Genomic DNA, 111,704 nt, shown 5'->3' on the forward strand with positions numbered 1-111,704 from the left:
TTGTACGGACTCAATTGAGGCCGAGCTGCATTTGATTTTGCCACCAAAGCCCCAAATGGATTCAATAAGGACGATTATTTCTCCGTCCGCTGTGGGGGTGAACTGAATTGAGTTTATGACGTTTTGGTGGTTGAACTCTGATATGGATATGTCACTGAGACCGCCAAATGAGAAATTTACCAAGACGCTTTTTGTGACTGCGAGTTCATAGTCGGCGGTTCCTACGCCAACCTCCGCGTACTGCCTTACATGAACGCACAAATTTGCAACTGGCGAAGTGGCGTTTAGCGGCAGCGCACGCGATACGGAAAAAGATATGACTTCGGCATCATGAAAACTTGGCCACCCACCTAGGGCTTCGACCACTTTCTCCGATCCGTGGATTAGCTTTGTAGTTTCCATGTGAGCCTAACGTTTGGTTAAGGGGCCGGCTTTAGCCGGTCCCGAGTGAGCGAAGCGAGCGGCTTGAACCAATTGTTATACTTGACTCACTCTGCCAGAGCGCCATTTTGCTTTTTGGCTCTTATAAGATTAACCAGGGCTCGTATTGCAGAATCAATTACACCGATGGCGCCGATAAAAATCACTGACAGGCCGAGAACACCTGAGCCCGATTTGAATATAAGCAAGCCAACTAAAGAGGCTGCGACCCAAATTGCAATGCCTATAAGGTTTCTTTTGAATTTTTCTGATGGTGGCAGTGCTTTGTATTTTGCTTTTAGGTGTTTTTTAAGCATGAGGAACTCCTTTTCTATAGCTTGTGTGTTTGGTGCTTTATTTGGGTATAACGTTTGGTTAAGGGGCGGGCTTTAGCCCGTCCCAGTGAGCGAAGCGAACGGTTTGAACCACTAGTTAGGGCTTAGCATTCTCCCGCACGTTGTGACATGCAAACCCCTCGGCTTGGTGACGACAAGCTACTTGGCATATTTGATATGCCGATACCATTGGCAATGGGTTTAATGGTTATTCCGTTGAGCAGGCAGAATGTCAGAATTGAAGCGCCAAACAATGCAAAGAAAACACCTGGAGCAACATCCCTTAATTTAAGCTCTTGGTGTTCTCCAGTTTTAATACTTAAATCACCTTGCTTGGTTTGTGCAACGAAAAATAATCTATAACCGAGATAAACACATAGAATTCCACCTAACACTATGAGAATTCTATAAATCATAAATAAGAGTACGTAATCCATCTTGACCTCCTTGCCCTAACGATTAAGCTAACGGGCAGACAAAAGCGTAGCTTTTGGCTGTCCAGCGAACGAAGTGAGCGGCAGTTGAGCGCATTGTTAGGCAATACGGCAATTCAGGATACCCATGATCCAAAATAATGGAGTGTAATTGAGTCGAAACCATACCATAGTTCAATACGAGTTGAGCCTTCGGCATGCTTAGGGCCAACATGGTAGGCTGAGTTGATTAATGAAATTCCTGGCAGAATAGGAAGGACGTTGACTGACCAATCTGGGCCTGTTGCGTATGCGATGTTGTATGCGCAGGAACTGCGAGAGCCTTTTGCTATGCACTCCTGCTCAAGTTTCCTCTGAAGCTTTACCGTTCTATCGTAGCCTTCCCGGGCTTTGCGAGACATTAGTTCAGCCTCTTTGTTCCAGGCGACCACTCCTGTAATAGCGTAGAGAGTAAGAGCTATGGCAAGGGCTGTCTTGATTCGTGTGTTCATGACTTGCCTAACGATTAAGCTAAGGGGCCGGCTTCGCCGGTCCCAGCGAACGGAGTGAGCGATTTGAGTGCATTGTTAGAGGCTACCATCCGTATGTGTCAGTAGTTGCTTTTAATTGGTTTGCTAGTTTTACCCTGCACTCTGATTCATGCACAGACTGCCATTGCCCGCCGTAGGTCTGGCTCACTGACTTGCAGAATAAGTTTCTAAACTCCACCCATTGCTCTTTTGCTTTTCTGAGCTGCTGGGCTGGTTCTTTACTTGGCTCTGCTTCGGCTTCTGACAGAAGGCGATTGTAGCTTTCTTCCATTAACTGGTTCTGCTGCTGCCAAGAGGCATGCGCTTTTTCTGCATATTCCGCTTGTGATTCTGCGATTACAGAACTGCTTGCGATAGATAACCAGATAGCAGACGCAAGAACTGGGATTTGGCGATCAGGCATTATTGCCTCTAACGTTTGGTTAAGGGGCCGGCTTTAGCCGGTCCCGAGTGAGCGGAGCGAGCGACTTGAACCAATTGTTATGCCCTTAGCGTCAGGATAAATTCAATTGCTCTTTGAATATCTTCTGGGCAGTACGTTGACCAGTATTCATGCTCTTTGCACCAAAGCAGGAAGTTCAGAAGACAATTTATTTGCTCTTGATTGAGGGCTGAGAGCCTAACACGTGCTTCGGCCTGATACTTAGGGGCTGGCCCTAGATTGTAGATTAGAAACTCTGTTTCCATGCCTGACGCTTCGGCTTCTTTGGTTAAGCAATACCTGAGATAAGATGGTAAGGCCCAGCGCCAGCCACTTGCCGAAAGGCATGACATTTCCTGATGTAGGCAGCGAATAGCGTCTACTGGAAGCTCGTGGCCTTTATATGGCAACAGGTCTTCTCTAAGGAAATTACAATGCAAACAATCATCCTTGTGAAAGGAAACTGCTGCGCCTTTGGGCTTTGCGACAAAGGGGAAATGTTTCTCCACTTCGCTTTGGATGGTTTCAGTTTTCATAGTGCATAACGATTAAGCTAACGGGCGGCCAAAAGCGCAGCTTTTGGACGTCCAGCGAACGAAGTGAGCGGCAGTTGAGCGCATTGTTAGAGAACTGCACGCGGTAATTTTTGTACATGCCCGAAGGCGGATGCCAAGGAGAACATGACGGAGAACTTTAGAATGGCTATGGCTGCGATGCCAATCTGTGACATTTTCTCTTGTACTCCATAGGTTTGAGCTGAAACTAAAACGATGCCGATCAGGCAGAAAATGAGGCCATAAACCGCACCAGCGATAGCGCCATTTTTGAGTGGGGAAAATTTAGACTTGTAACCAATAACGAAGCCACCAGCTAACCATGGAAGGTTATAGATGGCTTCCAGGATGAAGCTTGCAAGGTGGCTGCCCAGTGTGGCTTTGAATAGCTTAACGATCAGGAGCGAAATTGCTGCCGTGGCTAGCCCAAGTAGTATCGGGTTACGTTCCATGTTTTTCTCTAACTAGTGTTTATACGACATGCCTAGGGGTAGGCATAATGTCCGATACTGGGTGTTTGTGGCTATTGCTAGGCATGTTGATATCCACATATAGCCATTATGTCCAGATGATCCGCTCCGCCAACCCCAGCCTCTCGGCCTCGCTTCGTTCTATCAGCCATACCTGATTCTCACGGTCCCACTTGCCGCCGGCGCTTCTGATCATTCGCTGGAGGTCGTTTTCGTTGCGGAAGATGCGCAGGGCTACCGGCGGGGTGGGTGCTGGTGGTGGGGTTTTGTACAGGACGTACTTTTGTTCGACGATGAGTTCGACCGTGGTGTAGTGGGTGTTGGTTTTGCGGTCGAGGCGGTAGCGGACGGCGACGAGTTGCTCGCCGTAGCGTTCTTGCAAGCGTTTGGTGCCGGGTTTGCCGGGCTTGAGGGTTTTGACAACGTCCATATTGTCACCGGGTCTGTGCGAGGTGCTCGCAGTCTGCCCCAGTGCTGGCGCTTTGCTCAAGCCGGTGCAGGCGTGCCGCGAGGTTGGTCAGCTCAGCTTTTAGCCGCGTGCGGGGGCAGTGGTCACTGTTGGCCAACCTCGGGAAGATAGGCCTGACGCAGTCGCGGGCTGACGCCGCTGGACTCCAGTTCCAGCACGGCGGCGCGCAGTTGCTCGACGATCAGCGGATCGCAGATCCTGGAACAGGCCAGGTAAAGATCAGTGCTGGTCATGACCGGGCTCTGGTTGAGCTTGCGGCGCTGTTGCGACGATTGGTGCCAGATATACAGCGCCTCCGGAATCCCGGTGAACCAGGCATCGAGGCGCCCGCGTTCGAGCAGGATGGCGGGGTTCTCGCCCAGCTTGAGCTGGATGATCTGCTCCTCGGCGAAGCCCTCGCGCCGCAGGATTTCCACCTGGGCGGTGCCGAGCCCGACGCCGATACGCCGGTAGCGCTGGCGGGCCTGCGCGAAGTTGCTGACAGGTTCGTCGAGGCTGAAGAATGCGCGCTCCAGCGGCATGATCGGGACGATCCAGGTGTAGCGCTCCTCGCGCTCCGGGGTGCGCGACAGCGGGATGATCAGTTGATTATGGCCAGTGGCGACTTTGACCTGCGCCCTGGCCCAGGGCTCGTCGATGATGCGTGCCGTTCGGCCAATGAGGGTGATGGCGGCGAGGGTGATGTCGCCGACCATGCCTTGACCACGCGCGTTGTTGTGCAGGGTAAGCGGCGGGGCATCCGGCATATGCAGTTCCAGCGGTACCTCGGCAGCACTGTGACCGCTGAACAGCAGGGAAACCAGCAGGCAGATAACGATTGGCATCGGGAACATCCTGTCCGGGTTATGCGCATCAAGCATAGAGCGCGCAGAGTCGCTTCCTGCGAATGATGGATGGCTTACAACTTCATTAAGACTGCAGCTCCGGTAGGTCACGATACATTTCCAGCGCCTTCGGGTTGGCCAGGGCGTCGGTGTTTTTTACCGGCCTGCCGTGCACCACATTGCGCACCGCCAGTTCGACGATCTTGCCGCTGATGGTGCGCGGGATGTCGGCGACCTGGATGATCTTCGCCGGCACATGGCGCGGTGTGGTGTTGGCGCGGATCACCTGGCGGATCTCGGCCTGTAGGGTGTCATCCAGTACAACGCCGTCACGCAGACGGACGAACAGTACCACGCGCACATCGCCTTCCCAGTCCTGGCCGATGGCGATGGATTCCAGTACCTGCTCGACCTTTTCCACCTGGCGGTAGATCTCGGCGGTGCCGATGCGCACGCCGCCAGGGTTGAGCACGGCATCGGAGCGGCCGTGGATCACCAGGCCGCCGTGCTCGGTGATCTCGGCGTAGTCGCCATGGGCCCAGACGCCGGGGAAGCTGGCGAAGTAGGCTGCGTGGAATTTCTCGCCAGCCGCATCGTTCCAGAAGCCGACCGGCATGGAGGGGAAGTGATGGGCGCAGATCAGTTCGCCTTTTTCCCCGTTGACCGGCCGGCCTTGGTCATTCCACACCTGCACGTCCATCCCCAGGCCCTTGCACTGCAGCTCGCCGCGCCAGACCGGCAGGGTTGGGTTGCCGAGGGCGAAGCAGGACACGATGTCGGTGCCGCCGGAGATGGAGGACAGGCAGACATCACGCTTGATGTCGCGGTAGACGTACTCGAAGCTCTCGTGGGCGAGCGGTGAACCGGTCGAGAGAATGGCCTTCAGCCGGCCCAGCTTGTGCGTCTCGCGCGGCTTGGCGCCGGCTTTTTCCAGGGCGGCGATGAACTTGGCGCTGGTACCGAAGAGGCTGATGTTCTCGGCGTCGATCAGGTCGATCAGGCGCTCGGCCGAGGGGTGGAAGGGGGAGCCATCAAACAGCACCAGGCTGGCGCCCAGGGCCAGGCCGGAGACCAGCCAGTTCCACATCATCCAGCCGCAGGTGGTGTAGTAGAACAGGGTGTCGTCGGCCGTCAGGTCGGTGTGCAGACCCAGTTCCTTGACGTGCTGCAGCAGGGTGCCGCCGACACCATGCACGATGCACTTGGGCACGCCGGTGGTACCGCTGGAATAGAGGATGTACAGCGGCTGCTCGAAGGGCACCGGGTTGAACTGCGGTTCACCGCCGGCCTGGTAGAAGTCCTGCCACAGGCTGACGCGGGCGGCGCTGAGGAAGTCGCCGGCCCCGGCCGTCAGGTTGGAGTAGGACACCACCACCAGTTGCTGTAGCGAGGGCAGGCGCTCAAGGATTTCGTTGAGCTTGGCGGTCAGGTCGAGGTTCTTGCCGGCATAGTGATAACCGGCAGCGGCGATCAGCACCTTGGGTTCGATCTGGCCGAAGCGGTCGATCACGCCCTGGGTGCCGAAGTCCGGCGAGCAGGACGACCAGGTGGCGCCGAGGCTGGCGGTGGCGAGCATGCCGACCACGGTCTGCCAGGTGTTGGGCATAAAGGCGGCCACGCGGTCGCCGACACCGACGCCGGCTTCGCGCAGGCTGCGCTGCAGGCCGGCGACATGGGCGGCCAGCTCGGCATAGGACAGCTGCTCGCGCGAGCCGTCCTCGCCAATGGCGACCAGCGCCGGATGGTCGTCGCGGCGGCGCAGCAGGTGTTCGGCGAAGTTCAGGGTGGCGCCGGGGAACCAGTGCGCGCCGGGCATGACCGGGCCTTCGCGCAGAACCGCCTCGGGCTGCTGGGCGAAACGCACCTCGAAGAAATCGACAATGGCCTGCCAGAACGCCTCGCGCTGCGCCACGCTCCAGGCGTGCAGGGAGGGGTAGTCGGTCAGTTGCAGGGCGTGACGCTGGTTGACGAAGCGGCGGAAGGCATCCATGCGGGTGGCGGCGATGCGTTCGGCGGAGGGCGCCCAGAGCGGTTGTTGCATCTCGATTCCTCGATGGTTCTTGTTCGTTCGCGCCAGCCCAGAGGCGGCGGATGGCACAGCCTAAAGGGTTGTCCGGTGGCGGCCATGGCTGCTGCCGTCGGTCGGCCTGCCTCTGAGCCACGCCGCTGTGGCGTGGGCACTACGGTGCAGCGATGGCGGGCACTGCGCGCTTTACAGCCTGTCAGGAAAAGCTGACAGGGTTGGGTGTGGATGGTTTTTCCCCGGATTGCATTCGGGCTACTCGAGCGCTTTCCCTCTCCCTAGCCCTCTCCCATAAATGGGAGAGGGGACTTTCCGTGCCTGCCTGGGCTAAGCCTGTCTGGCCCTGGCCACCCGCGAGCCGTTGGGCTTGCCGAGTACCTCGCAGATGCGTTGGCCGGCAGCAATGAGCTTGTCCATATCGATGCCGGTGGCTATGCCCAGGCCGTTGAGCAGATAGAGCACGTCCTCGGTGGCGACATTGCCGGTGGCACCCTTGGCATAGGGGCAGCCGCCTAAACCTGCGACCGAGCTGTCGAACACGGCGATGCCTTCCAGCAGGCTGGCGTAGATGTTCGCCAGGGCCTGGCCGTAGGTGTCGTGGAAGTGCCCGGCCAGCTTGTCGCGCGGGATATCGCGGCCGACCACCTCGAACAGGGTGCGGGTCTTGCCGGCGGTACCGGTGCCGATGGTGTCGCCCAACGAGATTTCGTAGCAGCCCATGGCCAGCAGCTCGCGCGCCACGGCGGCGACCTGCTCGGGCGCCACTTCGCCCTCGTAGGGGCAACCTAGCACGCAGGAGACATAGCCGCGCACCGTGATGCCGTGAGCCTTGGCCGCTTCCATCACCGGCACGAAACGCTCCAGGCTGTCGGCGATGGAGCAGTTGATGTTCTTCTGCGAGAAGGCCTCGCTGGCGGCGGCGAACACCGCCACTTCCTTCACCCCGGCCTCGACGGCGGCCTCGAAGCCTTTGAGGTTGGGGGTGAGGGCGCCATACACCACGCCGGGCCTGCGCTGGATCTGGGCAAACACCTCGGCGGAGCCGGCCATCTGCGGCACCCACTTGGGCGAGACGAAGCTGCCCACCTCGATATAGCTCAGGCCGGCGGCGCTCAGGTCATCGGTCAGGCGTACCTTGTCGGCCACGCTGATCGGCTGTTTCTCGTTCTGCAGGCCGTCGCGCGGGCCGACTTCGACCAGGCGGACGTGGTGGGGCAGGTTCATGAAGTTCCTCGCAAGATTGTTTTGAAACCCCCTATTCCCACGGGAGAGGGCGGGGCGGCCCGCGTAGGGTGAGGGGCGGATCGGCCCCTCACCCTAACCCTCTCCCGGAGGGAGAGGGAACTGTCCGTGCTAGGCAGGGATTTCTTCCAGCTCTACCAGTGCAGCGCCTTCGCTGACCATGTCACCCTCGCCACAATACAGCGCCTTGACCGTGCCGGCGTGGGGCGCGCGGATGCTGTGTTCCATCTTCATGGCTTCCAGCACCACCAGGGCCTGCCCGCCCTCCACGGTCTGGCCGGCTTCGACCAGTACGCGGACGATACTGCCGTTCATGGGTGCCGTCAGCCCGCCGTGCTGGGCGTGGCTGGCTTCGGCCTCGGCGATCGGGTCGACACGGCGCACATCGTGCAGGCGGCCCTGCCATTCCAGATAAAGCGCATCGCCCTGGCGGATCGCCCGGTGTGCGAGGCGTAGGCCGTTCTGCTCGGTCCACAGCTGTTCGCCCTGCAGGCAGGATTGCGCCGGGCCACGCAGGTGCACGGTGTGGCGCTGCTCGCCGCTGGCGAGATGTACATCGGTTTCTGCAGTCAGGCCGGAACGCCAGCCGCTGCTGGCGGCCCAGGGCGAGTGATAGTCCTCGTGGCTACGGCGCGGCGTTTCGCTTTGCAGCCAGGCCTCGGCGGCCAGTTGCCAGAACTCGGCGGGTAGCTCGGTGATGGCCGGCAGCAGCTGTTGCTGATGCTGGGCGATAAAGCCGGTGTCCAGCTCGGCAGCGGCGAAGGCCGGATGGGCCAGCACGCGGCGCAGGAAGGGCAGGTTGCTGGCAAAGCCACCGACGGCGGTTTCCTCGAGCATGGCCAGCAGGCGCTGGCGGGCCTGCTCGCGGTCCTCGCCCCAGGCGATCAGCTTGGCCAGCATGGGGTCGTAGAAGGGCGAAACGGTATCGCCTTCGACCACGCCGCTGTCCACCCGGCGGCCTTCGCCAGCGGCGGGTTCGCGATACAGCTTGAGGTCCCCGGATGCCGGCAGGAAGTCGTGGTCGGTGTCCTCGGCATACAAGCGCACTTCAATGGCGTGGCCATTGAGCGGCACCTGATCCTGGCTGATCGGCAGCGCTTCGCCACGGGCCACGCGAATCTGCCAGGCCACCAGGTCGAGGCCGGTGATGGCTTCGGTAACCGGATGCTCCACCTGCAGGCGGGTATTCATCTCCATAAAGAAGAACTGGCCGCGGGCATCGAGCAGGAACTCCACGGTGCCGGCGCCCACATAGCCGATGGCCTGGGCGGCCTTGACCGCCGCCTCGCCCATGGCGCGGCGCAGCTCGGGCGACAGACCCGGCGCCGGGGCTTCTTCGACCACCTTCTGGTGGCGGCGCTGGATCGAGCAGTCGCGCTCGTTGAGGTACAGGCAGTTGCCGTGGCTGTCGGCGAACACCTGGATCTCCACGTGGCGCGGCTGCAGCACGTATTTCTCCACCAGCATGCGCGAGTCGCCGAAGGCCGACTGGGCTTCGCGCTGGGCGGATTCCAGGGTTTCGGCCAATTCGCTCTCGCGCTCGACCACCTTCATGCCCTTGCCACCGCCACCGGCGGCGGCCTTGAGCAATACGGGGTAGCCGATGCGTTCGGCGGCTGCGCGGAAGGTTTCCACGTCCTGGGCTTCGCCGTGATATCCGGGCACCAGGGGCACGCCGGCATCTTCCATCAGTGCCTTGGCCGCGGACTTGCTGCCCATGGCGTCGATGGCGCTGGCGGGCGGACCGAGGAACACCAGACCGGCGGCCTCGATGGCGCGGGCGAAGCCGGCGTTCTCGGAGAGGAATCCGTAGCCTGGGTGGATGGCCTGGGCGCCGCTGGCCTTGGCCGCGGCGATGATCTTGTCGATCTGCAGGTAGCTCTCGGCCGGCTTGGCGCCGCCGAGGTTCACCGCCAGGTCGGCCTCGCGCACATGGCGGGCGTTGGCGTCGATGGCACTGTGCACGGCCACGGTCTTCAGGCCCAGGGTATTGGCGGTGCGCATTACTCGGCAGGCGATCTCGCCGCGGTTGGCCACCAGCAGGGTGTCGATGTGCGTGTGGCTCATGCTTGCGGCTCCTGCTGGAGGTTTAAACGTTTATCCAGCGCTTTGCCGAGCAGGGCGTGCAGGGAGGGGATCATCATGCTTATTGCTCCTGCCAGGCGGGCGTGCGTTTCTCCAGGAAGGCGTTGAGCCCCTCCTGGCCTTCGGGGCTGACGCGGATGCGGGCGATGGCGTTCTCGGTGTAGCGGCGCAGGTTGGGGCTGAGTACGCCACTGGCTACTTCACGCAGCAGGTCCTTGCTGGCCTGCATGGCTTGCGGGCTGTTGAGCAGCAGGTTGTTCACCCAGGCTTCGACCTGGGCATCCAGCTCGGCGGCCGGGTAGGCCTCGGCCAGCAGGCCCAGCTCGCGGGCGCGGCTGCCGGAAAAACGTTCGGCGGTCAGCGCATAGCGGCGTGCGGTGCGCTCGCCGAGGGCCTGGACCACAAAGGGGCTGATCACCGCCGGGGCCAGGCCGATGCGCACTTCGGACAGCGAGAACAGCGCGTCTTCCGCGCCGATGGCCATATCGCAGCAGCTCACCAGACCCACCGCGCCGCCGAAGGCCGCGCCCTGGACCACGGCCAGGGTCGGTATCTTCAGGCCGTTGAGGTTGTACATCAGCTCGGCCAGCTCGCGAGCGTCGTTGAGGTTGGCGTTGTAGTCCAGCTTGGCGCTGGCCTGCATCCAGGCCAGGTCGGCGCCGGCCGAGAAATGCTTGCCGCGCCCACGCAGCAGCAGGAAGCGCAGGGTCTTGTCGGCGCCGATCGCGTCGATGACGAGGATCAGCTCGCGGATCATCTCGGCGTTGAAGGCGTTGTTCTTCTCCGGGCGGTTCAGCCACAGGGTGGCGAAGCCGCGCGGGTCTTTTTCCAGTTGAACGGTGGTGAAGTCGGTCATGACGGCTCCAGGCAACTCGGTTGTGCTCCCTCTCCCCGCGGGAGAGGGTTGGGGTGAGGGAGCCGGCGTTCTTCAAACCGTCCCACACCCCCGGCCCCTCTCCCGGAGGGAGAGGGGAGTCATCGTTCTTACATTCTGAACACGCCGAACTGGGTCGGCTCGATCGGCGCATTGAGGCTGGCGGACAGGGCCAGGCCGAGTACGTCGCGGGTCTGCGCCGGGTCGATCACGCCGTCGTCCCACAGGCGGGCGCTGGAATAGTAGGCGTGGGCCTGCTGCTCGTACTGGGCGACGATGGGCTGCTTGATGCGCGCCTCTTCCTCGTCACTGAACGGGTGGCCGGCGCGGGCCGCCTGCTCGCGCTTGACCTGCACCAGCACGCCGGCGGCCTGCTCGGCGCCCATCACGCCGATGCGCGCGTTGGGCCACATCCACAGAAAGCGCGGCTCAAAGGCGCGGCCGCACATGCCGTAGTTGCCGGCGCCGAAGCTGCCACCGATGATCACGGTGAATTTCGGCACCTTGGCGCAGGCCACGGCGGTGACCAGCTTGGCGCCGTGCTTGGCGATGCCGCCTTCCTCGTACTTCTTGCCGACCATAAAGCCGGTGATGTTCTGCAGGAACAGCAGCGGGATGCCGCGCTGGCAGGCCAGTTCGATGAAGTGCGCGCCTTTCTGCGCGGCCTCGGCGAACAGGATGCCGTTGTTGGCCAGGATGGCCACCGGGTAGCCGTGGACGTGGGCGAAGCCGCACACCAGGGTGGTGCCGAACAGCGCCTTGAACTCATCGAATTCGCTGCCGTCGACGATGCGCGCAATCACTTCACGCACATCGAAGGGCTGTTTGGCGTCCGCCGGGATTATCCCGTACAGCTCGTCCGCCGCGTGAAGCGGGGCGATGGGCGTGCGAGCCTGCAGTAGGCCGAGCTTGCGCCAATTGAGGTTGGCGATGCAGCGCCGGGCCAGGGCCAGGGCATGCTCGTCATTCTCCGCGTAGTGGTCTGCCACGCCGCTGGTCTTGCAGTGCACGTCGGCACCGCCCAGCTCCTCGGCGGTCACCACCTCACCGGTGGCGGCCTTCACCAGAGGCGGGCCGGCCAGGAAGATGGTGGCCTGGTTGCGCACCATGATGGTCTCGTCGCTCATTGCCGGCACGTAGGCGCCGCCTGCGGTGCAGGAGCCCATGACCACGGCGATCTGCGGGATGCCTTGGGCGCTCATATTGGCCTGGTTGAAGAAAATGCGGCCGAAGTGCTCGCGGTCGGGGAACACCTCTTCCTGGCGCGGCAGGTTGGCGCCGCCGGAATCCACCAGATAGATGCACGGCAGTCGGTTCTGCTGGGCGATGGTCTGGGCTCGCAGGTGTTTCTTCACGGTCAGTGGGTAGTAGCTGCCGCCCTTCACCGTGGCGTCGTTGGCGATGATCATGCACTCGACGCCTTCCACGCGGCCAATGCCGGCGACCACGCCGGCGGCCGGCACGTCTTCGCCGTAGACCTCATGGGCGGCCAGCTGGCCGACTTCGAGGAAGGGCGAACCGATGTCCAGCAAGCGGTTGATGCGCTCGCGCGGCAGCAGCTTGCCGCGCGAGGTGTGGCGCTCCTGGGCCTTGGCGCCGCCGCCCTCATGGACGCGGGCGAGCAGGGTACGCAGGTCGTTGACCTGGGCGAGCATGGCGGCCTGGTTGGCGGCGAACTCCGGCGAACGGGGGTTGATCTGGGTGTGCAGGATGGCCATATGGCGCTCCGGGCTACGTTGTTCTATGGCTCCCCTCTCCCGTTCACGGGAGAGGGGCCGGGGGAGAGGGTGGCAGTTGATGCAGAGCCCCTCTCCCTAACCCTCTCCCATAAATGGGAGAGGGGACTGTCGGCGTTGTTTGAAAGTTATTTCGTCTCGTTGAACAGCTCGCGGCCGATCAGCATGCGGCGGATCTCGCTGGTGCCGGCGCCGATCTCGTACAGCTTGGCGTCACGCAGCAGGCGGCCGGCCGGGTACTCGTTGGTGTAGCCGTTGCCACCGAGCAGCTGGATGGTGTCCAGCGCCATCTTGGTGGCCATCTCGGCGGTGTAGAGGATCACCGCGGCGGCGTCCTTGCGTGACTCCTCGCCGCGGTCGCAGGCCTTGGCCACGTTGTACAGGTAGGACTTGGATGCGTTCATGCCGGCGTACATGTCGGCCAGCTTGCCCTGCACCAGCTGGAACTCGCCGATCGACTGCTTGAACTGCTGGCGCTCGTGCACGTAGGGCAGCACCACGTCCATGCAGGCGCTCATGATCCCGGTCGGGCCGCCGGAGAGCACGGTGCGCTCGTAGTCCAGACCGCTCATCAGCACGCGCACGCCGGCACCCTCGGCGCCGAGGATGTTCTCCTCCGGCACTTCGCAGTCCTCGAACACCAGCTCGCAGGTGTTGGAGCCGCGCATGCCCAGCTTGTCCAGCTTCTGGTGGCGGGAGAAGCCCTTGTAGTCGCGCTCGACGATAAACGCGGTCATGCCGCGCGAACCGGCGTTGAGGTCGGTCTTGGCGTAGATCACGTAGGTGTGTGCATCCGGGCCGTTGGTGATCCACATCTTGTTGCCATTGAGCACGTAGCGGTCACCGCGCTTCTCGGCGCGCAGCTTCATCGACACCACGTCGGAGCCGGCATTCGGCTCGCTCATGGCCAGCGCGCCGATGTGCTCGCCGGAGCACAACTTGGGCAGGTATTTCTGCTTCTGCGCCTCGCTGCCGTTCTTGCGGATCTGGTTGACGCACAGGTTGGAGTGGGCGCCGTAGGACAAGCCGACCGAGGCCGACGCGCGGCTGATCTCTTCCATCGCCACCACGTGAGCCAGGTAGCCCATGTTGGTGCCGCCGTATTCCTCTTCGACGGTCATGCCGAGCAGACCCATGTCGCCGAACTTGCGCCACATGTCCATGGGGAACTCGTTGTCGCGGTCGATCTGCGCCGCGCGCGGGGCCAGCTCGGCCTGGGCGAACTGATGGACCGAGTCGCGCAGCATGTCGATGGTCTCGCCGAGACCGAAGTTGAGGGTCGGGTAGCTCATGGGGTCACCTGTGTCTTGTAATTGTGAGTCAGGAAACGGCGGATTCGGTGGCGGCCAGCGCGGCCAGGCAGCGTTCCTCGGCGGTGTCGAGTTCCAGCTGCATCTGCTGGATGTCGAGTAGTTGCTGTTCCAGCTGGGCGCGGCGGGCGGCGATCTTGGCCATGAAGGTTTCCAGCTGCTTGCGATTGCCGCTGCTAGGGTCATAGAGGTCGATGAGTTCCTTGCACTCGGCCAGGGAGAAGCCGATGCGCTTGCCGCGCAGAATCAGTTTCAGCGCCACCAGGTCCTTGGGCCGGTAGATGCGCTCCTGGCCACGCCGCTCGGGCTCCAGCATGCCTTGCTCCTCGTAGAAGCGGATGGCACGGGTGGTGACATCGAGCTCGCGGGCCAGATCGGAGATGGAGTAGGTGATGGACATGAGCGGCTCTCGTTTACCTTTACGTTAACGTAAACCTGTGCAAATCTGCCTGTCAATGTCGGCAGGGTCCGACGCCTCATCGATTCGAGGACTGTGCATGCGTATCGAAGACTCCGTATTCCTTATCACCGGCGGTGGCTCCGGTCTCGGCCTGGCCAGCGCCCGCGAGTTGGTCGCGCAGGGCGCCAGGGTGCTGCTGCTGGACATCAACGCCGAGGCTGGCGCCAAGGCGGTCGCCGAGCTGGGCGAGCGCGCACGCTTCCTGCGTGCCGATATCAGCAGCGAGACCGACGGCCGCGCCGCCGTGGAAGAGGCTCTGCAGGCCTTCGGTGCCGTGCACGGGCTGATCAACTGCGCCGGCGTGGCGCCGGCCGAGAAGGTCATCGGGCGCAACGGTGCCCATGGGCTGGACAGCTTCCGCCGCACCATCGAGATCAACCTGATCGGCAGTTTCAACATGCTGCGCCTGGCCGCCGAGGCCATGGCCAGGAATGAGCCGAACGACGGCGGTGAGCGCGGGGTGATCATCAACACCGCCTCGGTGGCGGCCTTCGACGGGCAGATGGGCCAATGCGCCTATTCGGCATCCAAGGGCGGCGTAGCGGCCATGACATTGCCGGCAGCACGCGACCTGGCGCGCTCGGGCATCCGCGTGATGTGTATCGCCCCCGGCATCTTCGAGACACCGATGATGGCCGGCATGCCCCAGGAGGTGCAGGACTCCCTGGCCGCCAACGTGCCGTTCCCGCCGCGCCTGGGGCGCCCGGCCGAGTACGCCGCGCTGGTCCGGCATATCGTCGAGAACGCCATGCTCAACGGCGAGGTCATCCGCCTGGATGGCGCGCTGCGCATGGCGGCCAAGTGAGGTGAAGCATGCTGCCCAGTGAACAGGACCTGCTGATCCGCGACATGGCCCGCCAGTTCGCCCATGAGCGGCTGAAGCCCTTCGCCGCCGACTGGGACCGCGAGCATCGTTTCCCCGCCGAAGCGCTGAAGGAGATGGCCGACCTCGGCTTCCTCGGCATGCTGGTGCCGGAGGAGTGGGGCGGGGCGGCCACCGGCCACCTGGCCTATGCCATGGCCCTGGAGGAGATCGCCGCCGGCGACGGCGCCTGCTCGACCATCATGAGCGTGCACAACTCGGTGGGCTGCATGCCCATCCTCAAGTTCGGCAGCCAGGAGCAGAAACAGCGCTTCCTCCAGCCGTTGGCCAGCGGCGCCATGCTCGGTGCCTTCGCCTTGACCGAGCCGCAGGCTGGCTCCGACGCCAGCGACCTGCGCACCCGCGCCCGCCGCGACGGTGAGCACTATGTGCTCAGCGGTGCCAAGCAGTTCATCACCTCCGGCAGCCACGCCGGGATGGTGATCGTGTTTGCCGTGACCGATCCGGCGGCCGGCAAGAAGGGCATCAGCGCCTTTATCGTGCCGACCGATACGCCCGGCTACTCGGTGGTGCGGGTCGAGGACAAGCTCGGTCAGCACGCCTCCGATACCTGCCAGATCCAGTTCGACGAGGTGCGCATTCCGGCGTCGTTGCGTTTGGGCGAGGAGGGCGAGGGCTACCGCATCGCCCTGAGCAACCTGGAAGGCGGGCGCATCGGCATTGCCGCGCAGTCGGTGGGCATGGCCCGCGCCGCGTTCGAGGCGGCGCGCGACTACGCCCGCGAGCGGCAGACCTTCGGCAAGCCGATCATCGAGCATCAGGCGGTGGCCTTCCGCCTGGCCGACATGGCCACGCAGATCGCCGTGGCGCGGCAGATGGTGCATCACGCCGCCAGCCTGCGCGAAGCCGGTCAGCCCTGCCTGACCGAGGCCTCGATGGCCAAGCTGTTCGCTTCGGAAATGGCGGAGAAGGTCTGCTCGGCGGCCATCCAGACGCTGGGCGGCTACGGCTACCTCAAGGACTTTCCGGTGGAGCGCATCTACCGCGACGTGCGCGTGTGCCAGATCTACGAAGGCACCAGCGATGTGCAGCGGATGGTGATCGCGCGCAGCTTGTAGCCGGGCTGCGGTTTTCTGGGAGAGGGGGTAGGGCTGCCCGCGTATTGTCAGGGTGCTTAGGTTTGCAGCGAGTTGCCTGTCACTCCCTCTCCCAGGGGGAGAGGGAGCTAAGCGTCAGGCTTGTTCGGCAGTTAGTAGGGTGGACAACGCCGAAGGCTTGTCCACCGTGGTGGATGGCTTCGGCCATCCACCCTACAGATTGACCGTCAGGCCTGCTCGGCAGCCTTCTTCTCCTGGGCACTGATCTGCTGCGCCAGCTCGATCAGCTGTTCGCGCATCCAGCGGTTGGCCGGGTCCTGGTCGGTGCTTTCGTGCCAGTACAGGTGGGTTTCCAGGGCCGGTACGTCGTTCACCGGCAGGTCGACGTGGTGCAGGTTGTGGCGACGGGCGAAGCGCTCCGGCACGGTCATCAGCATGTCGGTGCTGTGCAACACGCTGGAGGCCATCAGGTAGTGCTGCGAGCGCAGCGCCACCTTGCGTTGCAGGCCCATCTTGCCCAGCGACAGGTCGATGTAGCCGAGGCCGCTGCGGCGGCTGGAAATCTGGATATGCGCCTGCGACAGGTACTCGTCCAGGCTCAGCTTGTCCTTGGCCAGCGGGTGGCCGGGGCGCATGGCGCACACGTAGCGGTCTTCCATCAGCTTGACGTGACGCACCTGCGGGTCGGTGTTGAGCGGGGCGTCGACGGCGAAGTCCAGGCGGCCAGCGGCCAGTTCCTTGGTGGTTTCGCGGCGCTTGGCCTGGAAGCTCTCGATCTGCACCGCTGGAGCCAGGCGGCGCAGGCGCTGGAACAGCGGCGGCAGGAGGATCTGCTCGGAGAGGTCGGTCATGCTGATGCGGTAGGTCTTGTTCGCCTGCTTGGCGTCGAAGGTGCGGCTTTCCTGTACCGAGACGCGCAGCAGCTGCAGCGCATTGCGCACCGGGCCGATGATGTTCTGCGCCATGGGCGTGGGCACCATGCCCTGCGCGGTGCGCACGAACAGCGGGTCATTGAAGGTCTCGCGCAGGCGCGCCAGGGCGTTGGACACCGCCGGTTGGGTGATGCCGACGATCTGCCCGGCGCGGGTCAGATTGGCCTCGGTGTAGATGGCGTCGAAGACGATGAAGAGGTTGAGGTCTACCTTGTTCAGATTCATGGTCTTCTCCGTGCTTCAAGCCTTATCTCATATTGCTTATGAATGTTGATAAGGCAGGAAAATAGCTTAGATAAATCGTGGGTGCTGTTCTAGCATCATTCCACATCGAAGCCAACCACCAAGGTGTCCCCATGGATTTCGCCTATTCCCCCAAGGTTCAGGAACTGCGTGAGCGCGTCACCGCGTTCATGGAAGCCTATGTCTACCCGGCCGAAGCCGTGTTCGAAGAGCAGGTCAACGAGGGTGACCGTTGGCAGCCGACCGCGATCATGGAGGAGCTGAAAGCCAAGGCTAAGGCCGAAGGGCTGTGGAACCTGTTCCTGCCGGAATCCGAGTACGGCGCGGGCCTGACCAACATGGAATACGCGCCGCTGGCCGAAATCATGGGCCGCTCCCTGATCGGCGCCGAGCCGTTCAACTGCTCCGCGCCGGACACCGGCAACATGGAGACCCTGGTGCGCTACGCCAGCGAGGCGCAGAAGAAGCAGTGGCTGGAACCGCTGCTGTCCGGCGAGATTCGTTCCGCCTTCGCCATGACCGAGCCGGGCGTGGCCTCCTCGGACGCCACCAACATGCAGGCCAACGCCCGCCGCGAGGGTGATGAGTGGGTGATCAACGGCCGCAAGTGGTGGACTTCCGGTGCCTGCGATCCGCGCTGCAAGATCATGATCTTCATGGGCCTGACCAACCCGGACGCGCCGCGCCACCAGCAGCACTCGATGATCCTGGTGCCGAGCGACACCCCCGGGGTGAAGATCGTCCGCCCGCTGCCGGTATTCGGTTACGACGACGCCCCGCATGGCCACGCCGAAGTGATCTTTGACAACGTGCGCGTGCCCTATGACAACGTGCTGCTCGGCGAGGGCCGCGGCTTCGAGATCGCCCAGGGCCGCCTCGGCCCGGGCCGCATCCACCACTGCATGCGCTCCATCGGCATGGCCGAGCGTGCGCTGGAGCTGATGTGCAAGCGCGCCGTCAGCCGTACCGCCTTCGGCAAGCCGCTGGCGCGCCTGGGTGGCAACATCGACCACATCGCCAACTCGCGCATCGAGATTAACCAGGCCCGCCTGCTGACCCTGAATGCCGCGTACATGATGGATACCGTGGGCAACAAGGTGGCCGCCAGCGAGATCGCCCAGATCAAGGTGGTGGCGCCCAACGTCGCGCTCAACGTTATCGATCGCGCCATCCAGATCCACGGCGGCGCCGGCGTCTCCAACGACTTCCCGCTTGCCTACTGGTACGCCATGCAGCGCACCCTGCGCCTGGCCGACGGCCCGGACGAAGTGCACCGCGCGGCGGTGGGCAAGTACGAGGTCGGCAAGTACGTTCCGCGCGAAGCGATGAAAGCCAGCCGCTGACAGCGATGGCAATGCACGAGGCCCGCATCTGCGGGCCTCGTCGTTTCTGGCTAATCGGATGCAGGCTGAGCACCTACCATTCCCTCTCCCCTCGGGGAGAGGGCTAGGGAGAGGGGGCTTGGTCGAATTGCGGACTCTTACCCTCTCCCCCAGCCCCTCTCCCGTAAACGGGAGAGGTGAGCAGTACTGCGCTTGTCTCAGCCTTCCTTGCCGTCCTCGGCCAGGCCCTTCTGGTTAAGCCAGCTCAGGCGCAGATGCAGCTGGGCGGCGAAGGCGCGCGCTGCCAGCTCCTCGTGAAAGGTCAGGCTGCGCCGCCCCATCTGCACTCGCCAGAGCACCTGGCCCTGGCGCTCCAGCCTGTCGATCCGTACGTCCATCAGGACTCCTGCTGCTGGCGATTGCGGGTTTTCAGCAGCGACAGCAGCACGCCGCCGGCCAGCAGGCCGAAGGTAACACCGAGCGAGAGCAGGGCGGGAATCTTGCCGATGAAGCCGTGCAGGAAGATCTTGCCGCCGATGAAGATCAGCACCAGCGCCAGTGCGTACTTGAGATAGACGAAGCGGTGCATCAACGCCGCCAGGGCGAAGTACAGCGAGCGCAGGCCGAGGATGGCGAAGATGTTCGAGGTGTAAACGATGAACGGGTCCTGGGTAATGGCGAAGACCGCCGGCACGCTGTCCACGGCGAACACCAGGTCGGCCAGTTCGATCAGTACCAGGGCGAGAAACAGCGGCGTGGCATAGAGCAGGTGATGGGTGGCGCCTTCCGGCCGCTTGCGCACGAAGAAGCGCCCCTCGTGCAGTTCTTCGGTCACCCGGATATGTCGGCGCAGGAAACGCAGCAGGGGATTCTGCGCCAGGTCCGGGTGGTGCTCCTCGCGGCTGAACAGCATCTTCACCCCGCTGAGCAGCAGGAAGGCGCCGAACACATAGAGCAGCCACTCGAACTCCTGCACCAGCGCCGTGCCCAGGCCGATCATGATGGCGCGCAGCACGATCACCCCGAGAATGCCCCAGAACAGCACGCGGTGCTGGTAGCGCCGGGGGATGCCGAAGAAGCCGAAGATCATCGCCATGACGAACACGTTGTCCATCGACAGCGACTGCTCGACCAGGAAGCCGGTATAGAACTCCAGCGCCTTGTGCACGCCCAGCTCATGCCAGATCCACAGGCCGAACAGCACACCTACGCTGAAGTAGCCGCTGTACAGCAGCAGGCTCTCGCGCATCTCGATCTCGTGCTGGTCGCGGTGCAGGATGCCGAGGTCCAGCACCAGCAGGGCGATGACGATGCCCAGGAAGCTCAGCCACAGCCAGGTGGCCGTGCCCAGGACGGGCGTGGTGAGGAAAAGGAGTAGCGGTTCCATGAGCCCCTCCGTCGCTGTCGGTCAGACAGTGACTCCGACATCGCGGCGTTGGGGGCGCCGCCAGAGGGGCCCGGCGTCACTGGCGAGCGCTTTTACGCTCGTGCACGAACAAGGCTACAGCCGGCTGCCGGGTTCGGCAAACGCAGGTCTGTTCCCCTCTACCTTTGGGAGAGGGGCCAGGGGTGAGGGTGTTGCGATGAGTGAGGGCTTAGTCCCTCACCCTACGCGGGCCGCCCCCTCCCTCCCCATGGGGAGTGGGCGCTGTTAGTACACCCAGACCTCGACGCGGCGGTTTTTTACCCGACCCTCGTCCGCATCGTTGGCTGCCACCGGCATCTGTTCGCCCAGGCCGGTGATGTCGCGGAAGATCACCCCGCCCTTGACCAGGTCCCGCCGCACGGCCATGGCGCGCAGCTTGGACAACAGCGCGGCGCGCGCCGGATCGTTCTTCGGGTCGCCGAAGCCGACCAGCACGGCCTTCTGCCGCAGCTTGTCGTTGGCCTTGAGGTAGTCCAGCACCCGCGCCAGGTCGCGCTGGGCCTTGTTGTCCAACTCGGCGCTACCTTCCTGGAAGCGGAAGTTCACCGACAGGCGCTGCGCCTCGCTGGCCAGCCGGCGATAGTGCTCCGGCATCTGCGCGCTGGGCTCGACCTTCACCGCCTGCACGGTCTGCGGGATGAAGCCGGTCTTGGCCACGATCGCCTGGCCCGCCGGGCTATGGGCGAACTGCACCAGTGCCTGCACCCACTCATTGGTGGTGCCCGGCGGGTTGTAGAGAAACAGCCGACGCGACAGCGGGTAGTCTTCAGTGGCGATCAGCGTGGTGCTGGGCAGCATGGGCTGCGAATCGCCATCGGCAATGGCCAGTGGCTTGCTCTGGCGTACGTAGGGCAGGCCGATGAAGCCGATGCCGTTGGGGTCCTGGCTGACGCTGTCGGACAGCAGGTCGCTGGACTCGAAGCGCTTGGCATCAGCGTCCAGGCTCTTGCCCTGGCTGGCCAGCACCAGTTCCTTGAAGGTGTCGAAGGTGCCCGACTTGTCGTCGCGAGCGTACAGGTGGATCGCCCCAGGCATACCACCGAGGGCCGACCAGTCCTTGATCTCGCCGGCGAACACGGCGGCCAGTTGCTCGGTGGTCAGCGCCTGCACCGGGTTGCGTGGGTGCACGATGATGGCCAGGCCGTCGATGGCGATCACCTGTTCGGCATCGCTGCCGCGCATGTCGCCCAGAGCCTGCAGCGTTGCAGCCTCGGCATCCTTGATCGGGCGCGAGGAGGCGGCCAGCTCGGCGCTACCGTCCTGCAGGGCGACGAAACCGGTACCGGAGCCGTGGGCCGCGACGTTGACCTGCAGGGTGCGACCCAACTTGTCCTCGGCCAGCACGCTCTGCTCGTTTTCCGCGCCTTTGGCAATGCGCACATTGCTCATGCCCTGGCTTTCGAACAGGCCACTGACCAGTGCCGGGCCGAGCTTGGCGCCGATGGTATTGGAGCCCTGGATGCGCAGCAGGGTGGTGGCTTCGGCAGCGAACACCGACCAGGGCAGGGCGTAGCAGATGAAACCGAGGATCAACCAGATGTAGGCATGGTTGCAGGATTGCCGATCACTGACTGGCAGTTCGCGTGACATGCGGCGCAGACCTTCTTCTAGGGTGGAAAGTGCCGCGCAGAATAAGTCGATAAGGTTGCAGTCAGGTTACAGCGCGCCGCTCTGGAATGGGCCCTGAGCGTAAACAAGCCAGCGCTTGTGCTGGCTTGTTTTAGGTGGTGAAGCTCAGGATGCCGGGCTTAGCTCAGCTCCAGCCAGATCGGTGCGTGGTCGGACGGTTTTTCCATGGCGCGCAGCTCGTAGTCGATGCCGGCGTCCTTGAACCGCGCCTGCAGGGCGGCGGTGGCGAGGATCACATCGATGCGCAGCCCGCGCTTGGGCTCGTCCTCGAAGCCGCGGCTGCGGTAGTCGAACCAGCTGAAGCGGTCGTTCACGGTCGGGTTGAGGTGGCGGAAGCTGTCGACCAGGCCCCAGTTCTTCAGGGTCGCCAGCCACTCGCGCTCCTCGGGCAGGAAGCTGCACTTGCCGGTCTTCAGCCAGCGCAGGCGGTTGGGCTCGCCGATGCCGATGTCGCAGTCTTCCGGGCTGATATTGATGTCGCCCATGACCACCAGCGCCTGGGCCGGGTCGAAGCGCTCAACCAGCAGTTGTTGCAGGTCGGCGTAGAACCGCTGCTTGCCGGGGAATTTGGTGGGGTGGTCGCGGCTCTCACCCTGGGGGAAGTAGCCGTTCATCACCGTCACCGGGTTGCCTTGCTTATCGGCGAAGGTGCCATAGATGAAGCGGCGCTGGGCGTCTTCCGCGTCGCCGGGAAAGCCCTTGTGCAGCTCCAGCGGTGCTTCGCGGGAGAGCAGGGCGACGCCGTAGTGGCCTTTCTGCCCGTGATAGTGCACGTGGTAGCCGAGTTGGCGGATGTCTTCCTCGGGGAACTGCTCGTCGGCGACCTTGGTCTCCTGCAGGCCGATGACATCCGGCTGGTGCTTGTCGATGAGCGCCTGTAGCTGATGAGGTCGGGCGCGCAGGCCGTTGATATTGAAGGAAACGATCTTCATGGGGAGGCACCGGCGGGTAAAACCGCGATGCTAGCCCAGCGCTCTGGCGACGGCCAGCGTCTGGCAGGGGGTGGGTTGCGGTGCTACCTTGGCCTTCGACCCGCCAAACCAATAACAACCGAGGTCAGCCCGATGCCCCACCGTAACGCCGAAGTCCGCATGCTCGATCATGGCTACGTCCGCGAGGCCCGCTCGCTGCTGTACCACGCCTACCGCCACGACCCGACCTTCGCCTACCTGTTCGAGAGCGAGCGCCCCGGCTTCGACCAGCGCGTGCGCGCCACCGTGCGCGAGCTGGTGCAGCAGCATTTCGCCGAGGAACTGCCGGCCATCGGCCTGGTGATCGAGGAGCGCCTGGTCGGCATCGCCCTGATCGCGCCACCGATCCGCCGTCTGGACATCACCGAGAGCTGGGGCTGGCGCCTGCGCATGCTGATGACCACCGGCTTCCGTTGCACCAAGCGCTACCTGGAATATCACGACGCGGTGCTCGCCTGCCTGCCGCCGGGTCCTTACCACGTGTTGCCGCTGATTGGCGTGCACCCGCAGTTCCAGGGCCAGCAGCTCGGTGAAAAGCTGCTCGGCGCCCTGCATGACTGGTGTGCCGAGGATGCCGGCTCGCAGGGCGTGGTGCTCGACACCGGCAACCCGCATTACCTGGACTTCTACAAGCGCCAGGGCTACGAGGAAATCGGTGAAGTGGCGGTAGGGCCGATCCGCGAGCACGTATTCTTCCACCCCAACCCGCAGGTGGTCCGACAAGCCTCGGCCTGATGGCGGCGTTGCCGGAGCAGCACCGCCCGGTCACACTAGCGGCCGTTCAACCGCTGGGTGCCGTTACCCGGCATCAACACACTGAAGGAACTCGCAAATGGCTCAAGTAACTCTCAAGGGCAACCCGGTTCAGGTCGACGGTCAGCTGCCGCAGGCCGGTCAGCAGGCCCCGGCGTTCAGCCTGGTGGCCAAGGATCTTTCCGACGTGACCCTGGCCAGCCTGGCCGGCAAGCGCAAGGTGCTGAACATCTTCCCGAGCATCGACACCCCGACCTGCGCCACCTCCGTGCGCAAGTTCAATGCCGAGGCCAGTGCTCTGCCCAACACCGTGGTGCTGTGCATTTCCGCCGACCTGCCGTTCGCCCAGGCACGCTTCTGCGGCGCCGAAGGCCTGGACAACGTGGTCAACCTGTCGACCATGCGCGGCGCCAGCTTCCTCAAGGACTACGGCGTGGCCATCGCCAGCGGCCCGCTGGTGGGCGTGGCTGCCCGTGCCGTGGTGGTGCTGGACGAGCAGGGCAAGGTGCTGCACAGCGAGCTGGTCGGCGAGATCGCCGATGAGCCGGACTACGCGGCCGCCATCGCCGTACTGAAGTAATCCGGGGCTGCTGCGCGTCGGAAAAGCTGTGTTGGAAGCGGCTTCGGAATGCTCATTTACTAGTTGTAAACTGCGCTTCCTCCGCCGCTTCCGCCTTGCTTTTCTCTAGCTCGCAAGCCCCTCGCGGCGTCACTGCTTACAACGGCCTGCCTGATGCAGGCCGTTGTTTTTTCTAAATTCCTAACGTCTTGTTACGTCAAACAAGGGTAAATAGGCGGTAAAGACCCTTTGCCTGGCTGCTGGGAGTACTTATCGTTCACCCTCCCCAGGAAAGTGATATCGCGCCATGCCCGATTTTCGTGCCACCTCACGTGTTTCCCGTCGCTGGCTGATCGGCCTGGCCGTGCTGCTCGGCGCGCTGCTGCTGTGGTGGCTGCTGCCCGGCAAGCCGGCCACGAAGAAAGAGGGCAACAGCCCCTGGGATGGCCCGGTGCCGGTGCGCCTGACTGAGGTCGGCAGCGGCGATTTTCATATCGAGCTCAAGGCCCTGGGCACCGTCACTGCGCTGAACACGGTCAATGTACGCTCGCGGGTGGATGGCGAACTGGTCAAGGTGTTCTTCGAGGAGGGGCAACTGGTCAAGGCCGGCGACCTGCTGGCGCAGATCGACCCGCGTCCCTATCAGGTCGCGTTGCAGCAGGCCGAGGGCACCCTGGCGCAGAACCAGGCGCAGCTGAAGAATGCCGAGATCGACCTGGCGCGTTACCAGGGGCTATACGCCGAAGACAGCATCGCCAAGCAGACCCTGGACACCCAGCAGGCTCTGGTCGGCCAGTACCGCGGCACGGTGAAGAGCAACCAGGCCGCCGTCGCCGAAGCGCGTCTGAACCTCGACTTCACCCGCATCCGCGCGCCTATCTCCGGTCGCCTCGGCCTGCGCCAGGTGGACCTCGGCAACCTGGTGCGCAGCAGCGACACCACACCGCTGGTGGTGATCACCCAGGTCGAGCCCATCGCCGTCAACTTCACCCTGCCGGAGAAAGACCTGCCGCCGGTACTGGCGCGGGTGCGTGACAACCAGAAGCTGCGCGTCGAGGCTTGGGACCGGGGCGAGCAGCAGCGCCTGGCCGAGGGCGAGCTGCACAGCCTGGACAACCAGATCGACGTGGCCACCGGCACCGTCAAGCTCAAGGCACGTTTCACCAATGCCGGCGAACAGCTGTTCCCCAACCAGTTCGTCAACGTGCGCCTACGCGTGGAAACGCGCCAGCAGGCCACGCTGATCCCTTCGGCGGCCGTGCAGTTCGGTGCGCGTGGCACTTTCGTCTTCGTCCTCGGCGAGGGCGACAAGGTGCAGATCCGCGATGTGCGCATTGCCGCCAGCGACGGCGCCACCAGCCTGGTGGAGGAGGGCGTCAAGGTCGGTGAGCGGCTGGTGCTGGAGGGCATCGACAAGCTCAAGGATGGCAGCCAGGTGCAGGTGATCGGCAACGAGCCGGGCGCCCTGGCGCAACCGCAGGCCCAGGCAGCACAGAAGCAGGGCGCATGAACGCCTCGCGCCTGTTCATCCTGCGGCCGGTCGCCACCACGCTGCTGATGGTGGCGATCTTCCTCACCGGTCTGATCGCCTACCGTCTGCTGCCGGTCTCCGCGCTGCCGGAGGTGGATTACCCGACCATCCGCGTGCTGACTCTGTATCCGGGCGCCAGCCCGCAGGTGATGACCAGCTCGGTGACCGCGCCGCTGGAGCGCCAGTTCGGCCAGATGCCGGGGCTCAAGCAGATGTCCTCGACCAGCTCGGGCGGCGCCTCGGTGATCACCCTGCGCTTCAGCCTGGAGGTGAATCTGGATGTCGCCGAGCAGGAGGTGCAGGCCGCCATCAACGCCGCCAGCAACCTGCTGCCCAACGATCTGCCGGCGCCACCGGTGTACAACAAGGTCAACCCGGCGGACACCCCAGTGCTGACGCTGGCCATCCGCTCCAGCACCCTGCCGCTGACCCAGGTGCACGACCTGATCGACACGCGCATGGCGCAGAAGATCGCGCAGATCAGCGGTGTCGGCCTGGTCAGTCTGGCCGGTGGCCAGCGTCCGGCCGTGCGCATCAAGGTCGACCCCGAGGCGCTGGCCAGCCATGGCCTCAACCTGGCCGATGTGCGCCAGCTGATCGCCGCGCAGAACGTCAACCAGCCCAAGGGCAACTTCGACGGCCCGACCCGCGTCTCGCAGCTGGATGCCAACGACCAGCTCAAGTCGGCCGCCGAGTACCAGGACCTGATCCTCAAGTACGAGAACGGCGCGGCGCTACGCCTGCGTGACGTGGCCAGTATCGTCGACGGCGCCGAGAACGAGCGCCTGGCGGCCTGGGCCGACCGCAACGAGACGGTGCTGCTGAGCATCCAGCGTCAGCCCGGCGCCAACGTGATCGAGGTGGTCGACCGTATCCAGAAGCTGCTGCCGCAGATCACTGCGGGCCTGCCGGCGAGCATCGAGGTACAGGTTCTCACCGACCGCACCCAGACCATCCGTGCGGCGGTCAAGGACGTGCAGTTCGAGCTGGTGCTGGCGATCGCCCTGGTGGTGCTGGTGACCTTCCTGTTCCTGCGCAAGGTGTCGGCCACCATCATCCCGTCCATCGCGGTGCCGCTGTCGCTGATCGGCACGTTCGGCGTGATGTACCTGGCCGGCTTCTCCATCAACAACCTGACGCTGATGGCGCTGACCATTGCCACCGGCTTCGTGGTGGACGATGCCATCGTCATGCTGGAGAACATCGCGCGCCACCTGGAGGAGGGCGAGACACCGTTCAACGCCGCGCTCAAGGGCGCCAAGCAGATCGGCTTCACCCTGATCTCGCTGACCTTCTCGCTGATCGCGGTGCTGATTCCGTTGCTGTTCATGGCTGACGTCGTGGGGCGACTGTTCCGCGAGTTCGCCATTACCCTGGCGGTGGCCATCCTGATTTCCCTGGTGGTGTCGCTGACCCTCACGCCGATGATGTGCGCGCGCCTGCTCAAGGCCGAAAAAGAGGAAGAGCAGGGGCGCTTCTACAGGTCCGCCGGCGCCTTTATCGACGGCCTGATCGCGCGCTACGCGGTCGGCCTGACCTGGACCCTGCGCCACCAGGGCCTGACCCTGCTGGTGGCCATCGGCACCCTGGCCCTTACCGTGGTGCTGTACCTGGCCGTGCCCAAGGGTTTCTTCCCGGTGCAGGACACCGGAGTGATCCAGGGTATTTCCGAGGCGCCGCAGTCGATCTCCTTCAAGGCCATGAGCGAGCGCCAGCAGCGCCTGGCCGAGGTCATCCTGCGTGACCCGGACGTTTCCAGCCTGTCCTCCTACATTGGCGTGGACGGCGACAACCCGACCCTCAACAGCGGCCGCCTGCTGATCAACCTCAAGCCGCACCGCGAGCGCGACGTGACCGCCAGCGAGGTGATCGAGCGCCTGCGCCCCGAGCTGGCCAAGGTGCCGGGCATAGCCCTGTACCTGCAGCCGGTGCAGGACCTGACCATCGAGGACCGGGTCAGCCGCACCCAGTTCCAGTTCAGCCTGGAGTCGCCGGACGGTGCGCTGCTGGAGGAGTGGACGCCCAAACTGATCACCGCGCTGAACCAGCAACCGGAGCTGCGCGATGTAGCCAGCGACCTGCAGAACCGCGGCCTGCAGGTGTTCCTCAATATTGACCGCGACGCCGCCTCGCGCCTGGGCGTGAGCGTCGGCAGCATTGATGATGCCTTGTACGACGCCTTCGGCCAGCGGCAGATTTCCACCATCTTCACCCAGTCCAGCCAATACCGCGTGGTGCTCGAGAGCGCCAGCGCCGGCGAGCTGGGGCCGCAGGCGCTGCAGCGCATCCATGTCGCCACCGCCAGTGGCGTTCAGGTGCCGCTGGCCTCGCTGGCGCGCATCGAGGAGCGGCCGGCCAGCCTGCTGGTCAACCATATCGGCCAGTTCCCGGCGGTCACGGTGTCGTTCAACCTGGCGCCGGGCGTGTCGCTGGGCGAAGCGGTCGAGGTGATCGAGCAGGTCAAGCAGGGCATCGGCCTGCCGGCGGGCATCCAGACCCAGTTCCAGGGCGCGGCAGAAGCGTTCCGCGCCTCGCTGTCGAGCACGCTACTGCTGATCCTGGCCGCCATCGTCACCATGTACATCGTGCTGGGCGTGCTCTACGAGAGCTATATCCACCCGATCACCATCCTCTCGACGCTGCCCTCGGCCGGCGTCGGCGCACTGCTGGCGCTGCTGCTGACCGGCAACGACCTGGGCCTGATCGCCATCATCGGCATCATCCTGCTGATCGGCATCGTCAAGAAGAACGCGATCATGATGATCGACTTCGCCCTGGAGGCCGAGCGCCACCAGGGCATGACGCCTGAGGCGGCCATCTACCAGGCTGCGCTGCTGCGCTTTAGGCCGATTCTGATGACCACCCTGGCCGCGCTGTTCGGCGCCATTCCGCTGATGCTGGCCTCGGGCTCCGGCGCCGAGCTGCGCCAGCCGCTGGGCCTGGTGATGGTTGGTGGCCTGCTGCTGAGCCAGGTGCTGACGCTATTCACCACACCGGTGATCTACCTGGCCTTTGATCGCTTGTCGCGGCGGTTTCTCGGCCGTAGCGCTTCAGGGGTGCCGGCGTGAGTGGCGCCTGGCTTTTGCTCCCCTCGCCCGTTTACGGGAGAGGGGCCGGGGGAGAGGGCGGGGCTGCTGCGGTGCCTTTGCCCCTCTCCCTACGCCGGGCGCCCCTAACCCTCTCCGCTGAGGGGAGAGGGGAGGCGGCAGGCTATCCATGAATCTCTCCGCCCCCTTCATCCGCCGTCCGGTAGCGACGCTGCTGCTGAGCCTGGCGATCATCCTCGCCGGGCTGGTCAGCTTCCGCCTGCTGTCGGTGGCACCGCTGCCGAACATGGATTTCCCGGCCATCGTGGTCAGCGCCAGCCTGCCGGGTGCCAGCCCGCAGACCATGGCCTCCAGCGTCGCCACGCCGCTGGAGCGCGCGTTGGGCAGCATCGCCGGCATCAGCGAGATGACCAGCCGCAGCGCCCAGGGCAATACGCGGATCATCATTCTGTTCGAGATCGGGCGGAACGTGGATGCCGCCGCGCGCGAGGTGCAGGCGGCGATCAACGCCTCGCGCAACCTGCTGCCCAGCGGCATGCGCACGATGCCCACCTACGAGAAGTTCAACCCGTCGCAGGCGCCGATCATGGTGCTGTCGCTGACCTCGCCGCAGCTGGACAAGAGCCAGCTGTACGACCTGGCCTCCACGGTGATCGCCCAGAAGCTGTCGCAGGTGCAGGGCGTGGGCAAGATCGAGATCGGCGGCAGCTCGCTGCCGGCCGTGCGCGTGCAGCTGGAGCCGCGCCTGCTCGACCAGTACGGCGTGGCCCTCGACGAGGTGCGCAACGCCATCGACCAGGCCAACCAGGATCGCCCCAAGGGCGACGTCGCCGATGCCGACCGCCACTGGCAGATCCAGGCCAACGACCAGCTGCGCAAGGCCGCGCAGTACCAGAACCTGATCATCCGCTACCAGAACAACGCGCCGGTGCGTCTGGGGGATGTGGCCAAGGTCGCGGATTCGGTGGAGAACCGCTACAACTCAGGCTTCTACAACGACGAGAAGGCCGTGCTGCTGGTGGTCAACCGCCAGCCGGGCGCCAACATCATCCAGACCATCGAGGACATCCGCGCCGAACTGCCGGCCCTGGAGGCGGTGATGCCGGCCAGCGCCCAGCTGGATGTGGCCATGGACCGCTCGCCGGTGATCCGCGCCAGCCTGCACGAAGCCGAGCGTACCCTGCTGATCGCCGTGGCCCTGGTGATCATGGTGGTCTTCCTGTTCCTCGGCCGCTGGCGCGCCTCGCTGATTCCGGCACTGGCGGTACCGGTGTCGCTGGTCGGCACCTTCGCGGTGATGTACCTGCTGGACTTCTCGCTGAACAACCTGTCGCTGATGGCGCTGATCATCTGCACCGGCCTGGTGGTGGACGACGCCATCGTCGTGCTGGAGAACATCTCGCGGCATATCGAGGCCGGCGAAAAGCCCATGGCGGCGGCATTCAAGGGTTCGCAGGAGGTGGGCTTCACCCTGTTGTCGATGAACCTGTCGCTGGTCGCGGTGTTCATGTCCATCCTGTTCATGGGCGGCATCGTTGGCAGCCTGTTCGGCGAGTTCGCCGTGACCCTGACTGCGGCGATCCTGATCTCCCTGGCCGTGTCGCTGACCCTGACGCCGATGCTCTGCGCCCGCTGGCTCAAGGCCGAAGAAGAGGAACGCGCGCCCGGCCGCCTGCAGCAGTTCGGCGCGCGGGTGCAGGAGCGTGTACTGGCCTTCTATGGACGCAGCCTGGAGTGGGCGCTGGCGCATTCGCGGCTGACCCTGTTCACCCTGCTGCTGACCATTGCCGGCAACTTCTACCTGTTCGCCACGGTGCCGAAAAACCTGATGCCCGAGCAGGACACCGGCCAGCTGATCGGCTTCGTGCGTGGCGATGATGGTCTGTCGTTCCAGGTCATGCAGCCGAAGATGGACGCCTTCCGCGACGGCCTGCTCAAGGACCCGGCGATCCACAGCGTGGCCGGTTTCATCGGCGGCGAGAGTGGGATCAACAACGCCTTCCTGGTGGTGCGCCTGAAGCCCATCGCCGAGCGCGACATTTCCGCCCGCGAGGTGATGGATCGCCTGCGCAAGGAGCTGCCCAAGGTACCTGGCGCACGGCTGATGCTGATGTCCGACCAGGACCTGCAGTTCGGTGGCCGCCAGGGGCGGAGCTCGGAGAACGAGTACGTGTTGCTGGCCAGCGAACTGTCGCTGCTCAAGGAATGGACCCCCAAGGTGCGTGACGCCCTGGCCAAGCTGCCGGAGCTGACCGACATCGATGCCAACGAAGGCGAGGGCGCCCAGCAGATCAACCTGGTGGTGGACCGCGCCACGGCCCAGCGCCTGGGTGTGGACATGGCGATGATCACCAGCGTGCTGAACAACGCGTTCAGCCAGCGGCAGATCTCCACCATCTACGAGTCGCTCAACCAGTACAGCGTGGTCATGGAGATCGATCCGGCCTATGCCCAGTACCCGGAGGCACTGGACCAGATCCAGGTGATCAGCGCCGACGGCGCGCGCGTGCCGCTGTCCGGCTTTGCCCGCTGGGAACGCAGCCTGGAGGAGGACAGGGTCAACCACCAGGGCCAGTTCGCCGCGGAGAGCATTGGCTACTCGCTGGCCCCGGAGGTCAGCCAGGACCAGGCCAATGCGGCGATTCGCCGGGCGGTGGCGGAACTCAACCTGCCCACCGAAGTACAGGGCCTGCTGGGCGGCACCGGCGGCCAGTTCGAGAAGGAAGCGCAGGGCCAGCCGGTGATGATCCTGATTGCCTTGCTGGTGGTGTACATCGTCCTCGGCATTCTCTACGAGAGCTATATCCACCCGCTGACCATCCTCTCCACGCTGCCCTCGGCCGGTGTTGGCGCGCTGGCGGCGATCCTGCTGACCGGCAGCGAGTTCAGCATGGTTTCGCTGCTTGGCCTGTTCCTGCTGATCGGCGTGGTAAAGAAGAACGCCATCCTGATGATCGACCTGGCCCTGGAGCTGGAGCGCGACCAGCTCTTGAGCCCGCAGGAATCGATTCGCCGCGCCTGCCTGCTGCGCTTCCGCCCGATCATGATGACCACCCTGGCCGCCATGCTCGGCGCGCTGCCCCTGTTACTCGGCCAGGCCGAAGGCGCCGAGATGCGCCAGCCGCTTGGCCTGGCCATTGTCGGCGGCCTGGTGCTCAGCCAGTTGCTCACCCTTTACACCACTCCGGTGGTCTACCTGTACCTCGATCGTCTGCGCCATCGGGTCAACCGCTGGCGCGGCGTGCGCAGCGATGCCGCCCTGGAAACTCCGCTATGAAGCCCACCTTGCTCCGTTGTTCGTCCCTGTTCGTTGCCCTGGCTTTGGCCGGCTGCGCCGTTGGCCCGGACTACCTGCGGCCAACAAGCGCCCCCTCGGTCGAGTTCAAGCAGGCCGCCGGCTGGAAGTCAGCGGCGCCAGCCGACACCGCGCTGCGCGGTGACTGGTGGACGCTGTACGACGACCCCGAGCTGGATGCGCTGATCGCGCGTTTGAATGCCGACAACCAGAACCTGGCCTCGGCCGAAGCCAAGTATCGCCAGGCCCAGGCCCTGGTGCGTGGCGCACGGGCGAGCTTCTTCCCGACGCTGGGGCTCAACACCGGGGTGACCCGCGCAGGGCAGGGTGGGGGAGACAGCACCATCGGTACCACCGGGGGGGTGAGCGTCAGCGGCGCCAATGCCTCCACCGTATCCAAGAGTTACGAGGCCAGTCTCGGTGTGAGCTGGGAGCTGGACCTGTGGGGCAAGCTGCGCCGCCAGCTGGAGTCGGAAAACGCCGGCCTCGATGCCAGCGCCGCAGACCTCGCGGCGGTCCGCCTCAGTCAGCAGTCCGAGCTGGTGCAGAATTACCTGCAGCTGCGCGTGCTGGACCAGCAAAAACGCCTGCTCGATGAGACGGTGGCGGCCTACCGGCAGGCCTATCGCATCGCCGAGAATCAGTACAAGGCCGGCATCGTGCCCAGGTCCGACGTGACCCAGGCGCTGACTCAGCTCAAGGGCACCGAAGCCGAGGCTGTGGACCTGGAATACCAGCGCGCCCTGCTGGAGCATGCGATTGCGGTACTGGTCGGCGTGGCGCCGTCGGAGTTCGAACTGGCGGTGCGCGAGGAGTTGCCCGCGCTGCCCAGCGTGCCGGTCAGCCTGCCGTCGACCTTGCTGGAACGGCGCCCGGACGTGGCCGCTGCCGAGCGCCGGGTGATGGCCGCCAACGCCGAGATTGGCGTAGCCGAAGCCGCTTATTACCCCGAGCTGAGCCTGTCGGCCAGCGGCGGCTATCGCAGCGGCAGCCTGGATAACTGGATCAGCTCGCCCAACCGTTTCTGGTCGATTGGCCCGGCGTTCGCACTGAATCTGTTCGACGGCGGCCTGATCCGCTCGCGCGTCGAGCAGGCCGAGGCCAGCTATGACCAGACCGTGGCCGACTACCGGCAGACCGTACTCGGCAGCTTCCGCGAGGTGGAGGATTATCTGGTGCAGCTGGCCGTGCTGGAGCGCGAAGCGGTGGTCCAGCAGGAAGCGCTGGAGGCGGCCCGCGAATCGCTGCGCCTGATCCTCAACCAGTACCGGGCCGGCACCGTGGAGTTCACCGATGTGGTCAGCGTACAGACCACCGCGTTGTCCAACGAACGTACCCGTCTGACCCTGCAGGGCAGCCGCCTGATCGCCAGCGTGCAGCTGATCGCGGCGCTGGGCGGCGGCTGGCAGGGCCTGCCGGCGCAGGAATAATCGTCAGGGCTTGATCAGCGCCTCGATGCGCACGATCTTCGGTTCGCCCTCGATCAGGCGCAGGCTCGCGGTTTCCTGCATGCCGGTGGTCATCTCATGGCCACGTAGCTGCAGGGTCTCCTTGGTGGTGTCCCGGACCGTGGCGCTCTGACCGTCCTCGGCGATCTCGATCGACTCGATGTCCACCTCCATGCGATAGCCGTCCAGTCCGCTCCAGCCCTGCTTGAGCAGCTGACGGTACTTGTCCGCATCAAGTTCGATACTGCCCTTGGCAGCGCTGATGTGGATGCGCACGTCGTCGCTCATGTGCGCCAAGGTTGCCTCGACGTCCCGTTGCGAGGCGTCTGCCGCTAACTGGGCGTAAAGATTGCGGATGCTGTTTTCGGTCAACGACGGGTCGGCGTGGACGAGCGGGGCGAAGAGGCAGAACAGAGACAGCGCGAGCTTTTTCATCGACCTTCCTTGAGGGGCTTGGAAACGTTTCACCGATGCTAGCGGTATCTCAGCCAAGAGAGAAATCTCCAGTTCTGAGCCGCCGCGGCAATGCAGCCAAATGAAGTCGATCCCACCGGTTTGCCGCAATGCAGCAGGCATCTTGTCAGATGCAATGCGGGGCTGCGCGGCGAGCGTGAGTGTTTGGATAACAGCGAGGCCTTGCATACGAAAGCGGGGTCTATGGCGCTTAGAGAAATCTTGCCGCAGGCGGGAAGCGTGCGAGGAGGTGAAAGTGGGACTTTGTCGAATGTGGAACTATTTTAATTTGAAGATTTGATAATAAAAAATCACTCCTTGATTCTGATTTTTTCTTAAAATGACCTTTAATCCATCTCGTTGGCGCTCCAATAGATCGGCCACTTCCCATCCTCAGCATAACTTTGAAGTTCCACATTTACCTCCGGAAGACAATCTGGAACTCGGCCAGATCTGGAAGGCAATCTGGAACTTTGGGGGATTTGCTCGCTTAACCCTTGAGCTAGAGCTATCTCCCCGATCTGGCTTCTGTCCCGCCTGGGTCAAAATGGCGCTACCTGTTTAGTTTTTACTCAGACTAGATAGCGCATATTGCGATTAGCAACGAAATTTAATTTCAAAAAAATATTACGCGCCCAAAATACTCAACCTTAATTGGTTCATAACCTGATCATAGGGAATGGATCATGAAAATACTCGGGCTAGAACCTACGGTAATAAAGAGAAAGAAAGGGCAGAACGAGTATCTGATCTGGAGCGCCAAGGCTGGCGCTGCTCTCACTTTGTACGAAAAGTCCCACGTCCTCTACCTGCTTCGCCAGGAATTTAATCCCCATGTGACAGCATTGAGCGGAGAGGCCTTCCAAGTGAAGACCGCCTACGGGACGGCTGTCATGCCCATTTCTGCGAAGCTTGGCGACCAACTGAAGTTAGCCGTCTTCGACGCTCCTCAGGTGATCGTGCAGCAGGTGGCAGTTCTTTGCGAACAAAGGGACTGGGTCTTGGATGTCATTACCACCTCACCACATACGGACTCCAGCCACGAATTCTGGAACTTGCTCGAGATGCAGCAGTGGCTTCTCAGGTGGGGTGGAAGTGTCCGAGAGAAAGATATTCAAATATTTGCCAAAAGTATGCGCCCAGGTCATGCATTTGCGCTGCAACAGCAATTATCAAGCGAAGATGCCGTTACTCAGCTAACTATGGTGTATGAGTTGGTGCGGCGAGGGCGACTGCTTCTTCAGGATATTTGTAGCAGGCGAATTTGTCAGGAAAGTATTTTTTTAGTTCAAGGTGATGCGGCATGACCCAAGCGAGATTTTCGATATCGGCGCTTCGAGACTCCGGCCTCGATATTGATAGTTGGCCAGAGCCAGAGATAGGTGCGCTGTCGGCTAAAGAAAGGGCGCTAGTCGAAAAAAAGATTGCTGCCGTTAAGTCCTATTTCAAGGATGGTCTTACGCTTTCCGAAATCAAAGCTAAGTACGGCATCACTAAAAGCACCTTGTACAGATTGATTGAGCGAGGTCAACGAATCGTCGATGGCCAACCTTTCGGATTTTTGGGGGCCATGCCCTACGTTAGAACTAACCCCCGCAAGGATTTGGGACAGAAACTGACTGATAACGACGCAGACAAAAAAAGCGGTATCTTTTGTCGACTGCTAAACACATATCCATCGTTGAACGACACTCTCTCTGGCTTGGTAGATATTTACAGAAAGAAACAAAAAAGAATTTCGGATATTCATCAGGTGTTTTTAGACGCCTGTCGAGGCCAGGGCATTGCGGATAAGGACTACCCCTTTAGTGAAGCCGACTTCGCTAGGCGGACATTCGAAACGCATCTCAAAGCTAAATATAGGCAACACCAGGCAGAAACTGAACTTGAGAATGCGAGAAGGGTTTCTGAAAAAATTGAGCCAACCGAGGCGCTTGATGAAGTAGAAGTAGACGGGCATCAAATGGATCTTCGTTTGGTTATTGAAGAATACGACCTCTATGGAGAGCCGGTTAGATATGAGATTCTTCGTGTGTGGCTCATTCTGGTTATTGATGTTTTCACTAGGTGCGTATTGGGATATAGCATCGCTCTCGGGAGAAACTACGACCAGCAGGATGTCCTCTCAGCTATCTTCAATGCCTTAGCACCTCACGCTAGACCAAAAGCAGTTATCAAGAATGCACCGTACGAGCAAAGTGGTGGGTTTCCCTCTGAGCGCGGGGAAGAATTCGCATGGGCCACGTGGCGGTGTATCAAGCTGGACAATGCACTTTCGCACAAAGCAATTCGGGTAAAGGAAATACTTGATAAGAAGGTGGGGTGCCTAGTCGATTATGGTCCGCCTCACCAGCCAAACGCTCGCAGCATAGTTGAGCGATTCTTTAGGTTCATAACAGATAACTTTTCACATCGAGTGATTGGAACTACTGGTTCAAGTGCTAAAGATCCGGTTAGAGAGGCGCTTTCGCCATCATCCGATTCTGGGCTTTCCTTATTAATGACATTGGACGAGCTCCGACACGCTATCGATATCGTGCTATCAGATTACAACGGCCGTCCTCATTCGGGGGTGTTTGGAAATACTCCTTTGGAGCTTTTTACCTCTCGGCTCGCTAAGCGATCGCTCTTGATCGGAAGGCTCAAGTCTGAAGATCGTAACGAATACGACTTCATGAAAAAAGTCCAGATAACAACGGTTCGGTCTTCAAGTAAGGAGACAGGAGCGTATATCAATTTTGCTAACGTAAAGTACAAAGACCCCCTGATTTTGAGAAGTGACCTGGCCGGTCGAAAAATTCAGATCACGTATGATGTTAGGGACGTGTCCCATGTCCGCGCATATACGATGGATGGCAAATTTATTGGTGCGCTTAAAGCGAGCGGGCCATGGGGTAGGGAGCAACACTCTCTGCTGCTCCGACAGACATTGTTTAAGGCTTTTCGAGATCGAACCATAAGATTCAAGGTTGGGCAAAGTCTATTGGACGCTTGCAACGAACTACGTAATCGGGCCGGAAAGAGTCTCACGACGAATACCGCTCATTATGAAATGACTCAATCGCTTAAGCCTCAGCAAGAAAACGGCCCTAATAAATCAGCGCCGGCGGACATTAAGCCTCTTGTTAAAGAGACTGTGGCCATGCCTTTAACCAAAGTCTTTGTTTCCTAGGGGGTATTAATGAACATCACTGATTTGCCTCCTGCAGAAATTGATATGGACGATCACCCAATCAACACTGAGCGCTATTTAATACCCACTCAGCCTATCGGTAGGCTCATGACGATATTGGAGAAAATCGTACGCCGCCGAACTTCTGGATTGCTCATACATGGCCGACCTCGCTATGGTAAATCGAAGGCAATCAAGTATTGCTCGAATGCAATAAAGGATATATTTCCTGGCCTTCCTGTGTATATATTCAGTGCGCCCGAAAAAATGACCGCTTCTGAAGATGCTTTTTATACGCAGCTGTTACAAGCGTTAGGCCATAAGCAGTTGGGCGGAAAACCGCATGAGAAACGCCAACGTATACTGAATCTTATCTATGAGCGCGCGTGCCGGTACAAAAGGCGGATGTTCCTTCTTTTCATTGATGAGGCTCAAAAATTTTTCGACAAGCACTTTGAGTGGCTCAGAGACATCTATGATAATTTAGAGTTGCATTTTGAGGTGCGACTGGTTGTGGTTCTTGTCGGTCAGCCAGAGCTCGTCATTGTAAAAGAGCAATTTCTTAGCGCACACAAGCAGTCGATTATTGCGCGCTTCATGATTCAAGACATGGAGTTCAAAGGGCTAAGCTCAGCTCAAGAGGTTGCAGAGTGTCTAGGTTGCTATGACGCAGCGGTGTACCCAGCGGACACGGATTGGACATTCACCAGGATATTTTTCCCAAAAGCATTCGGCAATGGTTTTAGGCTGGCTAAGTATGGCGAGCAGTTTTGGCGCATTTTTGGTTTGCACCATAACGAGCACGGTCAGATTAGTGATCTCAGCATTCCAATGAAATTTTTTACAAAGACTGTCGAGATATTATTCACCGAGTACAAACACCTAGACGATGCAGAGTTGATGCTAACGGATGAGCTTATCAATGAGGTGATTTCAGAGACCTGGTATTACGTCTATCAGAAAGATGTGCGCCAGATGGACTATTTGGATAACTGATGAGAATTGTTCCTTTTCCTGCATTTAGTCGCATTATTGCGAATTGCTCAATCACGCCGCGCCTTGTTCGGTTTGAGTCTGCGTACTCTGTTCTGAGCAGGTTTGCCTCTGCCAATGTTGTGTCGGGTGCTGCTGTGGTGAGCATATTCAGGAACAATTGCGAGCAATTTCGTAGATCACGCTCTCGTACCAATAACTTATCCAGTCTGTACTCAGTGAATATTGGTGCTTTCGAAAGTGAGCTTGGTTTGGCGAAAGGGGAAGTCTACGATTTGTTTTTAACGCCAAACTATCTGCACGATCACTGGTCACTGTGTGGTTTGCTTCGATTTTGTCCTGATTGCATGTCGCAAGGCGTTCACTATGCGATTTTTCAGTTCGATAAATTAGCCAACTGTCCGATTCATAAGGTGCCGCTTGAGGTGGCCTGCAGATTTTGCGGCGCCGCAACATCGTTCACCTTGGCGGCGCCGACTTTTAGGACCCCGTTCGGTTGCGCGAATTGCAAGTGTTCGCTGCTGCAGGGTGACTATCGCATGTTGAGTTCGACCCTCCAGGCGGCGAGTGGATCACCGCTCGAAGTAGAGCGCATTTACAAGACATTCAGCGCCATGGCGGGCAACCGGCTCAGCATGCCGCTTTTAGGCGCCAGTAGAGTGCGCGCTGGCCAAGTTATTCCGGCGATGCGACTTGAAGGGGGCTGCGGTGGAGAAGAGGAACAGTTCTTCTCAAATATGGTCAGCTCGCCCATGCCTTCATCCATTCTGCGATTTGGTTTCAGGAGTCGGGTCTGCCAAACGGATCTGCCACATCCTCCCGAAGTCGGAGGCGGTGAGTTCACGTTGCTCGTCGATGAATTGGCATCTGTGTTGAAATCGCTAATCCGACATCAGTGCTTTGTTGATCAGGTCCCTACAAAAAGGGTAGCAATGGTCTCTGATAACGATCTTGTCGAGTGCACGGTTCAAGCTCTGACAAGAAATCTTGAAGGGCTCAAAGTCCTGGTTTCGTGGCGAAGGTTGTGGTGTGTGAACGCCACGTTTCGGGGGCGAGCCGCTATCGGCTACGCGGTGTCATCTTGGTTGGCGCGCTTTTGCCGAGAAAGCCGGACGCTAGCGCTATCCGCCAAGGAGCGCTCATGGTTGGTTAAACATGCTTTTGCTGATGAGGTGCTGCACTCGCTAACCGAGTTTCGCCGCAATCGTAAGCTTGACGCCGAGCTTCCTATCAGTGACGACACCGCTTATGTGACGCCCTGTTGGGCGGTCGAAGTGGATGAGGATGACCCTGAAATTCGCAGGATCAGTTACACGCGCCAGGCGGCTCTTTGACGCTTACAGCAGCTCAACCCTTGGTTTTCTTTTTCGTACGTCCCACGGTCTGCCGCTCCAGAAATTCGCACCGAGTCAGTAGCTCTTGGCGCTGCTGTTCTGATTGCGCGTAGGCGGTCTGCTGCATGTCCAGCTCAGTCGCTTTGTTGTTCAACTGTTGCTGAAGGGCCCGCTGCTCGCGCAGCTGCTGCTGGGCTTCGCTCAGCAAACGAGCATTGTCGCGATTGAGTTGGGTGAGTTCGTCCTGCTTGATCATCAGCGTTTGTTGCAGCTGGCGTATCTCGGCTTGAAGCTGACTGGTTTGGGCTTCATGGCGGCGCTGTTCCTGTTCACGCTGTTCCTTGCTGGCTTGGCGGTAATGCTCCATACCGTCACGAGCATGCTGATACATGTCGTCGAGCGACTGGATCCGCTGATCGCGCTCCCTGACTCGCACCTCCAAATCCTGCAGGGATTGCACCATCCGGGCGTTATCGACTTCGAGCGCTTGCCGCTGCTGCTGCTCCTGGAGAGTGAGCTCCTGGGCGATTTGCAGCTGTACAGCCAGGCCCGAGCACTGTGATTCGAGGTCTCGCATCCGTGCCTCGAGCACGGTTGATTGCTGCTGTACTGCCGTTCGCTCGCGTAGCAGCGCTTCGTGAGCCTGGGCCACGGACTGCTGCGCTTCCTCTTTCATTTGGACCAGCAGTTGCTCGATCAGGCCGGTTAGCGGCGCGCTCAGCACATCGCTGGAGATAGCCTGTTCGACGCTTTCCAGCTCCTTCAAATAGCGGTGGATGGTGGTCTTGGAACCGGTGTTGCCCAGCTCGATACGCACCGCATCAATGCTGGGATGAATGCCGCGGGCGAGGAGGGCATTCCTGGCTTTCTGCACGATCGCTTTGTTGATGCCGCCGCGGGCCATAAGTGGAACTCCTGACGATTTCGTTCTGTGGTATGTATCATGTATATACATAGCACTTTATCAAATATTTTCTCTCTGATTCGATCCTATTCTAGAATTGGATAATCACGAATTATCCAAGGTGAAGCGCCATTTTCGTCGTTTGGCAGTCGCTCACCGGTACACCAAGGGGATGCGCTCAGATGAGCCAGGAGATTGAGCGGTACCTGCAGGCCGGCACCCGCGCCAACACGCGGCGCAGCTACCAGCAGGCGCTTGAGCACTTCGAGGTGACTTGGGGCGGCTTCTTGCCGGCGACCAGCGATGCCATCGTGCGCTACCTGGTCGACCACGCCGCCACGCTGTCCAGCAACACGCTCAAGCTGCGCCTGGCAGCCCTGGCGCAGTGGCATGTCAGCCAGGGTTTTCCGGATCCAACCAAGACCCCACTGGTCCGTCAGGTTCTCAAAGGCATCCGTACGCTGCATCCGCGTCAGGAGAAGCAGGCCGAACCCTTGCAGCTGCGCCAGCTCGAGCAGTGCGTGCTGTGGTTGGAGCAGGCCGAGGGTAGAGCACGAGCGGAGGACGACTGGCCGCGGTTGCTGCGCTGTTGGCGTGACCGCGCGTTGATCCTGATCGGCTTCTGGCGGGCGTTCCGCAGTGATGAGTTGTGCCGCCTGCAAGTCGAGCACATCCAGGTGCGGGCCGGGGAGGGGATGCAACTGTTTCTGCCGTGGAGCAAAGGCGACCGCGACAACCAAGGCCAGACCTTCAGCGCGCCGGCGTTGGCCAGGCTGTGCCCAGTACAAGCCTACGTCGACTGGATCAGCGTGGCGGGCATCGCGCGTGGGCCGGTATTCCGTGGAATTGATCGCTGGGGGCATTTAGGTGAGCAGGGTTTGCACCCAAATAGCGTTGTCCCACTCATGCGCGCCGTACTGCAGGCGGCAGGGCTGCCTGCGGAGCTGTACAGTAGTCACTCGCTGCGCCGCGGGTTTGCCACCTGGGCCACCCGCAGCGGCTGGGATCTCAAAGCGCTGATGCAGTACGTAGGCTGGAGCGATGGCCAATCCGCATTGCGCTATGTGGAGAGCACAGGAGTGTTCCCTGGGCAGCTGAGTGTGAGTATTCGCATTGGTTCCGACACTAATTCGCATGCCTAACCAACACTGATTCGCACGCAAAACCGACACAACGCGGTTTTTCAAAATCGACAGCCTTTCGCACACGTCGACACCTATTCGCATCCTCCGACAGCCATTCGCACGCCACCGACACCGATTCGCATCCCTCCGACAGTCATTCGCACCACACCGACAGTTCGCTTTGCCGGTACCTGGAGATAAGCAGTCACTGACGCTGCAGAGCCCATATCGCAGTTCCAAACAGAGCAACCGCAGATTAATGTAGAGATCGAACATATTTGGTGAGATAACTACATTGATTAATTGGCTATGTCTCGTGATGGCACTGCCTACGGCAAATGCCGCCGAGCGAATGCGCGCTTGGCGCACGTTGAAAAGCGCTGGCGCTGCGGTACTACGCGATGGGGTTTATCTCCTGCCAGATGGCTCGGCTAGTCGTGAGGTACTGGAGTCCGTCGAGCGTGACGTACTGGATAGCGGTGGCTCGGCGTCGCTCCTGCCGGTCACTGATCCCCAGGGTGAGCGCTTCATACCTCTCTTCGATCGCAGCGATGATTACACCAGGTTGCGCTCGGAGGTTGAGCCCCAACTGGCCCAGTTGACTCCTGAGAATGCACTGGCGACTGCTCGCCAGGCCCGCAAGCTGCGCAAGTCGTTCGCTCAGATCCAGTCGATCGACTTCTTTCCGGGCGAACCTTTGCAACAGACAGACGCGCTGCTGCGTGATCTCGAAGTGGCCATCAACCGGGCGCTTTCCAAGGACGAGCCCACCAGCCATGAGCAAGCCATTGAGCAGCTCGATCCGCGGGACTACGAAGGGCGAACCTGGGCGACTCGCCAGCGCCCCTGGGTAGACCGCCTGGCCAGCGCTTGGCTGATCCGCCGCTTCATCGATCCGGGTGCCAGCATCCTCTGGCTTCCCTCTCCTGATGCATGTCCTGCGGAAGCACTTGGGTTCGATTTCGATGGTGCCCGGTTCAGCCACGTCGGCAACAAGGTCACCTTCGAAACCCTGCAGGCTAGCTTCGGGCTGGAGGCTCCAGGACTGCAGCGCGTAGGGGCACTGGTTCATTACCTGGACGTGGGGGGCGCGCAACCCACAGAAGCGACGGGTGTAGAGCGCGTACTGGCTGGACTGCGAGCCAGCATCCAGGACGACGATCAGTTATTGGCCGCAGCCTGCGCCATCTTCGATGGGCTGTTGGCCGCATTCGGCAAGGAAGGACAACGTGATGAGTGAGACGGCCATGCAAGCGACGGAGCAAGACCAGGAAAAGGTAGAAAAAGTCGGCCTACTCGAGGCATTCCTGTTCTGGCTGAAACTGGGATTCATTAGCTTCGGTGGACCTGCCGGGCAGATCTCGATCATGCACCAGGAGCTGGTGGAGCGGCGGCGCTGGATCTCGGAACGCCGTTTCCTGCATGCATTGAACTACTGCATGCTCCTGCCAGGACCGGAGGCTCAGCAACTGGCCACCTACATCGGCTGGCTCATGCATCGCACCTGGGGTGGGGTGATCGCCGGCGCACTGTTCGTGCTGCCCTCACTGTTCATCCTGATTGCCCTGTCCTGGGTCTACATCGCCTTCGGCGAAGTGCCCGTGGTGGCGGGATTGTTCTACGGTATCAAACCCGCCGTCACCGCCATCGTCGTTCAGGCTGCTCACCGTATCGGTTCACGCGCACTGAAGAACAACTGGTTGTGGGCGATCGCTGCCGCCTCCTTCGTGGCGATCTTCGCGCTCAACCTCCCGTTCCCGCTGATCGTCCTGGGAGCAGCCATGATCGGCTACCTGGGCGGACGCTATGCTCCCGACAAGTTCAGCATCGGTGGCGGGCATGGCGCGTCCAAGCAGTCCTATGGGCCAGCATTGATCGACGACGACACGCCACCACCGGCCCATGCGCGCTTCCGCTGGTCGCGCTTGGCTCTGCTGGCCGCAGTAGGAGTCGTGCTGTGGGCTTTGCCGATGGGGCTGTTGACTGCCCTCTATGGTTGGGACGGCACCCTGACCCAGATGGGCTGGTTCTTCACCAAGGCCGCTCTACTCACCTTCGGCGGTGCCTATGCGGTACTGCCGTATGTCTATCAGGGCGCGGTAGGCCATTACGGTTGGCTGACCCCTACCCAGATGATTGATGGCCTGGCATTGGGCGAAACCACCCCCGGGCCACTGATCATGGTCGTGGCCTTCGTGGGCTTCGTTGGCGCGTATGTGCATCAGGTCTTTGGGCCGGAACAGGCATTCCTTGCCGGCGCTGTGGCAGCCAGCCTCGTAACTTGGTTTACCTTCTTGCCCTCGTTCCTGTTCATCCTCGTCGGCGGGCCGCTGGTGGAGTCTACCCACAACGAATTGAAGTTTACGGCACCACTGACCGGCATCACTGCCGCGGTGGTTGGCGTCATCCTCAACCTAGCGCTGTTCTTCGGTTATCACGTGCTGTGGCCTGAGGGCTTTGCTGGCAGCTTCGATTGGCCCTCCGCGCTGATCACTGTCGGTGCCGCAGTGGCGCTGTTCCGCTTCAAGCGTGGAGTCATCCAGGTGTTGCTGGGCTGCGCGCTGGTGGGCTTGGCTATCCACCTGCTGCGTTAGGGAGGGGTTATGGGGCGCATATCGATTCACGAGTTCGCTGAGTGGCAGGCTGCTGGTCGCAGCTTCGAGCTGCTCGATGTGCGCCGAGCCATCGTGCGCAACGCCGACGGGGCACAGATCGCCAACGCGAAATGGCAGGACCCCGAACTGCTTTTTTCCTGGAAGGATCAGGTGCCACGGGATCGCCCCGTGATTCTTTACTGCGCGCATGGGCATGAAATCAGCCAAGGGTGTGCCGCTACTCTCTGGGCGATGGGACTGGATGCGCGGTATCTCGTCGACGGCTTTGCAGGGTGGCGTGAAGCCAAGCAGCCGGTGTGCGATTTGGTCTAGCCATCTGGTTCTGGCCGCCTCGCGAGAGGCGACCAGCGCTGCCTTAATCAATGGCAGTGGTACGCCCCTGTGGAGTGGTTGGTATGGCAGCCCTTCGAGTCGGTACCGCCGCTATGGGCAATGGCAGCGGCGGAGGACAGGGCAATCACGGTGGCGATCAGGGCGGCAGAAAGCTTCTTCATGTTCAAACTCCGTTTCGATTAGCTCTTATATGTGATCTAGGTCACGCTCCGGATTATGGCAAAAGGCCTGCATTGAGCAAGGGAATTTTGATCGATCGGTCAGAGAGCCACACGAAGCAACGCCAGCACCGCTAGATGGCCGGGGTAGAAGTAGTAACCCCAGCGCCCCACTGGCCATATGTGTTGGGTGATTTTCTGCCGCAATAGCCACAGGCCAACCAGCGGAGCCGCAAAGGTCGTGGCCATGGCCCACCAGGTGCCAAAGGGAGCAGCTCCGATCCAGCCGTCACGGCTATTGGCCAACACGCTGAAGACTGCAGGTATGAGCCAGGTAATCCAGGGGCGCTGCACTGCCAGCACCATGGTCGCCGGCAGCAGGACGCCAAACGCGCCGTACATCAGCCGATCATGCAGCACTATCGAAACGGTCAGCGTGAATAGCCCCAGCACCAAGCCTGTACGATCGCTGTGATGGACGCTCCAAGCAACTATGAGCCCCAACATCAGTGTCGGCATCACATTCAGCGTATTGCTCATCTCGGACAGCGCCCGATACGGCATCTCGGATATGAGGCTGAAGGCCAGAATCCAACTCAAGTAGCGAAAGTTATTTTCGCTGTACAGATCTCCTGGGTGGGAACGCGACACATTGGCGGCGATGCCAAGGCAGAACAGCGGAAAGGCGAAGCGTCCAACCACGAAAAGCCATGCTGTTGCTTCGGGCCAGAGATAGCGCAGGTGGTCTAGGACCATTGTCAGCATGGCGAGCCATTTGACGAGATCCAGGCTGGTCGAGCGCATTACCCCATGATCCCGAGGGTCACCACGGTGAGCACCAGGTATCGAGCCGCCTTGGCCAGCAGCACGATCAAAAAGAAGCTCCAGAAGGGTTCGCGCATGACACCAGCAATCAGGGTCAGCGGGTCGCCAATGATCGGTACCCAGCTCAGCAGCAGTGACCAACGGCCGTAGCGGTGGTAGGCCCGCTGCGCACGGGCCAGCTTGTCGTCACTTACCGGAAACCAGCGTTTGTGCCGATAGCGCTCGATATAGAAACCGAGCAGCCAGTTGACCGCTGAACCCAGAACGTTGCCTGTAGTAGCCACAACCAACAGTATGACCACCGAGTAATTGCCGCTTATCAGCAGGCCGGTGAGCACTGCCTCGGACTGTGCAGGGATCAAAGTCGCGGCACTGAAGGCCGCGAGGAATAGGCCCAGGTAGCCTGATAGCTCCCACATTTAGGCGGTCAGACCGATCCAGCCATGAACGCCGACATAGATACCGACACCAATGATGAGCACGCTCGAGAGGTAGGGCGCGCGACGCGCGACCGCTCCCAGCCATGGCCACCGGTTGGAGGCCTGGCGAGCGCCCACCGCAGCAGCTGCACCGACGGACACCAGGGTCAACGCCAGGCCGACACTAAAGCACAGCACCAGAACAGCCCCGAGTGCGACTTCCTTCACCTGCAGGCATAGCAACAACACCGTAATCGCGGCAGGACAGGGGATCAGTCCTCCGGTCAGGCCGAACAGGATGATCTGGCCTGTAGTGACGTTGCGGTTATTGAAGCGGTTGCGGATGTCGTTGGCGTGGGCTCGCTCATGGGCATCCTGGTATCCCTCCAGCGACAGCTCCAGGCCCTGTAGATCGGAATGGTCGTGGCCGTGGTCGTGCTCATGGAAATCGAGGTCATAGTCGTGCGAATGGCCCGCGTGACCAAGGCTTAGACGCGCGGTGAACTGATGAGGCTCGGGAATTTCTGCGACCGACTCCAGGTATTCGCCGCGATGCACAAAGCGGAACAGCTGAGCTGTCCCGTCAGGACGCGTCGTCGACAGATTCACGTCTTCTGCTGGCCAAGAGTGACCACTCAGAGTGCGCAAGCGCCAACGCGGGGGAACCCCTTCCTCGAAGATCGAGAGTTCGATACGCCCGTGTCCGGTATCGATTCGGCGGGTCTCATCGTGGTGGTGATCATGCGCGTGATCACCTTCTTCGAAACGCCACATCTGCTCGCCACGCCAGGTGCGCCAAAGCATCCACAGCGCGATGGTGATGATGATCGCGGCGGAAGCGAGCTGGAAATAGGGCTCTGTCGTTTCCGCATTCAGGTTCTGGCCCAGATACATGCCGCCCATGGCCACCAGCCAGACCACTGCGGTGTGCGAAATGGTTGCCGCCAGCCCCAGCAAGACCGCCTGCTTCACGGTGCCGCGGATGGCTACGATGAAGGCCGCCATCATGGTCTTCGAGTGGCCTGGCTCCAGGCCATGCAATGCCCCTAGGAGGATGGCGCTGGGGAAGTACAGCCAGGCGTGAGACGCGCCCTGCTGCAGCAATTCGGCAAAGCTCGACATGGGGATACCTACAGGTACTTCGTGATCTGCTTGAAGTCTTCAAGGGAGGTGCGCTCGCCAGTAGCGAGGGCGTCCATCGTGTGCTCCAGGCAGTGATCGATGTGATCTTGAATCAGGGTGCGCTTGGCCTGGCATACGGCCTTCTCCACGGCATGCAGCTGCTGCGCGATATCCACGCACTCACGGCCATCCTCGATCATGGTGATGATGCTGCGCAGATGGCCCTCGGCGCGCTTCAGGCGCTTCATGACATCGCTGTGGCTTTGGTGTCGGTGGCCATGGCTGTGTTCGTGATCGCTCATGCCTTGAGTCCTATGCCTCGATGATTTACGCTCGCATCCTATCCCCCTGGGGGGGATATGGTCAAACGACCCTGTTGGCCCTTTGCAAGCTGCAAGACATAGGAAAATGGCTCGCCGTAGTGCCTCGAAGAAACCCGTTATCGCATTGATACTGGCCTTGCTGTTGGCCTGGGTAGGGCATTCGCTGGCCGCCATCAAAGTACCGCTGATACCGGGGGATTACTCTGGTGCTGTGTCCCATGGTCATTCCCATGACGTGGACGCGCCGGCGTTCCTGAGCCACAAACATGCGGCTGACCATAGCCATGAGATCCCTTATCTCGGGTCGGCGCTGACACTGCTGTCACGCCCCGAGCGGGAAACCCCTCCCAACGCGTTGCGGACAACTGTCCCTGAAGTGCCGATCTACCTGATCGAACGGCCACCACGCTCCAGGTTCGTGTTCTGAAACCGGCCGCCTCGCGGCCCCAGACCACTACAACCTAGGAAATCATTATGAATTCGCTTCCCCTAAGCGGGGCAACGGCGCTGATCGCACGCCTGCGTCGATCGCTCTTTCTGCCCTTGCTTACCCTCGCTTTACTGATGGCAGTCATGCCTGAGGCGCTAGCCCACGGCGTGCCCGAAGGAGACAAAGGCTTCATCCAGGAAAGTACCGGCGTGATGTTGATGCCCTTCATCTACATGGGCGCCAAACACATGATTACCGGCTACGACCATCTGCTGTTCCTGTTCGGCGTGATCTTCTTTCTCTACCGCCTGAAGGACGTAGGGCTGTACGTCACGCTGTTCGCAGTTGGCCACTCGATCACTCTGCTCTTTGGAGTGCTCAGCAACATCAGCATCAGCTCGTATGTGATCGACGCGATCATCGGCTTTTCGGTCGTGTACAAGGCCCTGGATAACCTCGGCGCCTTCCAGCGCTGGTTTGGCTACCAGCCCGATACCCGTGCAGCAACGCTGATCTTCGGCCTGCTTCATGGCTTCGGTCTGGCCACCAAGATCCAGGAGTTCGAGATTTCTCCTGATGGCCTGATCGCCAACCTGATTGCCTTCAACGTAGGTGTCGAGATCGGCCAGCTACTGGCCCTCGGCGGCATTCTCATTTTGATGGGCTACTGGCGACGTACTGCCAGCTTCTGGCGCCATGCCTATACCGCGAACGTCGCCATGATGAGTGCCGGCTTCTTGCTCATGGGCTACCAGATCACTGGCCTGATCGTCTCTCACTAAGGAATTCTCTCAATGTTCAATACCAAGCTTCCGACCCTCAACGAACTCCCATCGACAGCGCAGCTGCTTCGCTCCACGATCACCGCAGCAATCATTGCCTGCGTGCTCCTGGTTACCGTGGTGATGCCTTCGGAGTATGCGATCGACCCCACTGGCGTGGGCCGAGCACTTGGACTCACCCAGATGGGTGAGGTGAAGATCCAGTTGGCTGAAGAGGCTCTGGCCGATGAGGCCGCAGCTCCAGCGCCCACTCCGCAGCCAACTGAAGCTATCGCCGCAGTACCCGCAGCCCCGGCAACTACCCCGGCCGCTCCTACTGAGGTCACTCCCGCTCCGGAGCAATCGACGGCACCTGAGCCAGCACCTGGTCTTCAGCATGAAATGAGCATCACCCTGAGCCCGAATCAAGGCGCCGAGGTGAAACTGGAAATGAAGCAAGGTGCCAAGGTGAAGTACCTCTGGACTGCCAACGGCGGCGTCGTTAACTACGACACCCATGGCGATCCTTACAACGCACCGCGCGACTTCTACCACGGCTATGGGAAGGGACGCTCGACCCCAGAAGATTCAGGTGTACTGGAGGCCGCATTCGATGGCAAGCACGGTTGGTTCTGGCGTAATCGCACTAGCGAACCAGTGACCGTCACCCTGCGCACCCAGGGCGACTACATCAGCATCAAGCGGGTCATCTGACCCCTTACCAGGCAGCCCCGATGGGGCTGCCACTAGGCCCTGCGCCGGCGGATGTCGTGAAACAGAGGGGGTGGACGGCCTCAATCTCCCGCAGGAGTGCGTTACAGGACGCTGCTGGCCGGCCATATGTGAGTTTGCAGGCGCGTTGCGGCAGCATTGGTCATGCAAACGCTGCATCCTGATGTCTTTGAAGGCTTGCGTGGTAGGACCCTCTGGCAGAAAACAACCATTCACCTCGCTTCTTCTAGCCCGGATAGCTACGATTGTATTGGTTGGGGCCATGCGCCAGTGCAAGGAATTTATCGGCTTCGCGATGAAGCATCCTGGGTTGCTTAGGCTGCTCTAGGATGGGGTTTATAGGTTTTTATAGTCAATTATAGAGCGATTATAGAATTCGTTCTGGACGTCTGATTTGCGCTGTCCGCTTACGGCGGTAGGGTAGCAGTCAACAGAGGCCAAGCGTGCAAGACCTAGGACCGGACGATACGAAAGCCTGTTGGTTATGCGTGCAACTGAATGCTGGCGGCTGTGCAAATGACTGGCAGCTTTCATGTGAATACTCGACCAGTACCAATGTCGGGGTAGGTGCCAACATCACAACCAGAGATTGGCATGATGAAAAGTCTTATCGAGCGACTTGGGCTGCCCCACAGCCATAAGAGCCTGCACCAGGCGACCATAACAGGACTCCCGGTTGAGCTAACCTCGCGCTTGGCGGAGGAGTTGGGTATTGATGCCTGCGTCGTGGCAGGCTGGATCGGCATCGCTCCAGAGGCTTCCCTCATGACTTCAGCAGAAGGCGATGCGTTTTGTCGACTGGCGAATCTTGTCGACGTGCTGATGAGTGTCTTGGAATCAGATCAAGCCGCAGCGACTCGCTGGCTCACGTCGCCAAATATTGCGCTAGGAAATGTGCAACCCGTTTCCCTGCTGAGCACCGAAGTCGGCGGTCGAGCTGTACGCCAGGTGATGCTTGCCATTGAGTACGGACTGCCGGTCTGACTGAGCCGCTGCTCTTGCTTCCGGAAAAGATATCTTGGGGCTTTGGCTCTGCGTCTGGCTGCGTCAGTATGGGCAATCACGAACCCAGGCGTATGCTGCCAGAGGAGTCGTGGTTCCAATGGAGACAGAAATGACAATGCCGAACGAGCGCTCTCGCGCGGTGATAATGACTCGAGACTTTCTCGTTGAACTGTCCCGAGATAGCAGCCTGCCTGAAAAGGTGCGGCGAGATGCCAAGTTCCTTTTGCGGCACTTCCCTACACAGGACGATGTGTTTCTGGCAGGGCGAATAGAAGAGCAGTCGGAGACCTTGCCACTGGGGGCTTTGGGACCAGTCTTCAGCTCCTCAATTACAGGCTAGGTATATCGCTCGGCGGGGCAGAAATGATAAAGGCGGCCTTAGAGGCCGCCTCGAACCAAGTTTCATCACCGGTACAGCGCCCGGGAGAGGAAGCTCTTGGGCTGCAGACATAGAGTAGCTGCAGGGGATTGCAAAACCAATTCATTTTACTGGGGGCTTTGGAACGGAGGCTTCCCAGGTGCTCACAAGCTCATCTACCCGATCTGGGATCTGTGGCGACTTACTGAGCACAAAACAGCGGGCGGTACCGACATACTCCTCAATGAGGAAAAGGCTGTCCCCGACGTCGACACCGAGCTCTTGGAGCACCTCGTCGGGAATGTGAAATAGCTCCGTCGCCATCCCAGTCTTCGATGACCAACTGCATCGATTTCATCTGCTCTGGCCGGCCAATGAAGACTCTTCCCGAGAAAATCCTGGACATCATTCAACAGCTTCCAGAGGGTGAAATTCTGACACCAGGCAGATTCCTGCATCAGGGGAATCGACATGCTGTGCAGCGAGGGTTCTCTCGACTGGTCGAGGGTGGAATGCTGTTTCGCGTTGCTCGGGGCTTTTATGTTGCAGCAGTCGAAACTCGGTTCGGCGTGCGCGCACCGGCACCTGAGACGGTCGTCCGCTCATTGGCAAACGTGCGGGGTGAGTTGATAGTCGCCACTGGGGCTAGCGCCGCAAACAAATGGGGGGCTGACAACGCAGGTTCCTATTCGGTATGTCTTTCTAACCACCGGACGTTCTAGGGAGCTTCAGGTTGGCAAGTCCACCGTATCGATTCGGCATGCGCCTCAATGGTTAATGGCTCTTGGCGCTACTGGAGCGGGGGACGCCATCCGAGCATTGGTTTGGCTTGGCGAGGCAAGCGCGGGGGATGCAGTTTCCAAACTTCATGAGCTGCTACCCGAGAGCGAATGGGGTGCTCTTGTGTCAGCTCACCGCTCGTTACCTATCTGGATGGCGAATGCAATCTGCGCTCAGTCGAGTTGCACCTGCACCCACCCTGTCAAGTTGGGCTAGCGGTTAGCTGTAGCCTACTTACCGCCAGACCGGCATTATCTGGGATGGGGCAATTCGATGTGAAAGCCCGTGAGGCTAGCCGCTGAGGTGCACCAGATGCGGCCTTTGTGAGCCTCAATGATGGATCGGGTGATTGCAAGCCCGAGCCCGGCGTTGCTCGGGCTGCCCTCCCGCCGAGCGGGGTCAACCCGGTAAAAGCGGTCGAAGAGCTTCTCTAGATGCTCTGAGCTGATTGTGTCCCCTGGGTTCTCGATACTGAAGGTAGTGGAGTCCTCTGTCTCGCGGATCAGAACCGAAATTGTCTGTCCCGCCGGCGTGTAGCGCAGCGCATTGGACAGCAAGTTGGATAGCGCGCGATCAAGCATCAGCCGATCTCCCAGCACTTGGCCTTTGCCTGTGAGCGATAGCTCAATGCCGCGCTCTTCGGCCAGAAGGTGGTAGTAGTCAAACAGCTTGAAGACTACGTCAGCCAGTTCGATCCTGGCCTGCTCGGGGATGATCAGGCCATTATCAGCCTTGGCCAAGAACAGCATGTCATCAATCATCCGAGACATGCGCTTCAAGTCCTCCAGGTTGGAGTACAGATTCTCCTCATAGGCATTGATATCGCGTTTTTTACTCAGCACGACCTCGGTGTGGGTCATCAGATTGCTGACTGGAGTTCGTAGCTCGTGGGCAATGTCGGCCGAAAAATTGGAGAGCCTAACGAAGGCATCCTCTAGCCGAGCCAACATCGCATTGAAGGAGAGAACCAGTTGCTGAAGTTCCCGCGGCACTGGTTCGAGAGGGATTCGCTCCTGTAACGAGCGAGCGGACATCCCGGAGGCCACATGAGTGACTTGCCGCAGAGGCCTAAGGCCGCTGCGAGCAACCACCCAGCCGAGTGTGGCACTGAACAGGGCGCTGATGACCAATCCAATCCAAAACCATCGTTGCAGCGTGTCGAAAAAGTGTGTGTGATCGGTGACCTCAAGAATCAGCAACGCAGTGAGCGGCTCAGCCTGATCGGCCACCGAGATTTGCTCCGTCATGCCACGGTACATGTGTTGGCCGTTCTGCCACTCCCACATGCTCTGCTCATTTGCACGTCTGAAACGCTCAGGTACTTCGACTGCTCTGGGGTCGGAAAACAGTACAGAACCGTCACTGGCCAGGATAGTGGCGGCCAGATCCTGATGGGCTCCCAGCAAAGCTCGCAACTGCGGTAATTCTTCCGAAAGGCTCGCTTCACCGCGAGCATTGTTGAGGATATGTTTGGCGGATTCGAGTTTCTCCACCAGGGCCTGCCGATCCAGCATCTTGAAGTGGTGCTGGCTGAGCATATTGAAACTCAGCCCTGCTACCGTCAGGACTGCAATTACCGCGGACATGAACATCAGGCTCATGCGTGCTGTCAGCGAAAGGTGCTTCATATTCACTCCGGAGCATCCATCATGTATCCCATGCCGCGGGCGGTATGAATCAGCTTGAGATCGAAATCGTCATCGATTTTTGCGCGTAGCCGGCGTACCGCAACCTCAATAACATTGGTGTCGCTGTCGAAATTCATGTCCCAAACCTGAGAGGCAATCAGCGACTTCGGGAGCACCTCGCCGCGCCGGCGCAGTAGCAGTTCCAGCAGTGAAAACTCCTTCGCGGTCAGGTCAATTCTTTTCCCGCCACGGATCGCACGCCGCTTCATCAGATCGACTTCCAGATCGGCAATTTTCATGGTGGTCTGCGTGGGTGAGCCATTGCCTCTACGCAACAGCGTTCTGACCCTGGCCAGAAGCTCTGAGAAAGCAAATGGCTTGATCAGGTAGTCGTCCGCGCCCAGCTCCAACCCTTTAACGCGGTCCTCCACACCATCGCGTGCCGTCAAGAACAATACGGGGACGTCTTTTCCTGCGGCGCGCACCATGCGCAGCACTTCCCACCCGTCCAGCCCAGGCATCATCACATCCAGGATCAGGAGGTCATAGGACTCACTCAGAGCGTGCTGTAGAGCATCTGTACCGGTCATAACCCGGTCGACATTGAAGCCCGCTTCACTGAGGCCTTGCTGCAGGTATGCACCGGTTTTGGGTTCATCTTCAGCTACCAGTAGTTTCATGCGAGCAGACTCCAAATATCGGGTGGCCTGAGTTTGCAGGCAAACCGCGGCCCCAACCAGAAGCTTACGAAAATGTAATTCTGGCTTCAGCTCGCTGACAGGGTGGCTTGTGCTACGGTACAAGCATGAGCACTAGGTTGTGCTCTCGGCCCTCGACAGACCAAAAGCAGAGGTGCCGGCCATAGTTTGCACTGATGGAGACTGTCCCATGAAATCGCTGAAACCTTTGCTTCTGGTTGGTTCGCTGCTGCTCTCTTCTATGGCTTGGGCCGAAGGGGGCAGCGACCGTGTATTCGAGCGCATCCAGCAGATGCGCGACAAAGCAGAAGCCGTGCTGATCCAGGCGGAGAAGGCCCCGGTCGGCGAGCGGCATGTGCACATGAAGGAGCATATGAACATGCTCGAAGACATCATGAGCCAGCTGCACAACGAACATCCCGCGCCAAACATGTCTGCCGAAGAGCATCTGGCCTGGATGGAAAAGCATGACAAGCTGGTAGACGACGTGCTGGGTCAAATGATTCGAGAGCACAAGCTGATGATGGCCGACAAGGAATGCCATCAGTAAAGATTTCCCCCATCTTACAGGCCTTTCGTGATTGCTCCTTCGGCCTAGCGGCGCCTTTATGGCGCCGTGCTTTTTCCCAGCTGACGCAATTGTAGTTTTGGGGTCAGCGGCCTGGCAGCAAGCGGGGAATAGCATGAGATTTCCAGCACCCATCTCGAGGTCTCACCATGAAACGCTTACCCCTTAAACTGCTGATCAGCACTCTGTTCATCAGCACCACCTTTCCGGCATTTGCCGAGGTCGGCGGCAGTAGCAATGGCATTGGGCAGCAGGCCCAGGCGACGCCAGCGACTCGTACCATCTTGGTAAAGATGGACGACATCAACTACAGCCAGAAAACGATCGATGTGAAGCCAGGTGAAACCGTGCGCTTCGTTCTGAAGAACGAGGGCGCGTTGATGCACGAGTTCAACATCGGGCAGGCAGCGTCCCAGCTGGAGCACCAGCGCAAGATGGCGTCCTTGTTCAAGGACGGCACACTGACCCCGACCGGCATGGCCGAGCGCATTGTCTGGCATGAGCGTTATGGCACGGGTGACTCCAACCCTCCAGGCTATCCGGAAGTCATCAAAGCCAAGCATGACGACCCGAACGCGGTTCTCGTCGAGCCCGGCACAACTAAAGAGTTCGTGTGGACCTTCCCTCAGGCGGGCAGTTTGAGCTTCGCCTGTACATTGCCTGGGCATTACCAGGCGGGAATGGTCGGTGAGTTTGCTCTGCGTTAGTCCGGCACCGGTGCTACCCGTTGGCCGCGGGCTGGGTAGCACCGATCTGACGAACCTTACTGCGATGTAGTTTTCGCGTCAGCGTACCGCCAGTTGCACCTCATTAGCATCGGGACTCATCCCTCCTCAACACCTCAGAGGCACACCATGAAACTCAGACCCGCTTTCATAATCACCACCCTTGGTTTACTGCTCAGTGCTGCCAATGCGCTGGCCAGCCCGGGCCACAAGAAAGACAGTATCGGGCAACCGGGAGACAGTCAGGCAGTAGATCGCACCATCGAAGTCCGGATGGGGGACATCTTCTTTGAACCCAAGGCAATGGAAATCAAGGCGGGCGAGACGGTTCGCTTCGTACTGCTGAACGAGGGAGCCCTGCTGCACGAGTTCAACCTTGGCAAAGCGGCATCCCATGCTGCGCATCAGAAAGAGATGGCTGCGATGTTTCAGAACGGCACGCTGTCCCCGACTGCAGCGCATGACATGAGCAAAATGGACCACGCCATGGGCGGCATGAAGATGGTCGGCATGGAGCACGACGATCCCAACAGCGTTCTGGTCGAGCCAGGTGCACGCGAAGAGCTGATCTGGACCTTCTCCGACGCTACTGATCTGGAGTTCGCCTGCAATGTTCCTGGACATTATCAGTCGGGAATGGTCGGTAAGGTGACCGTACGCTGAACTCCATTGATACGCGTCAACTCTGCCTGGCTAGAGCAACCTATGCTGATTCTATGGTCATTGAACCGAGGCTATTGTCATGGATCACACGCACCACACTGGCACTACGGAACCACCTTTTTGGAAGAGCAAGATTGGCATCGCACTGATCATGCTGGCCGTAATCGGCATCTTCTATGTCGCGCGCGAGCATTACGGTCATCTTTCGCAGGCTTTGCCATACCTCATCCTGCTGCTATGCCCGCTGATGCATCTGTTTGGCCACAATCATGGCGGGCACTCCCACTCCAGCGGAGCCGCAGTTTCCAAGGACGAGGATAGGAAGTAACTCGAATGCAAAAGACCTCCTGCCATCATGACCAGGGCCATGCACATCACTCGCACGGCCATCCAGAGAGCCCACGCGATCCGGTGTGTGGCATGGAGGTCAAATCTGATAGTCCTTACCAGGAGAACTTTGAGGGAAGGGCCTATCGGTTCTGCAGTACAAAATGCCAGGAGAAGTTCCAGGCAGCCCCTCATCAGTACATGAGCCATCAATCGCATGCCGGGCACCACCAGCATGCCGCTCGGCCAGAGTACTCAACTCAGGCAGGACTGGGGGCTGAATACACCTGCCCGATGCATCCCGAGATTCGCCAACCGAGCCCTGGCAACTGCCCGATCTGTGGGATGACGCTCGAACCCGTCATTCCAGAGCTGGAGGACGAAGAAAATCCGGAGCTGAAAGACTTTTCGCGACGGTTCTGGTGGACCCTGCCATTGACCGTCATCGTGACCGTGCTGGCGATGGCTGGTCATTCCTTGCAGCTGTTCCATGGAACATCCCAGAACTGGGTTGAGCTGGTTCTGGCAACGCCCGTGACGCTTTGGGGTGGCTGGGTATTTTTCACTCGCGGAATAGACTCCATCCGGCAACGCAGCCCTAATATGTGGACCCTGATCGGATTAGGAACTGCAGCCGCCTACCTCTACAGCGTGGCAGCCACCCTGGTGCCGCAGTGGTTCCCGGCGGCCTTCGTTCAGGATGGACGCATCGGCGTCTACTTCGAGGCCGCCGCGGTGATCATCTCGCTCACGCTGTTGGGCCAGATGCTCGAACTCAAAGCCCGCTCGCAGACCTCTGCCGCCATTAAGTCACTGCTGGGATTGGCCCCCAAGACTGCCCGGCGCATCAGGCCTGACGGCCAGGAAGAAGATATTCCGCTGACCCACGTCCATCAGGGTGACCACTTGCGTGTCCGGCCGGGCGAAAAAGTCCCGGTGGATGGCACCGTGCTGGAGGGCGAGAGCGCTGTCGACGAGTCGATGCTCACCGGCGAGCCGGTGCCCGTCACCAAGCGGGCAGGGGATACCCTCATCGGTGCCACCCTGAACACCCACGGCAGCCTGGTGATGGAAGCGCAGAAGGTGGGCGCCGAAACCATGTTGTCGCAGATCGTCCAGATGGTGGCTAAGGCCCAGCGTTCCAAGGCGCCCATGCAGCGTATGGCCGATGCCGTGGCAGGGTATTTCGTGGTGGGGGTGATCCTGATCGCGATCCTGACATTTTTTGGCTGGGGGGTGTTCGGGCCGGAATCAGGTTGGGTATTTGGCCTGATCAACGCTGTGGCCGTACTGATCATTGCCTGCCCATGCGCCCTGGGCTTGGCAACGCCGATGTCGGTCATGGTCGCGACCGGCAAGGCCGCCAGCAGCGGTGTGTTGTTCCGCGATGCCAGCGCTATCGAGAACCTCTGCAAAATCGACACCTTGATCGTCGACAAGACCGGGACACTGACGCAGGGGCGGCCGGCCTTTCATAGTGCAGAGGGAACCGGGCCGTTCGACTCGGTCGAGGTTCTGCGCTTGGCCGCAAGCCTGGACCAGGGCAGCGAGCATCCGCTGGCGCATGCCATTGTCGATCATGCGCGTGAACAGGGTCTTGCCCTGGTGAAACCGGAGACCTTCGAATCTGGCTCAGGTATTGGTGTACGCGGACAGGTCGATGGCCATCAACTGCAGCTTGGGAACACAGCGTTGATGGAGGAGGCGGGCGTCGATATTACTCCGCTGCGTAACCGTGCAGAGCAACTGCGCCTGGAGGGCATCAGCATCATCTATCTGGCCGTCGATGGTCGCCTGGCGGGTCTCCTGGCCGTTTCCGATCCAATCAAACCGACCTCCCAACAGGCTGTTGCTCAACTCCAGAACGCTGACGTGAAGGTCATCATGGCCACTGGCGATGGCCTCACCACAGCAAGAGCCGTGGCGAAGCAGTTAGGCATCGAGGAGGTGCATGGCGAGGTGAAACCGCAGGACAAGGAGAAATTAGTCGCCGAACTGCAGAGCTATGGCCGGCGTGTTGCCATGGCGGGCGACGGCATCAACGATGCGCCGGCCTTGGCCAGGGCCGACGTAGGCATCGCTATGGGCACGGGCACCGACGTGGCGATGAACAGCGCCCAGGTGACCCTGGTCAAGGGAGACCTGATGGGCATCCTGCGGGCGCGCACCTTGTCGGTGGCCACGGTGAAGAACATGAGGCAGAACCTTGCCTTTGCATTCCTCTACAACGCGATGGGAATCCCGCTAGCGGCCGGGCTGCTGTATCCGCTGACAGGACATCTTCTGTCGCCCTTGATCGCTGCGCTGGCGATGAGTGTCAGCTCCGCGTCCGTGGTGTTTAACGCCTTACGGCTGCGGCAGTCACGGATCGATTAGACCTTGCGGTAGCTAACATCGTTTGCCTCGGTCGACGAAGGGCAAGCTGACGCCATTTCATCGTAGGGGCATTCCCCATCGCCCACGACATAGCAATCTAAGAGCCTCGCCATCAGGCGAGGCTCCTCTTGGGGCTAGCTCAGAGTATCGGCAGGCTGTAGCTGACGATCAGGCGGTTCTCGTCCTGGTCGGCGGCGCTGGTGTTGCCACGCAGGCTGGCGTTACGCCAGGAGAAACCGAGGCCTTTGAGGGCACCGTCCTGAAGCACGTAGTCGAGGCGGAAGTCGCGTTCCCATTCCTTCTTCTCGCCGTCGGCCGAATCGATGTTGTCGCCGGATAGATAGGTGACAGTGGCCTTCAGACCTGGTACGCCGGCCTTGGTGAAGTCGTAGCCGTACTCGGCCAGCCAGGTGCGCTCGCCGGCACTGGCGAACTTGCCGATCTGCCGGTCGGTGATCAGGTAGGCGGTGGCGCCGTCGCCCTGGTTCAGGTAGGGGAAGTTGCTGTCGCCGGAGACTTCCTGGTAGCCGGCGCTCAGCCCGTGGCCGCCGAGGCTGTAGGTGAACAGGGCGCTCCAGGTGTCGTTGTCCACTTCGCCCTTGGTGATCGCCTTGCCGGCCGCGTTCAGACCGTAGTAGCCAGTGCTGGCATAGCCTTTGGCCACCCCGGCGGCGCTGTCGTTCTTGCCGTCGGCGTCGCTCTTGAAGTAGCGCAGGTCGGATTTCAGCGCGCCCGGGCCGATGGCCAGGCTGTGGGTCAGGCCGAGGAAGTGCTGGCGGTAGAACTCGTTCAGCTCGCCGTAGTAGTACTGCGCCAGCAGGTCCTTGCCGATCTTGTAGTCGCCACCGGCGTAGTAGAACTTGTTGCTGAACTGGCCGGTCTTGGCGTTGTTGGCTCCGGAGATGGACAGGCCTTCGTTGTTGCTCGAACTGCGCCCCTTGGCGTGTTCCAGCTGGCCGCCGACCAGGGTCAGGTTGTCGATCTCGGCTGAAGTGATCTGGCCACCCTCGAAGGTCTGCGGTAGCAGGCGACCGTCGCTGAAGGTGACCACCGGCAGCTTGGGCTGCAGGGTACCGATGCGTGCCTCGGTCTTCGACAGACGCACCTTGCCGGTCAGCCCCAGGCTGCCGAAGTTGTCCACCGCGCGACCGTTCTCGTCGGTGGGGAACACGGTGCCGCCGTATTTGCTGGAGTCGGGGTTGTAATGGCGACCCTTGCCGGAATCCAGCTTGACGCCGAGCAGGCCGAGAGCGTCGACGCCGAAGCCGACGGTCCCCTCGGTGTAGCCGGAGATGTAGTTGAACTGGAAGCCCTGACCCCATTCTTCCTGGGTGGCGCCGTCCGCGTTGCGGGTGTCCTGGTTGATGTAGAAATTGCGCAGGCCGAGGCTGGCCTTGCTGTCTTCGATGAAGCCGGCGGCGTATACATGCTGGCTCAAAAGTCCCAGTGCTAGGGAGGCACTTATTTTTTTCATGGTGATGCTCCGGGGTAAAGGCGGCTCAGCCGTATGTGAGATCACAGCGGCTAAGGCGATAGAAGTCAGCTCAGCTGTCTTCTCTGCTTTCCGATTCCGGCACGCACCAGGCTCGTTGGAGTTTCTGGCGCGCGAGGGAACAACAATCGGAAAACGGTGTAGTTGCCCGGCACGCTGGACACATCGACGGTGCCTTGGTGCAGGCTCATGATGGAGCGCACGATGGCCAATCCCAGGCCCGTGCCTCCCTCTGCTCGGGATCTACTGGTATCTACTCTGTAGAAGCGCTCGAACAGATGAGGAATGTGCTGGGCTGGGATACCAATCCCTGGATTGCCAACAGACAGCGAGACCGTCTCATGCTGCTTTTCAATCAGCAGCGAGATGCTGCTGTTGCGGGGGCTGTGACGTATGGCGTTCGACAAGAGGTTCGAGACGGCCCTTTGGATCATCAATCGATCACCGAAGGTGTGGCCTGCCCCACTGATGTCTATCGCAATCTGCTTTTCCTCGGCGGAGATAGAGAAGAGGTCTACAACTCGCCGTGCTTCGTCGTCTAAATCAATTCGCTCGAAAGGCACCAACGAAGCGGGGTGACTTACCTGAGCGAGGAAGAGCATGTCCGAGACAATGCGTGTCACGCGCCCAAGCTCCTCGGTACAGCATTCAAGGACCGCCTTGTACTCTTCTGGTGGACGCTCTCGTGAAAGCGTTACTTGAGCCTTACCCATCAGATTGCTGATGGGGGAACGTAGCTCGTGGGCCAGGTCGTCAGAAAACTGCGAGAGCTGTTGAACGCCACTGTCCAGGCGATGGAGCATGAAGTTGATGCCGTGTGCCAGCTCGCTTAGCTCTTGAGGCAGTCGATCTATTGGTATGCGATGGGTCAGGTCCTGAGTGGAAACCTGTGACGCTATTTTTCTGAACTGGCGCAGCGGTGACAATCCGCGTTGGACAATCCACCAAGCTCCAACGCCAATGAAGAGCAGAAGAAAAGGCAAGGCGATCATGGTGGATCGCAGGTACGCCGTTAGCAGTGCGTCGTCTGCAGAGCGATCTATAGAGAGCTGGATCGTGACTTCATTGCCATCTTTCAAGCGCACATGCTTCGAGGCCGTCAGAAAACTGTGCTTGGTGCTATCCAGCCATTCGTGGAAGAAAACGCCCACGGCGCCTTCAGAATGCAGTTTCGGAGCGTTCGACCTGTTGCTAACGCTCAGCAGCTTCTTCCCTTCAGGCCCTCGCTCATAGATGGCAAGTTGTAGGTTGTCGTGGCCTACAACAAGGTCGAGCAGTCCATGCGGTTGCTTGGCGATGTCGGCACTCGATATCGAATCTTCTTTGAGTCGGTGCTGGATCTGCTCAAGCTTGCCGTTCAGGCTGCTTCGGGCCAGCGAGGCCAGCTCGTGCGTCAGCGAGAAGTAAGCAAGGGCGGCCAGGAGTACCACCAATGCGGCTCCCATCAGGGCGACAGATAGCCCTAATCGCATGGAGAGGCTGGCAGGTTTCATTCCCGCTCCTCGAGTACATAACCAACCCCTCTGAGGGTATGGATGAGCTTCCTTTCAAAGGCGTCATCGATTTTGGCGCGCAAGCGGCGGATGGAGACTTCGACCACATTGGTGTCGCAATCGAAGTTCATGTCCCACACCAACGAAATGATCTGAGTGCGTGAAAGCACCTCACCCGAACGCCTCATCAACAAGTGCAGCAGCGCAAACTCTTTGGTCGTCAGGTCTATCCGTTGCTCACCGCGGAAGGCTCGATGTCTGGCAGGGTCCAGCTCTAGGTCTGCTACACGTAGAGTTTCTGGTGCCGGAGCCTGCTCGCTGCGACGCAGAAGGGTGCGAACTCGGGCCAGCAGCTCAGGAAACTCAAAGGGCTTCACCAAGTAGTCATCCGCACCTAGGTCCAGGCCCTTGATCTTGTCTGCCAGCCTTCCTCTGGCGGTGAGCATCATGACCCTTGTGTTGTTATCACGGCGAAGGTTTTCTAATACGCCCCAGCCATCTATCTCTGGAAGGTTTACATCCAGAATGACCAAGTCGTAAGTGTGTTGGCGCACAAGATGAAGACCATCTAATCCAGTAGAGGCCTTGTCGACTACATAGCCACTCTCGGTCAGTCCTTGATGCAGATATTCGGCAGTTTTGGGCTCGTCCTCGATAACTAGGATTCGCATATTAAATTTACCCAGGCAGGCGGCATATTGTTGTTTATTGGGCCGCGTAAAGTTTCATAAATTAATAATGACGTGGCATGAAGAGGCTTTTAGCGCACGATAGGAGTAGACAATCCTAAAGCCTGTAGCGGCTACAGGGTCAATGCGCAAGCCTTGCTGTGACTGGCATTGCGACAAGCTGTCACATTTAGCGAGTATTTCAGGCAGATTTCCCTGGTGGGGTTACTGATTTCCCTAAAGGTTCCTTCGCTGACGCTATATTTGTATCAGCATGTAACTTCACAGGACTCTCTGATGGGGGCATCTTAATACAGCGAAATAGCCTGTAGGCCTTGATTACATATTTGTAATTTTCCAGTCACCTTGGCGATATGAACTGATATCTAAATTCTGCGGCTAACTCATTTCCTGTCTTCATCAGCTGACCGCTACTGCCGGGTCGAGCCGTTTTAGTCAGGGATGATCATTGGTTGCGGAGGATTAACCCTTGCTCTCTTGCGATGGTGGTGTTGCAGGTTTTTATCGGAAGTTGCTTCCGGTGTTACTGGTGTCCCTATGGGTGGTTGGCCGGCCAGCAGTCGCTGCGTCCTCGGAGCTGTCGCTGGCTGAAGCATTGCGCCAGGCGCAAGACAACAGTCCGACTCTCTCGGCTGCGAGCCGATTGGTAGACATCTCTTTGGGCGAGCGGCAGCAAGCCGGCCTGCTGCCAAACCCAGAGCTGTCATGGGAGGTGGAAGACACCCGCAGCAACACGCGGACCACTACCACCCAGATTACGCAGCCGATTGAGCTTGGGGGAAAGCGAGGGGCACGCATCGAGCTAGCGGAGAAGGGGCAGAGTGCGGCATCGGTCGAGCTAGAGCGCAGCCAGAATGAGCTGCGCGCCGATGTCATCCAGTCGTTCTACGACAACCTGCAAGCAAGGATGCGCGTCGAGCTGGCGGAGCAATCTCTCGCGCTGGCTGAGCGAGGAGTTCAGGGGGCCGAGGGGCGAGTCAAGGCGGGCAAGGTTTCACCAGTTGAGCTAACTCGGGCCCAGGTGCAGCTCTCTGAGGTCCGACTTGAGCTACGTCGAGCTCAACGGGATCAGGCTAGAGCCCATTCTCGACTGCAGGCTGTCATCGGTGGCAACGCAGACATCAGGGTTGTTGGGAGTGCGACCAGCATCCCAGAACCGCCAACAGTCAATCAGCTGTGGTCTGCCTTGGAGACAACCGCAGAAATGCGCCTAGCCCGGCTGTCTGTGGATCAGCAAGAGGCTTCATTCGAGCTGGAAAAGACCCAGCGCATTCCAGACCTGAATGTGAGCCTGGGCAGCCAATACAGCGCTGAAGATCGGGAGCGAGTCAACGTAGTTGGCCTATCGATGCCGATCCCTCTCTTCAATCGTAACCAGGGCAACATTCTCTCCGCTGCACGTCGCGCCGACCAAGCCCGCGACCTGCGCAACGCGACCGAGCTACGCCTCAGGGCAGATGTAGAGCAAGCCATGGATCAGTGGGTCGTTGCGAAGGAGGAGATCAACTCGTTCGACCAGACGATTCTCCCATCGGCCAAGAGCGCTGTTGATAGCGCTACCCGCGGATTTGAGATGGGCAAATTCGCTTTTCTCGATGTGCTGGATGCTCAGCGCACGTTGATTGGTGCCCGCACGCAGTATGTCGACGCCCTGGCCTCAGCCACTGCGGCATGGGTGCAGTTAGAGCGCGTGTATGGCGATGTATCAGCCATCCCCGCTGCACGTTGAGCCGCCGAGTTCCTACCGACCGTCTTGGTGACCCGCATCTGGAGTGCGGGTCGCTGCATTTCCTTTAGGAGTTGCTTATGAGCAAAAAATTACCCCTCGTACTCGCGATCATTGCGGGCATAGGGCTTATTGGTGGCGGAGTAACCCTCATGAATGAGGAGAAAGGCCATGAATCGGATGAGCACGCCGAGACAAGCAGCCATCAGGACACAGAGCACCATGGCGAAGAAGCAAAGCAGGGTCACGGCGATGCTGATGAACATGGAGATACCGAGCATCACTCTCGCGGTCCAAACGGAGGAACGCTGTTCAGTCAGGACAACTTCAGTGCCGAGCTAGTTGCGCCAGAGAGTCAGGATGGAAGTGCTCCCATGTCGCTGTATCTAGCACAGGAAGGGCAGCAGATTGTGCCCGGGGAGAATACCCGGGTGTCCATGGAGGTCAGACGTCCTTCAGGTGAAGTGAATACGCTCCGATTCGAGCCCAAGGGCGATGCCTTTGTCAGTGCCATGGGTATCGCCGAGCCGCACTACTTCGAGGCTCGCATTCTGATTGAGCGAGAAGGAAGGGCCTATCGTTTCAGCTACGCCAAAGAGGAGGGACTCATCGAGCTCAGCAACGAGCAAATCGATGCCGCCGGAATCCAGTTGGTGAAGGCTACTGCCGGAGCTATGAGCACTACCATCAGCCTTCCCGGTGAGATTCGCTTCGATGAGGACCATACGGCTCACGTGGTTCCTCGAACTGCTGGTGTCGTGGAAAGCGTCCAGGTCAACCTGGGAGAGTCAGTTAAGAAGGGGCAACTCCTGGCTGTTATCGCAAGCCAGCAAATATCAGATCAGCGTAGTGAGTTTGCTGCGGCCCAGCGCAGGGTCGAACTGGCCCGCACAACCTTTGAGCGAGAGCAGCAACTGTGGAAGGAGAAGATTTCTGCAGAACAGGATTACCTGCAGGCCCGCCAGGCGCTACAGGAGGCAGAAATTGCTCTCAGCAATGCTCGTCAGAAAATGGGAGCCCTGGGCGAAAACGTTGCTCTTGCGGGGGGGAACCGCTACGAGCTAAGGGCCCCGTTCGATGGCATCGTGGTGGAAAAGCACCTAGTGCTTGGCGAGGTTGTGAACGAGGCGAGCAACGCCTTCACCATTTCAGATCTCGGCCGTGTCTGGGCAACCTTCAGTGTTGCACCGCGGGACTTGGGCAAGGTCCAGGTCGGCAAGCCGGTCAAGATCAGTGCCCCGGAGCTGGAGGCTGAGGTTGTAGGCAACGTTTCGTACGTGGGTAACTTGCTTGGCGAGCAGACACGCACGGCGACTGCCCGCGCCACTCTCGAAAATCCAAATGGCGCATGGCGCCCAGGCCTCTTCGTATCCGTCGCGTTGTCAGCCGACTCCCGCCAGGCCAACGTCACCGTTCCAGTCCAGGCAATTCAGACCATCGAAGAGAAACCCACGGTTTTCGTTCGCGTGGACGATGGATTCGTGGCGCTTCCCGTGGTGCTAGGCGCCCGTAGCGAAGGGGCTGTGGAAATTACCCAAGGCTTGGCCGCCGGAGCGCAGGTAGCGACAGAAGGGAGCTTCATCCTCAAGTCCGAGCTGGGCAAAGGCTCCGCCGACCACGCCCACTGACCTGCCATTGACGGGAAATTCGTATGTTCGAACGCATAATTCAGTTCGCTATCGAGCAGCGCATCATCGTGATGCTTGCCGTACTGGCGATGGCTGGCTTAGGTATTGCCAGCTACCAGAAGCTCCCCATAGACGCTGTCCCTGATATCACCAACGTTCAGGTACAGATCAATACCGCAGCAGCAGGCTTCTCACCTCTAGAAACCGAGCAGCGCATTACCTTTCCGATCGAGACGGCCATGGCCGGCTTACCGCACCTCAAACAGACCAGGTCGCTATCGCGCTCTGGTTTGTCGCAGGTGACCGTAATCTTCGAAGACGGCACGGATCTCTACTTTGCCCGCCAGCTCGTCAATGAGCGCCTGCAGGTTGCCCGCGAACAACTGCCAGAAGGAGCAGAGGCAATCATGGGCCCAATCTCGACAGGATTGGGTGAGATCTTCTTGTGGACGGTCGAGGCTAGAGAGGGGGCGTTGAAGGAGGACGGCACGCCATACACGCCCACCGACCTGCGGGTAATCCAGGATTGGATCATCAAACCTCAGCTGCGCAATGTTCCAGGCGTGGCCGAGATCAACACCATCGGTGGCTTCGCGAAGGAATACCAGATCGCCCCGGACCCCAAGCGTTTGGCCGCTTATAAGCTCACCTTGGGAGACCTGGTCACTGCGCTTGAACGCAACAATGCCAACGTTGGTGCCGGTTATATCGAGCGCAGTGGCGAGCAGCTGCTGATTCGGGCTCCCGGTCAGGTCGCCACTGCAGCGGACATCGCCAACATTGTCATTAGCAACGTCGACGGGACCTCCATTCGGGTCAGCCATATTGCGGATGTGCAGATTGGCCGAGAGTTGCGTACTGGCGCTGCCACCGAGAACGGTCGCGAAGTTGTGCTCGGCACGGTGTTCATGCTCATTGGCGAGAACAGCCGCAGCGTCTCGCAGGCAGTTGCCGCCAAGCTGGAGCAAATCAATCGATCGCTCCCTGATGGGGTAGTAGCCATCGCGGTCTACGACCGAACCGATCTGGTGGACAAGGCCATCGCCACGGTTAAGAAAAACCTCATCGAGGGCGCGATCCTGGTAATCGCCATCCTCTTCCTGTTCCTCGGCAATATTCGTGCAGCGATCATCACCGCGATGGTGATCCCGCTGTCGATGCTCTTCACCTTCACTGGCATGTTCACCTACAAGGTGAGCGCTAACCTGATGAGCCTCGGTGCTTTGGACTTCGGCATCATCGTTGACGGCGCGGTGGTCATTGTCGAGAACGCCATTCGCCGGTTGGCTCATGCACAACAGCACCATGGCCGGATGCTTACCCGCTCCGAACGCTTGCATGAAGTGTTTGCCGCCTCACGAGAGGCGCGCAGAGCCCTGATCTTCGGCCAACTGATCATCATGGTGGTCTACCTTCCGATCTTTGCGCTGACAGGGGTTGAAGGGAAGATGTTCCACCCCATGGCGTTCACTGTGGTGATTGCTCTGTTGGGAGCGATGATTCTTTCCGTGACCTTCGTTCCAGCTGCGATTGCGCTCTTCATCACCGGCAAGGTCAAAGAGGAAGAGAACTTCGTTATGCGTGCCGCCCGCAAAGGCTACGAGCCGGTACTGGGCTGGGTCATGGGCAACCGAACCGCAGTATTTACCGGTGCAGTTACCTTGGTGGTGTTGTCCGGTGTATTGGCAGGTCGCATGGGCAGCGAGTTCATCCCTAGCCTCAGCGAGGGGGACTTTGCTTTGCAGGCGTTGCGGGTACCAGGAACTAGCCTGACGCAGTCGGTGGAGATGCAGGCGCGCTTGGAAAAGAGACTGGTAGAGAAAGTGCCGGAGATCGAGAGGGTATTTGCCCGGACCGGTACCGCTGAGATCGCCTCTGACCCAATGCCGCCGAATATCTCGGATGCCTACGTCATGCTCAAGCCCAAGGACCAGTGGCCTGATCCGGACAAGTCGCGAGAAGAGTTGATAGCTGACCTGCAGCGTGTGAGTGCGGAAGTTCCAGGTAGCAACTACGAGCTTTCTCAACCCATCCAGTTGCGCTTCAACGAGCTGATTTCAGGTGTGCGCAGTGACGTCGCGGTGAAGGTGTTTGGTGACGATATGGGTGTGCTCAACAGCACTGCTGCTGAGATTGCGGAAACCTTGGAGAAAGTAGAGGGCGCTTCCGAGGTAAAGGTGGAGCAAACCACTGGGCTGCCCGTGCTGACCATCAACATTGATCGTGACAAGGCTGCTCGCTTTGGCCTGAACGTAGGCGATGTTCAAGACACTATCGCTTTCGCGGTGGGAGGCCAGCGTGCAGGCACCTTGTTCGATGGCGACCGCCGCTTTGACATGGTGGTGCGGCTCTCGGATCGGCTGCGTACGGATATCGAGGGCCTTTCCCGCCTGCTGATTCCTGTTCCTGCGCTATCAGGCGGAGCGGCAGAACAGATATCGTTCATCTCACTATCTGAAGTCGCCAGCCTCGACCTGGTACTTGGCCCCAACCAAGTCAGCCGTGAGAACGGTAAACGCCTGGTGGTGGTCAGTGCCAACGTGCGGGGACGGGATATCGGATCCTTTGTTCAAGAGGCCAGCGATCGCCTGCTGCAGGATGTGAAGGTTCCGGCTGGATATTGGACCACCTGGGGTGGCCAGTTTGAGCAGCTGCAGTCAGCAGCCAAGCGGCTTCAGATCGTAGTCCCGGTCGCTCTGCTCTTGGTCTTCACCTTGCTATTCATGATGTTCAATAACGTCAAGGATGGCCTAGTGGTGTTCACAGGCATTCCCTTCGCGTTGACTGGTGGTGTACTCGCCCTTTGGCTGCGAGATATTCCCCTGTCCATCTCGGCTGGCGTCGGCTTCATTGCCTTGTCGGGCGTCGCGGTTCTGAACGGCTTGGTGATGATTTCCTTTATCCGTAATCTGCGCGAGGAAGGAAAGACGCTGCACGAGGCAATCATTGAAGGCGCTCTGACTCGCTTGCGGCCGGTCTTGATGACAGCGTTGGTGGCGTCGCTGGGTTTTGTGCCAATGGCGCTGGCGACAGGTACCGGGGCCGAAGTGCAGCGACCTCTGGCATCAGTCGTCATCGGAGGGATCCTATCCTCCACGACCCTCACGCTCTTGGTACTGCCGGTGCTATATCAGTGGGTACACCGGCGGGATGAGGAAGAGGATGCTGAGTCGTCGGAAACCGATGGAGATGTAGCCTTGCACAAGGGCTGACGTTACTCGAATGAACCAGGTGGTCCGTACCCCGGAGGGTATCGGACCACCACATGGTCAACTCACTTTTGCTTTCGCAATCTCATCGAGAGCCATTTTGCGCAGGACTCCTGGGCCGAACTTCTGCAGCAGCTAGCCGTTCAAGAGCGCGGGCGCACCTGAAACACAGATCCCCGATACAGCCTGCAATCGGCTTCGAGCGTGTCATCGATGTCAGATGAGCTCGTCTCAGCCGTGGTCTGCTCCACATCTAGACCCGCTGCAACCGCCCAAATCTTTAGTCTTCTCGCATCGGATCGTCAAACCAATCAGGTTGGGCTGCCCAGGAAGATTCAAACATTTCTGGGTATGCATCTGCCCCATCTATTGCATCCAGCGCAAGGCGTAATCCGTCAGGTAGCGCAGCACATCAGCCTCCGCTTGCCCTTGGCTGGCATATCCATGCTCCGGCAACCATTCCGTTTTCAGGCTTCTGAAAAACGCTCCATCGGCGCGTTATCCCAGCAGTTACCGCGGCGGCTCATGCACTGCTTGATACGGTAGCGCCAGAGCATCTGGCGAAATTCAATGCTGGTGTAGTGGCAACCCTGGTCAGAGTGAAACATTAGCTGCTGCGGGCAACCTCGGGACTCGTAGGCCACGCGTAACGCGCGTGTCGTGAGCTGCGAGTCAGGTCGATTGGGCAGTGCCCAACCGACGATGCGGCGCGCATACAAATCCATGACTGCTGCCAGGTAGATCCAACGATTACCCGCCCAGATGTATGTCACATCACCGCACCACACTTGGTTGGGGCTGCTCACTGTGAACTGCCGATCCAGTGTGTTGGCCGCAATGGCACCTTCACCATCGGCCTTGCGGTGGCGATGCTTGCGACATTGCCAGCTGTATAGCCTGGCTTCTTTCATCAGGCGTCCAGCCAGAAAGTGACCAACCTGCACACCCTGTATTCGCAGCGCTGCCGATAATGTTCTGGCTCCTGCGGAACCACGACTTTGGGCGAAGCTTAACGCCTTATCGGGGTGTCCAGAATCATTGAGCCACAACAGGGATAAAAAAGCGCCCTAGGAAGGGCGCAAAGTGTACACATCTTTCCAAAGGAGCTCGTGGAGCCTTTAGAGGTGAACTCGGCAGGGAAAAGGCTATCAGCGTTCGTTTGCTGTATTTTTATCTTGGGCTGTATCTTTCTTAGTGCTGCTATTTTTCTGGCTTTCTGCTTGTGCCGCCTGGTTGTCTTTTTCGTAAATCTTTTTCTGATTCTCTTTGAATCGCTTTACCATTTCATGACGGTTATGGCTATCACCTCGCGCAAGCACGGGAGCTGTAACGCTGAGGGCAAGAATTCCAATAAGTGCTGCATGTGCAATCTTCATAAGCTGGGTCTCTCTCAGTTGGTGATGAGCTATTGGGTTTCGCTCTTTGAACACGCCTAAATCTTAGAAAGATGAAACTAACCGGAGCGTGAGCTCAAAATTAAAATGTTGACATCCAGGACTATAAAGAAGGGGCAGATCTGGCTGAACCTACAACTGACCCTCAAGTAAGTGCAGGAGCTCTCATGGTCGCGCGCCATGATGACAAAGAAATGCATAAAAAAGCGCCCTTAAAGGGCGCTTAGGGTACACCTCTTTCCAAAGGAGCTCGTGGAGCTTCTAGAGGTGGACTCGGTAGGGGAAAAACAATCAGTCTTCGTTGGTTGTGTTGTTGCTTTTGGCGGCGTCTTCTTCAGTAACTCCACTTTTCTGGCTTTCTACTTGAAATGCCTTGTTGTCTTTCCCGTGAATTTTTTCTTGGTTTTCCCGAAATTTTTTCACCGCTTCCAAAGAGCGGCCGTAGCCATCTTCTGCAAGTGCAGAAGTAGCAGTACCGAGTGCGAGAATTCCAATAAGTGCAATATTTGCGATCTTCATAAATCAGGCCTCGTTCAGTTTGTAATGAGCTATTTGCTTGCGCTCTGTGAAGATGCCTAGATTTTACGAAAATGAAGCTAACGGCAGCATGAGCTCAAAATTACAATATTGACATGCAGCGCCAGAGAGAGCGGGCAAGTAGTTACCCGCTCCACTTTCTAGTCAGAGCACTTCCAGTGGGTACTCGACAATCAGGCGAACTTCATCCAGATCGGACTCGTAGTCGGTCGCACGAGTGGTCATCTGGCGAACGCGGAAGGACATATCCTTCAGCGAGCCAGACTGAACTACGTACTTCGCTTCGATGTTTCGCTCCCAGCGCTTCTGATCGGTCAGCGGGTTGCCGTTTTCATCACGACGCATGTACACGTTGTTCGCATCGGAGTAGTCGGCGTCGGTACCGAAGGCGTAGCGGGTCATGAAGCTCAGGCCAGGGACACCGAAGGTGGCCATGTCGAGATCGTAGCGAAGCATCCAGGAACGCTCATTCGGGGAGTTGAAGTCGCTGTACTGGATCGAGTTATCGAGGAAGATCGAGTCAGACTGACGCAGATAGTCGAAGTCATCGTCGCCGTTGTTGCGCTGATGAGACAACGCCAGGGAGTGGGCACCGAACTTCACACCGACCTTGCCGCTGTAGATGTCGTTGTCGAACTCGCCCAGCAGCTTCTGCCCCTGGTCAACGGCTTTGTAGTAGTTCAGGCCGCCGAACAACGAGACGCTCTCAGAAAGCGGGTGGCTCCAGGACATGCCGGCATAGTGCTGATTCCAGGCATCTTCCAGGCGGCTGGTGTAAAGGCTAAACGCCAGGTTGTCATTCAGGGTGTAGTCGCCGCCAAAGTAGGCCGCCCAAGGTGCATCCACGCCGCCGGCGTAGAAGGTGGCGAAGTCTTCGCTCATGCCACTCTGCTGCGGTTGGCTCATCGCATGAACTCGACCACCCTGCAGGGTCAGACCATCAACGCTGTTATTGACGACGGTGACACCCTTGAAGGTTTCCGGAAGGAGGCGAGAGTCACCATAGTGAAGAACCGGGGTCATCGGGAACACATCGCCGGCCTTAATGACCGTATCGAAGAGCTGAGCTTTTACAGCTCCGCCCAGCTTGGAGTACTCGTCTTCCGCTTCCCCATCGCTGTTCACGGGAAGCAGGTTGATGCTGCCGCCAGGGCCAAAGCGACCATCACCGGTATCCAGTTTGATGCCCAGCATGGCGAACGCGTCGATACCCACCCCGACGGTTCCCTCGGTAAAGCCGGACTCAAAGTTCACCATGACGCCATGCGCCCATGCTTCGGAATAGCCATTTCCAGTTGAGCTGGACTGACCATCTCGGAAGTCACGGTTCATGTAGAAATTTCGATTGAGGATATTAAGGCTGCTTCCTTCAACGAAACCCTCGCCTTTTGTTTCCTCAGCAGTGGCCACCATGGGGCTGATTCCAATGATTGCCGAAAATACTGCAAGAGATAATTTGGTCTTGCTCATTAATTGCTCCTTTATTCTTGGCAGAATTGGATATTTGCCATGACTGTTCTTGTAGGTATTGAGCCCCGGTGCGAGAGCAGCCAGAGGCGGTCGCACCTATCGTTGCAAGCCGTAGATAACTTGAAGATGATTGGAAAATTACAATTTTGTAATCTTCGAAAAGATGAGGGATGGGCTGCTTAATTTGACATTTTTTGCACAAACGACACCCAGCGGCGCACTCGAATGGTGCGCAGAGTCGAGGGAGTCAGTTCTGGTTTAGTTACCGTTTGCGAGGAGCTGCTGCAGATCTTCTGGGACGGTCATGGGGAGGAATGCGCTAACTCGTGCACGCCCAGTATTGCCAATGGGGACCCAGATGCGTGAGAAAAGTAGTGCAGCCACTATGCGAGGTATTTGCCCAAGGACCTCCCGATAGTTCTTGGTCTGCAGGCCTAGGCGTAGCATCAGCCAATGTGACTTTGCATGCAGGTAGGGATGCCGTTGAGTCAGGATGTGGGCGCGCTCTAACCACTCAAATGCTCTACCAGGCTGCTTCAGCCGCAGGTTCGTATCGGCTTGCGCAAAGGCCTCTGCAATTGCTGATTTCAGTTGAGATTGCATGGCTACCTCCCATTATTGTCTGAGCAGCCTCAGGCCGTTAAACACCACGAGCAGGCTGACGCCCATGTCAGCGAAGACAGCCATCCACATAGTGGCGCCTCCTGTGATGGTTATGCCCAGGAAGATAGCCTTGATGCCAAGTGCCAGGGCGATGTTCTGCTTGAGGATGGCAGCAGTACTACGAGATAGACGGACGAACGTAGCGACCTTGCGCAAGTCGTCATCCATCAGTGCAACGTCCGCGGTTTCTATCGCCGTGTCGGTCCCTGCGCTACCCATGGCAAAGCCAATCTGAGCTTTTGCCAGCGCTGGGGCATCGTTAATGCCGTCTCCCACCATGCCAACCGTTAAACCTTGGGCCTGCATTTCAGCGATGACTGTGAGCTTGTCTGCCGGCAACAGGTTGCCACGAGCCTCATCAATACCCACCTGCTGGGCTATCGCCAGGGCTGTGTGCTCGTTATCGCCACTGAGCATACATGTCTTTACCCCAAGCTCGTGGAGCTGCCGCATGGCATCGGCACTGGTCTCTTTCACGGTGTCTGCGACTGCGAATAGAACAAGGGGCTGTTGGCCGTCGCACAGGATGACGACGGTCTTACCCTGACGCTCCAGCCGCTCCAGCGTAAGCTCCAGCTCCTTAGAACAGAGCCCCAGCTCCTCAACCAGACGATGGTTGCCTAGATACAACAGTTGGCCTTTCACACGGCCTTTGACTCCCCGTCCAGGAAGCGCTTCAAACTCCTTGACGTCCAGTAGCGACACATCGTTATCCATCGCATGTCGAGCGAGTGCTTTTGATACCGGGTGATCAGAGCGAGCAGCTAGGCTAGCGGCACTGACACGATGCATTTCGATATCTGTTTCTTTGAGCGGCAGGAAGTCTGTCTGAACCGGCCTCCCTTGAGTGATGGTTCCAGTCTTGTCGAGTGCAAGCAGTGCCAGATCTTTGCCGCTCTCCAGATAGACCCCACCTTTGATGAGGATGCCTTTGCGAGCCGCCGCTGCCAGGCCGCTGACGATGGTAACGGGAGTGGAAATGACCAGCGCGCATGGGCACGCGACGACCAGCAATACCAGCGCTCGATAGATCCACTCCTGCCATGCGCCACTCAGCAATAGCGGTGGGAGCAAGGCGACCCCTAGGGACACCAAGAACACGGCGGGGGTGTAGATCTGAGAAAAGCGGTCAACGAAACGTTGGGTCGGCGCCCGAGAGCCCTGAGCCTCCTCCACCGCATGAATGATCCGAGCCAGGGTAGTGTTGGTAGACGCTGCTGTTACCCTGAACTCCAACGACCCTGCCTCGTTTATCGTGCCCGCAAAAACCTGATCTCCAATGCTCTTATCTACCGGCAAGCTCTCGCCGGTTATAGGTGCTTGATTGACGGTGGAGGTGCCTGCCGTCACCTCGCCATCCAAGCCAATTCGCTCACCTGGCCGTACCCGAACAACAGCGCCAAGTGCTACCGCCTTGATGTCCGCATCTAGCCAGGATCCATCCGCCTGCAAAACAGTGGCCCGCTCGGGGCTTAAGTCCATGAGTCCACGGATGGCGTTACGTGCACGCTCCAGTGAGCGCGCTTCAATAACCTCGGCTACCGCGAAGAGCACCATAACCATGGCCGCTTCGGGCCATTGGCCAATCAATACGGCACCGGTTACAGCAATGCTCATGAGGGCATTGATGTTCAGGTTGCGGTTCTTGAGCGCAATCCAGCCCTTCTTGTAGGTACCGAGCCCACTTAGCGCTATCCCCACTATTGCTAAGGCTGCAACCGCCCATTCGGGGGCCAACTGCCCAAAGTGGATTATTTCGGCTGAAACCGCAGCGATCCCCGCGATCGCCAGCGGCCACCAATGCTTCTTCTTCGTTGGGGTAGGTTCCTGGCGGTCGGCACTCTCCTCGACAACCGGTGAAAGCCCGAGCTCCTGGATGGCTGCCATGAGCTGAGGTAACAGCTCTGGAACATGGTCTACGACCAGAGTGCGTTGCAGCAGGTTGAACTGCAGATTGCTGATGCCTTTCTGGTTAGCGAGCTTGTCGCGAATGAGCTTCTCCTCAGTAGGACAGTCCATCTGCTCGATGCGAATTCGTGTTTGTACATGAGCGTCCGTGGGCTCGGCCTGCATACCCAGGGAGGCGATCACATCAATGATGGGGGTGACCGAAGGGAGACTGTGCTGTACCCCTAGAACGCGAGTCATCAAGTTAAAGTCGAGCTGGTGTATCCCGGCCAGCGAGCCAAGCTTGCTCTGAATCAGGCTCTGCTCTGTCGGACAGTCCATCGCCTGGATGTGGAAAGCGCTGAATGTCGTTCCTGGTGGCGCTGGCTCGCGCTTTTGGTCTTCAGGTTTATGATGATCCGAGTGGTCGTGACTGCAGCAACTGCTCATGGCGGGACCTCTTATCTAAGTCATTGCAGAGTCAACACCCTGAAGCCACTATAGGGTCAAGCATTGATCAGGAGATTCGTCCCATGAAGATTGGTGAGCTCGGAAAGCAGGCTGACTGTCAGGTGGAGACTATTCGTTACTATGAACGTGAAGGGCTGCTGCCTGTTCCTGGTCGAAGCGAGGGGAACTACCGGGTCTACGGGAAGGAGCACCTAGAGCGGCTCGTATTCATCCGTAACTGCCGAACCCTGGACATGACGCTTGATGAAATACGGCGGCTGCTTTTGCTCATCGATCGTCCGGAGGAGAGCTGCGATAGCGTTAACGGCTTGGTAGACGAGCACATTCGCCATGTGGAGCTTCGGATCAACAGTCTGTTAGCTCTGCAGAAGCAGCTCGTTGAGTTGCGCCATCGATGCGCCGCGGAGAGAAGTGTCGATGCATGCGCAATCATCCAGCAACTTAGTTCGAGCGGAGGGGTTCAACCTTTGCCTGAGGCAGAGCATACGCACGTTGGCAAGAGCCATCGCCACTGAAGCATCAATCAACTCGTTGCTGTGTTTCCCCACATGGAATGAGGTGTTCTGGGCCTATTCATAGCAAGGATCTTCATTGGCCTTCCTTGAGCGGACCAGTAGCTCGTCACTTCAGCCAGATCGCAGCCTGCATTGGCGCTTGAACCTCTTGTAGAGTACGGGCTTGACCTTGCCATCGTGTCAAGGTCGATGCTGTCCGTGCGGTAACTTGAGCCGCGGACGAAATGAGGTGAAAGACATGTTTAGTCTGAGTGTTGCGGGGATGGGCTGTGGCAGTTGCGTGAGCAAAATCACGAAGGCCATTCAAGCTCTGGATCAGGATGCACGAGTAGAAGTGGATCGAGCGGCCGGCAAGGTCACCGTTGAGAGCACAGAAAGTGCCGAATCGATCCGCGAACTCATCCAGGAGCTTGGCTATTCGGCCCAGGTCAGCGCTTGAGCGCTGACCTGCTATCCCACTAAATCTCCAGTTCTGAGAGCTCTTTTAGCCCTGGGATACTGGTGACCTCGTTGGTCATACCTTCTGAACCATCTCGGCCGCGAAGCCAGTTTGAGTGATCGCCTGGCTCGCGCATTTCCAGCGTGTCATAGGAGTACCGCTTGCGCTTGAACAGGCTTTTCAATGCAGCGAACTCGTGGCTTTTTTCGTCTTCTATGCCGACGACTTCTCCTGCAAGCCGCTCCCAGTGACCAACGCCGTCGGCCAGCATTGCCTGATAGGTCTCCGGGTCAAGCAAGGCTTGCTGTTTGAAATGAATGATGCGGTGAGTCATAGAAGCGCTCGGAGTGGCCAAAGAGAGAGCGCTAGCCTAAAGGTTCCGGGTCATTCGTGTAATAGCTGGCCGCGCTTTAGCAAACCGTCGTTGACCCACAACTTCAACCAGGTCGCGGCTTGCAAGGGAGCTTGCTCGCCATGCGTGGCGCTCAACGACTCGCAGAGTTCAGCGAACGATCCGCCCTCGATGAGAAACTGCAATGCCGAAGCCTCCGCTGGCTCCAGGCTCCGGTACTGGCAGACGAGTTCATGACGCCAAACAAGACAGGCTAGGTTCGTTGGCAGGCGGGTAATATCAGGCAGCAAGCTGCCGGACTTGGCGGCTTTCCACAACTCCAGCGTGTTGTACTGCAGCTGCAACCACCGGGCAGATGCAGTCAGGGAAACCCTGAGTGAAATCCAGTCTTCAGCCGAAAAATCACTGATGGCCTGCAGTGAAAGCACTTCGACGTCCTGAGCATCGAAAGCCAGTGTAAAAGCCCACTCAAGCTCCGCGAGTTCGCGCATCGGCGATAGTTGGGGTTCTTCGACGTAGCTGCTAATGAACTCGGGCAGCTTCTCGCCCAGCCAGCGAATGCTGAAATGTCGTGGTGGCCAGGCGGCCAAGTAGGCCAGTGCGAGCTGCTCGAATGATTCGTTGCCGATCCAGTGAAGCAGGGCAGGGAAGTCTTCTCGCAAGACCGCAAGCAGGCGCGAACGGTAAGCGTTGTGGTAGATCTGCAGGCCTTCGAGAGCACTCAGCGCTGTGCTACCTCGGATCTGCTCCAAAAGCTCGTTGGAGGGCAGGGCACTGTCACCTGTCAGGTAAGTTTCAAATGCAGTCTGTAGGGCGATCAGGCTCAAGGGGTGGCCCCCGATATCACAGATTTGGCGATAGCACGGGCATGTGCTAATTCGGACAACAGCTCTTCCAGCGGCGGAAACTGGTCATCCCGCTCGATCAAGGTCGATGTCGGGCCCAAGTAGCTCAAAGTCTTGCTGTAGAGAGACCAAACCGGATCAGCGATGGGCTGGTCATGGGTGTCGATGAGGTACTGCCCGTAATCGCTGTGCCCGGCCAGATGAATTTGACGAATCCGCTCGTGCGGCAATTCCAAGATGAACTGCCATGGGTCGAAATCCTGATTTCGTGCGCTGACGTAGACGTTGTTCACGTCAAGGAGCAATTCGCAACCGGTCAGGAAACTCAGTTCCGAGAGAAACTGCGATTCGCTCATGCTGGACGTCTTCCACTGCACGTAAGAAGAAACGTTCTCCAGCACAATGGGACGTTCCAGAACATCCTGCACTAGACGCACCCGCGCGGCGACATGCAGCAGGCTTTCTTGGGTAAACGGCAGCGGCAGCAGGTCGTGGAGTTGATGGGCGTTGCCGCGACTCCAGCACAAGTGGTCGGAAACCCACTGGGGCTGTATCCGGTCCGCCAGTTGCTTGAGCTGTCGTAGGTAGCCCATGTCCAGGTTATGCGAACCGCCGATCGACAGCGATACTCCGTGCATCACCAACGGGTATTGCTCGCCAATCGCATCGAGAAAGTAGAGGGCCTTGCCACCGCCCACCAGGTAATTCTCGGAAATGATCTCAAACCAGTCGACCGCAGGTCGCTGTTCAAGAATCTGCTGGTAATACTCACTGCGAAGGCCAAGACCGAAACCCAGTGTTTTGCGCTTACTCATTCAAGACTCCAGCAGGGGAGTGGCAGGCACTCCCCGCAACGGCATTATTCGCTGGTCTTGCCACCGGCCTCATCGCACTTGGCCTGAGTCATCAGCTTGAAGCCCTGGCCTTTGCATTCTCCCTGGCCTTTGCAGGCATTTTTGGCGGTCATGCAGTCGTTCTGGCCCTTGCAACCGTTGACGCCGAAGCACTTCACTTCAGCTGCTTTGGTGTCCTGGGCGGCCTGGACAGGCAGGGTAGCAAACAGGCTGGCGGCCACGAGAGCCAGAGCGGCACCGGTAGCGACGTTGGATTTATTCGACATAGTGACAATCTCTCTTAATTGTTGGTGGTCTTATCCGCGGGTGCGAATGACCCTGAGTAGCTTAGGCATCGCTGCCGAGCATGCCCTCTCAAGAAATTCGCAAGGCTTTATGAGGGCATGAAAGACAGTACCGAGCCTTCTGGATGGGCTACAAGAAAGAAATAGCAACCTGACAGAACTGTAATGTTCGGCTCAGGTTGCTGACAGGCCCTCTTAGTTAACGTGACATCGAGCCTAAAGCTCGGCCTCTGCAGTTGCAGGGACCACTTAACTTACGAGGAATACCCAAAATGAAATCGATCAAAGCTCTGCTTGTAGTTACTGCTCTGAGCATCTCCAGCTTGGCAATGGCTGAAGGTGGTGCTGACCGAACCTTCGCGCGCATGGAGCAGGCACGCCAGACGTCTCTGGAGGCCTACCGGGTGGCCCAGCAGCAGAAAGTTGAGGCTCCTGTAGCCAGCAGTCCAACCGAGCAAGCAGAGCACACCAACTGCTGAAGTCATCTACCTTACAGAAATGTAATCACCCGGATGGTTGGGATATGGCAGTTTCATACTGCTCATCGTCGGTAAGGCTTGTGCAATGCACCGACGTGGAAAGTTGAGGGGTAAATCCCCGACATTGAAGCAGCCATGAACCCGAGACCGGGCACACCATCACCGGCTCATTTGACGGATTGGACAAAACGGCATGCAAAGCAAAACCACAAGGCGCACCTTCGTCAAAGGCCTGGCAGCCACCGGTATTATCGGCGGACTTGGCCTGTGGCGCACGCCGGTCTGGGCGGTGAACAGCCCCGGCCAGCCCAACGTACTGACTGGTAACGAATTCGACCTATTCATCGGTGAAACCCCGGTGAACATCACCGGCGCAGCGCGCACGGCCATGACCATCAACGGCTCGCTCCCTGGGCCGATTCTTCGTTGGCGCGAAGGCGATACCGTCACATTGCGCGTGCGCAACCGCCTCAAGGAGGACACCTCCATCCATTGGCACGGCATCATCCTGCCGGCGAACATGGATGGTGTTCCTGGCCTGAGCTTCCATGGCATCGCCCCTGACGGCATGTATGAGTACAAGTTCAAGGTCAACCAGAACGGTACCTACTGGTATCACAGTCACTCGGGGCTGCAGGAGCAGGTCGGCGTATACGGCGCGCTGGTCATCGATGCCAAGGAGCCCGAGCCCTTCAGTTACGACCGTGATTACGTCGTGTTGCTGAGCGACTGGACGGATGAAAATCCAACGCGGGTACTGGCCAAGCTCAAGAAACAGTCGGACTACTACAACCAGCACAAACGCACCGTTGGTGACTTCATCGATGACGTAAGCGAGATGGGTTGGTCCGCCGCCGTAGCCGATCGCAAGATGTGGGCCGAGATGAAGATGAGCCCGACGGATCTCGCTGACGTCAGTGGCTACACCTACACCTACCTGATGAATGGCCAGGCACCCAATGGCAACTGGACCGGCATATTCAAACCAGGCGAAAAGATCCGCCTGCGCTTCATCAACGCCTCGGCGATGACCTATTTCGATGTGCGCATCCCGGGCCTGAAGATGACTGTGGTTGCGGCCGATGGTCTGCACGTCAAACCGGTCAGCGTCGACGAGTTCCGTATCGCCGTGGCCGAGACCTACGACGTGATCGTCGAACCAGACAGCGAACAGGCGTATACCGTGTTTGCACAATCCATGGATCGCACTGGCTATGCGCGCGGCACCCTTGCTGTACAGGAGGGGTTGAGTGCACCAGTACCCAGCCCCGACCCGCGTCCGCTGATTGCCATGGGCGACATGGGTATGGATCACGGCAGCATGGGCGGTATGGATCACGGGAACATGGCCGGGATGGATCAGGGCAATATGGCGGGAATGGATCATGGCAGCATGCAGGGTGGCATGGCTGGTATGGATCACAGCCAGATGGCCGGAATGGATCATTCAAACATGGCTGGCATGGCTGGCATGGCTGGCATGGCTGGCATGGCTGGCAACATGCAGGCACACCCGGCCTCAGAGACCAACAATCCTTTGGTCGACATGCAGACCATGACGCCGACGCACAAGCTGGACGACCCAGGTATCGGCCTGCGTGATAACGGCCGGCGCGTGCTGACGTACTCTGACCTGCGCAGCACCTTCCCTGATCCGGACGGGCGTGAGCCAAGTCGCACCATCGAGCTGCACCTCACCGGGCATATGGAGAAATTCTCCTGGTCCTTCGATGGAATCAAGTTCTCTGACGCCGAGCCTCTACGCCTCAAGTACGGCGAGCGTGTTCGCATCACGCTGGTCAACGACACCATGATGACTCACCCGATCCATCTTCATGGCATGTGGAGTGATCTGGAGGATGCGAACGGCAATTTCCTGGTGCGTAAACACACCATCGACATGCCGCCAGGTTCCAAGCGCAGCTATCGGGTGACCGCCGATGCGTTGGGGCGTTGGGCCTACCACTGCCACCTGTTGCTCCACATGGAAATGGGCATGTTCCGTGAAGTCCGTGTGGATGAGTAAAGGAGATTTCTGATGAGTACTTTTATGAAGCGTAATGCCCTGTTTGGCAGCGCAGCGATGTTCAGTTTTTTGGCTGCTTTGTACGCGCCGACGTCATTGGCAGGTGAGGGGCACAGCGAGCACGAACAACATGCTGCCGAGTCGGCTGCGCCCGAGGCCATCAGTGACAAGCCTGCAGATCAATCGAAAGGCAAGGCCGCTGGCCAGCAGATGGATCATGGCACCATGGATCATGAGGGCATGAACCATGACGATATGGGGCACGAGAAGATGATGGATAAGCATGGCGGCACCGAAGCCGAAGCAGGTTCGAACCATGACCACTAGGTTTTCACGCCCGTCCCTCATAGCGCTGGTCGTGTCGCTGAGTGCACTCAGCGGCGGCGTTACCCAGGCTGCGGAAGAAATGGATCATTCGGCAATGGGGCACGGCTCCATGTCGATGGACCACAGCCAGATGGGCCACGGTTCCGCCAAAGCGCCGATGGAGGGCATGGATCACAGCAAGATGGATCATGGTGCCATGCAGAGCGAATCGGGCAGCATGGACCATAGCCAGATGGGCCACAGCCAGAGCCAAGAGAAGGCCCCAGCCATGGACCACAGCAAGATGGGACACGGCACCATGCAGGGACAGATGGAGGGCATGGATCATTCGAAGATGAACCATGGCTCCGCTGAAGCCCCGAGAACTACCAGTCGTACGCCGATTCCCGTTCTGACGGATGCTGATCGCCAAGCGGCTTTCCCGCCACTGCCTGGCCACAAGGTGCATGACAGCGCCATCAACAGCTTTTTCCTGCTCGATCAGCTCGAATACCAAGACGCAGATGAGGGCAGCACCCTGGCCTGGGATGCGTCGGGTTGGGTAGGCGGTGATATCAACCGGGTCTGGTTCCGCTCCGAAGGCGAGCGTACCAACGGCGTTACCGAGGACGCTGAATTACAGCTGCTGTACGGCCGCTCGATCGGCCCTTGGTGGGATGTCGTCGCGGGCGTCCGCCAGGACTTCAAACCGGAGTCGCCGCAGACTTGGGCCGCCTTCGGTATCCAGGGCATGGCGCTTTACGCCTTTGAGGCCGAAGCCACGGCCTTCGTCGGCGAGAATGGCCAAACTGCTGCCCGACTGGAGGGCGAGTACGACATTCTGCTGACCAACCGGCTGATTCTCCAGCCAACTGCCGAAATGAACTTCTACGGCAAGAACGATCCTGAGCGAGGTGTGGGGTCCGGGTTGGCCAATACCGAGCTCGGTTTACGTCTGCGTTACGAGATTGTCCGGCAGTTTGCCCCCTATATCGGGGTTTCTTGGAGCCGCTCCTATGGCAACACGGCAGACATGGTGCGCGACGAGGGCGGTGATGTAGACGAGGCGCGTTTTGTCGCCGGTATCCGGATGTGGTTTTGAGAACCTGACATGAAAAGAACAATTAAAACTTTGGTGGCGGCCGGCGTGGTCGGTAGCACAGCTGTCCTGGCCGGTGCCTACTTTGGCGTGGTCAACGTGGGGGCCGACGATCCCCATTTTCCTGCAGTGAATGCGTTTCTCACGATGGCCCGTGACCGCTCTATCGAAGTCCGTTCGCGGAACATCGAGGTTCCCAACCTGGATGATCAAGCTCTTATTCGCGCCGGTGCGGGCAACTACAACTCCATGTGTATCGGCTGTCATTTGGCGCCAGGTGTGGCGGAGACCGAGCTGAGCCAATCGCTTTATCCTGCGCCCCCCAACCTCGCCAAGATCGGTGTCGATGGCAATCCGTCAGCAGCGTTCTGGGTGATCAAGCATGGCATCAAGGCAACGGGTATGCCTGCGTGGGGCAAGAGCATGGGCGATGAGTACATCTGGGGCATGGTTGCCTTCATTGACCAATTGCCGACGATGGATGCCAAGCAATACCAAGCACTCGTCGCATCCAGTGGCGGCCATCAGCATGGTGGTGGGGAAACGCAAATGCACAATCATGAAGGTCAGCACGGCGACAACAAGCCTGGCCATCATGGCAATAGCGGCGGTGGCGAAGACCATCATGGAACAGGTGATGCCGGAGAGCCTGGCCATCACGATGCCGCGGCTACTGATAGCGAGGGTGGCTCCGCACCTGAGGCAGGTCACCATTCGGACATGAGTGGCGATGATCACCATGCCGGGGATGAGGCCGCCCCAAGCGGCGGAGACCATCATTCCGAGCAAACTCCGAATGCCTCGCCCAAGACCCACACCCACGCCGATGGCAAAGAGCACGTGCATGAAAGCTAAATATCTGGCCTTGCTGGCCGCTCTCTCCGTCACAACTGGAGTTCAAGCCGCTGATGCCCTGACGATTGATGTCCATCGTGATGCTAATTGCGGATGTTGCAAGAAGTGGATCTCACACCTCGAAGCGAATGGCTTCAAAGTCGTCGACCATGTCGAAAGCAACATGTCGGCAGTGAAGCAAAGTCTGGGCGTTGCGCCGCGGTTGGCGTCTTGTCACACCGCGGTGATTGACGGCAAGTTCGTCGAAGGTCATGTGCCGGCGGCTCAGGTCATCGAGCTCACCAAGCGCGATGATCTCGTGGGCATCGCTGTTCCCGGGATGCCGGCGGGCTCCCCCGGTATGGAAGTCGATGGCGTACAGCATGCCTACCAGGTCATTGGCTTGACCAAGGCGGGGTCTGATCAGGTCGTTGCAGAATATCCCGCTCAGTAGTACTGCCTGCCAGCACGGCCGCTTGTGTGTAGTGGCCGACTCTTTTTCATACGCCCTTTAACCTAAGTAAAAAAGGCGCCCGAGGGCGCCAAGGGCTGTCTCCAAACCAAAGGAGCACTATGAGGGGACAGCAGCAGGACCAAGGCGCGAGCGGGCAATCAACCCGCCCGCTTGCCAGGGTTAGAGAACTTCCAGCGGGTACTCGACAATCAGGCGGACTTCATCCAGATCCGACTCGTAATCGGTCGCGCGAGTGGTCATTTGGCGAACACGGAAAGACATATCCTTCAGTGATCCAGTCTGCACAACGTACTTGGCCTCGATGTCCCGCTCCCAGCGCTTCTGGTTGGTCAACGGATCGCCGTTGTCATCACGGCGCATATAGACTTCGTTGGCCTTGCTGTAGTCGGCATCCCAGCCTTGGGCATATCGAGTCATGAAGCTCAACCCAGGCACACCGAAAGGCTCCATATCCAGGTCATAGCGCACTTGCCATGACTTCTCCTTCGGCGAGTTGAAGTCGCTGTACTGGATGGAGTTGTCGAGGTAGATGGAGTCCGATTGGCGCAAGTAGTCGAAGTCATCATCGCCATTGTTGCGCTGGAGACCCACCAGCACTGTATGAGCGCCGAATTGGATGCCGACCTTGCCGCTCCAGATGTTGTTATCGAAGCTCCCGAGGAGCTGCTTCCCTTCATCGACCGCCTTGTAGTAGTTCAGCCCGCCGATCAAGGCGACATCGTCCGCAAGCGGGTAGCTCAGCGTGGTGCCCGCGTAATATTGATTCCAGGCATCCTTGAGGCGGCTGGTGTAGAGACTAAAGCCGACGTTGTCATTAAGCGTGTAATCACCACCGAAATAGGCGATCCATGGCGAGTCCACTTCGCCTGCGTAGAAGGTAGCGAAGCCGTCGCGCATGCTGCTGGTATTGGGTTGGCTCATCGAGTGGAGGCGACCACCTTGAAGCGACAGTCCTTCCACGCTGCTGTTGAGCACGGTGATACCTCGGAAACTCTCCGGTAAAAGCCGCGCATCACCGTATTGAACGACAGGGCTGACAGGAAAGACGTCGCCTACCTTGATCTCGGTATCCATGAACCGAGCTTTCACCGCGCCACCCAGTTTGGAGTAGTTATCCTCAGCCTGCCCGAGGCTGTTGTAAGGCAGCACATCGACTGAGCCACCGGCTCCTGAACGGCCGTCGCCGGTGTCAAGTTTGAGTCCTAGCATGGCAAAGGCATCGACACCGAAGCCTATGGTGCCCTCGGTGAAGCCAGACTCGAATCGGCCTATCACGCCATGCGCCCACTCTTCCGAATAGCCATTACCCGAGCTGCTGGACTGGCCTTTGCGGAAGTCACGGTTGAAGTAGAGATTTCGATTGAGGATGGTCAGGCTGCTGCCTTCGATAAATCCCTCGCCTTTCTCGTCGGCGGCCATTGCAGCTTGCCCGGTACTGATGCTCAGAGCGAGTAGAGAAAGTCCTAACAGGGTTCTGTTATTCATAAATACTCCTGATGTTATTGGCAGTTGTCATTGTGTGGTCGCATATATGTGCCAAGCGCGCCGGGCATAACCAGGCGCGCCTTGGCCATATTTCCACATGCCAAATAACGTCAGGGTGACTTGAAAATTACTTTTCAGTCAGCGCGATGTCATTTATTAGTTTTGGTTCCGGCAACCTGTTCCGGCTGCACGGTATTCAAGAATATTCAGATCGCCGTTGGAGTCCTCGTAGGTCATCTGGGCTGGCATCACATTGCAGCTAGAGTCCGTTGAGGTAGTGGCCACGACCCTGGCGATATCGAGCTTCATGCCGTAGCGGTAATGAATAACTTCAGGCGGATTCTTTCCGTTAGCGGCAGCATACTCTTGCATGGCCTGCTCATTGGCCTGAATCATCCGACCATAAACACGATCAGCGCCGCCTTCTGCCAGAGTGGCAGAGGAAACAACCATAGCGGCAAGGGCTGCAATAACTTTGAGGCTTTTCATGTTTAATCACTCCTTCAAGGTGGTGATTAAAATATATCCGCTCACCCTGTCATAAAAATGAAGTCAAAGTTACATCGCCGTAATGCTTCCTGCCGCGTTACCCGGGCGAGTCAGCTTGGCGCGTGGCTTGCCCGGGTTTGTAAAGCTATAGCTCCTGCGGTGCGCGAACCTTCTGTGTACGCTGCCTTCGCATCAGCCAGTACGCGGCCGGCAAAACCAACATGGACATCAGCGGCGCGGTAATCATGCCGCCGACCATGGGCGCGGCGATGCGCTTCATCACTTCAGATCCGGCACCTCCGCCCCAGAGGATTGGCAACAGGCCGGCGATGATCACGGCCACCGTCATCACCTTGGGCCGCACGCGCAGCACTGCGCCTTCACGAATTGCCTCCAGTAGTGCCGGGTCACCGCTGCGCCCGGCATCCATACGTGCATGCCAGGCATTCTTCAGGTACAGCAGCATGATCACCCCAAATTCCGCCGAGACGCCGGCCAAGGCGATAAAGCCGACCCCAGTGGCAACCGACAGGTTGAAGCCGAACCAGTAGAGCAGCCAGATGCCGCCCGATAGGGCGAAGGGCAGGGTTGCCATGATCAGTAGGGCCTCACCGAAGCGGCTGAAGGTCAGGTAAAGCAGCACGAAGATGATCAACAAGGTCGCCGGTACCACCCAGGCCAGCCGTGCATTGGCGCGCTCCAGGAACTCGAACTGACCGGAGTAGGAGACGGTCATGCCAGCATCGAGTTGTACCTGCTCAGCTACGCGTTGCTGCAACTCGCGCACGGTCGATGCCAGGTCGCGCCCACGGACATCGACATAGACCCAACCGGACAGACGCCCGTTCTCGCTGCGCAGCATTGGCGGCCCTTCGGTCAGACTAACCTGGGCGACGGTGCCCAAGGTGATCTGCTGGCCGGCTTGCGTGAGGATCGGCATACGCCGTAGTGCCTGCGGACTGTCTCGCCACTCCTTGGGATAGCGCAGGTTGATCGGGAAGCGGGCCAGTCCTTCAACCGTCTCACCAATATTGCTGCCGCCGATGGCGCCCGATACCACCGCCTGCACATCGGCGATGCTCAGGCCATAGCGCGCCGCGGCCAGTCGATCGATCTGGATGTCCACGTAACGGCCGCCAGTAAGGCGTTCTGCCAAGGCCGAACTCACCCCAGGCACCTCTTTGGCCACGGCCTCGATATCGCGCGTTATGCGCTCGATGTCGACCAAGGAGGTTCCGGACACTTTCACCCCAATGGGGCTCTTGATCCCCGTCGCCAGCATGTCGATGCGGTTGCGGATGGGCGGCACCCAGATATTGGACAGCCCCGGAACTTTTACCGCGCGATCCAGTTCCTCGATCAGCTTTTCGGGTGTCATCCCCGCGCGCCATTGATCGCGTGGTTTGAACTGCACCGTGGTCTCGAACATTTCCAGCGGTGCTGGATCGGTGGCGGTCTCTGCTCGCCCGGCCTTGCCGAATACCCGTGCCACTTCGGGCACCGTGAGGATCATCCGGTTGGTTTGCTGCAGCAGCTGGGTGGCCTTGCTGGCCGGCAAGCCGGGCAGGGCTGATGGCATGTACAACAAGTCGCCCTCGTCCATCGGCGGTAGAAACTCTCCTCCGAGTCTGCTGAGGGGCCAGAGACTGGACAAAAACACTAGCAAGGCCAGCGCTAGGGTCACCTTAGGCCAAGCCAGCACCCACTCCAGCACCGGCCGGTATGCACCGATCAGCCAACGATTCAAGGGGTTCTGTTGTTCGCTGGGGATATGCCCACGAATCCAATAGCCCATCAGCACCGGTACCAAGGTGATCGAGAGGCCAGCAGCGGCAGCCATGGCATAGGTCTTGGTGAATGCCAGCGGGCCAAACAGGCGACCCTCCTGGGCCTCCAGGGTGAAGACCGGGAGGAAAGACAGGGTGATGATCAAAAGGCTGAAGAACAGCGCCGGCCCGACCTCGGCCGCAGCTTCGCCGATCACCCGCCAGTGCGCCTCGCCCTGAAGCGGTTCACCGGGGTGTCGAGCCTTCCAGGCCTCGATGTGCTTGTGCGCGTTCTCGATCATCACCACGGCGGCATCGACCATGGCGCCGATGGCGATTGCGATCCCGCCGAGCGACATGATGTTGGCATTGACGCCCTGGTAGCGCATGACGATGAAGGCCATCAGGATGCCCAGGGGCAGGGTGATGATCGCGACCAGCGACGAGCGCAGGTGCCAGAGGAAGATCAGGCAAACCAGGGCAACCACCGCGAACTCTTCCAGCAGCTTGTAGCTGAGGTTATCGATGGCGCGGTCGATCAATTGCGAACGGTCATAGGTGGTGACCACCTCGACGCCGGCCGGCAAGCTGCCCTTCAGGCTGTCCAGCTTGGTCTTCACCGCGGCGATGGTATCGCGGGCATTCTTTCCGGAGCGCAAGATGACCACGCCGCCTACCACTTCACCCTGGCCATCCAGCTCGGCAATGCCACGACGCATCTCTGGCCCCAGCTGAATGGTGGCCACCTGACCCAGCAGCACCGGAACTCCGCTGGCCGAAGCCCGCAGCGGCACATTGCGGAAATCCGCCAGGCTCTCTAGATAGCCTGAAGCCCGCACCATGTACTCGCGCTCTGCCAGCTCCAGGATGGCGCCGCCGGTTTCCTGATTGGCGCTCTTCAGCGCCGCTTCGACCTCCTGCTGAGTTACCCCATAAGCCACCAGCTTCTGCGGATCGAGCAGCACTTGGTATTGCTTGACCATGCCGCCGAGGGTGGCCACTTCGGCTACGTTGGGCAGGCTCTTGAGTTCGTACTTGAGGAACCAGTCCTGCAGTGCCCGCAGCTGGGCAAGATCATGCTGGCCGCTGCGGTCGACCAAGGCGTACTGGTAGATCCAGCCCACGCCGGTGGCATCCGGCCCAAGGGTGGTGGTAACACCCTCGGGCAGGCGTTCCTGCGCCTGGTTGAGGTACTCCAGCACCCGCGAGCGCGCCCAGTAGAGGTCGGTGTCGTCCTCGAACAGCACGTAGACGAAGGAGTCGCCGAAGAACGAGTAGCCGCGCACCGTCTTCGCCCCCGGTACCGAGAGCATGGTTGTGGCCAGTGGGTAGGTCACCTGGTTCTCGACGATCTGCGGTGCCTGTCCGGGAAAGCTGGTTCTGATGATGACCTGGGTGTCAGATAGGTCCGGCAGTGCATCCAACGGCGTGTTGCGCAGCGACCAGAGGCCCAGGGCGGTGATGAACAGGGTGGCCAGCAGTACCAGGAAGCGGTTGCCGATCGACCAATGGATCAGGCGCGCGATCATGGCTGGTCTCCTTCCTTGCGGAGCTGCTCGATCAGCAGGCCGGAGTTTGTCTGACGTGCGGCGATGCGTACGTGATCTCCTGGCTTAAGTCCCACAGCTACTTCGGAGCTGACCAGAGGAAAAGCCATGGTCATACCTGGCATATTCAGGCTCTCGAAGGGGCCATGCTCCAGGGTGACTTGTTTCCCGTCCAGTGCGCGAATAACGCCGTGAGACACATGCAGCCCCTCCGTGCTGTCCTGTTCTGCATTGCCGGCCAGGATGCCCTGCAGGCTGGCTTCCGAATCGATGAGGAACTGGCCGGAGGTAACGACCGCCTGACCTTCCTCAAGACCGGAAAACACCTCCAGACGCCCATCGGCCTCGCGGCCCAAGGTGATTTCCTGGGGACGGTAGCGTCCGTCGCCTTCGGCCAGCATCACCAATGCACGCTTCCCGGTGCGAATCACGGCTTCACTCGGCACAAGAAGCGTGGATTGTTCGACGGCACTGTTCAGGCGTACGGCGGCGAACATGCCGGGGCGCAACTTACCGGCAGGGTTGGGTAGCTCGCTGCGTACCGTGAGCGTGCGCGTTTGCGGATCGGCACTCGGCAGCAAGGCTATGACGCGGCCCAGCAGCGGTCGATCAGGAAAGGCCGTCAGGTTGGCGCGGATCTCGTCCCCGACCTGGATACTTCCGGCCATGGCCTCGGGTATCGCCGCATCGAGCCAGACACTGGACAGCCCGTTGATCAACGCCAGATCCTGCCCGGCTTCAACGGTCATCCCGGCGCGTACCTGCAAGGCTTGGAGCTCGCCGCTGATAGGTGTGGTGAGGGTTTGCACTGCCCGCGGTTTGCCGCTGCGGCGAACCTGCTCTATCAACGCTTGTGGCATGCCGAGCAGGCGGAGGCGCTCTTGGGCCGCAGTGATCAAGCGGGCGTCACCGGTACGCAGTACCGCGAGGAACTCCAACTGCGCGGCGGACCACTCGGGAATCAGCAGGTCGACCAGGGGTGTTCCAGCTGGCAGTACATCGCCAGGGGCACGCCCGTAAACCCGCTCGACGAATCCGCCAGCGCGGGCCTGGAGGTTCGCTACCTCTCGCTGGTTATAGGCCAGGGAGCCGACCACCTCGATATCCGAGAGCAGTACACCGCGGATCACCGTCGAGGTCCGCATTCCGAGGTTCTGCACGGCTTGAGCGGGGACGCTCAGGACAGACGGATCTTGCTCGGATCCTGCGTATTTAGGGACAAGCTCCATATCCATGAAAGGTGACTTGCCCGGTTTATCGAAGCGCTGCTCAGGCTGCATCGGGTCGTACCAATAGAGCACCTTGCGCTCGTCCGTCGGTGCGGAGCTAGGCAGTAGCTCGTGTTTGGCTTGCCGCTGGGCCAGCCAGTAGCCACCGCCCGCCGCGCCAATGCCCACGGTCAGCACGGCGACCGCAAAACCAAATGTCGATATCTTCATTTCAGGCCCTCCACATAGGCGTAGTACAGGCTTGCGGAGAGCTGGCTCAACTTGCGCTGTTGTTCAATCTGCCGCAGTTGCGCATCAATCAGGTCGCGCTGGGCAGTAATAACGGATGTGAGCTGGCTGTTACCGGCTTGGTAGGCGGCCAGTTCGAGATCGGCACGTTTGCTTGCAAGCGGGATCAAGGTTTTTTCGGTGCGTGACAAGGTCCTGCGCAGTTGCTCAAGCTCGGCAATACCGCCTTCCAGCTCAGCCTGATGGGCGCGCAGTAATGCTTCCTGCTCGGCTTCCATCTGCGACACGCTTTGTTGTCTGGCGTTGATCTTGGGCCCCTGACGTGTGCCTACGAACAACGGCAGGTCGAAGGTAAATTGCACCATCACCATATCGCCGAACTGGTTGTCGCGATTGTTGTAGGCAAACTCAACACCCCAGTCGGGGGTCTTCTCGGCGATGGCCTCGTTCAGCTCGGCGCTAGCCTCGCCGACTCGGGCGGAGGCAGCGCGCAACTCAGGGTGTGAGGCAATGCGTTGCTGCAGGTGCGGTGCCACCAGGTTCAGACTGGGAACACCTCCTTGCAAAGGCTGGTCAGCCTCGTTGCCTATCCAGCGGCGCAGCTTGGCACGAGCTACTGCCACATCGCGATTCAGTTCATCTCGCCGATCTTGTAACGCCAAAGCTTCCTGGTCGGCCTGCAACAGCTCGCCAGGCTGAGCACTACCGCCGGCAATCAGCGATTGCACGGTCGAGCGGAGCATCTCGATCTGACGGTCCAGTTGATCGAAGAGGCCAACACTGCGTTCGGCGTAGTACACATCCAGCCAGCTCACTGCCGTCTGGCGCTTGATCTCCAACTGCATGGCACGCTGCTCGGCCTCGGCTCGACCTACTGAAGCCTCGGCCAACTGGCGCCGAGCCTGACGCTTGTCACTGTTGGGGACTTCCTGCATGAACCCAATGCGGCGCATGGTCATGGAGTCACGATTAAGCGTGTAACGGTCAGGGCCTTCGATCGGCAGGTTGTCGATGCCTAGAATCAGCTTGGGATCGGGCAGGGCGTCTGCGGGCTCGACAGCCTGCTGTGCCGATGCCACCTGCGCCTGGCGCGCGAGGTTCTCAGGGGCACTCTGCTCGGCCAGAGCTTGGGCTCGTTCGAAAGTTAGGGGCTGCGCCTGCGCGGCAAGCCAGGGAGCTGCCCAGAATGCGGCAGCCAACACACCGAGAAAGCCACGGCGTGGAAAAAGGAAAGCGGACATGCTTTCGCCTCCAATGCGATTGATCGAAGTCGCGACTACGAAACGTGACCGCGACGATGCGCCTGACTGTAAGGCGCGGGATGATCACTGCATTAGACGAAACGAGGAGGGCGCCAGAGTCCTGCGGGCTCTCGCTTAATCACCGACTGGGTCAGCAATATCTCGGGGCGTGAGGGGAGAGGGGATATGCTCTTGATCACGGTGGTCTGGAGAAGTCCTCCGGTCTTGCATTCCTGGCCGGGTTTGCAAGGGGACTTCTTGGCCACCCCATCAGACTTGTCCATTTGCTCGCAGCACGGAGCATCGGCCATTGCATGGCCCTGATGATCGGCGCTCTGCATCGGGCAAGGTTGTGCCGGCATGCTGAAAGCCACACCGCCGAAGGTCGGCAGCACGAGGCTAGCAATCATTAGCAGGATCAATCCAATCCGACGCACAGCAATTCACCAGGCGGGGCAATAGGCCGACGATAGCAGATTGCCCCCGAGCCATGAATGCTCCTTTTGACGATAACAGCACTTCGTTGATTTGGATCAAATAGAGTGTCTAGTCTCACAGGGCGAGCTGATTTTGTAGCGGGTGAGATTTCAATCGAGCAAGCGATAGAGTTCAGGCCAAAGAGGATTCTATAATCACTCTATAATTAGCTATAAAGCTCATTAGTGCACAAAATGCAGCGGGATGTGGAACCCTGAGGTGCCGCTGAATGAACGCAACGCAGGGTATCGGCTGGCATGGCAGAGCCTGGATTTCACCCGGGCTGGGCATTTTTCTGGGGCAGGCGGGTAGCCAAGATTGGCATAGCCACATGGCGCATCAAATTACCGTCAGCTTGAACGGCAGCTTGACTGTGAAGTGTACATCCTCGTCGGTGACGGCAAGGGCCATCTGCATCAGGGCAGGGGTGGCCCATCAGATCGAAGCTGACGAAGTGTTGTCGATCTACCTCGACGCGCTGTCCGATGAGGCGCGAGCACTTCCCGATAACATCGGGGAGGGCATCACTCCGATTCAGATGGGCGATACAGCATCGCTGCGAAAATTGCTGAGCAGCTCCGATCCGTCAGCCCAGCAAATTCGGGAAATGGTGCGCCTTGTTCTCAACCTTACGACTCCGCCGGCCTCCGATCCGCGACTGCAGTCGGTCCTCGCTGCGTTAAAAGAGCCGATTAATGGCAGGCAGGCGTTGGCCAAGCGCGTTCATCTGTCGCCTACCCGATTCTCACATTGGTTCGTCGAACAGACCGGTCTGCCGCTGCGCAGCTACCGGAAATGGAATCGCCTGGTCATAGCGCTCCAGCATATCGCCAGCGGCGCCAACCTGACTGCGGCCGCCCACGCTGCCGGCTTCGCTGACGCTGCCCACTTTTCCCGCACCTTCCGCGACCTGTTTGGCCTCGACCCCTCATCTGCCTTGGGTCATGTCAGTCTGAAAGGCTGAATTCAGCTTTTCTGTTCAAGCGCCATCACAGGTGATTGGCACAAAGTGGAGTCATCTCAGGGAGGGCTTCACGATGGGCAATTCACTCAGGTTCATGATCCGCTGGCTCAGCTACCCAACAATCTTGGGCGGGGCCGCAGCTTGGATGATCTGGTTGCTCTACACGGGTATTCCGTATTGGCCCAGCACGCCGATCATTGCCGCCCTAGGGATTCTGCTGGTGGCGCTGCTGGAACGCGTGCAGCCGTTCCGTGACGACTGGTTGGAGGACCACCAGGATACCCTTACTGATATCATCCATATGGTCGTGAACCTGTCCGTGATCCAGATTACGGCGACCGTGCTGGCCCGGCTGGGCGATTGGGTGCCCGCAGAGTTCCGTGTCTTCCCAACAGAGTTACCGCTGTGGGCTCAGCTAGTCATTGTCGCCGCCGTGCTGGACCTTAGCTTGTACGCCATGCACCGCTTCAGCCATCAGGTTCCATGGCTGTGGCGCTTGCATGAGCCACATCATAGCGCTGAGCGGCTCTACTGGATGAACGGCGAGCGCCGGCACCCGTTGCATGCCGCCATCATGGCAGGGCCTGGGCTGCTCGTGCTCTTTGCGATGGGCACTCCTTCTGCACTCGTGGCCACCTGGTTCGGCATCCTGACGGTACATTTGGCCTTCCAGCACTCAAATCTGGACTACTCGTTGGGCTGGCTACGGCGCGTCATCGGCGTTGCAGAAACACACCGCTGGCATCACAAACGCGACTTCGAGGATGCGCAGGTCAATTTTGGTGAGTTCTTGCTGGTGTGGGATCAACTGCTTGGAACCTTCTATGACAGCGCAAGCAAGCCCAGCAGCGCCGAAGTAGGACTGCGTGACCGGGACTATCCGACAGGCTATGTGGGTCAGATTGTCGAGCCGTTCAGAAGTCAGTAGCTTGCTCGGTGTCGCTGGCGACTAGCTGGTTAATGAGGATCGACCGGCATGAGTTCGATCAAGGGTTTCAGTTGAACTCTGACACTGGCCAGCCAATTGCCCAGTTCCACCAGATCCTCATCAAGCGACTCGGCTTCCTCCCAGATACTGCCGCCTTCCGTCACAGACACCGATAGTGCCGCACCATCGAGCACCGTTTTCGCCATGGCATGTACCCGCAGGAGGCCATCCCTGAGGCCGCCGATGTTGTTCATTTCCTTCAGCAGCAGATCCAGCCCATCGACTAGACGCAGCAACTGGATGGTGTCGTAGTCGTCATGCAAACGCTCCAGCGCCTCGGCATCTACCTCGCCGTAGGGCGTGACGCGAAATGACGCAGGAGGAATGTTCATCAGGTCATCTCCTCGGTTTCCGCAGTACCGAGCTTGCCAGTGCGGATGGACCCGGCTGCCTGCTGGAACACCGAGTCTTTGATCCAGGGCTCCGGCGGCCGGTTGAGCTTGAGGTTGAACTCGCCGAAACGCTTGACGTTGCTGGTCAGGTAGGGGCTGAGGAAGGACACATCTTCATCGGTGAACTGCCAGCCCTCGCGGGCCAATTTCTGCAGGATCCGCATCATGTCCACAGTGTTCTGCGGGATCACCGACGAGGCCACCATGTCGTTGTAGCGCAGTCGCTTCTGTTGCTCGTCCGGATCGTTCTCGGCGATCACGTCGCCACCGAAGGACTGGGCGCGAAGGTTTCTCATAGTACGGAGCTTCGCGCTCCGTACTGGTGACTGGCTGTAGGCTTACCCCTCAAAACCGCAAGGGCATCTTCGGAATGCAAACCGGGCATGGCCGAAGCGCAACCCGTACACAGGAAGAGTATTTAGCTCCAAGCACAGAGAAGATGGTTCACTACGTCTAACCAGATCTGAGTTGCGTCAGCTGTGGACGACTGAGGCGTTCCGTGATTTTTGCCGGTCGCACATCATGTGGTACGCGGAGCAACATCCCCATCATGTCTTCGGTGTTCGATATCCGTTTCGCTTTCCCCGCTGGTAAGCGCTTACCAGCAGGTATCCGACAGTTGGTAAAGGGGGCAGGGGAGCAGTCCCATAGCAAACCCCACAGATGTGCAACACTGAGTGCAGGGTCTTTAGCGCAGGTGCCCGACCATGAACCAGGAATTGCTAAAGCTCGTCACTGAGAAGGTGCTGTTGGCAGGGAAGCTCCTTGCAGCCGAGTGGGATCTTCCAGGCGGGCCGCGTGGCTACGGCGACAAGGCAGAAGTAGACGCCGAAATCGAAGTGGTACTGCGCAGGGGGCTCCTTGACCTTCTGCCATGCGATTTCTGGGGAGAAGAAACAGGCTCCAGCCTGGCTGGCCACGAGTATTGTTGGGTTGTAGACCCCAACGATGGAACCAGCGATTTTCTACAAGGGCATAAAGGATCTGCAGTTTCAGTAGGGCTTCTGCGCAATGCGACGCCCGTTCTCGGTGTGGTCTACGCACCGGTCACTCCAGATCTGGGGCCCGATTGCATCTCATGGGCGGAAGGCTGCGGAAGCGTTATCCGCAATAACCACAAAGTGAGCGCTCAGCTTGCGCATCGAGCTCTGGACGCGGGCTGCCAGGTCCTGGTGAGCACTGCGGCAATTAACAAGCCAGAACTCAACGCCGAGCTGTGCGCGCCCGCAGCTTTTGTTCCTTCCCCCAGCATTGCGTATCGCTTGGCTCGCGTAGCCGCCGGCGACGCTATTGCGGGAATTTCTCTCGTGCCGGTCTCGGCTCATGACGTCGTTGGTGGCCATGCTCTGCTAATCGGGGCTGGCGGTGTGTTGCTTAACGAAGATGGCGTAACAGTGACTTACGACTCAGAGGCCCGGATGAAAATAGTGTCGCTACGTTGCTTTGGTGGCGCCCCCAGTGTGTGTAGCGCGTTAGCCCACAGAGAGTGGGGAAAGCTCTTTTGAGGGCTCGGACGAACGATCTTTACTGATGAATATGCATATATTTTTGCACTTTTCACCATGACAGCTTAAGGCCTCTAGAATAAGGGTTCCAGTGCCGGCAGATGTGCTGTTCTGCAGATTTATTTGCAGATTTAGGCGGGCAGCAGGTCCCTTAGCTGTCACTTTCTTCATTAGGCACCGTGGCGGTGTAGCGGATTACATCACGGATGCGAAGAGCGGCTTGTAACTCCAAAACATTGAGGTTCGGTGAGGCAAGCCTGGCAGAGGTGTTACGGATCCACTGGAGCGATGCCGATCGTAACTGATCAACCTCCATTTCACTCCACCCGTCCTGCCGCATTCGAACAAGGGCTAAATCAAACACCGGCTGGAGGAGTCCGCGGATGTGGTGGTCGGACAATCCCGGTCGCCCTCTCAGGGTACATAGTAGAGGTACGGCCTCGTCGTCGGAGGGCAGGGGAGGTAGGTTTAAAATGCGCCGGTAACGTGCAAGGTAAACATCCAGGTACTCCTGCGGCGCACGAACTCTGTCTATCAACCGGCCGCCTTTACGCAAATAGAGCCACCAGAGACCAGCAGCGTCCCTGCGAAAATCCTTCATCGCCGGAGCGTCGCGCCCTGTACCTGATAAATCGGATACGTTCAGGTACATGGCGTAAACGGTGGCGAGGATGAATAACGTCCGCTCATGTCGGACGTCTTCTGAAGCCATACCAGCTGCTGTATCAATCACGTATAGCCATTGATCCTTGCTCAGCGAACGCGCTCCATCGTTCCGCAGGATACGGCCTCCACGAGTAGGAAGGCGTCTAGATGCGAATGGGTTGACGTTGGTTAGATCCTCACCAACGGCATAGACAAAGAGGCATTTGCACACAGATATGCACTTATTAAGGCTTGCCTGAGATAGGCCCACTGGTGGACCGGATAGTGGAGGAGGTGCGGATCCTGAGGAAGCAGATCGATCGCGTTTTGGACTGTGCCAATTGAACGGCCGCCAGTCTCCATTGACCATGTAGCTGTCTGACTCATGCGCCATCCTACTGCCAATGCGAGTGAACCTACCCCTTACGACCGGCCCAACCCAGCTGTTCGGCGGTTTAAGGCAGAATGCTATGAAGCTCTTGCTATCCGAGTGGTTTAACTCGAGGAGCGGCTTCTGGGCCTCCAGGAGCGACCAAAGAAGTAAGCACTCTGCATGATTTCGGTAGCTGTTGAATGTTGTCTCGTTGTCGCTGCGGGTTTTTAGGAAAGCACCTACTGCAGCGTATCCCTCCTTGGCGCGAAGCGCCGCCGGAAACCCTTCCAGGAACGCGCGCACCTCAGGTAGCTCATATCGCAGCTCTGGGGATTTAAACTCGAGCTTCTTGAAACGAGTGAGTACCTCAAAAAGAGGTTGTGGCGCGATCTTCATGACGTTAATCCCGGCTCTGAGCCCTAAGAGCCATAAGGGAATCGGCGTGCGTACCTGAGCGCGACGTGAGTCGTACTGATTCAGGCTAGTTCCGGGTGTCTAGGGGATCAACTGATCGAGAGATGCGTGGCCGAATCGAATGGACGCGCTGGCGAACTGAAGATTAGAAACGGAGAGGCAGGTGAACCAAAGATTCGAAATGGAAAGGTCATCCATGAGCTGAAGATTAGAAATGGGATTATTTCGTGAACCAAAGATTGGAAACGGGAGGGCATGGAGTGAACTGAAGGTTAGAAACGGAGAGCTCACTCCCGTTTCTAATCTGTAGTTACCAGAAATTCGAATCTTTAGTTCAGATCACTTCGTGCCGTTATCCGCTATGTCTGAGACACAACCATAATTTAACATAATATACATTATGCGAACTATCATACCTCTCGTCAGGCAGGCAGTTTGACACTATTGCGCCACGGCTTCGCTGACCTAGTGTGAAATCAGCATCATCGGCCATATGGCCAGTCGGGCTTTTGCAGTCCGCGTTGCCGCCTAGTTTTCATGGATGGAAGCCACGCATTCTCCTCTCCGCCGCATTTGGGCCTGGACGCTCGTCTTTCCTGATTGCGCGCATTCGTCTGTCCGCATCGATCTCAGTGCACCGAGTAGTTAACGCCCGGTTTGCGCGCCATCTTGCATTAGGCCGGGTCGCAGATTCCTTCTGAGGAGTTCAACTCATGCCATCCAACCTGAGTTATCCGGGCGTCTACATCGAAGAAGTACCCAGCGGCGTGCGCACCATCACCGGCGTCGCCACCTCGATCACCGCGTTTGTGGGCCGAGCGCTGCGTGGGCCGGTCAACGATCCGGTGCGCGTACAGAGCTTCGCCGAGTATTCGCGCCTGTTCGGCGGGCTTTGGCAGCCGAGCCCCCTGAGTTATGCCGTGCTGCAGTTTTTCCAGCATGGCGGCAGCGATGCGCTGATCGTCCGAGTCTTCGGTGGCGATGCCGCTGCCAGTACCGCCACGCTGGATCTGGCAACCGCCTCCGGTTCCTTGCTGCTGGAGGCCGCCAGCCCGGGTACCTGGGGCAGCCGGCTACAGGCCAGCGTGGACCATGACACACGCGATACGGCTGATCCGTTGCTGTTCAACCTGCTGATCGAGGAACTGGATCGCCCTGGTGGCACTGTGGCGGTGGCTTCAGAGGTGTTCCGCAATGTCTCGGTCGATCCGCTCAGTCCGCGTTTCGTTGATACGGTACTCAACGAGCAGTCCGCGCTGGTCAATGTGCGTACCTCCGCACCTGCTGACGAAAGTCCAAACGATGGTACGGCCACTGTCGCCAACCCCGATGGCACGGCAACCACAGAGGGAACACTAGGCGATGATGGTTCGGCCATTACCGACAGCGAGATTACCGGTGACCAGGCACAGCGCACCGGCATCTTCGCCCTGGAGGCAGCTGACCTGTTCAACCTATTGTGCATCCCTCCCCTGGCCCGCGACAGCGACCTGGCCGATGCCACCTGGGCCGCTGCCGCCAGTTACTGTCAGGATCGCCGGGCCCTGCTGATCATTGATCCACCGGCCGCCTGGACGGCCAGCCCGAGCACCGCCATCGACGATGCCGAGACCGGTGTCAACGGTTTGCGTGGCACTGTCGGCAACGACGACGCAATCAACGCAGCGGTCTACTACCCTCGCCTGCGCATGGCTGATCCCCTGTCCGAGAACCGCCTGGCCGACTTCGCGCCCTGCGGCGCGGTCGCCGGCATCATGGCACGCACGGATGTGCAGCGCGGTGTGTGGAAAGCGCCAGCCGGCTTGGCCGCGTCTTTCTCCGGGGTACAGGGCCTCACCTACACCATGACCGACCGGCAGAACGGCGTGCTCAATCCCGTCGGCCTCAACTGCCTGCGCACCTTTCCGGTGGCCGGGCATCTGGTCTGGGGCGCACGTACCCTGGCCGGCGCCGACCTATTGGCCTCTGAATGGAAATATGTGCCGGTACGGCGCCTGGCGCTGTTCCTGGAAGAAAGCCTGTTCCGCGGCACCCAGTGGGTCGTGTTCGAGCCCAACGACGAGCCGCTCTGGGCGCAGATTCGGCTCAACATCGGCGCCTTCATGCAGGACCTGTTCCGCCAGGGCGCCTTCCAGGGTAGCAGCCCACGCGATGCCTACTTCGTCAAATGCGACCGCGAAACCACTACGCAGAGCGACATCAACCGCGGGGTGGTGAACATCCTGGTCGGCTTCGCTCCGCTCAAACCCGCCGAGTTCGTGGTCATCAAGCTGCAGCAGATGGCCGGACAGATCGACGTCTAGGAGAACAGACCATGGCCCAGTTCAGCGTGAACGCACAGCGCTTCGATCCGTACAAGAACTTCAAATTTCGGGTTAAGTGGGACGGCCGATACGTTGCCGGCATCAGCAAGGTCGGCTCGCTCAAGCGCAGCACCGAAATGGTCGAACACCGCGAAGGTGGCGACCCCTCCACCTCGCGCAAGTCGCCCGGACGCACCAAGTTCGAGGCCATTACCCTGGAGCGCGGCGTCACCCACGACACCGAATTCGAGAAGTGGGCCAACAAGGTATGGAATTTCGGTGCCGGCCTCGGGGCCGAGGTCTCGCTCAAGGACTTCCGCAAGGACCTGATCATCGAGGTGTACAACGAGGCCGGCCAACTTGCCCTCGCCTACAAGGTGTTCCGCTGCTGGGTGTCGGAGTACCAGGCGCTGCCGGACCTGGATGCCAATGCCAACGCCGTGGCGATCCAGACCATCAAGCTGGAGAACGAGGGTTGGGAGCGTGACTACGACGTGACCGAGCCTGCCGAGCCCAACTTCACCGAGCCGGCCTGAAGCCATGCTGCCGCTGACTCCTGCACAACTCCTGACGCTCTGGGAGCATGGCGCCGTGCGCCACCCCCTGGATCGCGCGCTGCTGTTGTTCGCCCAGGCGGCGCCGGAACTGGCGGTAGAGCAATTGGCCGAGCGTCCCCTGGGAGAATGCAACGCGGCGCTGATGCGCCTGCGCTGGCGCAGCTTCGGCACGCAGCTGCCGCTCTGGCTGGATTGTCCGGCCTGCGGCGAGCGCATGGAGTTCATCCTGCTGCCGGAGCAGCTGCCACCGATGGAAAGGCCTCCCGAGTGGGTGGAAGTCGCCGGTCAACGTTTTCGCTGCCCCGGAATTGGTGATCTGGCGCGCATTGCCGGCATGCACGACCTGACGGATGCCGCTGCCCGGCTGCTGCACGAATGCACCGCCGGCGATGCGCCCGATGAAGCGCTACGACCTGCCATCGAAGCCGCCATCGAGGCGGCCGACCCCTGGGCGGACATCTCACTGAATTTCCAGTGCCCTGCATGCGAGTATACCGACGATGCCAGCCTAGATTTGCTCGCCTACCTGTGGGAAGAAATAGAAGCCAGCAGCCGCCATTTGCTCGACGACATACATAGGCTGGCGCAGGCCTACGGTTGGAGCGAGAGCGAGATACTCGCGCTGAGCCCAGCCCGGCGCAATGCCTATCTGGCCCGGGTGGCGCCATGACCGGCCTGTTCATGCGTCTAGCCGCACAGGCCACCGGACAGCGCGGGACGACGCTGCACTCGCCGGCACGGTTGCCCTATCAATCCCTACCCGAACGCCTGCAGCCCACTCCAGAGTTCGCCACTGCGTCGCCATCGCTCACGGACAGGCAGTCACCTCAGGAGCCGACCGACCCGTCGCAACGCGTGGCGCCTGCTGCGCCGCCAACTCGGCATGCTCCATCTGCGCTCTTCCAGGAGCAGGCCGAGAAAGCCACGCAGGAAGAGTGGATCGCTCCCCTACCCCCTCTGACAAATCGCCCCAGCGTGACCCTTCGCGTCGAGTCCACTGGGTTGTCAGGTAGTGCGCCCGAGAAGCATGCCGAGATTCGCGGTCCCGCTGCGCCTGCAGCCATGCTGCCGTCGCAATCGCCAGACGATCAATCAACGCCGGTCCCCCTCGCTCAAGTGCCCGTTGAGTTGCCCCTGCAACCCGCCGCCCAGCCGTCGCTGCCCCCTGCCCCCGGCAGCGAGGTTGGCGCCGTGCTGCGCGTGCCGGAGCGAATGCAGGACAAGCTCGTGCTACCGCTCCCCCTGCTCCCGGCAAATCCGCCCAGAGCTGCCTCGGCTCAAGCAGCAGCGGACTCTGCCAGCGCATCGGCTTTGTCTGCACGCGAGCCCGACGAGGTGCATATCCATATCGGCCGTATCGAGGTGACCGCCATCCAGGAATCCAGACCGTCCAGCAAGCCATCGCGCAAGGGCGCGGCGCCGCTCTCTCTGGATGACTACCTGGCTAGGCGCAAGGGGGATGGCTCATGAGTACCGCCCTGGCCATCGCCGGCGTCACCGCCGTGCTGCGCGACCGGCTCAATGATGGCCTGGTCAATCACAACGTCGCCGGGGTACTGGGCAGCACGGTGAGCGTCAGCGTGCTGGCTCCGGACCGCGTGGTGCCGGCCGATGGCACCGAGTCGAGCCAGCTCAATCTGTTCCTCTATCAGGTCATGCCCAATGCCAGCTGGCGTAACCAGGGCCTGCCAGCCCATGACGCGAGCGGCAGGCAACGGCTGACCAACCAACCCCTGGCGCTCGACCTGTATTACCTGATTTCCGCCTACAGCGGCGGCGACCTGCATGCCGAGATCCTGCTCGGCTATGCCATGCAACTGATGCATGAGTTTCCCATCATCACCCGCGAGATGATTCGCACCGCTCTCAGCCCATCACCGGACGTCGGTGTGGTACTGCCACCAGCGCTGCGTGCCCTGGCCGAATGTGGCCTGGCCGATCAGGTGGAGATGCTGCGCGTCACCCCTCAGGCGCTCAACACCGAGGAAAGCTCCAAGCTGTGGTCGGCCACCCAGTCGAGCCTGCGTCCCACCGCCGCCTATCAGGTCTCGGTAGTGCTGATCGAGGCCACCCGCCCTGCCCTCGCCCCGCTGCCCGTACTGACACGTGGCGAGGTAAACCCGCTATCGGGTCGCGAACGCGGCGTGATGGCCTCACCCAGCCTGGTACCCGCATTGCCGACACTGGAGGCCATAGTACCTGCCGCCAATCAGCCAGTGGCAAGGCTCGGCCACGGCATAGTGCTGCGCGGCCACCATCTGAACGGCACCAGCCGTGAGGTGCGCATTGGCAATCCGCGCTACGAGGTGAGCGATGTGCTGGCGGCTGGCGGCGTGAACAGCGCGGCGCAGATGGAGCTGCTGATTCCCGTGGCGCGCGCCGCCGACTTCCCGGTGGGTGTGTACGAGGCGAACGCTCGCCTGATTCGCCCTAGCGAAAGCATCGCACGGGAAAGCAATCGCCTGGCTTTCACCCTGGCGCCGGACATCACCAATCTGCCGCAGAACGTACTCCTCGATGGTGACGGCGATGCGCTGGTGACTATCGACTTCACCCCCGAACTGCGCGCCGGACAGCGCGCAACCCTGCTGGTCGGTCAGCGCGAGGTGGTGCCACAAAGCTTCACTGCGCCGGTCTCCAGCCTCGATTTCCTGATCGAGAATGCCGAGGCTGGCGTGCACCTGGTGCGCCTGCGCATCGATGGCATCGACAGCCCCATAGTCGATTACGCCAGCACGCCGCCGGTGTTCCTCAACCAACGGTTGACCATCGCATGAACGCGCCTGCCGGTTTGGACTGGAGCACGGCCAACCAGCAACTGTTGGTGGCCGAGTTCGCCCGTCTACGCGCCTTGCTCGACGGAAGCGATGGCAAGGATTTGCAGGCCTCGATCGACGGTCTGCGGGCAACGATGAGTGTCCCACCCGCTATCGACACGCTGGCGCACCTGTTCGAGCTGAGCGGCTTCGAACGCGATCTTCTGCTCCTGGTCGCGGGTGTAGAGATGGACGCCGCGCTGGGCCTGCTCTGTGCCCAGGTCAGCGGTCAGCCCAATCGTCCCTGGGCCACCTTCGGTCTGGCCATGAGTGCCTTGCCCGCCGCGCACTGGGATGCCATGTCTCCTGCCGAACCACTGCGGCGCTGGCGCCTGTTGGATTTGGACGAGAGCGCCGGGCTGACAGGCTCACGGGTGCGCATGGACGAGCGCGTTCTGCACTACCTGGCCGGCATCAATGCTCTGGATCAACGCCTGCAGCCCCTGCTCCAGCCCCTGTCACCCGCGGCGCTTATGAGCCATGCACATGCTGAGGTCTGCATCGATGCCTGTAGCAGACTGCAACGCGATGGAGGATTGCCACGGGCGATTCTGTTGTCCGGCGATGACTCGCAGGGCCAGCAGGATGTCGCCGCCGATATTGCCAGGCGCCTGGGACTGACCCTGTACTGCCTGCGTGCCGCAGACATCCCCACGACGGCGCACGAGCAGGCCGCTCTGGCCACGCTGTGGCAGCGCGAGGCCGTCATGCTCGGTAGTGCCTTGCTGATCGAACTGCGCGATGACGACAGCAAGGTGCTCGAGCGCTTTGTCGAGCGTCTCGGTGGCCTGCTGATTATCGCCTCACGTGTGCCCACGGCGCTGGACGGCGAGGCGTTCAGCGTGGACCGCCCCGAGGTCCCCGAGCAGCGCCGACTCTGGCAGGTTGCGCTTGGCCAACGGGGCGCCGATCTGGCACCGGTTATCGACAGTCTGGCCGGACAATACCGGCTCGGCGCCCGACGCATCAGCAGCATTGCCGCAAGGCTTGGCTCGGAGGTTGATCTTAAGGTCGTGCATCGCGCCTGCCGGACCGACACACCCGGCATGAGTGAGTTGGCCCAACCCATAGAGCCGCGGGCAGACTGGGACGATCTGGTACTACCCGAGGCTCAGTGCCGCATCCTGCAGCAGATCGCCATGCATGCGCGCCATCGCCTCACCGTGCACCACGACTGGGGATTTGCCGGCAAGAGTTCACGCGGGCTGGGCATCGCCACTCTGTTCTGGGGCGACTCTGGTACCGGCAAGACCCTGGCCGCCGAGGTCCTGGCCAGCACGCTTGGCTTGGCGCTGTACCGCATCGATCTGTCTGCCGTGGTCAGCAAGTACATCGGCGAGACCGAGAAGAACCTGCGCAGGGTCTTCGACAGTGCAGAGGAGCTCGGCGCCATCCTGCTGTTTGACGAGGCCGATGCGCTGTTTGGTAAGCGCAGCGAGGTCAAGGACAGTCACGACCGCTACGCCAACATCGAGGTCAGCTACCTGCTGCAGCGCATGGAGTCATATCGCGGCCTGGCGATTCTCACCACCAACCACAAGGCCGCGCTGGATGCCGCCTTCTCTCGCCGCCTGAGTTTCGTGGTGCACTTCCCCTTCCCCGACGAGGCCCAGCGCGAAGCGCTCTGGCACGGTGTGTTCCCCCCTGCGACACCGCTGGACCAGCTGGACTATCGCAAGCTGGCACGGCTTGCCGTGCCCGGCGGCACCATCCGCAACATAGCGCTGGCCGCCGCCTTCCTCGCCGCAGAGGCGGGAACTCCGGTCGGCATGCGCCACCTGCTGCGCGCCGCGCATATCGAGGCAGCCAAACGCGACAAGCCGATTTCCGATGCGGAAACGCGGGGGTGGGTATGAGCCGCATCGTGCTGCATATCGACCGTTTGCTACTGCGTGGCATTCACTCGAGTGATGCCGAGGCTTTTGCCACCGCCTTGCGCGCCGAACTGCACCAGATGCTCGTCGAAAGTGGCGGGCAAAGCCTTCTCGACACCGGTCACCGGGCCTCTTACCGGCCACCGGCCGTGCGAATTCAGGAGCGCGCCAACGCCGCGGAGTTGGCGCGCGCGGTGGCTCCCCATGTGCTGCCTGGCAGTCCTGGAGGTGAGTCATGAATACCGGCAGGTTCGAAACCCTCAGCCCGCCCGACGAGCACTCCAGACTGCTGTTGCAGCGCAAGTGCGCCTGTGGTGGCGAGGCTTCGGCGCTGACCGGGGAATGCGAGGATTGTGCCCGCGCGCTGCAGCCGAGGCTGGAAATCGGACCTGTCGACGATCCATACGAGCGCGAGGCCGACCGCGTTGCCGAGCGCGTGACCGGGTCGCAGTCTACGGAGGCCGCAGAACCACTGCCGCCCCCTCGAGCGGGCCAAAGTGTTGCTGGAGTTCAGCCCCCCGCAGTGGTGCAGCAGGCATTGAAAACACCCGGCCAGCCACTTGCGGCTGCGGAGAAGAGCTTCTTCGAGCAGCGTCTGGGACATGATTTCTCCCGTGTGCGGATCCATGCGGACGACAAGGCCGCCGAGTCGACCCGGGCAGTCGGTGCACGCGCTTACACGGTTGGTCAGGACCTGGTGTTTGCTCCGGGGCAATATGCGCCCGGTAGTCACGAGGGCAAGCGCCTGCTGGCCCATGAGCTCACCCATGTGCGCCAGCAGACGCCTTCGCTGCGGCGCAAGCCTGCCAAGAAACCAGCGGCCCCAACCCCGGACCCTCTGTGCGGCAAATTCAACTTCGATGCCGCCAGCAAGGCCGTCAAGGCGCAAGCCAAGCACTTCACCGATAGTACCGACATGCTGCCGCTGATCCGCGCCCTCAAGCCGATTCGTCGCTGCGCCAGCGAGGAACAGAAGAAGCAGGTCCGGAGCGACCTGGAAAGTACTATCACCAAGAGCAAGGCGGATGCGGCTTGGAGCTCGGCCGGAACCGCCTTCGGTGGCTATGTCGGTTTCTATCCCGGGTATGCGTCGGACGTCAAAACCCACTTGAACAAGCTCGGTGCCAGCGAATCACTGTCGTCCAGCACCTTCGAGCTGTCTGAAGAAGGCAAGACACACAAGAAGCGCGCCAAAGCGGCCGCCGACAAGGAAAAAGGCGACCTGGCACGTACCGACATCGTGTACTTCCGCGGCCATCAGTATGCCCAGTACAAGGCCCCCGGCCTGTTCGCCGACGGCGACGAGACCAGTGGTTTTGATCTGCGCTACGTCGACAAGGCGGGAGGCTTCGCCAATGTGAAGCTGATGATCAGCACCAGCTGCGCAACCCTGTGCAAGGAAGCGACAGCGGTGTTCAGCAGCCTGTTTCCCAATGCGGTGATCCTTGGCTACCGCAAGTCGGCGCCTATCGATGGTGGAGCCGTACGCTCCGATCTGACCAAACGCCTCAACGAGCTCAACCGTCCCCTGCTGATCGATGACCCTGTCGATGTGGCCGCGATCATCTCCATCTGGAAGGCGATCGCGGAGTCGCATCACAAGGGGCAGACCGGTCCGCAACCGGGCATCTATCAGGGCGGAACCGTGACCTATTGGGATGGCTCCGCCTGGCAAAGCTTTACCGCGACGGATGCGCAGAATGCCTGCAAGAAGAAAGGAGACTTCAGTGACCAGTATCCCGCTCCCTGACAGCAGGTGTGACGATGAGCGCCAGGACTAATCTGAGCCCAGCAGCTCCGGCCAGCGCGACGAAGCCTTTGCAACACAGGGGGGGCTACGGCAATCAGGCCTACAGCAAAGGTGCGGACAGCGCGTTCGGACGTCTTGCCCTGCCGCCATGGATGCAGACCCGATTGGCGGTGGGGGCAACTGATGACCCACTGGAGCAGGAGGCCGACCGAGCCGCCACGCAAGTGCTTGGCGGGACGGGCAAGGCGAGCGTTCAGGGCTCGACACTCCCTCGCCTCAGCCGCGTTGCCAGTGGCACCGCCACCCGCGCGCTGGCGCCAGCCAGCGTGAGTAGAACCTTGCAGGACTCCGGGGAACCGCTATCCAGTGCCACCAGAGACTTTTTTGAGCCACGATTTGGCCATGATTTCGCCCAGGTTCGGGTGCATCGCGACAATGCCGCGGCCAGCTCGGCACGAGATGTCGCAGCCCATGCCTACACCGTGGGCCCGCATGTGGTGTTCGCTCAGGGACGCTATGCGCCGGAAAGCCTCAGCGGGCGGGCATTACTGGCCCACGAGTTGGCGCATGTCGTACAGCAGGGTGCATCTGCTGCGGGGAACCGGCTTGTGCAGCGCACTGGGGATGGTTCGGATGATGCTCCGCCACAAGCAGCGCCGCTACAGGAATCGAAGCAGGCTGGTAGCGCCTCACCCACCCGCCGGATAGTTTCCCTGACCTTCGACGATGGCCCACATGCGGCAGCCCTGGGTACCGGCAACAACCGAACTGAAAAGGTTCTCGACACCCTGCGCGATAAACATGCCAAGGCGGGATTCTTCATTCAGACCCATGCGCAGGGCGGTGATGGCCGGCCCATTCGCGGCAACACGCGAGTTGGCAGGCAACTGATCCGCCGCATGCATGCCGAAGGCCATGCTATCGGCATCCACACCGGAGGCACCCGGGACCACGAGTCGCACATTACGGCCCAAGCCGCCGGGCGCCTGCGCGGCGAGCTGGCGGGGGCCCGCGACTTCATCCGCGATACCACTGCTACCGAGACCGAGCCCGGAGTGCAAACCACGCTAGTCAGGCCGCCTTTCGGTAGTTCGGACCCAGCGGTACGCGCAACCTACTCCGCGCTTAGTCTGACCAATCTGCTCTGGGACATAGACGGCGATCCGGGAGGTGAGTTGTCGCTGGCGCAGCTCAAGACCAATGTCACCGATGGCTTGCGCACCCTGGCCGCCAATGGCTGGCGGGTTTCCACTCCTTCTGCGCCGAAGATAGTCGTGCTCTATCACGATATCAGGCGCAATTCTTCCCGGCATCTAGGCGCGGTCATGGACCACATCACCTTGGTCATGCGCCGCGATCACAACTCAACGGTTTCCTTCGAGAAACCCTAATTACAGAGCGGAAGCAGGAGCGATCATGGGTTCATGTAACAAAGCGGCGCCCTGCAGCCAGTGCGAAAGCTGCAAGGAGCGCGTACATTCGCGCAGTCCCAGAGGCCGAGAACCCTCCCTGCTCAGCCACTCGCAACGGCAGCGATTGGAGAACGAAGCGGATCAGGTGGCCGATCGCTTCACCCGCTCCGGCTTCGCTCACGATGCGCAGAGGCCCACTACCTCCAGCGCGCCTTTGGCGGTGCTGAAGAAGGACGACGAGCAAGCGCTTGCCCCCACGCCAGAGGGCGCACAGCAGCAGAAAGGTGGTGGCTCGGTCAATGAAACGGCCGAGAGCAATCTCGACGAGCCGGGCGGTGGTGGTGAGGTGCTGACCAAGCGTGCAGATGCGCGAGTGGAAGCAGTCAGCCACGCCCCCTCCTCGGCTGAAGGTGGCGCTGCCCTGCCCGTCGCCGAGCGTCGCCCCTTCGAAGCTTTCTTCGGTCGGGACTTCTCCTCGGTACGCATCCACAACGACAGCCAGGCTCATCGTTACACCCGCGAGATCAATGCCCTGGCGGCTACACGCAGCAACCACATTTACCTATCCGAGCAAGTCGCCACCAGCCGCCCTAAGGCGCTGCTCGCCCACGAACTGACCCACGTGGTGCAACAGGGCCGCGCGCCGCTGACGACAAACGGCCCCCGGACATCACGACAGCCGCCCCAACTGCAGGATGCGCCGCCGAACATCTCGCCGGCACCCATCGGCTGGCAGCTGTACCAGTCGACCATCTGCCGAGGCGAGGTCAACGAACACCCAAGCACCCAGCCACTGGACTTTCCGGCTACCTACATCAGAAAGATCAATGTCTCGCTGACCAACCAGCGGGTGACCCTGGACTGGACCGGCCCCAGCGTCGCGGAAGCCGAGCGAAACGTGTTGGCTGCCACCGGTGACGGCGTTATCAACTGCACCACCGGAGCCGGAGTAACTGGCCAGACCAGCTGCAACAACGCCGCCCACAGCAGAACCGGCGGAAGCTGCTGCACCCCCATAGGGACATTCACGCTGGGTGCACAGAGTTGTGTGACCTCGCGCCTGGGGCTGGAGAATTTCAGCGGCTTCCAGCGCGACGGCGTGGGCTTCCATTACTACTCCAGCGTGCCCCGCCACCCTGCCTCCCACGGCTGTGTCCGGCTGCACCGGGGAGCCTCAAAAATCATCTTCGACAACGCCAGATCAAATGTCACCACGGTCGAGGTCAGCGGCAGCTATACCCGCAGCTACGCCAGACACAGCAGCTGCGAATAGCGACCCGCGGCACAAGGAGAGCGCAATGAAGACAGCATGCAGGATCGACGCACAGCAGCTAGGCAACCAGAGGCGTACCAGATGAGCGGCCTCAGCAGTTCCCCGCGACTGATCAAAGCCGGCCTGGTCATGATCGACCCGCAGTCGGCTCGAGTACGCCGGGTGATCGCCCTGCAGTACAACCCGGAGAAGCTCACCCGCAGCCTGCAAGTGCAGGGCGCCGGTGAAGGCGCCGATCGCGCGGAGGCCCTGCGTCTGAAGGGCCCGGCGGTAGAGACCTTTCAGCTGGAGGCGGAAATCGATGCCGCCGACCAGTTGCAGTTTCCCGAGCGGCATCAGGCCGTGGTGGATGCCGGCATCGCGCCGCAACTGGCGGTGCTGGAGTCGCTGATCAATCCGGCGGCGGCCGATCTGCTGGCCGGCAATGCGCTGGCGGCGGCCGGCACCCTGGAGATAGCGCCGATGGAGTCGTCACTGGTGCTGTTCGTCTGGGGCGCCAAGCGCATCGTTCCAGTGCGGGTGACCGACTTCTCCATCGCCGAGGAAGCCTTCGACCCGCAGCTCAACCCAATCAACGCCACCTGCAACCTCAGCCTGCGCGTGCTCTCGATCGACGACCTCGGCTTCGGGCACAAGGGCGGTGGACTGTTCATGGCCTATCTGCAATCGCGCGAGAAGCTGGCCGGCAAGGCCGCCACCTTTGGCTTCGACGCACTGGGCATCGGAGGCCTGCCATGACCGATCCGCTCAAGGCCTTCCTGCAGGCCAACGCCATCACCGCGCCGGCCTTCGCCCCGGACAGCCGTTACCACGGCCTGGACATCGCCCAGTGGACCCGCGCCGACGGCGAGGTGCTGAGCTATGTACGGCGGCGTTTCGTGCCGCCGCCGGAGCACTTCGCCACCCTGAGCGAATATCGCGTGGCGGTTGGCGACCGCATCGACAACCTGGGCGCGCGTTATCTGGGCGACCCACAGCAGTACTGGCGACTGTGCGACGGCAACGGCGCGCTGCGCCCGGACGAGCTGACCGAAACGGTCGGCCGCACGCTGCGCATCACCTTGCCGGAAGGCGTGCCAGGAGAGGACTCATGAGCAACGCCGTGCACCTGAGCCTGTTGATCGGCCCGATCATTCCGCTGCCGGTACCGGCCATGCTGATCGACGCCCTTGAAGAGGTCACGGTGACCAGCGCCAGCGAGGGGACCAGCGGCTTCCAGCTGCGCTTCAAGGTCAACAGCAAGTCCGAGCTCAACACCCTGTTCCTGATCGCCGTGGGCAACAACACCAGCCCAGGCACGCCGCCGCTGCGGGTGGTATTGATCGTCACCCTGGGCGGGCGACCGCAGCCGCTGTTCGACGGCTTGCTGACCAATGTCGAGGTGCAGGCCGGGCAGAACCGCCAGCCCGGCAGCATCACCATCACCGGCGAGGACCTGACCAAGGTCATGGACCTGATCGACTTCTCCGGGATGCCCTACCCGGCCATGCCGATCGAGGCGCGGGTGGCGCTGATCTGCGCCAAATACGCGGCGTTCGGCATCATTCCCCTGCCGATCCCGTCGTTCTTCACGGATGTGCCGATTCCGATTGAGCGCATTCCCGCCCAGCAGGGCACCGACCTGGCCTATATCCGCCAGCTGGCCGAAGAAGTCGGCCATGTGTTCTACATCGAGCCGGGCGAGGTACCACTGACCAACATCGCCTACTTCGGCCCGGAGATCAAAGTCGGCCCACCGCAGCCGGCTCTGAACATCGACATGGACGCGCACACCAACGTCGAGTCGCTGAACTTCAGCTTCGACCCGACCAAGGGCGTGCTGCCGGTGGTGTTCATCCAGAACCAGATGACCCGGGTGCCGATTCCCATCCCTATTCCCAACCTCAATCCGCTGCAGCCGCCGCTGGGCGTGCTGTCCACGCCGCTGGCCAACATCAAGATGATGAAGGACACGGCCAAGATGAACCCGATGCAGGCCATCTCGGCAGGCCTGGCCGAGGCGAAGAAATCCCAGGATGCGGTGACCGCCACCGGCAGCCTCGACGTGCTGCGCTACGGCCGCATCCTGCGCCCGCGCAAGCTGGTCGGGGTGCGCGGCGCCGGGGTCGCCTACGACGGCCTGTACTACGTCAGCAGCGTCACCAGCACCCTGGCCCGCGGCAAGTTCACCCAGAGCTTCAACCTCAGCCGCAACGGCCTCATCTCCATCACGCCCACGGTGCCCGCATGAGCCAGCAACGCTACTACGGCAAGTATCGCGGCATGGTGTTGAACAACATCGACCCCATGCAGCAAGGCCGCCTGCAGGTGCAGGTGCCGGATGTCGCCGGGCTGGTGCCGACCAGCTGGGCCATGCCTTGCGTGCCGGTGGCCGGCATCCAGAACGGCATGCTGGCGCTGCCGATGATCGGCTCCGGGGTGTGGGTGGAGTTCGAGCAGGGCAACCCGGACCACCCGATCTGGGTCGGCTGCTTCTGGGGCAGCGCGGCGGAGATCCCGGCCCTGGCCCGCCTGACTCCACCAGGATTGTCGGCCATCACCCTGCAGACCCCGCTGCAGAACGGCCTGACCATCTCCGACCTGCCCGGCCCCACCGGCGGAATCATGCTCAAGAGCGCCACCGGCGCCACCCTGATAGTCAACGACACCGGCATTTACATCCAGAACGGCAAGGGCGCCATGCTCACCCTGATCGGACCGGCAGTCACCATCAACAACGG

Annotated in this window: 106 protein-coding genes and 2 pseudogenes (2 of these 108 running past the window's edge); 57 read left to right on the plus strand and 51 right to left on the minus strand. The window is 60.1% G+C overall.

Translation table 11 applies throughout. The features are described 5' to 3' along the window. The 15 genes from ACOAPY_RS10645 to ACOAPY_RS10715 all read right to left on the minus strand — a co-directional run. Window positions 1-402 carry the 5' portion of an Imm50 family immunity protein gene (locus ACOAPY_RS10645; protein WP_465153266.1) on the minus strand. Its footprint begins 24 nt before the window's first position, so the window shows 402 of its 426 coding nt (coding positions 1-402); the start codon lies at window positions 400-402; the stop codon falls past the left edge of the window. 86 nt (window positions 403-488) lie between these two features. Further along, entirely contained in the window at window positions 489-737 is a 249-nt protein-coding gene (locus ACOAPY_RS10650; protein WP_465153267.1) for a hypothetical protein, read from the minus strand. Between the two features lie 122 nt (window positions 738-859). Beyond that, window positions 860-1,192, minus strand: coding sequence for a hypothetical protein (locus ACOAPY_RS10655; protein WP_465153268.1), 333 nt, complete (start codon window positions 1,190-1,192; stop codon window positions 860-862). A 570-nt stretch (window positions 1,193-1,762) separates the two neighbouring features. Then, on the minus strand, window positions 1,763-2,122 hold the full coding sequence (locus ACOAPY_RS10660; protein WP_465153269.1) for a lysozyme inhibitor LprI family protein: 360 nt from the start codon (window positions 2,120-2,122) through the stop codon (window positions 1,763-1,765). Between the two features lie 77 nt (window positions 2,123-2,199). After that, complete coding sequence (locus tag ACOAPY_RS10665) at window positions 2,200-2,676, minus strand: DUF6714 family protein (protein ID WP_465153270.1); 477 nt, start codon at window positions 2,674-2,676, stop codon at window positions 2,200-2,202. 86 nt (window positions 2,677-2,762) lie between these two features. After that, the gene (locus ACOAPY_RS10670; RefSeq protein ID WP_465153271.1) at window positions 2,763-3,146 is read right to left on the minus strand and encodes a hypothetical protein; all 384 of its coding nucleotides are present in this window, start codon (window positions 3,144-3,146) and stop codon (window positions 2,763-2,765) included. 106 nt (window positions 3,147-3,252) lie between these two features. Then, window positions 3,253-3,594, minus strand: a complete 342-nt coding sequence (locus ACOAPY_RS10675; RefSeq protein ID WP_465153272.1) for a hypothetical protein — start codon at window positions 3,592-3,594, stop codon at window positions 3,253-3,255. A 122-nt stretch (window positions 3,595-3,716) separates the two neighbouring features. Beyond that, a complete protein-coding gene (locus ACOAPY_RS10680) occupies window positions 3,717-4,457 on the minus strand; it encodes a substrate-binding periplasmic protein (protein ID WP_465153273.1) in 741 nt (246 codons plus the stop codon). 85 nt (window positions 4,458-4,542) lie between these two features. Beyond that, on the minus strand, window positions 4,543-6,498 hold the full coding sequence (locus ACOAPY_RS10685) for an acetoacetate--CoA ligase (protein ID WP_465153274.1): 1,956 nt from the start codon (window positions 6,496-6,498) through the stop codon (window positions 4,543-4,545). A gap of 309 nt (window positions 6,499-6,807) precedes the next feature. Continuing rightward, window positions 6,808-7,704: a hydroxymethylglutaryl-CoA lyase gene (locus tag ACOAPY_RS10690; RefSeq protein ID WP_465153275.1), complete on the minus strand. Its 897-nt coding sequence runs from the start codon at window positions 7,702-7,704 to the stop codon at window positions 6,808-6,810. 129 nt (window positions 7,705-7,833) lie between these two features. Then, window positions 7,834-9,789, minus strand: coding sequence for an acetyl/propionyl/methylcrotonyl-CoA carboxylase subunit alpha (locus ACOAPY_RS10695; RefSeq protein WP_465153276.1), 1,956 nt, complete (start codon window positions 9,787-9,789; stop codon window positions 7,834-7,836). Window positions 9,790-9,868: 79 nt separating this feature from the next. After that, window positions 9,869-10,663 carry a gamma-carboxygeranoyl-CoA hydratase gene (locus ACOAPY_RS10700; protein WP_465153277.1) on the minus strand — a complete coding sequence of 265 codons (795 nt, stop codon included), beginning with the start codon at window positions 10,661-10,663 and terminating at the stop codon, window positions 9,869-9,871. A gap of 128 nt (window positions 10,664-10,791) precedes the next feature. Further along, window positions 10,792-12,399 carry a carboxyl transferase domain-containing protein gene (locus ACOAPY_RS10705; protein ID WP_465153278.1) on the minus strand — a complete coding sequence of 536 codons (1,608 nt, stop codon included), beginning with the start codon at window positions 12,397-12,399 and terminating at the stop codon, window positions 10,792-10,794. 146 nt (window positions 12,400-12,545) lie between these two features. Beyond that, on the minus strand, window positions 12,546-13,709 hold the full coding sequence (locus tag ACOAPY_RS10710; protein WP_465153279.1) for an isovaleryl-CoA dehydrogenase: 1,164 nt from the start codon (window positions 13,707-13,709) through the stop codon (window positions 12,546-12,548). A gap of 28 nt (window positions 13,710-13,737) precedes the next feature. Continuing rightward, window positions 13,738-14,127 (minus strand): MerR family transcriptional regulator, encoded by a 390-nt coding sequence (locus tag ACOAPY_RS10715; RefSeq protein ID WP_169919917.1) that lies wholly within the window; start codon window positions 14,125-14,127, stop codon window positions 13,738-13,740. Between the two features lie 97 nt (window positions 14,128-14,224). Here ACOAPY_RS10715 and ACOAPY_RS10720 point away from each other — a divergent pair, with 97 nt between their 5' ends. Both ACOAPY_RS10720 and ACOAPY_RS10725 read left to right on the plus strand, forming a co-directional pair. After that, a complete protein-coding gene (locus ACOAPY_RS10720) occupies window positions 14,225-14,992 on the plus strand; it encodes a 3-hydroxyacyl-CoA dehydrogenase (RefSeq protein ID WP_465153280.1) in 768 nt (255 codons plus the stop codon). An 8-nt stretch (window positions 14,993-15,000) separates the two neighbouring features. Beyond that, window positions 15,001-16,128 carry an acyl-CoA dehydrogenase family protein gene (locus tag ACOAPY_RS10725; protein ID WP_465153281.1) on the plus strand — a complete coding sequence of 376 codons (1,128 nt, stop codon included), beginning with the start codon at window positions 15,001-15,003 and terminating at the stop codon, window positions 16,126-16,128. A gap of 206 nt (window positions 16,129-16,334) precedes the next feature. On the opposite strand, the gene ACOAPY_RS10730 is transcribed toward ACOAPY_RS10725, so the two are convergent. Next, window positions 16,335-17,264, minus strand: a complete 930-nt coding sequence (locus ACOAPY_RS10730; protein WP_465153282.1) for a LysR family transcriptional regulator — start codon at window positions 17,262-17,264, stop codon at window positions 16,335-16,337. 131 nt (window positions 17,265-17,395) lie between these two features. Here ACOAPY_RS10730 and ACOAPY_RS10735 point away from each other — a divergent pair, with 131 nt between their 5' ends. Then, window positions 17,396-18,625, plus strand: a complete 1,230-nt coding sequence (locus tag ACOAPY_RS10735) for an acyl-CoA dehydrogenase (RefSeq protein ID WP_076578758.1) — start codon at window positions 17,396-17,398, stop codon at window positions 18,623-18,625. Between the two features lie 197 nt (window positions 18,626-18,822). Here the strand turns inward: ACOAPY_RS10735 and ACOAPY_RS10740 are convergent, their stop codons facing one another. From ACOAPY_RS10740 to xthA, 4 genes are all read right to left on the minus strand, one after another. Beyond that, window positions 18,823-19,002 carry a hypothetical protein gene (locus ACOAPY_RS10740; RefSeq protein WP_465153283.1) on the minus strand — a complete coding sequence of 60 codons (180 nt, stop codon included), beginning with the start codon at window positions 19,000-19,002 and terminating at the stop codon, window positions 18,823-18,825. After that, window positions 19,002-19,991, minus strand: coding sequence for a TerC family protein (locus ACOAPY_RS10745; protein ID WP_465153284.1), 990 nt, complete (start codon window positions 19,989-19,991; stop codon window positions 19,002-19,004). Before ACOAPY_RS10745 ends, ACOAPY_RS10740 begins: the two co-directional genes overlap by 1 nt. A 264-nt stretch (window positions 19,992-20,255) precedes the next feature. Then, window positions 20,256-21,620, minus strand: a complete 1,365-nt coding sequence (locus tag ACOAPY_RS10750; protein ID WP_465153285.1) for a substrate-binding domain-containing protein — start codon at window positions 21,618-21,620, stop codon at window positions 20,256-20,258. A 158-nt stretch (window positions 21,621-21,778) separates the two neighbouring features. Continuing rightward, a complete protein-coding gene (gene xthA / locus ACOAPY_RS10755) occupies window positions 21,779-22,591 on the minus strand; it encodes an exodeoxyribonuclease III (RefSeq protein ID WP_076578752.1) in 813 nt (270 codons plus the stop codon). 132 nt (window positions 22,592-22,723) lie between these two features. Between xthA and ACOAPY_RS10760 the strand changes: the two genes are divergently transcribed. From ACOAPY_RS10760 to ACOAPY_RS10785, 6 genes are all read left to right on the plus strand, one after another. Further along, complete coding sequence (locus tag ACOAPY_RS10760; RefSeq protein ID WP_465153286.1) at window positions 22,724-23,365, plus strand: GNAT family N-acetyltransferase; 642 nt, start codon at window positions 22,724-22,726, stop codon at window positions 23,363-23,365. 97 nt (window positions 23,366-23,462) lie between these two features. Then, window positions 23,463-23,963, plus strand: coding sequence for a thiol peroxidase (gene tpx / locus ACOAPY_RS10765; RefSeq protein WP_076578750.1), 501 nt, complete (start codon window positions 23,463-23,465; stop codon window positions 23,961-23,963). 286 nt (window positions 23,964-24,249) lie between these two features. Then, a complete protein-coding gene (locus tag ACOAPY_RS10770) occupies window positions 24,250-25,452 on the plus strand; it encodes an MdtA/MuxA family multidrug efflux RND transporter periplasmic adaptor subunit (protein ID WP_465153287.1) in 1,203 nt (400 codons plus the stop codon). Beyond that, a complete protein-coding gene (locus ACOAPY_RS10775) occupies window positions 25,449-28,541 on the plus strand; it encodes an MdtB/MuxB family multidrug efflux RND transporter permease subunit (protein WP_465153288.1) in 3,093 nt (1,030 codons plus the stop codon). Before ACOAPY_RS10770 ends, ACOAPY_RS10775 begins: the two co-directional genes overlap by 4 nt. Before the next feature lie 148 nt (window positions 28,542-28,689). Beyond that, window positions 28,690-31,797 (plus strand): efflux RND transporter permease subunit, encoded by a 3,108-nt coding sequence (locus ACOAPY_RS10780; RefSeq protein ID WP_465153289.1) that lies wholly within the window; start codon window positions 28,690-28,692, stop codon window positions 31,795-31,797. Further along, window positions 31,794-33,245: an efflux transporter outer membrane subunit gene (locus tag ACOAPY_RS10785; protein WP_465153290.1), complete on the plus strand. Its 1,452-nt coding sequence runs from the start codon at window positions 31,794-31,796 to the stop codon at window positions 33,243-33,245. The genes ACOAPY_RS10780 and ACOAPY_RS10785 overlap by 4 nt, the downstream gene beginning before the upstream one ends. A gap of 3 nt (window positions 33,246-33,248) precedes the next feature. Here the strand turns inward: ACOAPY_RS10785 and ACOAPY_RS10790 are convergent, their stop codons facing one another. Then, window positions 33,249-33,698 (minus strand): Cif family virulence factor, encoded by a 450-nt coding sequence (locus ACOAPY_RS10790; RefSeq protein WP_465153291.1) that lies wholly within the window; start codon window positions 33,696-33,698, stop codon window positions 33,249-33,251. A gap of 704 nt (window positions 33,699-34,402) precedes the next feature. Here ACOAPY_RS10790 and ACOAPY_RS10795 point away from each other — a divergent pair. From ACOAPY_RS10795 to ACOAPY_RS10810, 4 genes are read left to right on the plus strand one after another with little or no spacing between them, the layout of a single operon-like run. Further along, window positions 34,403-35,023, plus strand: a complete 621-nt coding sequence (locus ACOAPY_RS10795; RefSeq protein ID WP_465153292.1) for a hypothetical protein — start codon at window positions 34,403-34,405, stop codon at window positions 35,021-35,023. Then, window positions 35,020-36,888 carry a Mu transposase C-terminal domain-containing protein gene (locus tag ACOAPY_RS10800; protein WP_465153293.1) on the plus strand — a complete coding sequence of 623 codons (1,869 nt, stop codon included), beginning with the start codon at window positions 35,020-35,022 and terminating at the stop codon, window positions 36,886-36,888. Before ACOAPY_RS10795 ends, ACOAPY_RS10800 begins: the two co-directional genes overlap by 4 nt. Before the next feature lie 9 nt (window positions 36,889-36,897). Beyond that, complete coding sequence (locus ACOAPY_RS10805; protein ID WP_220814133.1) at window positions 36,898-37,884, plus strand: AAA family ATPase; 987 nt, start codon at window positions 36,898-36,900, stop codon at window positions 37,882-37,884. After that, window positions 37,884-39,215 (plus strand): TniQ family protein, encoded by a 1,332-nt coding sequence (locus ACOAPY_RS10810; RefSeq protein ID WP_465153294.1) that lies wholly within the window; start codon window positions 37,884-37,886, stop codon window positions 39,213-39,215. The genes ACOAPY_RS10805 and ACOAPY_RS10810 overlap by 1 nt, the downstream gene beginning before the upstream one ends. 13 nt (window positions 39,216-39,228) lie before the next feature. On the opposite strand, the gene ACOAPY_RS10815 is transcribed toward ACOAPY_RS10810, so the two are convergent. Beyond that, on the minus strand, window positions 39,229-40,119 hold the full coding sequence (locus ACOAPY_RS10815) for a DNA-binding protein (RefSeq protein ID WP_465153295.1): 891 nt from the start codon (window positions 40,117-40,119) through the stop codon (window positions 39,229-39,231). A gap of 182 nt (window positions 40,120-40,301) precedes the next feature. On the opposite strand from ACOAPY_RS10815, the gene ACOAPY_RS10820 reads away from it, so the two are divergent. The 4 genes from ACOAPY_RS10820 (at window position 40,302) to ACOAPY_RS10835 (ending at window position 44,170) form a co-directional block, all read left to right on the plus strand. After that, the gene (locus ACOAPY_RS10820; RefSeq protein WP_003246779.1) at window positions 40,302-41,261 is read left to right on the plus strand and encodes a site-specific integrase; all 960 of its coding nucleotides are present in this window, start codon (window positions 40,302-40,304) and stop codon (window positions 41,259-41,261) included. A 277-nt stretch (window positions 41,262-41,538) separates the two neighbouring features. Next, the gene (locus ACOAPY_RS10825) at window positions 41,539-42,483 is read left to right on the plus strand and encodes a chromate resistance protein ChrB domain-containing protein (protein WP_122959202.1); all 945 of its coding nucleotides are present in this window, start codon (window positions 41,539-41,541) and stop codon (window positions 42,481-42,483) included. Further along, the gene (gene chrA, locus ACOAPY_RS10830; RefSeq protein WP_003246777.1) at window positions 42,476-43,837 is read left to right on the plus strand and encodes a chromate efflux transporter; all 1,362 of its coding nucleotides are present in this window, start codon (window positions 42,476-42,478) and stop codon (window positions 43,835-43,837) included. The genes ACOAPY_RS10825 and chrA overlap by 8 nt, the downstream gene beginning before the upstream one ends. Before the next feature lie 9 nt (window positions 43,838-43,846). Continuing rightward, window positions 43,847-44,170: a rhodanese-like domain-containing protein gene (locus tag ACOAPY_RS10835; protein ID WP_003246776.1), complete on the plus strand. Its 324-nt coding sequence runs from the start codon at window positions 43,847-43,849 to the stop codon at window positions 44,168-44,170. A 47-nt stretch (window positions 44,171-44,217) separates the two neighbouring features. On the opposite strand, the gene ACOAPY_RS10840 is transcribed toward ACOAPY_RS10835, so the two are convergent. The 5 genes from ACOAPY_RS10840 to ACOAPY_RS10860 all read right to left on the minus strand — a co-directional run bounded on the left by ACOAPY_RS10840 (window position 44,218) and on the right by ACOAPY_RS10860 (window position 47,017). Then, the gene (locus ACOAPY_RS10840) at window positions 44,218-44,352 is read right to left on the minus strand and encodes a YHYH domain-containing protein (RefSeq protein ID WP_021489078.1); all 135 of its coding nucleotides are present in this window, start codon (window positions 44,350-44,352) and stop codon (window positions 44,218-44,220) included. A 99-nt stretch (window positions 44,353-44,451) separates the two neighbouring features. Continuing rightward, window positions 44,452-45,153 carry a TraX family protein gene (locus ACOAPY_RS10845; RefSeq protein ID WP_465153296.1) on the minus strand — a complete coding sequence of 234 codons (702 nt, stop codon included), beginning with the start codon at window positions 45,151-45,153 and terminating at the stop codon, window positions 44,452-44,454. Further along, window positions 45,153-45,593, minus strand: a complete 441-nt coding sequence (locus tag ACOAPY_RS10850; RefSeq protein WP_465153297.1) for a YqaA family protein — start codon at window positions 45,591-45,593, stop codon at window positions 45,153-45,155. Before ACOAPY_RS10850 ends, ACOAPY_RS10845 begins: the two co-directional genes overlap by 1 nt. Next, window positions 45,594-46,715: a nickel/cobalt efflux protein RcnA gene (locus tag ACOAPY_RS10855; protein ID WP_237045146.1), complete on the minus strand. Its 1,122-nt coding sequence runs from the start codon at window positions 46,713-46,715 to the stop codon at window positions 45,594-45,596. 8 nt (window positions 46,716-46,723) lie between these two features. Continuing rightward, window positions 46,724-47,017, minus strand: coding sequence for a metal-sensing transcriptional repressor (locus ACOAPY_RS10860; protein ID WP_003246772.1), 294 nt, complete (start codon window positions 47,015-47,017; stop codon window positions 46,724-46,726). A 106-nt stretch (window positions 47,018-47,123) separates the two neighbouring features. On the opposite strand from ACOAPY_RS10860, the gene ACOAPY_RS10865 reads away from it, so the two are divergent. The 5 genes from ACOAPY_RS10865 to ACOAPY_RS10885 all read left to right on the plus strand — a co-directional run bounded on the left by ACOAPY_RS10865 (window position 47,124) and on the right by ACOAPY_RS10885 (window position 50,306). Then, window positions 47,124-47,465 carry a hypothetical protein gene (locus ACOAPY_RS10865; protein ID WP_003246771.1) on the plus strand — a complete coding sequence of 114 codons (342 nt, stop codon included), beginning with the start codon at window positions 47,124-47,126 and terminating at the stop codon, window positions 47,463-47,465. 47 nt (window positions 47,466-47,512) lie between these two features. Next, window positions 47,513-48,250 carry a HupE/UreJ family protein gene (locus ACOAPY_RS10870; RefSeq protein ID WP_465153298.1) on the plus strand — a complete coding sequence of 246 codons (738 nt, stop codon included), beginning with the start codon at window positions 47,513-47,515 and terminating at the stop codon, window positions 48,248-48,250. Between the two features lie 12 nt (window positions 48,251-48,262). Beyond that, window positions 48,263-48,943, plus strand: coding sequence for a hypothetical protein (locus ACOAPY_RS10875; protein WP_012018614.1), 681 nt, complete (start codon window positions 48,263-48,265; stop codon window positions 48,941-48,943). Window positions 48,944-49,555: 612 nt separating this feature from the next. After that, entirely contained in the window at window positions 49,556-49,945 is a 390-nt protein-coding gene (locus ACOAPY_RS10880) for an antitoxin Xre/MbcA/ParS toxin-binding domain-containing protein (RefSeq protein WP_003246768.1), read from the plus strand. A gap of 136 nt (window positions 49,946-50,081) precedes the next feature. Continuing rightward, window positions 50,082-50,306 carry a BPSL0761 family protein gene (locus ACOAPY_RS10885; RefSeq protein WP_306303623.1) on the plus strand — a complete coding sequence of 75 codons (225 nt, stop codon included), beginning with the start codon at window positions 50,082-50,084 and terminating at the stop codon, window positions 50,304-50,306. Between the two features lie 141 nt (window positions 50,307-50,447). Here the strand turns inward: ACOAPY_RS10885 and ACOAPY_RS10890 are convergent. Beyond that, window positions 50,448-50,673: pseudogene (locus ACOAPY_RS10890) on the minus strand (AbrB/MazE/SpoVT family DNA-binding domain-containing protein). 25 nt (window positions 50,674-50,698) lie between these two features. Between ACOAPY_RS10890 and ACOAPY_RS10895 the strand changes: the two are divergent. Both ACOAPY_RS10895 and ACOAPY_RS10900 read left to right on the plus strand, forming a co-directional pair. Next, window positions 50,699-51,046, plus strand: a complete 348-nt coding sequence (locus ACOAPY_RS10895) for a DUF6088 family protein (protein ID WP_465156772.1) — start codon at window positions 50,699-50,701, stop codon at window positions 51,044-51,046. Then, entirely contained in the window at window positions 51,012-51,320 is a 309-nt protein-coding gene (locus ACOAPY_RS10900) for a hypothetical protein (RefSeq protein ID WP_465156774.1), read from the plus strand. The genes ACOAPY_RS10895 and ACOAPY_RS10900 overlap by 35 nt, the downstream gene beginning before the upstream one ends. 35 nt (window positions 51,321-51,355) lie before the next feature. Here ACOAPY_RS10900 and ACOAPY_RS10905 read toward each other — a convergent pair whose 3' ends face one another. Both ACOAPY_RS10905 and ACOAPY_RS10910 read right to left on the minus strand, forming a co-directional pair. Next, the gene (locus ACOAPY_RS10905) at window positions 51,356-52,732 is read right to left on the minus strand and encodes a heavy metal sensor histidine kinase (protein ID WP_465153299.1); all 1,377 of its coding nucleotides are present in this window, start codon (window positions 52,730-52,732) and stop codon (window positions 51,356-51,358) included. Window positions 52,733-52,734: 2 nt separating this feature from the next. Next, complete coding sequence (locus ACOAPY_RS10910; RefSeq protein WP_004577572.1) at window positions 52,735-53,412, minus strand: heavy metal response regulator transcription factor; 678 nt, start codon at window positions 53,410-53,412, stop codon at window positions 52,735-52,737. A gap of 208 nt (window positions 53,413-53,620) precedes the next feature. Between ACOAPY_RS10910 and ACOAPY_RS10915 the strand changes: the two genes are divergently transcribed. The 5 genes from ACOAPY_RS10915 (at window position 53,621) to ACOAPY_RS10935 (ending at window position 58,089) form a co-directional block, all read left to right on the plus strand. Next, window positions 53,621-53,980 (plus strand): co-regulatory protein PtrA N-terminal domain-containing protein, encoded by a 360-nt coding sequence (locus ACOAPY_RS10915; protein ID WP_003139552.1) that lies wholly within the window; start codon window positions 53,621-53,623, stop codon window positions 53,978-53,980. A gap of 167 nt (window positions 53,981-54,147) precedes the next feature. Next, the gene (locus ACOAPY_RS10920) at window positions 54,148-54,705 is read left to right on the plus strand and encodes a cupredoxin domain-containing protein (protein WP_021221949.1); all 558 of its coding nucleotides are present in this window, start codon (window positions 54,148-54,150) and stop codon (window positions 54,703-54,705) included. Between the two features lie 147 nt (window positions 54,706-54,852). Next, complete coding sequence (locus ACOAPY_RS10925; RefSeq protein WP_021221948.1) at window positions 54,853-55,386, plus strand: cupredoxin domain-containing protein; 534 nt, start codon at window positions 54,853-54,855, stop codon at window positions 55,384-55,386. A gap of 79 nt (window positions 55,387-55,465) precedes the next feature. Further along, window positions 55,466-55,714 (plus strand): DUF2933 domain-containing protein, encoded by a 249-nt coding sequence (locus ACOAPY_RS10930; protein ID WP_009686142.1) that lies wholly within the window; start codon window positions 55,466-55,468, stop codon window positions 55,712-55,714. 5 nt (window positions 55,715-55,719) lie between these two features. Next, the gene (locus ACOAPY_RS10935) at window positions 55,720-58,089 is read left to right on the plus strand and encodes a heavy metal translocating P-type ATPase (RefSeq protein ID WP_095938458.1); all 2,370 of its coding nucleotides are present in this window, start codon (window positions 55,720-55,722) and stop codon (window positions 58,087-58,089) included. 139 nt (window positions 58,090-58,228) lie between these two features. On the opposite strand, the gene ACOAPY_RS10940 is transcribed toward ACOAPY_RS10935, so the two are convergent. From ACOAPY_RS10940 to ACOAPY_RS10950, 3 genes are all read right to left on the minus strand, one after another. Next, window positions 58,229-59,563, minus strand: coding sequence for an OprD family porin (locus ACOAPY_RS10940; RefSeq protein WP_021703182.1), 1,335 nt, complete (start codon window positions 59,561-59,563; stop codon window positions 58,229-58,231). A gap of 65 nt (window positions 59,564-59,628) precedes the next feature. Then, the gene (locus tag ACOAPY_RS10945) at window positions 59,629-61,074 is read right to left on the minus strand and encodes a heavy metal sensor histidine kinase (protein ID WP_090432324.1); all 1,446 of its coding nucleotides are present in this window, start codon (window positions 61,072-61,074) and stop codon (window positions 59,629-59,631) included. Further along, window positions 61,071-61,745, minus strand: coding sequence for a heavy metal response regulator transcription factor (locus ACOAPY_RS10950; RefSeq protein ID WP_021703097.1), 675 nt, complete (start codon window positions 61,743-61,745; stop codon window positions 61,071-61,073). The genes ACOAPY_RS10945 and ACOAPY_RS10950 overlap by 4 nt, the downstream gene beginning before the upstream one ends. A gap of 538 nt (window positions 61,746-62,283) precedes the next feature. Between ACOAPY_RS10950 and ACOAPY_RS10955 the strand changes: the two genes are divergently transcribed. From ACOAPY_RS10955 to ACOAPY_RS10965, 3 genes are all read left to right on the plus strand, one after another. Further along, window positions 62,284-63,492, plus strand: a complete 1,209-nt coding sequence (locus tag ACOAPY_RS10955; protein ID WP_228723613.1) for a TolC family protein — start codon at window positions 62,284-62,286, stop codon at window positions 63,490-63,492. Window positions 63,493-63,641: 149 nt separating this feature from the next. Further along, a complete protein-coding gene (locus ACOAPY_RS10960) occupies window positions 63,642-65,117 on the plus strand; it encodes an efflux RND transporter periplasmic adaptor subunit (RefSeq protein ID WP_081694045.1) in 1,476 nt (491 codons plus the stop codon). A gap of 23 nt (window positions 65,118-65,140) precedes the next feature. After that, window positions 65,141-68,329 carry a CusA/CzcA family heavy metal efflux RND transporter gene (locus ACOAPY_RS10965; RefSeq protein ID WP_021703093.1) on the plus strand — a complete coding sequence of 1,063 codons (3,189 nt, stop codon included), beginning with the start codon at window positions 65,141-65,143 and terminating at the stop codon, window positions 68,327-68,329. A gap of 464 nt (window positions 68,330-68,793) precedes the next feature. Here the strand turns inward: ACOAPY_RS10965 and ACOAPY_RS10970 are convergent, their stop codons facing one another. The 6 genes from ACOAPY_RS10970 to ACOAPY_RS10995 all read right to left on the minus strand — a co-directional run bounded on the left by ACOAPY_RS10970 (window position 68,794) and on the right by ACOAPY_RS10995 (window position 74,619). Further along, on the minus strand, window positions 68,794-69,375 hold the full coding sequence (locus ACOAPY_RS10970) for an IS3 family transposase (RefSeq protein WP_021703092.1): 582 nt from the start codon (window positions 69,373-69,375) through the stop codon (window positions 68,794-68,796). 99 nt (window positions 69,376-69,474) lie between these two features. Next, window positions 69,475-69,702, minus strand: coding sequence for a hypothetical protein (locus tag ACOAPY_RS10975; protein WP_021703091.1), 228 nt, complete (start codon window positions 69,700-69,702; stop codon window positions 69,475-69,477). Window positions 69,703-70,011: 309 nt separating this feature from the next. After that, window positions 70,012-70,239 carry a hypothetical protein gene (locus tag ACOAPY_RS10980; protein ID WP_021703090.1) on the minus strand — a complete coding sequence of 76 codons (228 nt, stop codon included), beginning with the start codon at window positions 70,237-70,239 and terminating at the stop codon, window positions 70,012-70,014. A 162-nt stretch (window positions 70,240-70,401) separates the two neighbouring features. Continuing rightward, window positions 70,402-71,670: an OprD family porin gene (locus ACOAPY_RS10985; RefSeq protein WP_052520214.1), complete on the minus strand. Its 1,269-nt coding sequence runs from the start codon at window positions 71,668-71,670 to the stop codon at window positions 70,402-70,404. 315 nt (window positions 71,671-71,985) lie between these two features. Continuing rightward, window positions 71,986-72,330, minus strand: coding sequence for a DUF3703 domain-containing protein (locus ACOAPY_RS10990; protein WP_021703088.1), 345 nt, complete (start codon window positions 72,328-72,330; stop codon window positions 71,986-71,988). A gap of 12 nt (window positions 72,331-72,342) precedes the next feature. After that, window positions 72,343-74,619 (minus strand): heavy metal translocating P-type ATPase, encoded by a 2,277-nt coding sequence (locus ACOAPY_RS10995; RefSeq protein WP_043217286.1) that lies wholly within the window; start codon window positions 74,617-74,619, stop codon window positions 72,343-72,345. 191 nt (window positions 74,620-74,810) lie between these two features. On the opposite strand from ACOAPY_RS10995, the gene cadR reads away from it, so the two are divergent. Further along, window positions 74,811-75,263: a Cd(II)/Pb(II)-responsive transcriptional regulator gene (cadR, locus tag ACOAPY_RS11000; protein WP_074918645.1), complete on the plus strand. Its 453-nt coding sequence runs from the start codon at window positions 74,811-74,813 to the stop codon at window positions 75,261-75,263. A gap of 238 nt (window positions 75,264-75,501) precedes the next feature. Then, on the plus strand, window positions 75,502-75,702 hold the full coding sequence (locus ACOAPY_RS11005) for a heavy-metal-associated domain-containing protein (RefSeq protein ID WP_003246756.1): 201 nt from the start codon (window positions 75,502-75,504) through the stop codon (window positions 75,700-75,702). A 19-nt stretch (window positions 75,703-75,721) separates the two neighbouring features. Here ACOAPY_RS11005 and ACOAPY_RS11010 read toward each other — a convergent pair whose 3' ends face one another. From ACOAPY_RS11010 to bufA2, 4 genes are read right to left on the minus strand one after another with little or no spacing between them, the layout of a single operon-like run. After that, on the minus strand, window positions 75,722-76,036 hold the full coding sequence (locus ACOAPY_RS11010; RefSeq protein ID WP_004374672.1) for a hypothetical protein: 315 nt from the start codon (window positions 76,034-76,036) through the stop codon (window positions 75,722-75,724). A gap of 50 nt (window positions 76,037-76,086) precedes the next feature. Next, entirely contained in the window at window positions 76,087-76,881 is a 795-nt protein-coding gene (locus ACOAPY_RS11015) for an HvfC/BufC N-terminal domain-containing protein (protein WP_009686147.1), read from the minus strand. Then, window positions 76,878-77,714, minus strand: coding sequence for an MNIO family bufferin maturase (gene bufB, locus ACOAPY_RS11020; protein WP_003452318.1), 837 nt, complete (start codon window positions 77,712-77,714; stop codon window positions 76,878-76,880). Before bufB ends, ACOAPY_RS11015 begins: the two co-directional genes overlap by 4 nt. 44 nt (window positions 77,715-77,758) lie before the next feature. Further along, window positions 77,759-78,019: a BufA2 family periplasmic bufferin-type metallophore gene (gene bufA2 / locus ACOAPY_RS11025; protein ID WP_004577564.1), complete on the minus strand. Its 261-nt coding sequence runs from the start codon at window positions 78,017-78,019 to the stop codon at window positions 77,759-77,761. A gap of 290 nt (window positions 78,020-78,309) precedes the next feature. On the opposite strand from bufA2, the gene ACOAPY_RS11030 reads away from it, so the two are divergent. From ACOAPY_RS11030 to ACOAPY_RS11055, 6 genes are all read left to right on the plus strand, one after another. Further along, window positions 78,310-78,516 carry a co-regulatory protein PtrA N-terminal domain-containing protein gene (locus ACOAPY_RS11030; protein WP_003139535.1) on the plus strand — a complete coding sequence of 69 codons (207 nt, stop codon included), beginning with the start codon at window positions 78,310-78,312 and terminating at the stop codon, window positions 78,514-78,516. Window positions 78,517-78,709: 193 nt separating this feature from the next. Continuing rightward, window positions 78,710-80,542 (plus strand): copper resistance system multicopper oxidase, encoded by a 1,833-nt coding sequence (locus ACOAPY_RS11035; protein WP_330099520.1) that lies wholly within the window; start codon window positions 78,710-78,712, stop codon window positions 80,540-80,542. A gap of 12 nt (window positions 80,543-80,554) precedes the next feature. After that, complete coding sequence (locus ACOAPY_RS11040; protein ID WP_024616826.1) at window positions 80,555-80,869, plus strand: hypothetical protein; 315 nt, start codon at window positions 80,555-80,557, stop codon at window positions 80,867-80,869. Beyond that, complete coding sequence (locus ACOAPY_RS11045; RefSeq protein WP_024616827.1) at window positions 80,859-81,950, plus strand: copper resistance protein B; 1,092 nt, start codon at window positions 80,859-80,861, stop codon at window positions 81,948-81,950. Before ACOAPY_RS11040 ends, ACOAPY_RS11045 begins: the two co-directional genes overlap by 11 nt. 9 nt (window positions 81,951-81,959) lie before the next feature. Further along, complete coding sequence (locus tag ACOAPY_RS11050; protein ID WP_090432318.1) at window positions 81,960-82,802, plus strand: c-type cytochrome; 843 nt, start codon at window positions 81,960-81,962, stop codon at window positions 82,800-82,802. After that, on the plus strand, window positions 82,792-83,235 hold the full coding sequence (locus tag ACOAPY_RS11055; protein WP_004574337.1) for a DUF411 domain-containing protein: 444 nt from the start codon (window positions 82,792-82,794) through the stop codon (window positions 83,233-83,235). The genes ACOAPY_RS11050 and ACOAPY_RS11055 overlap by 11 nt, the downstream gene beginning before the upstream one ends. 180 nt (window positions 83,236-83,415) lie before the next feature. On the opposite strand, the gene ACOAPY_RS11060 is transcribed toward ACOAPY_RS11055, so the two are convergent. From ACOAPY_RS11060 to ACOAPY_RS11080, 5 genes are all read right to left on the minus strand, one after another. Further along, window positions 83,416-84,741: an OprD family porin gene (locus ACOAPY_RS11060; protein ID WP_003452303.1), complete on the minus strand. Its 1,326-nt coding sequence runs from the start codon at window positions 84,739-84,741 to the stop codon at window positions 83,416-83,418. A 156-nt stretch (window positions 84,742-84,897) separates the two neighbouring features. Then, window positions 84,898-85,230: a DUF2790 domain-containing protein gene (locus ACOAPY_RS11065; protein WP_003452302.1), complete on the minus strand. Its 333-nt coding sequence runs from the start codon at window positions 85,228-85,230 to the stop codon at window positions 84,898-84,900. A gap of 145 nt (window positions 85,231-85,375) precedes the next feature. After that, the gene (locus tag ACOAPY_RS11070) at window positions 85,376-88,525 is read right to left on the minus strand and encodes an efflux RND transporter permease subunit (protein WP_003452300.1); all 3,150 of its coding nucleotides are present in this window, start codon (window positions 88,523-88,525) and stop codon (window positions 85,376-85,378) included. Further along, complete coding sequence (locus ACOAPY_RS11075) at window positions 88,522-89,982, minus strand: efflux RND transporter periplasmic adaptor subunit (RefSeq protein WP_465153300.1); 1,461 nt, start codon at window positions 89,980-89,982, stop codon at window positions 88,522-88,524. Before ACOAPY_RS11075 ends, ACOAPY_RS11070 begins: the two co-directional genes overlap by 4 nt. Further along, the gene (locus ACOAPY_RS11080; RefSeq protein WP_003139513.1) at window positions 89,979-91,241 is read right to left on the minus strand and encodes a TolC family protein; all 1,263 of its coding nucleotides are present in this window, start codon (window positions 91,239-91,241) and stop codon (window positions 89,979-89,981) included. The genes ACOAPY_RS11075 and ACOAPY_RS11080 overlap by 4 nt, the downstream gene beginning before the upstream one ends. Before the next feature lie 706 nt (window positions 91,242-91,947). Here ACOAPY_RS11080 and ACOAPY_RS11085 point away from each other — a divergent pair. Together ACOAPY_RS11085 and ACOAPY_RS11090 are read left to right on the plus strand one after the other, a co-directional pair. Next, on the plus strand, window positions 91,948-92,682 hold the full coding sequence (locus tag ACOAPY_RS11085) for a helix-turn-helix domain-containing protein (RefSeq protein ID WP_003117280.1): 735 nt from the start codon (window positions 91,948-91,950) through the stop codon (window positions 92,680-92,682). A gap of 73 nt (window positions 92,683-92,755) precedes the next feature. After that, entirely contained in the window at window positions 92,756-93,610 is an 855-nt protein-coding gene (locus ACOAPY_RS11090) for a sterol desaturase family protein (protein WP_021221928.1), read from the plus strand. 29 nt (window positions 93,611-93,639) lie between these two features. Here the strand turns inward: ACOAPY_RS11090 and tnpC are convergent, their stop codons facing one another. Both tnpC and ACOAPY_RS11100 read right to left on the minus strand, forming a co-directional pair. Next, a complete protein-coding gene (gene tnpC, locus ACOAPY_RS11095; protein WP_003117279.1) occupies window positions 93,640-94,002 on the minus strand; it encodes a Tn3 family transposase post-transcriptional regulator TnpC in 363 nt (120 codons plus the stop codon). Then, window positions 94,002-94,337, minus strand: a pseudogene (locus tag ACOAPY_RS11100) (Tn3 family transposase); the annotation flags it as partial. The pseudogene ACOAPY_RS11100 and the gene tnpC, both read right to left, overlap by 1 nt. A gap of 432 nt (window positions 94,338-94,769) precedes the next feature. Between ACOAPY_RS11100 and ACOAPY_RS11105 the strand changes: the two are divergent. Continuing rightward, a complete protein-coding gene (locus ACOAPY_RS11105) occupies window positions 94,770-95,567 on the plus strand; it encodes an inositol monophosphatase family protein (RefSeq protein WP_081672366.1) in 798 nt (265 codons plus the stop codon). A gap of 151 nt (window positions 95,568-95,718) precedes the next feature. Here ACOAPY_RS11105 and ACOAPY_RS11110 read toward each other — a convergent pair whose 3' ends face one another. Next, window positions 95,719-96,279 carry a hypothetical protein gene (locus tag ACOAPY_RS11110; RefSeq protein WP_021221925.1) on the minus strand — a complete coding sequence of 187 codons (561 nt, stop codon included), beginning with the start codon at window positions 96,277-96,279 and terminating at the stop codon, window positions 95,719-95,721. A gap of 1,433 nt (window positions 96,280-97,712) precedes the next feature. On the opposite strand from ACOAPY_RS11110, the gene ACOAPY_RS11115 reads away from it, so the two are divergent. From ACOAPY_RS11115 to ACOAPY_RS11180, 14 genes are all read left to right on the plus strand, one after another. Further along, the gene (locus ACOAPY_RS11115) at window positions 97,713-99,302 is read left to right on the plus strand and encodes a phage tail sheath family protein (protein ID WP_465153301.1); all 1,590 of its coding nucleotides are present in this window, start codon (window positions 97,713-97,715) and stop codon (window positions 99,300-99,302) included. A gap of 11 nt (window positions 99,303-99,313) precedes the next feature. Further along, window positions 99,314-99,838: a phage tail protein gene (locus tag ACOAPY_RS11120; protein ID WP_076426698.1), complete on the plus strand. Its 525-nt coding sequence runs from the start codon at window positions 99,314-99,316 to the stop codon at window positions 99,836-99,838. 4 nt (window positions 99,839-99,842) lie between these two features. Further along, on the plus strand, window positions 99,843-100,529 hold the full coding sequence (locus ACOAPY_RS11125) for a hypothetical protein (RefSeq protein ID WP_465153302.1): 687 nt from the start codon (window positions 99,843-99,845) through the stop codon (window positions 100,527-100,529). Further along, window positions 100,526-101,329 (plus strand): hypothetical protein, encoded by an 804-nt coding sequence (locus tag ACOAPY_RS11130; RefSeq protein ID WP_465153303.1) that lies wholly within the window; start codon window positions 100,526-100,528, stop codon window positions 101,327-101,329. Before ACOAPY_RS11125 ends, ACOAPY_RS11130 begins: the two co-directional genes overlap by 4 nt. Then, complete coding sequence (locus ACOAPY_RS11135; RefSeq protein ID WP_465153304.1) at window positions 101,326-102,636, plus strand: Pvc16 family protein; 1,311 nt, start codon at window positions 101,326-101,328, stop codon at window positions 102,634-102,636. Before ACOAPY_RS11130 ends, ACOAPY_RS11135 begins: the two co-directional genes overlap by 4 nt. Continuing rightward, a complete protein-coding gene (locus ACOAPY_RS11140) occupies window positions 102,633-104,531 on the plus strand; it encodes an ATP-binding protein (RefSeq protein WP_465153305.1) in 1,899 nt (632 codons plus the stop codon). The genes ACOAPY_RS11135 and ACOAPY_RS11140 overlap by 4 nt, the downstream gene beginning before the upstream one ends. After that, window positions 104,528-104,788, plus strand: a complete 261-nt coding sequence (locus ACOAPY_RS11145) for a hypothetical protein (protein ID WP_465153306.1) — start codon at window positions 104,528-104,530, stop codon at window positions 104,786-104,788. The genes ACOAPY_RS11140 and ACOAPY_RS11145 overlap by 4 nt, the downstream gene beginning before the upstream one ends. Next, window positions 104,785-106,299, plus strand: a complete 1,515-nt coding sequence (locus ACOAPY_RS11150) for an eCIS core domain-containing protein (protein WP_465153307.1) — start codon at window positions 104,785-104,787, stop codon at window positions 106,297-106,299. Before ACOAPY_RS11145 ends, ACOAPY_RS11150 begins: the two co-directional genes overlap by 4 nt. Before the next feature lie 14 nt (window positions 106,300-106,313). Next, window positions 106,314-107,690 (plus strand): eCIS core domain-containing protein, encoded by a 1,377-nt coding sequence (locus ACOAPY_RS11155; RefSeq protein ID WP_465153308.1) that lies wholly within the window; start codon window positions 106,314-106,316, stop codon window positions 107,688-107,690. Window positions 107,691-107,856: 166 nt separating this feature from the next. Then, window positions 107,857-108,984: an eCIS core domain-containing protein gene (locus ACOAPY_RS11160; protein ID WP_465153309.1), complete on the plus strand. Its 1,128-nt coding sequence runs from the start codon at window positions 107,857-107,859 to the stop codon at window positions 108,982-108,984. A gap of 81 nt (window positions 108,985-109,065) precedes the next feature. Further along, the gene (locus ACOAPY_RS11165) at window positions 109,066-109,722 is read left to right on the plus strand and encodes a hypothetical protein (RefSeq protein WP_465153310.1); all 657 of its coding nucleotides are present in this window, start codon (window positions 109,066-109,068) and stop codon (window positions 109,720-109,722) included. Further along, the gene (locus ACOAPY_RS11170) at window positions 109,719-110,078 is read left to right on the plus strand and encodes a hypothetical protein (RefSeq protein WP_465153311.1); all 360 of its coding nucleotides are present in this window, start codon (window positions 109,719-109,721) and stop codon (window positions 110,076-110,078) included. Before ACOAPY_RS11165 ends, ACOAPY_RS11170 begins: the two co-directional genes overlap by 4 nt. After that, window positions 110,075-111,214, plus strand: a complete 1,140-nt coding sequence (locus ACOAPY_RS11175) for a hypothetical protein (protein WP_465153312.1) — start codon at window positions 110,075-110,077, stop codon at window positions 111,212-111,214. Before ACOAPY_RS11170 ends, ACOAPY_RS11175 begins: the two co-directional genes overlap by 4 nt. Next, window positions 111,211-111,704, plus strand: the 5' portion of a protein-coding gene (locus ACOAPY_RS11180) for a phage baseplate assembly protein V (RefSeq protein WP_203792225.1). The gene runs 19 nt beyond the window's last position; 494 of the gene's 513 nt are visible here — the first part of the coding sequence; the start codon lies at window positions 111,211-111,213; its stop codon lies off the right edge, out of view. Before ACOAPY_RS11175 ends, ACOAPY_RS11180 begins: the two co-directional genes overlap by 4 nt.

The organism is Pseudomonas stagnisoli (assembly GCF_048595745.1).
Classification (GTDB): domain Bacteria; phylum Pseudomonadota; class Gammaproteobacteria; order Pseudomonadales; family Pseudomonadaceae; genus Aquipseudomonas; species Aquipseudomonas alcaligenes_A.

What these genes read in the sequence shown, in the direction of transcription:
- ACOAPY_RS10730 (WP_465153282.1), bottom strand. Translation starts at nt 17,264, where the DNA reads ATGAATCTGAACAAGGTAGACCTCAACCTCTTCATCGTCTTCGACGCC.
- ACOAPY_RS10810 (WP_465153294.1), top strand. Translation starts at nt 37,884, where the DNA reads ATGAGAATTGTTCCTTTTCCTGCATTTAGTCGCATTATTGCGAATTGC.
- ACOAPY_RS11155 (WP_465153308.1), top strand. Translation starts at nt 106,314, where the DNA reads ATGAGCGCCAGGACTAATCTGAGCCCAGCAGCTCCGGCCAGCGCGACG.
- ACOAPY_RS10845 (WP_465153296.1), bottom strand. Translation starts at nt 45,153, where the DNA reads ATGCGCTCGACCAGCCTGGATCTCGTCAAATGGCTCGCCATGCTGACA.
- ACOAPY_RS11045 (WP_024616827.1), top strand. Translation starts at nt 80,859, where the DNA reads ATGACCACTAGGTTTTCACGCCCGTCCCTCATAGCGCTGGTCGTGTCG.
- ACOAPY_RS10650 (WP_465153267.1), bottom strand. Translation starts at nt 737, where the DNA reads ATGCTTAAAAAACACCTAAAAGCAAAATACAAAGCACTGCCACCATCA.
- ACOAPY_RS11170 (WP_465153311.1), top strand. Translation starts at nt 109,719, where the DNA reads ATGACCGATCCGCTCAAGGCCTTCCTGCAGGCCAACGCCATCACCGCG.
- ACOAPY_RS10675 (WP_465153272.1), bottom strand. Translation starts at nt 3,594, where the DNA reads ATGGACGTTGTCAAAACCCTCAAGCCCGGCAAACCCGGCACCAAACGC.
- ACOAPY_RS10685 (WP_465153274.1), bottom strand. Translation starts at nt 6,498, where the DNA reads ATGCAACAACCGCTCTGGGCGCCCTCCGCCGAACGCATCGCCGCCACC.
- ACOAPY_RS11050 (WP_090432318.1), top strand. Translation starts at nt 81,960, where the DNA reads ATGAAAAGAACAATTAAAACTTTGGTGGCGGCCGGCGTGGTCGGTAGC.
- ACOAPY_RS10715 (WP_169919917.1), bottom strand. Translation starts at nt 14,127, where the DNA reads ATGTCCATCACCTACTCCATCTCCGATCTGGCCCGCGAGCTCGATGTC.
- ACOAPY_RS10745 (WP_465153284.1), bottom strand. Translation starts at nt 19,991, where the DNA reads ATGGAACCGCTACTCCTTTTCCTCACCACGCCCGTCCTGGGCACGGCC.
- ACOAPY_RS10940 (WP_021703182.1), bottom strand. Translation starts at nt 59,563, where the DNA reads ATGAAAAAAATAAGTGCCTCCCTAGCACTGGGACTTTTGAGCCAGCAT.
- ACOAPY_RS11165 (WP_465153310.1), top strand. Translation starts at nt 109,066, where the DNA reads ATGAGCGGCCTCAGCAGTTCCCCGCGACTGATCAAAGCCGGCCTGGTC.
- ACOAPY_RS10750 (WP_465153285.1), bottom strand. Translation starts at nt 21,620, where the DNA reads ATGTCACGCGAACTGCCAGTCAGTGATCGGCAATCCTGCAACCATGCC.
- ACOAPY_RS10695 (WP_465153276.1), bottom strand. Translation starts at nt 9,789, where the DNA reads ATGAGCCACACGCACATCGACACCCTGCTGGTGGCCAACCGCGGCGAG.
- ACOAPY_RS10935 (WP_095938458.1), top strand. Translation starts at nt 55,720, where the DNA reads ATGCAAAAGACCTCCTGCCATCATGACCAGGGCCATGCACATCACTCG.
- ACOAPY_RS11075 (WP_465153300.1), bottom strand. Translation starts at nt 89,982, where the DNA reads ATGAAGATATCGACATTTGGTTTTGCGGTCGCCGTGCTGACCGTGGGC.
- ACOAPY_RS10870 (WP_465153298.1), top strand. Translation starts at nt 47,513, where the DNA reads ATGAATTCGCTTCCCCTAAGCGGGGCAACGGCGCTGATCGCACGCCTG.
- ACOAPY_RS11085 (WP_003117280.1), top strand. Translation starts at nt 91,948, where the DNA reads ATGAACGCAACGCAGGGTATCGGCTGGCATGGCAGAGCCTGGATTTCA.
- ACOAPY_RS11175 (WP_465153312.1), top strand. Translation starts at nt 110,075, where the DNA reads ATGAGCAACGCCGTGCACCTGAGCCTGTTGATCGGCCCGATCATTCCG.
- ACOAPY_RS10980 (WP_021703090.1), bottom strand. Translation starts at nt 70,239, where the DNA reads ATGAAGATCGCAAATATTGCACTTATTGGAATTCTCGCACTCGGTACT.
- ACOAPY_RS11115 (WP_465153301.1), top strand. Translation starts at nt 97,713, where the DNA reads ATGCCATCCAACCTGAGTTATCCGGGCGTCTACATCGAAGAAGTACCC.
- ACOAPY_RS10880 (WP_003246768.1), top strand. Translation starts at nt 49,556, where the DNA reads ATGATGAAAAGTCTTATCGAGCGACTTGGGCTGCCCCACAGCCATAAG.
- ACOAPY_RS10885 (WP_306303623.1), top strand. Translation starts at nt 50,082, where the DNA reads ATGCCGAACGAGCGCTCTCGCGCGGTGATAATGACTCGAGACTTTCTC.
- ACOAPY_RS10735 (WP_076578758.1), top strand. Translation starts at nt 17,396, where the DNA reads ATGGATTTCGCCTATTCCCCCAAGGTTCAGGAACTGCGTGAGCGCGTC.
- ACOAPY_RS10950 (WP_021703097.1), bottom strand. Translation starts at nt 61,745, where the DNA reads ATGCGAATCCTAGTTATCGAGGACGAGCCCAAAACTGCCGAATATCTG.
- ACOAPY_RS10930 (WP_009686142.1), top strand. Translation starts at nt 55,466, where the DNA reads ATGGATCACACGCACCACACTGGCACTACGGAACCACCTTTTTGGAAG.
- ACOAPY_RS11150 (WP_465153307.1), top strand. Translation starts at nt 104,785, where the DNA reads ATGAATACCGGCAGGTTCGAAACCCTCAGCCCGCCCGACGAGCACTCC.
- ACOAPY_RS10960 (WP_081694045.1), top strand. Translation starts at nt 63,642, where the DNA reads ATGAATGAGGAGAAAGGCCATGAATCGGATGAGCACGCCGAGACAAGC.
- ACOAPY_RS10875 (WP_012018614.1), top strand. Translation starts at nt 48,263, where the DNA reads ATGTTCAATACCAAGCTTCCGACCCTCAACGAACTCCCATCGACAGCG.
- chrA (WP_003246777.1), top strand. Translation starts at nt 42,476, where the DNA reads ATGAGTGAGACGGCCATGCAAGCGACGGAGCAAGACCAGGAAAAGGTA.
- ACOAPY_RS11125 (WP_465153302.1), top strand. Translation starts at nt 99,843, where the DNA reads ATGCTGCCGCTGACTCCTGCACAACTCCTGACGCTCTGGGAGCATGGC.
- ACOAPY_RS11055 (WP_004574337.1), top strand. Translation starts at nt 82,792, where the DNA reads ATGAAAGCTAAATATCTGGCCTTGCTGGCCGCTCTCTCCGTCACAACT.
- ACOAPY_RS11040 (WP_024616826.1), top strand. Translation starts at nt 80,555, where the DNA reads ATGAGTACTTTTATGAAGCGTAATGCCCTGTTTGGCAGCGCAGCGATG.
- ACOAPY_RS10910 (WP_004577572.1), bottom strand. Translation starts at nt 53,412, where the DNA reads ATGAAACTACTGGTAGCTGAAGATGAACCCAAAACCGGTGCATACCTG.
- ACOAPY_RS11035 (WP_330099520.1), top strand. Translation starts at nt 78,710, where the DNA reads ATGCAAAGCAAAACCACAAGGCGCACCTTCGTCAAAGGCCTGGCAGCC.
- ACOAPY_RS10710 (WP_465153279.1), bottom strand. Translation starts at nt 13,709, where the DNA reads ATGAGCTACCCGACCCTCAACTTCGGTCTCGGCGAGACCATCGACATG.
- cadR (WP_074918645.1), top strand. Translation starts at nt 74,811, where the DNA reads ATGAAGATTGGTGAGCTCGGAAAGCAGGCTGACTGTCAGGTGGAGACT.
- ACOAPY_RS10855 (WP_237045146.1), bottom strand. Translation starts at nt 46,715, where the DNA reads ATGTCGAGCTTTGCCGAATTGCTGCAGCAGGGCGCGTCTCACGCCTGG.
- ACOAPY_RS10920 (WP_021221949.1), top strand. Translation starts at nt 54,148, where the DNA reads ATGAAACGCTTACCCCTTAAACTGCTGATCAGCACTCTGTTCATCAGC.
- ACOAPY_RS10665 (WP_465153270.1), bottom strand. Translation starts at nt 2,676, where the DNA reads ATGAAAACTGAAACCATCCAAAGCGAAGTGGAGAAACATTTCCCCTTT.
- ACOAPY_RS10815 (WP_465153295.1), bottom strand. Translation starts at nt 40,119, where the DNA reads ATGGCCCGCGGCGGCATCAACAAAGCGATCGTGCAGAAAGCCAGGAAT.
- ACOAPY_RS11105 (WP_081672366.1), top strand. Translation starts at nt 94,770, where the DNA reads ATGAACCAGGAATTGCTAAAGCTCGTCACTGAGAAGGTGCTGTTGGCA.
- ACOAPY_RS10805 (WP_220814133.1), top strand. Translation starts at nt 36,898, where the DNA reads ATGAACATCACTGATTTGCCTCCTGCAGAAATTGATATGGACGATCAC.
- ACOAPY_RS10985 (WP_052520214.1), bottom strand. Translation starts at nt 71,670, where the DNA reads ATGGTGGCCACTGCTGAGGAAACAAAAGGCGAGGGTTTCGTTGAAGGA.
- ACOAPY_RS10865 (WP_003246771.1), top strand. Translation starts at nt 47,124, where the DNA reads ATGGCTCGCCGTAGTGCCTCGAAGAAACCCGTTATCGCATTGATACTG.
- ACOAPY_RS10820 (WP_003246779.1), top strand. Translation starts at nt 40,302, where the DNA reads ATGAGCCAGGAGATTGAGCGGTACCTGCAGGCCGGCACCCGCGCCAAC.
- ACOAPY_RS10660 (WP_465153269.1), bottom strand. Translation starts at nt 2,122, where the DNA reads ATGCCTGATCGCCAAATCCCAGTTCTTGCGTCTGCTATCTGGTTATCT.
- ACOAPY_RS11130 (WP_465153303.1), top strand. Translation starts at nt 100,526, where the DNA reads ATGACCGGCCTGTTCATGCGTCTAGCCGCACAGGCCACCGGACAGCGC.
- ACOAPY_RS10925 (WP_021221948.1), top strand. Translation starts at nt 54,853, where the DNA reads ATGAAACTCAGACCCGCTTTCATAATCACCACCCTTGGTTTACTGCTC.
- ACOAPY_RS10700 (WP_465153277.1), bottom strand. Translation starts at nt 10,663, where the DNA reads ATGACCGACTTCACCACCGTTCAACTGGAAAAAGACCCGCGCGGCTTC.
- ACOAPY_RS11110 (WP_021221925.1), bottom strand. Translation starts at nt 96,279, where the DNA reads ATGGCTTCAGAAGACGTCCGACATGAGCGGACGTTATTCATCCTCGCC.
- ACOAPY_RS10840 (WP_021489078.1), bottom strand. Translation starts at nt 44,352, where the DNA reads ATGAAGAAGCTTTCTGCCGCCCTGATCGCCACCGTGATTGCCCTGTCC.
- ACOAPY_RS10775 (WP_465153288.1), top strand. Translation starts at nt 25,449, where the DNA reads ATGAACGCCTCGCGCCTGTTCATCCTGCGGCCGGTCGCCACCACGCTG.
- ACOAPY_RS10670 (WP_465153271.1), bottom strand. Translation starts at nt 3,146, where the DNA reads ATGGAACGTAACCCGATACTACTTGGGCTAGCCACGGCAGCAATTTCG.
- tpx (WP_076578750.1), top strand. Translation starts at nt 23,463, where the DNA reads ATGGCTCAAGTAACTCTCAAGGGCAACCCGGTTCAGGTCGACGGTCAG.
- ACOAPY_RS11005 (WP_003246756.1), top strand. Translation starts at nt 75,502, where the DNA reads ATGTTTAGTCTGAGTGTTGCGGGGATGGGCTGTGGCAGTTGCGTGAGC.
- ACOAPY_RS11030 (WP_003139535.1), top strand. Translation starts at nt 78,310, where the DNA reads ATGAAATCGATCAAAGCTCTGCTTGTAGTTACTGCTCTGAGCATCTCC.
- ACOAPY_RS11140 (WP_465153305.1), top strand. Translation starts at nt 102,633, where the DNA reads ATGAACGCGCCTGCCGGTTTGGACTGGAGCACGGCCAACCAGCAACTG.
- ACOAPY_RS10905 (WP_465153299.1), bottom strand. Translation starts at nt 52,732, where the DNA reads ATGAAGCACCTTTCGCTGACAGCACGCATGAGCCTGATGTTCATGTCC.
- ACOAPY_RS11060 (WP_003452303.1), bottom strand. Translation starts at nt 84,741, where the DNA reads ATGAATAACAGAACCCTGTTAGGACTTTCTCTACTCGCTCTGAGCATC.
- ACOAPY_RS10850 (WP_465153297.1), bottom strand. Translation starts at nt 45,593, where the DNA reads ATGTGGGAGCTATCAGGCTACCTGGGCCTATTCCTCGCGGCCTTCAGT.
- ACOAPY_RS10780 (WP_465153289.1), top strand. Translation starts at nt 28,690, where the DNA reads ATGAATCTCTCCGCCCCCTTCATCCGCCGTCCGGTAGCGACGCTGCTG.
- ACOAPY_RS10800 (WP_465153293.1), top strand. Translation starts at nt 35,020, where the DNA reads ATGACCCAAGCGAGATTTTCGATATCGGCGCTTCGAGACTCCGGCCTC.
- ACOAPY_RS10655 (WP_465153268.1), bottom strand. Translation starts at nt 1,192, where the DNA reads ATGGATTACGTACTCTTATTTATGATTTATAGAATTCTCATAGTGTTA.
- bufB (WP_003452318.1), bottom strand. Translation starts at nt 77,714, where the DNA reads ATGAGTAAGCGCAAAACACTGGGTTTCGGTCTTGGCCTTCGCAGTGAG.
- ACOAPY_RS10690 (WP_465153275.1), bottom strand. Translation starts at nt 7,704, where the DNA reads ATGAACCTGCCCCACCACGTCCGCCTGGTCGAAGTCGGCCCGCGCGAC.
- ACOAPY_RS11010 (WP_004374672.1), bottom strand. Translation starts at nt 76,036, where the DNA reads ATGACTCACCGCATCATTCATTTCAAACAGCAAGCCTTGCTTGACCCG.
- ACOAPY_RS10895 (WP_465156772.1), top strand. Translation starts at nt 50,699, where the DNA reads ATGAAGACTCTTCCCGAGAAAATCCTGGACATCATTCAACAGCTTCCA.
- ACOAPY_RS11070 (WP_003452300.1), bottom strand. Translation starts at nt 88,525, where the DNA reads ATGATCGCGCGCCTGATCCATTGGTCGATCGGCAACCGCTTCCTGGTA.
- ACOAPY_RS10915 (WP_003139552.1), top strand. Translation starts at nt 53,621, where the DNA reads ATGAAATCGCTGAAACCTTTGCTTCTGGTTGGTTCGCTGCTGCTCTCT.
- ACOAPY_RS10790 (WP_465153291.1), bottom strand. Translation starts at nt 33,698, where the DNA reads ATGAAAAAGCTCGCGCTGTCTCTGTTCTGCCTCTTCGCCCCGCTCGTC.
- xthA (WP_076578752.1), bottom strand. Translation starts at nt 22,591, where the DNA reads ATGAAGATCGTTTCCTTCAATATCAACGGCCTGCGCGCCCGACCTCAT.
- ACOAPY_RS11145 (WP_465153306.1), top strand. Translation starts at nt 104,528, where the DNA reads ATGAGCCGCATCGTGCTGCATATCGACCGTTTGCTACTGCGTGGCATT.
- ACOAPY_RS10720 (WP_465153280.1), top strand. Translation starts at nt 14,225, where the DNA reads ATGCGTATCGAAGACTCCGTATTCCTTATCACCGGCGGTGGCTCCGGT.
- ACOAPY_RS10705 (WP_465153278.1), bottom strand. Translation starts at nt 12,399, where the DNA reads ATGGCCATCCTGCACACCCAGATCAACCCCCGTTCGCCGGAGTTCGCC.
- ACOAPY_RS11090 (WP_021221928.1), top strand. Translation starts at nt 92,756, where the DNA reads ATGGGCAATTCACTCAGGTTCATGATCCGCTGGCTCAGCTACCCAACA.
- ACOAPY_RS10760 (WP_465153286.1), top strand. Translation starts at nt 22,724, where the DNA reads ATGCCCCACCGTAACGCCGAAGTCCGCATGCTCGATCATGGCTACGTC.
- ACOAPY_RS10975 (WP_021703091.1), bottom strand. Translation starts at nt 69,702, where the DNA reads ATGAAGATTGCACATGCAGCACTTATTGGAATTCTTGCCCTCAGCGTT.
- ACOAPY_RS10770 (WP_465153287.1), top strand. Translation starts at nt 24,250, where the DNA reads ATGCCCGATTTTCGTGCCACCTCACGTGTTTCCCGTCGCTGGCTGATC.
- ACOAPY_RS10680 (WP_465153273.1), bottom strand. Translation starts at nt 4,457, where the DNA reads ATGCCAATCGTTATCTGCCTGCTGGTTTCCCTGCTGTTCAGCGGTCAC.
- ACOAPY_RS10965 (WP_021703093.1), top strand. Translation starts at nt 65,141, where the DNA reads ATGTTCGAACGCATAATTCAGTTCGCTATCGAGCAGCGCATCATCGTG.
- ACOAPY_RS11065 (WP_003452302.1), bottom strand. Translation starts at nt 85,230, where the DNA reads ATGAAAAGCCTCAAAGTTATTGCAGCCCTTGCCGCTATGGTTGTTTCC.
- ACOAPY_RS11080 (WP_003139513.1), bottom strand. Translation starts at nt 91,241, where the DNA reads ATGTCCGCTTTCCTTTTTCCACGCCGTGGCTTTCTCGGTGTGTTGGCT.
- ACOAPY_RS11120 (WP_076426698.1), top strand. Translation starts at nt 99,314, where the DNA reads ATGGCCCAGTTCAGCGTGAACGCACAGCGCTTCGATCCGTACAAGAAC.
- ACOAPY_RS10740 (WP_465153283.1), bottom strand. Translation starts at nt 19,002, where the DNA reads ATGGACGTACGGATCGACAGGCTGGAGCGCCAGGGCCAGGTGCTCTGG.
- ACOAPY_RS10725 (WP_465153281.1), top strand. Translation starts at nt 15,001, where the DNA reads ATGCTGCCCAGTGAACAGGACCTGCTGATCCGCGACATGGCCCGCCAG.
- ACOAPY_RS10795 (WP_465153292.1), top strand. Translation starts at nt 34,403, where the DNA reads ATGAAAATACTCGGGCTAGAACCTACGGTAATAAAGAGAAAGAAAGGG.
- ACOAPY_RS10995 (WP_043217286.1), bottom strand. Translation starts at nt 74,619, where the DNA reads ATGGACTGTCCGACAGAGCAGAGCCTGATTCAGAGCAAGCTTGGCTCG.
- tnpC (WP_003117279.1), bottom strand. Translation starts at nt 94,002, where the DNA reads ATGAACATTCCTCCTGCGTCATTTCGCGTCACGCCCTACGGCGAGGTA.
- bufA2 (WP_004577564.1), bottom strand. Translation starts at nt 78,019, where the DNA reads ATGTCGAATAAATCCAACGTCGCTACCGGTGCCGCTCTGGCTCTCGTG.
- ACOAPY_RS10860 (WP_003246772.1), bottom strand. Translation starts at nt 47,017, where the DNA reads ATGAGCGATCACGAACACAGCCATGGCCACCGACACCAAAGCCACAGC.
- ACOAPY_RS10785 (WP_465153290.1), top strand. Translation starts at nt 31,794, where the DNA reads ATGAAGCCCACCTTGCTCCGTTGTTCGTCCCTGTTCGTTGCCCTGGCT.
- ACOAPY_RS10835 (WP_003246776.1), top strand. Translation starts at nt 43,847, where the DNA reads ATGGGGCGCATATCGATTCACGAGTTCGCTGAGTGGCAGGCTGCTGGT.
- ACOAPY_RS10945 (WP_090432324.1), bottom strand. Translation starts at nt 61,074, where the DNA reads ATGAAACCTGCCAGCCTCTCCATGCGATTAGGGCTATCTGTCGCCCTG.
- ACOAPY_RS10990 (WP_021703088.1), bottom strand. Translation starts at nt 72,330, where the DNA reads ATGCAATCTCAACTGAAATCAGCAATTGCAGAGGCCTTTGCGCAAGCC.
- ACOAPY_RS11135 (WP_465153304.1), top strand. Translation starts at nt 101,326, where the DNA reads ATGAGTACCGCCCTGGCCATCGCCGGCGTCACCGCCGTGCTGCGCGAC.